Source organism: Streptomyces sp. QH1-20 (genome assembly GCF_041283565.1).
GTDB lineage: Bacteria > Actinomycetota > Actinomycetes > Streptomycetales > Streptomycetaceae > Streptomyces > Streptomyces syringius.
The window spans coordinates 4185645-4294619 of sequence record NZ_CP166299.1 but is presented as its reverse complement, the minus strand read 5'-3'; the positions used below and the strand labels follow the sequence as shown (position 1 = coordinate 4294619).

The following is a 108975-nucleotide window of genomic DNA, read 5'->3' as shown; positions in this document are numbered from 1 at the left end:
GAGGCGCTTCCGGGCGCCGCGGGTAGGGCTGCCGAGGTGGGCGGAGGACGCCCCGGACCGGTCGCTGTTCACGTCGAACGTGACGGGCACCTTCGAGCTGTACGCATGGGACCGGGCGACGGGCGCCCAGCGGCAGGCGACCGACCGGCCGAACGGGACGACGGGCGGTCTGCTGTCCCCGGACGGCGAGTGGATCTGGTGGTTCTCGGACAAGGACGGCGACGAGTTCGGCGTCTGGATGCGGCAGCCCTTCCACGGCGGGCAGGACGAGCCCGCGACGCCCGGCCTCGATCCCTCCTACCCCGACGGGCTGGCCCTCGGCCGGGACGGCACAGCTGTCGTGGGGCGGTCCACGGACAAGGGCGGCTCGACGATCCACGTCGTGCGGCCCGGGGCCGAGCCCGTGGAGATCTACCGCCACGCCGAGTCCGCGGGCGTCGGCGATCTGTCCCACGACGGCACACTGATCGCGATCGAGCACACCGAGCACGGCGACGCCATGCACTCGGCGATCCGTGTCGTCAGGACGGACGGCACGCCCGTCGCCGAGCTGGACGACACCAGGGGCGGCACCGAGGAGCTGGGTCTGTCCGCCATGGGCTTCGCGCCGGTCGACGGGGACTCCCGGCTGCTCGTCGGGCACCAGCGGCGCGGCCGCTGGGAGCCCCTGTTGTGGGACCCGGTGACGGGCGAGGAGACGACGCTCGCCGTCGAGCTGCCCGGTGACCTGGGCGCGGACTGGTATCCGGACGGCTCCGCCCTGCTGATCGAGCACAGCTATCAGGCGCGCAGCGAGCTGTGGCGGTACGAGCTGGGAAGCGGCGAGCTGACCCGGCTGGAGACACCGGAGGGCACGGTGTCCGGGGCGCTGCCCCGGCCGGACGGGACCGTGGAGTTCCTGTGGTCCTCGGCCGCGAAGCCGCCGGTGGTGCGGTCCACGAGCGGGCGGGTCGTGCTGGACCCGCCGGCGCCGGCCCACGGGATCGGCAGCGCCCCGGACTCGGTGCCGGTCAGCGACGCGTGGGTGCCGGGCCCGGGCGGCGATGTGCACGCGCTGGTGCAGAAGCCCGCGGGCGAGGGGCCCTTCCCGACCGTCTTCGACATCCACGGCGGTCCGACCTGGCACGACAGCGATGCCTTCGCCGCGGGTCCGGCGGCCTGGGTGGATCACGGCTTCGCGGTCGTGCGGGTCAACTACCGCGGCTCGACCGGCTACGGCCGGGCGTGGACGGACGCGCTCAAGCACCGGGTGGGGCTGATCGAGCTGGAGGACATCGCCGCGGTACGGGACTGGGCCGTGGCGAGCGGGCTCGCGGACCCGCAGCGGCTGGTCCTGGCGGGCGGCTCGTGGGGCGGATACCTGACGCTGCTGGGCCTCGGCACCCAGCCGGACGCCTGGGCGCTGGGGCTCGCGGCGGTCCCCGTGGCGGACTACGTGACGGCCTATCACGACGAGATGGAGGCGCTGAAGGCCCTGGACCGTACGTTGCTGGGCGGCACCCCGGAGGAGGTTCCGGAGCGCTACGCCGCGTCGTCACCGCTGACGTACGTCGACGACGTCCGGGCCCCGGTCTATATCTCCGCGGGCATGAACGACCCGCGCTGCCCGATCCAGCAGGTCGAGAACTACGTGGACCGGCTCGCGGAACGGGGCCATCCGCACGAGGTGTACCGCTATGACGCGGGGCACGGCTCGCTGGTGGTGGAGGAGCGGATCAAGCAACTTCGGCTGGAGATCGCTTTTGCGGAGCGCCATCTGGGCCGCTCGGACCGTTCTGGCCGTCCGGGCGATCCGGACCGCTCGGGTTCTCGGGGGTGATGCCGAGCGCAAGGTCGCGGGCGGCTTCCGTCTCCCGGCGGAACAGCCGGAACCACATGAAGACGATGAAGCCGGCGACGGCGAACCACTCGCCCGTGTAGCCGAGGTTCTGGAAGGCCTTGAGGTCGAGGCCACTGCCGGGGGCCGCCGACGGGGGCACCGGGACCATGGCGCCCGATGCCTCGGGGGTGGTGATCCACGCGTCATACACCTGGTACGGCACGAGGTTGACCAGCGAAGCCGCGCTGATCACACCGAGCTGCCCCTGGGGCAGGCCGCCGCCCGCCCGTACGCCCTTGGAGCCGACGTTCTCCGAGGACTGCAGCGCGCCGGTCACGGTGACGTGGCCGACGGGCGGGGCGGGCACCTTGGCGGCGTCGGCCCGGGAGCTCGCGTCGCCGGGCAGCCAGCCCCGCACGACGGGCAGGGCCTTGCCACCGTCGGTCCGAAGGAGGGTCAGGACGTAGAAGCCCTTGCGGTCCTCGAGGTCCCGGTCCGGGACAAGCAGCTGGTGCGCGGTGTCGTAGCGGCCGGTCGCGGTGGCCTGACGGCCGGAGGTCTCGGTGCTCACCGGCAGCAGATCGCGCAGCGGCTCGGCGGCGGCGGTGCGGGCGCTGTCGGCCTGCGTCTGCTGTTCGCGGTGCGAGTCGACGCGCGACTCGAAGCGGCCGAGCTGCCAGCTGCCCATGAACAGACACACGACCATGGCCAGCACGGCGAAGACGTTGATCCCCCACCAGCGGGGAGTCAGCAGGAACCGATACACACCACCACGGTACGGGCACGGATCCACCGGGCGGCACCGGCCCCTCCCGTTCCGGGCGGCCGGGCCGCGCGCCAGGGCCTGTCCGGCGGATCTTCGTGGATCAGCGAGCGGCGTCCGGGGCGTGCGATCGCACGGCGGAGGGTCGCCCTCGTACTGGGCGTACTCGGGCGCCTTTCGACAACGCGGCGAGCGTGCGTGCCGGGCGTCGGGAGCCCACGAAGATCCGCCGGACAGGCCCTACGGCTTGGTGGCGAGCGGACCGGTGCGGTAGACCGTGCCGGCGCAGGCGTCGTTGATCTTCGCGTCCGCGGCGGTGGGCTCCCCGGTGTCCGGGGTGTGGCTGACCACGACGCTCGCCGGCGGCTTCGGCTCGGGGGTGTCCTGGCCCGTCGGCTGGTCCATGGCCGTGGTGCCGGAGGCCGGTGGGGTGCTCGCGACGGGCGACGGGGAGGCGCCGCCTCCGCCGTCGCTGGCGCAGCCGCTCGGCCCGCCGCCGGACGCCGGGACCCAGGCGAACTTGACCTCGTAGGCCTGGCCGGGCTGGAGGATCACCTCGCTGGGCTCGGTGGACGGGTCGGGCAGCCCGGTCGCGGCGTCACCGGCCGTGTGGTCCACGACGGAGACCCGGGAGGTGTCGGCGCTGCCCTGCCCCGCGACATCGACGGCGCCCGGGCCGCCCACCGTGCACACGGCATGGGAGACGTTGACGACGCGGAAGGAGCCGTAGACGCGGCCTTCACGGTCGGCCACGCCGACGCTGCCCGCGCCGTTGCCGAGCTGGTTGCGGTCGCAGGTCGGCGAGGTCGCGGCGAGGGTGCTGGTGGGGCCGGGGAGGGGGCCGCCCGTGGCACCGCCCGCGTGGCTCTCGGGGCGGGCGTCCTCTCCCTTGCGCTCCTCCTTGTGCTCCTCGTCCTTGCGGTCGGCCGGGTGGGAAGAGCCCACCTCGGGCTCCTCGCCCTCGCCGCCACCGCTGCGCCGCCCCTCGGCGGCGCCCTCCTCGGTCTGCTGGCTGCTCGCGGCGTTGGCCGGACGGTCGTCGGCGGCGCCGCCGGTGGTGGCGACGCGCAGCAGCGCGGGCATGGCCGTACCGCCGAGGATCACGGCCGCCGCCACGCCGACGACAGCCTGGCGACGCCGTGTACGCCGGGCGGGGACGGCACGCCGCAGGTGCTCCAGCGCGTCGGCGGAGGGTTCGAGATCGCCGACGGCGCCGTGCAGCAGCCGGCGCAGCGCCTGCTCGTCGACATCGCTCACGTCGACATCACTCACGCCGCCGTCAGCCGTACCCGCACGCGCGCCCGCATCCGCGCCGAAGTCCTGACCGACCTGACCGAGGCGACAGTCCTGGTCCTGCTGTTGCTCCTGGCCAGGCTCCTGATCCTTACGGACGTCCTGGTTCCGGCGACCGCCCGGGAAGTGGTGGTTCATGCCGGGGCCTCCATGGCCACGCGCAGCGCCGCGATGCCCCGCGAGCCGTACGCCTTGACCGAGCCGAGCGAAAGGCCCAGCGTCTCGGCGACCTGCACCTCGGTCATGTCGGCGAAGTAGCGCAGAACCAGGACCTCGCGCTGGCGGCGCTGCAGTCCACGCATCGCTTGAATCAATTGGTCGCGCTCCAGCTGTTCGTACGCGCCCTCTTCCGCGCTCGCCATATCGGGCATCGGCTTGGAGAGAAGCTTCAGCCCGAGAATGCGGCGGCGAAGCGCGGAGCGGGACAGATTGACGACAGTCTGCCGCAAATAGGCGAGGGTCTTTTCCGGGTCACGGACGCGGTTGCGCGCGGAATGCACCCGTATGAAGGCTTCCTGCACCACGTCCTCACAGGAGGCGGTGTCGTCCAGGAGCAGGGCGGCGAGGCCGAGCAGCGACCGGTAGTGGGCGCGGTAGGTCTCGGTGAGATGGTCGACTGTGGTGCCCGCAGCCATCGCCTCGTCAGCGTCCCCACGCTGCGGGGGGATCTGCGCGGGGCGGGTGGCGGACCAGGGGGCGATCACCGGCATGCCGCCCGACGTGCGCGAACGCGGGCGCGCCGCGGCGCTGCTCCGCCTCGGGGCGGTTGCGATGCTGATGACCTCTGCCACGCCTGTTGGACACGCTTCCCCCCGTCAGGGTTGTACGCGCAAGGCACCGCGTTTGACGACGCGCCGAATGACGATGCGCCATTTGCCCTCATGCGTACCAGCTCTTCCCGAATACCCCGATTTTGGTACCGCCGCGAGAGACGGCAACAAAGACGCTCCCCGCCCTGCTGCGGTTGCAGTGGGCGGGGAGCGAATCGTCGAACAGATCGTCTGCCCAGTTCAAGAGGTCCGGACCAACGACTTGATCACAGGACCTTCACACGTCCCCCAAGTATTACGGGGCCGTCAGCTCCGCCGCCACGACTTCTGCGATCTGGGCGGTATTGAGGGCCGCGCCCTTGCGCAGGTTGTCGCCGCAGACGAAGAGTTCGAGCGCCTTCGGATCGTCCAGCGAGCGCCGCACCCGGCCGACCCATGTCGGGTCGGTGCCCACGACATCGGCGGGTGTGGGGTATTCGCCCGCGGCCGGATCGTCGAAGAGCACGACCCCCGGCGCGTTGGAGAGGATCTCGTGCGCCTGGCCGACCGTCACCTCGTTCTCGAAACGGGCGTGCACGGTCAGCGAGTGCGTGGTGATCACCGGAACCCGGACACAGGTCGCGGTGACCCGCAGGTCCGGCAGCCCGAGGATCTTGCGGGATTCGTTGCGGACCTTGAGCTCCTCGGAGGACCAGCCGTCCTCCTTGAGCGAACCGGCCCACGGCACGACGTTCAGCGCCAGCGGAGCCGGGAACGGACCCGTCGTGTCCCCGACCGCGCGCCGCACATCGCCGGGCTGCGTGCCCAGCTCCGTACCGACGACGGCCGCGAGCTGCGCGCGCAGGGTGTCGACGCCGTCCTTGCCCGCGCCGGAGGCCGCCTGGTACGAGGAGACGATCAGCTCGCTCAGCCCGAACTCGGCGTGCAGGGCCCCCATCGCGACGATCATCGACAGGGTGGTGCAGTTGGGATTGGAGATGATCCCGCGCGGCCGCATCCGGGCCGCGTGCGCGTTCACCTCGGGCACCACCAGCGGCACGTCCGGGTCCATCCGGAAGGCGCCGGAATTGTCCACGGCGACGGCGCCCTTGGCAGCCGCGATCGGCGCCCAGCGCGCGGAGACCTCGTCGGGCACGTCGAACATCGCGACGTCGACGCCCTCGAAGGCCTCCTCGCTCAGCGCGACAACCTCGACCTCCTCGCCCCGGACGGTCAGCTTCCGGCCCGCCGAGCGCGGGGACGCGACGAGACGGATCTCGCCCCAGACGTCCTCGCGCTGCGACAGGATCTCGAGCATGACCGTCCCGACGGCGCCGGTCGCGCCGACGACGGCGAGGGTGGGCTTACGGCCCGTACGCGCGGTACGGGCCGCATGGCCGTCGGTCATCGACCGGTGCCCCCGTAGACGACCGCCTCGTCGCTCTCGGTGTCCAGGCCGAAGGCCGTGTGCACGGCGCGCACCGCTTCGTTCACATCGTCGGCACGGGTGACGACCGAGATACGGATCTCGGAGGTCGAGATCAGCTCGATGTTCACGCCGGCGTTCGACAGCGCCTCGAAGAACGTCGCGGTGACCCCGGGGTTGGTCTTCATCCCGGCGCCGACCAGCGAGATCTTGGCGATCTGGTCGTCGTAGCGCAGCGAGTCGAAGCCGATGCTGTCCTTCGTCTTCTCCAGCGCCGCGATGGCCTTGCGGCCCTCGGTCTTCGGCAGCGTGAAGGAGATGTCGGTCAGCCCGGTGGACGCGGCCGAGACGTTCTGCACGACCATGTCGATGTTGATCTCGGCGTCCGCGATCGCGCGGAAGATCGTCGCGGCCTCGCCCGGCTTGTCCGGCACCCCGACGACCGTGACCTTCGCCTCGGACGTGTCGTGGGCAACCCCCGAGATGATCGCCTGCTCCATCGGCTGGTCCCCTTGCGGTTCGTTGCTGACCCACGTGCCCTTGAGCCCCGAGAAGGACGAGCGCACGTGGATCGGGATGTTGTAACGGCGTGCGTACTCGACGCAGCGGTGCAGCAGCACCTTGGACCCGGAGCTCGCCAGCTCCAGCATGTCCTCGAACGAGATCCACTCGATCTTCCGGGCCTTCTTCACGACCCGCGGATCGGCGGTGAAGACCCCGTCGACGTCGGTGTAGATCTCGCACACCTCGGCGTTCAGCGCGGCGGCCAGCGCGACGGCGGTGGTGTCGCTACCGCCGCGGCCCAGGGTGGTGATGTCCTTCTTGTCCTGGGACACACCCTGGAATCCGGCTACGATCGCGATGTTGCCCGCGTCGACGGACTGCTGGATGCGGCCCGGCGTGACATCGATGATCCGCGCCTTGTTGTGGACCGAGTCGGTGATGACTCCGGCCTGGCTGCCGGTGAACGACTGTGCCTCGTGACCGAGGTTTTTGATCGCCATCGCCAGCAGCGCCATGGAGATTCGCTCTCCGGCGGTCAGCAGCATGTCGAACTCGCGCCCGGCAGGGATCGGCGAAACCTGCGCGGCGAGATCGATCAACTCGTCCGTCGTGTCGCCCATCGCGGAAACCACGACGACCACCTGGTGGCCGTTCTTCTTGGCTTCCACGATTCGCTTGGCGACCCGCTTGATGCCTTCGGCATCGGCAACGGAGGAGCCTCCGTACTTCTGCACGACAAGGCCCACGTGCGCTCCTCGCAGCTATATGTAATGAGGTCGACCCAGTCTAACGAGCAGGCCGAATCCACCTCGCCAATATCACATGGTGAGACACCATGCTCACCACATGACCGGCGCGGCACTGCGTGCGACGTCCCTGTCGCACCCGGCCGCGCCCGTCCGCGACGGTCCCTGCCCGTATCGCCGGAGCGCACACGGGAACGTAAGCCAGGTCACACGCCGAGCGGCGGTGCCGGCTCCCGGCTCAGATCGAGCGCAGTCCCAGCGGGCCCGCGATCTCGGCCGCCATGACCTTGCCCGCCTCCTCGGCCAGCTGCTCCTCCGCCGCGGCGTCGTCCGTGTCCAGCCCGCCCAGCTCGTCCAGCGGCTGGTCCAGCCGTACGTGCGCGACGAGCGACTGCAGCGCGCGCAGCGCGGCGGAGGCGGTCGGGCCCCAGTTGGAGAGGTAGGAGAACTGCCACCACCACAGCGCCTCGCTGACCCGGCCGTCGCGGTAGTGCGCCATGCCGTGCCGCAGGTCGGTGATGATGTCGGCCAGGTCGTCCGAGATCCGGCACGCGACGGGCATGCTGCGCGGCACGTACGGGTCGAAGACCTCCGAATAGACGTCGACCGGGTCAAGCAGCCGTGCGAACCGCTCGCGCAGCTCGTCGACGTCCGGCTCCGGGCCCACGTCCGGCTCGTACCGCTCGTCCGGCAGGAAGTCCTCGTGGGCGCCCAGCCGACCACCGGTCAGGATGAGCTGGGAAACCTCCAGCAGCAGGAAGGGAACAGCGCTGTCGGGCTCGTCGCCTCGGGACACCTCGGCGACGGCCACGATGAAGCTCTCGATCGAGTCCGCGATCTGGACCGCGAAATCGTCCGGATCGCGTTTGGCGTCGTGAAGCGTTGCGTCAGACATCGAGAAGTCGTCTCCCTTCGAAGGCACGCCCGAGCGTGACCTCGTCGGCATATTCCAGATCTCCACCCACAGGCAGACCACTGGCCAGCCTCGTGACCTTCAAACCCATGGGCTTCACCATGCGCGCGAGGTACGTGGCCGTGGCCTCACCCTCAAGATTGGGGTCGGTGGCCAGAATCAGCTCGGTGACCGTGCCGTCCGCGAGCCGCGCCAGCAGCTCACGGATCCGCAGGTCGTCCGGGCCCACGCCCTCGATGGGGCTGATCGCCCCACCGAGCACGTGATAGCGACCGCGGAATTCCCGCGTCCGCTCGATCGCGACGACGTCCTTGGACTCCTCCACGACGCAGATCACCGCGAGATCGCGGCGCGGGTCCGAACAGACCCGGCACCGCTCCTCCTGCGCCACATTGCCGCAGACCACGCAGAATCGGACCTTCGCCTTGACCTCGGTCAGTGCGTGGGCGAGCCGGCGGACGTCGGCCGGCTCGGCCTGGAGGATGTGGAAGGCGATCCGCTGCGCGCTCTTGGGACCGACGCCGGGCAGCCTGCCCAACTCGTCGATGAGGTCCTGGACCACGCCTTCATACACGGATCGGATTCTCCTGCTTCGCTTCTTCGGTTACGGGTCTTCGGTCACGGGTGTTTCAGCGGTCGCGGATCGCCGGTCGGGAACGGTCCGCTGCCGCCGGCAACGGCGAACCGGTCAGAACGGCAGACCGGGGATGCCGCCGCCACCCAGGCCCTGGGCCAGCGGGCCCAGCTTCTGCTGCTGCAGCTGCTGTGCGGTGGCGTTGGCGTCGCGCACCGCGGCGAGGACGAGGTCCGCGAGGGTCTCGGTGTCCTCCGGGTCCACGGCCTTGGGGTCGATGACCAGGGCCTGGAGCTCGCCGGCACCGGTGACCGTGGCCTTCACCAGGCCACCGCCCGCCGTGCCCTCGACCGGGGTCCGAGCCAGCTCCTCCTGGGCCGCGGCGAGGTCCTGCTGCATCTTCTGGGCCTGCTGGAGCAGCTGCTGCATGTTCGGCTGGCCACCACCGGGAATCACGGGTTCGCTCCTGGCTGTCGACGACGATTGCTTCGGTAGCCCGAGCCTACGTGCTCGTCGCGCGCCGCGCCCTACGCCGTCGGAAGAAGTCCGGGAGCGCCCGGGGGTGCGGGCGGCGCCCTCGCGTCGCCCGCAGTCCGTGGCGCCGGGCTCCCACGCGCCGCCTACTCGTTGGCGATCTCCTCGATGACGGTCGCGCCCAGCTCGCGCACGATCAGATCGTGGCCGGTCAGGGCGGTGTCGTCGAGATCCGGGTCGTCCTCGGCGGGCATGTCGTCCTCGATGGCGACATGCCGCGGCTCGGGCTCCCGGGGCGGCTGGGACGGCTGGAACTGGCCCGCCGAGGGCGCTGCCGGGGCCTGCCGTGCCTGCGGGGCGGGGGCCGCGGGCGGGGCTGCGGGGGCAGCGGTGGCGGCCTGCGCGGGCCGGGACGGGGCGGGGGCGCCGCCCTGGCCTCCGGAGAAACCGCCCGAGGCACCCGGGGAGGCGGAGCCGAAGCCGCCCCCGCCGCCGGAGGACCCGCCGAAGCCGCCCGCGCCACCGGCCGGGCCGCCTCCGAAGCCGCCGCCGGGCGCGCTGCCGCCGCCGGAGGGGTCGACGACCAGCTCGACCTTCCACTGCACGCCGAGCGCGTCGCTGAGCGCCTGACGCAGGACGTCCTCGCTGCCGCTGTTGGCGAAGCTGTCGCGCGCTCCGGCGTTGGAGAAGCCGACCTGGACCGTGCTGCCGTCGAAGCCGACGACCTGGGCGTTCTGGCTGAGCAGGATCCACGTGAAACGACGGCGGTTCTTGACCGCCTCCAGGATGTCCGGCCACATCTGCCGCACCTGGGAGGGGTCACCGCCGCTCTGCGGCTGCTGCTGGCCGTACGAGCCGGCGGACGCGGCCGGGGCCGCCGCCGGGGCGGGCGCGGGCGGCGCCTGGCCGGGGGCTGCGGCGGAGGGCCAGGCTCCGGCCTGAGGCGCCGGGGCGGGCGCGGCCGGTAGTGCGGACGGGGCGGGAGTGCCGGGCGCGGCAGCGGACGGCCAGGCTCCGGGCCTACCGCCGCTCGCCGTGCCGTTCTCGGAGCCGCCGGCCGCGGTGGGCCAGGCACCGGCCGCGGCCTGAGGCTGGGGGGCCTGGGACTGGGGCTGGGGCTGGGGCTGGGGCTGCTGAGGCTGTACGGGCTGCGGCTCGGCGGCGGGAGCGGGCGCGACGGGAGCGGCCGGAGCCGCGGCGGGCGTGCCCGAGACCGCCGCGCGGGCGGCGGCGGGGCCGGTGAGACCGGAGGCGGCCGCCGGGTCGTGGGCCTGCGGCCCCGGGGCGTAGCCCATCGCGGGGGCACCCTGCGGCGCGCTCACGAAGGCACCGGCGAGGGCACCGCGCTCCAGCTTGTCGAGCCGGGCCCGTACGGACCGCTCGTCGTCGAAGGCTGCGGGCAGCAGCACCCGTGCGCAGATCAGCTCCAGCTGGAGCCGCGGGGACGTCGCCCCGCGCATCTCCGTGAGGCCCTCGTTGACCAGGTCGGCGGCGCGGCTCAGCTCGGCGGCGCCGAAGACGGACGCCTGCGCCTGCATGCGCTCCACGACGTCGACGGGGGCGTCGATGAGGCCCTTCTCCACGGCGTCGGGCACGGCGGCGAGGATCACGAGATCGCGCAGCCGCTCCAGCAGGTCAGCGACGAAGCGGCGCGGGTCGTTGCCGCCCTCGATGACGCGGTCGACGACCTCGAAGGCCGCGGCGCCGTCGGCGGCGGCGAAGGCGTCGATCACCGCGTCGAGCAGCGAGCCCTCCGTATAGCCGAGGAGGGACGTCGCCATGGCGTATGTCACACCGTCCTCGGCGGCACCGGCCAGCAGCTGGTCCATCACGGACATCGAGTCACGCACGGATCCGGCGCCGGCCCGCACGACGAGCGGCAGCACGCCGTCCTCGACGGGGATGGCCTCGCGGCCGCAGACCTCGCCCAGGTAGTCGCGCAGGGTGCCCGGCGGGACGAGCCGGAAGGGGTAGTGGTGCGTACGCGACCGGATCGTGCCGATGACCTTCTCGGGCTCGGTGGTCGCGAAGATGAACTTGAGGTGCTCCGGCGGCTCCTCGACCACCTTCAGCAGGGCGTTGAAGCCCGCTGAGGTGACCATGTGCGCCTCGTCGATGATGTAGATCTTGTAGCGGCTGGAGGCGGGCCCGAAGAAGGCCTTCTCCCGCAGCTCACGGGCGTCGTCCACGCCACCGTGGGACGCGGCGTCGATCTCGATGACATCGATGGAACCGCGGCCGTTGCGCGCGAGGTCCTGGCAGGACTGGCACTCGCCGCACGGGGTGGGCGTGGGGCCCTGCTCGCAGTTCAGACAGCGGGCGAGGATGCGCGCGCTGGTCGTCTTGCCACAGCCGCGCGGACCGCTGAACAGATACGCGTGATTGACCCTGTTGTTGCGCAGCGCCTGCTGCAACGGGGTGGTGACATGCTCCTGCCCGATGACCTCTGCGAAGGACTCGGGGCGGTAGCGGCGGTATAGCGCGAGGGACGACACACCTACGACGATATCGGGCCGCACTGACAAGTGGTCTCGATCACAGCCCGGACCCCCGCCCTGGGCCCGCCGAGGCCCCCCGGGAAACGCAAGGGCCCCCCACGCACCCGCCAGAGCCCACTTACCCTTGCTGCCTTCCGGCCCTGGGGGAGTTAGGTGAGATAGCGCCACGTGAGGGGCTTGCCCTCAGCCTAGCCGATCCCGGGCGCTGCTCGCGCCCTCCCCCTCCTCCGGATCCTCCCGGGCACCCACCTCCGAGGGAGGTGTTCGCGAGCACCCCTCAACGTCTTGTATTGTTTGCGGCGGAGGATTCGCCTAGTGGCCTAGGGCGCACGCTTGGAAAGCGTGTTGGGGGCAACCCCTCACGAGTTCGAATCTCGTATCCTCCGCACAGTGCCTCACCGGGCACTAACGAAGGCCCCGACCGGGAAACCGGTCGGGGCCTTCGTGATTTCCGGTCTCCCTCAGCCCGCGGCCCAGTCGGCCGCTGCCGCTGTGCCGGGTTCTTCCGGTGCCGTCGGCAGGCCGGTGAGCCGGCTGACCGGGGACAGGACGAGCGCGATCAGTACGGCGGCGGAGCCGATGGCCGCCACGGTCAGGGCGCCGTGGGCGCCGATCCGGCCGGACAGCAGGCCCGCGGACAGGCCGCCGAGTGCGCCGCCGCCGAACAGCAGGGTGCGGAAGACCGCCGTCATCCGGCCCATCATCGACCGCGGGGTGCTCGCCTGGCGCAGGCTGACGATGACGACGCCCGCGACGCCGAGTCCGAGGTAGGTGGTGAAGAAGGAGAGGACGAGCGTCCCCACCATCACCGGCCGGGGGCCGGTCGCGAGGACGATCAGCATCGGGCCGGTGAGCAGGACCGACTGGGCGACGAGATAGACCCGCCCGAGCCGGAAGCGCCGGATGACCTTCCGGGAGATCGCCGCACCGATCAGTCCGCCCACGGAGGCGGTGGCGAAGATGCCGCCGAGGGTCGTCGGGCCCAGGTGCAGGTCGCGTGTTCCGTACAGCAGGAACATCGTCCATACGGTGACCATGGAGAAGTTGCAGCAGAACCCGATCAGGGCCAGCGACCGCAGGACCGGGTTCTTCAGCACCCAGCGCAGCCCGTCCCGGAGTTCCGTCGGCAGGTGCCGTCGCGCGGCGTGCCGCTGGGGACGGGGCTCGGGCGTGCGGATGAGCAGCAGCGAGACCAGGGACACCAGATAGGAGAAGGCGTCGACGATCAGCGCCACGGGCGCGGTCAGGGCGCCGACCAGGACGCCCGCGAGTCCAGGTCCGGCCACATCGGCGGCCGAGGAGCTCATCCCCGTCTTGGCACCGGCTTCGACATAGTGCGCGGGGTCGCGTACGAGCGTGGGTACGTACGCCATCCAGCTCACGTCGAACAGCACCGAGGCGACGCCGACGGCGCAGGCGATCGCCAGCAGGGAGCCCATGCCGAGCGCGTCCGTCCAGTACAGGACGGGTACGAGCGCCATCAGGAGCATCCGGACGAGATTGGCGCCGAGCATGACCGGACGCCGCCGGGCGCGGTCCACCCACACCCCGAAGACCAGGGCGAGACCGAGGTACGGGACGAGCTGCAGGAAGCGCAGCAGGCCGACCTGCTCGTCGGTGGCGTGGAAGGCGGTGATCGCGGTCAGCGGCAGGGCGAGGTTCGTGACCTGGGAGCCGAGGAGCGAGAGTGTCTCGCCGAGCCAGAACGTGAGGAAGTCGCGGTTGTGCCAGAGGCTTTCCTCGGACGGTTCCACGGTGCCTGTCGGTGCTGCGGTGTGTGTCGGCGCTGCGGTCATCGCCGTCCTCGGCCGACGAGGTCCGCGACCGCGTCGGCGACGTGGTCCACCTCCTCCTCGGTGTTGTAGTAGTGCGGCGACAGGCGCAGGCACCATTCGACGCCCTTGTCCGTGAAGTCGAGCTGCGCGAACTCACGGAAGCTGAGTGCGGAGTTGATACTGCGGGCGTCCATGGCCGCCTTGAACGGCTGGGGCTGCCAGCCCTCCACCGCGAAGGTGACGAGCGCGGCGAGGCGCGGGCCGCGGTCGAGCACGCGCACCCCGGGCAGGGGCGCGAGCCGGTCGCGCAGCCGGGCCGCGAGCGCCGGGGTGCGCTGCTCGATGGCCTCGATGCCGACCTCGCGGGCGTAGCGCGTCGCGGCGGCGCTGCCGAGCACTGTGGCGTAGGGGAACTCCCACTCCTCGAACCGGGCCGCCGTCGCCACGGGCGCGTAGTCGCCCGGCCCGGTCCAGCGGGCGCCGTGCATGTCGATGAACAGCGGTTCGTAGCCCGCGCGCAGGACGCGGTCGGAGACGTAGAGGAATCCGGAACCGCGCGGACCGCGGAGGAATTTGCGGCAGGTGGCGGTGAGGAGGTCGCAGCCGATCTCTTCCACGTCGATGACGAACTGGCCCACCGACTGGCAGGCGTCGACCAGGTAGAGCAGATCCAGCTCGCGGCAGTGCCGGCCGATTTCGGCGATGGGCGAGACCAGGCCCGAGTTGGTGGGGACATGGGTGGCGGACACCAGGCGCGGGCGGTGGGTCCGCATCAGCGCGGCCATCGCCTCCACATCGACCCCGCCCTCGGGGGCGTCGGGCGCGTGGACGATGCGTACGCCGAATCGCTTGCGCAGGGACAGGAAGGCGATCTGGTTGGAGACGAAGTCGTCGCGGGTGGTGAGGATGACGTCGCCGGCCTGGAACGGGATCGACGACAGGGCGTTGGCGTAGGCGTGGGTGGCGCTGCCCGCGAAGGCGATGTTGTCGGGCGTGGTGTTGATGAGGGCGGCGATCTCCGTGTAGAAACCGCGGACTTCGGCGGCCTGTGCGGCGGACGCCTCGTAACCACCGATCCGCGCCTCGAGGTTCAGATGGCCGACCATCGCGTCGAGGACCGGGGCCGCCAGCAGGCCGCAGCCCGCGTTGTTGAAGTGGATGACCCGTCGGCACCCCGGGGTGTCGGCCCGCAGAGCGGCGACGTCCAGCTGAAGTGCTTCCCGAGCGGATCCAGTAGCGCTATTCTTGTTTGTCATGAATGACGGTAGCACTTCTGGTGAGTTGGCCGATAGCCTCCGGGCGCTGCTCGCCCGTCTCTCGCCCGGCGACCGGCTGCCGAGCAGCCGGGAGTTGATCAAGGAGTACCGGGTCGGCCCGGCGACCGTGGCGCGGGCCATCGCCGCGCTGGCCGCAGAGGGCACGGTGGTCACCCGCCCGGGCAGTGGGACGTACGTGGCGCAGCGCACCCGGCTCGGTGTCGAAGCCCCCGCCGCCGACACGTCCTGGCAGACGGTCGCCCTCACCGACCGCACCGTCGACACCCATCTGATCGCCGACCCACCGGGCCCGGCGCCGGCCGGGACGATTCCCCTGGACGGCGGTTATGTGCACCGCTCGCTCCAGCCCACCCGGGTCCTGAGCACGGCGCTCGCGCGGGCGGCACGCCGCCCCGACGCCTGGGACCGCGCCCCGGCCGGTGGCCTGCCGGAGCTGCGCACCGTCTTCGCCCACATCATCGGCGGCAGTGTGGCGGCGGAGGACGTGCTCGTCACCGCGGGCGGGCAGAGCGCGCTGTCGATCGCCTTCCGGGCCATCGCCGGGCCCGGCAGCCCGGTCCTCGTGGAATCGCCCACCTACCCCCGGGCCCTGGCCGCGGCCCGCGCCGCGGGGCTGCGGCCGGTGCCGGTACCGCTCGACGCCGACGGCGTACGGCCCGACCTGCTGGCCGACGCGTTCGCGATGACCGGCGCACGGCTGCTGTACTGCCAGCCGACCTACCAGAATCCGACCGGCACCGTGCTGGCGCCCGAGCGTCGCCGCCAGGTCCTCGATGTCGCGCGCGCTTCGGGCGCGTTCGTCATCGAGGACGATTTCGCGCGACACCTGGGACACGGCGGCCCGGTGCCGCGGCCGCTGGTGGCCGACGACCGCGACGGCACGGTCGTTCACGTGACCTCACTGACCAAGCCCGCGGCACCGAGCCTGCGGATCGGGGCGCTGGTGGCCCGCGGGCCGGTGATGGAGCGCATGCGGGCGGTGCGCCTGGTCGACGACTTCTTCGTCACCCGCCCGCTGCAGGAGGCCGCGCTGGAGGTGATCGGCTCCCCGGCCTGGGACCGGCACGTCCGGTCGCTCGGTACGGCGCTGCGGGAGCGGTGCGCCGTGCTGGCCGCCGCGGTCACCCGGGACCTCCCCGGCGCGACCCTGGCGACGCTGCCCACGGGCGGGCTCCACCTGTGGGTCCGACTGCCGTCCGGCGTGGACGACGCCGTACTGACGAGCGCCGCCCGGCAACGCGGCGTCGCCGTGAGCGCCGGCAGCCGCTACTTCGCCACCGAACCACCGGCGGCGCACCTGCGGATCGGGTTCGCTGCCACGGCCGGCCTCGGCGAACTGACCGAAGGGGTACGACGGCTGGGCGCCGCGCTCGCGGATCTCGGCCCCGGGCAGGAGTGAGGCCCGGAGCCCGCGGAGCTCTCCCGGACGGGCCCTACGCGGCCACGGTGACGCGGTGGAACAGCCGTCCGGCGAGGTCGGCACCGGTGATCGCGCCGTTCTCGTCGCGGGTGAAGCAGCCGCGTTGCCCCTTCAGACCGCCGTTGGTGACGAGGTAGTCGTCCGCGTCGCCGGGCAGCAGGCCGAGGTCGGCCGGGGGGAGGTCCGGGGGCAGTTCGGTGTCCGCCGCCGCGCGGATCTCCGGCTTGATCGCGCACTCGATCGTCAGTCGGTCCCCGGCGTCGGCGATGGTGAGCGTCATCAGCTCGTTCTCATAGCTCCCGGCGGCCTCTTGGGCCCGTGCCGCGTCGTAGGGAAGCGGGTCCGGGTCCCGGTCGGCCACTCCCAGGCAGTGTTCGAGGGCCCACTCGACGACGGACTGGTTGAAGGCGAGGCCGCTGTCCGGGCCCGCGTTGGACAGCGCGACGACGGCGAAGTCACGCTCGGGCACGATGAGCAGTTCGGCGAACTGGCCGTTGGCCGACCCGCCGTGGCCGACGGTACGGACGCCGTCCACGTCACGCAGGAACCAGCTGATGCCGAAGGCGTCGCAGAGCGAGCTGCCCCGCAGTGCGACCGTCTGCTCCCGCATGTGCCGCAGGAGTTCGGCGGGCAGCACCCGGGTGCCGTCCTGGGCGCGGCCGTCGCCGAGATGGAACCGCGCCCAGCGAAGCATGTCCGCCACGGAGGACGCGCCGCCCCCGCCGGGGTTGTTGGCGCGGCTGTCCTTCCACCGCCGCGCGGTGACGAGCCCTCCGTCCTCCGTGAGGTGGTGCCCCACCGCGAACCGCCCGGTCAGGGCGTCGGAGGTCGAGAAGGACGTGTGCGACAGCCCCAGCGGCTCCAGCACCAGCGAGGCGACGGCCTGCTCGTAGGTCAGGCCCGTGACCTTCTCCAGGATCCGCCCGGCCAGATTGAAGCCCATCTGGCTGTAGGAGGCCCGGGTGCCGGGCGGCGCGATCAACTCCGCGCCGGACATCTCCGCCACGTACGCGGCCAGGGCGTCGTCGCCCTCGCCGGTGTCGACGCTCATCCTCCAGTCGAGCCCCGCGGTGTGGTTGAGCAGCTGCAGGACGGTGATCTCCGCCGCGGCCCGCTCGTCACGGAGCAGCAGTTCGGGGACGTAGCGGCGCACCGGCGCGTCCAGCTCGACGCGCCCGTCGGCGACCAGACGCATCAGCGCCGTCGCCGTGAAGGGCTTCGTGACCGAGCCCAGCGTGTACAGCGTGTCCTGATCGACGGGCAGCGGGCTGTCGACGTTCGTCACGCCGTGGCACGCGTAGATCTCCCGGCCGCCCGCCCACACCCCGACGGCGACCCCGGGCACCCCGAACTTCCCGGCCGCCGCCTCGACGAACTCCGACAGCGTCTGCTGTGTCCCCTGCGTCATCCCGCTCTCCCCCTCCACGATTCATCACGTCAGCAGCGGGAGCGGTGACACCGCCCCACGACTTGCACTAAGTACAAGTGAGACGTTAGAGGAAGGGTTGAACGCTGTGCAAGTACTTTCTTGAACGCTGTGCAAGAAGGCCCGTCGGACCGTCGGGCGGCGACCCCGAGTGGCGCCCGCGTCAGGCGGTGGTGCCGGGCAGACGGGCCGCCAGGCCGTCGAGGAGGGACTGGAGGCCGAAGGCGAAGGTGTCGTCCGGGGCTTCGGCGTAGTCGGTGGAGTCGATACGGGTCCGCAGGCGCGGGAAGCGGGAGGCGACCTCGGCCGCCTCCTTCATCGTGGTTTCGAAGACCTCCTCGGCGTCGCCGCCCTCGCGCTCGATCCTGCGGGTCAGCGAGGCCGCGGCGGCGGCGCCCGAGGCGTTGCCGAGGACGTAGGTGAAGACAGCGGCGGCGGCCCGGTCGGCCTCGGGGCCGACGAAGCCGGCCTTCTCGTAGACGGCGAGGTTGTGGTCGTCGTGGCGGGACTTGCCCTCGCCGTGGAAGAGATGGGTCGCGAAGGCCTGCACGAGCCAGGGGTGCCGGGTGAACATCGCGTACAGGTCGGTGGCCATGCCGGTGGCCGCCGTCCGCCAGTCGACGACGTCGAGATCGGGCAGCCGGATCTCGTCCCAGACCTGGTCGCCGGCGAGCGTGACGAGGTTGTCCTTGTTCTTGACGTGCCAGTAGACGGCGGTGGCGGCCGAGCTCAGGCGCTGGCCGAGGCTGCGCATGTTGAGGCCTTCCAGCCCGTCCGAGTCGAGCAGCTCGACGGCGGTTCGGACGATCTGTTCCCGGGTCAGCGTGTCGCGTGGCATGCGCTCACGATAAGTCACCCACGACGCGACTTGCACAAAGTTCACGAGGGGACTTGCACATTGTTCAAGTCCGGCTCTACTGTTCTCCACGTCGAGACTTGAACTAAGTAAAAGTCGCCGAGCCGCGAAGAGGCCGCCGAGAACCGGCCCGCCCCCGAGAAGGAGAAGTCCCGTGAACACGCTCACCGCCGTCGCCCAGATCCTCGTCGCCGCCGCCTTCGCCTCCATCCCCCTCCTGCGGCACCGCTTCGGCGGCGTCGCCAAGGCGGCGGCCGTCGCCGAGCTGGAGCGCCAGGGCATCCGCCCGGCCGTCCTGGAGGAGAACAGGCTGCGCTTCGACGCGAGCGGCCACGAGTGGTGGGCGCCCGGGGGGTTCGCCGCCGCGGCGCTCACCACGGCCGTCCTCAACCTGGCCGGCAACCCCTGGGGCACGACCCTGACCTGGGTCTTCTCCTCGATCGCGCTCCTCGCGAACATCGCCATCCTGCAGAGCCAGCTCGGCGCCGTGAAGTCCGTCCAGGCCGCCTTCCGCCGCAAGGGCGACCCCGAGCTGCTGCGGGTCGACGTCGCCGCCTTCCTCAAGGCCGCGGAGGGCGCCTTCCCCGCCTGGACCCGCGTCCTGCAGAACGTCCGTCACACGGTCGTCTTCGCCGGCTCCGCCCTCGCGCTGACCGGCGCGGCTCTTGTCTGACACCTCCGCCCGCCCCGCCCCGACCCGATCGCCCCCGACCCCGCCCCTCGGAGGAATACCGTGCCGCTCGCCGCCACCCTCGCCGCCGTCCTTCAGCTCCTCCTCGCCGCGACCTTCTTCGTCATCCCCGTCGTCGTCTGGTTCCGCGGCGGCGCCGCCCAGGACGCCGCCGAAGCCGAGATACGGCGCCAGGGCCACACGCCCGGCGTCCTCGCCCGGCACGGCATCGCCTTCCGCGAGAAGCCCTGGGAGTTCGCGCTCGCCCTCACCATCGGCGTGATCCTCACCGTGCTCGGGGGCCTCAATCTCGCCGGAAGCCCCACCGGACGTCTGCTGTCCTGGATCGTCGAGCCGCTGGTCTTCCTCGGCGTCGGCTTCATCACCGCCGGCCAGGTCTTCGCCACCGCCTACACCCGGGCCGCCTTCGCCCGTTCCGCCGAGCCGGCCGCACGGACCATCGACGCCCGGGCCCTGATCGCCGCCGCGGACAGCGGCTTCCCCGCCTGGCTCCGCCCCCTGGTCCTGGTCCGCTTTCCGCTCGCGACCCTCGGCTCGGCCCTCGTCATGGCCCTCCTCGCGCTCTAGCCGGAGGCCGGTCCTTCACGCCGATGCCCCCCGAGCGACTCCAGGCCCCGACCGGAAACCCGGCCGGGGCCCTCGTGTGTGCCCGTCTGCGTGGGTGCCCGCCCCAGGGGCGCCGCCGTCAGGCCGCCGCCGCGGGGAAGTCGCCGAGCGAAGCGGCGAGGAGGTCGAAGACGTGCGCCGCCTCCGGGGCCACCGTGGCGGCGATGCTGTCGTTGGAGTGGCCGACCAGGGTGAGTTCCTGGATGCGCTGGAACAGCAGCCGCTGGGCGGCCGCGAGCAGGGCCGCGGCGGCGCGGGGGGCGATGGCCGGGTCCGCGTCGGGGGCGGCCTCCGCGAGGACCGCGGCGAGGGCTTCCTCCCGCTGGTCGTGGAGGTCGCGCAGCCGGGCGGTGAGGGTGGGGCTGTCGGCGATCATGCGGGCGAACTCCGGCCCGGCGAAGCCCGCGACGGGGTCGCGCCGCTCGAGCGCGGTGTCGAACTCCCGGCGCAGCGCGGCGAGGGCGGACTCGCCGTCGGCCCGGTCGGCGACGGCGCGGGCCAGGCTCGCGGTGAACTGCTCGTGGTGGTCGAGGGCCAGGTCCTCCTTGCGCGGGAAGTAGTTGGTGACCGTCTTCTTGGCGACCCGGGCCGCCGCAGCGATCTCGGCGATGGTCGTCCGCTCGAAGCCCTCCTCGATGAAGAGGCGGGTGGCGTGGTCGGAGATCAGCTGCCTGGTCTCCTGCTTCTTGGACTCACGGAGTCCCGGTGTCTCGATACCCATGGAGCAATCTTACATCCGTAGCAAAATTATGCTTGACGGATCTTGCGCAGCGTGCATAAAGTTACGTCCGTCGCAAAAATCGCCTCAGCGAAAGAGAGTCCGTATGCGAAAGATCAACACCGCCAAGCTCGCCGCCGCCCAGGGCACCGGCCCGGCCGCCACCACCCGCCGCCTGACCCGCGAGCTGCCCCGCACCGGCCGTAGGACCGCCGTCCGTGCGCAGCACCAGGCACCGCGCCGCACCTACTGACCCCGCCCCCGCGCCCCGCACACCACCCCCCGCCGAGGAGCTGCCGTGAACGTCTCCGTTTCCACCCTTTCCCTGACCGTCGCCGATGTGGACGCCTCCCGTGACTTCTTCACCAGTCACCTCGGCTACCGGGTGGCCATGGCCGACGACGGCTTCGCGTCCCTGACCCGTGACGACGCGGCCGTCGACATCGTCCTGCTCCGCAAGGGCATGGAGATCCTCCCGGCCGAGCAGCGCGACCAGCACGCGTCCGGGCTGATCGTCGCCTTCACGGTCAGCGACCTCGCGGCGGAGGAGGAACGCCTGCGGAGCGAGGGCGCACCCATCACCATGCCGCTGCGCGAAGAGCCCTGGGGCGAGCGCCTGTTCCAGATGACCGACCCCAACGGCGTCGTCATCCAGCTCGTCGAGTGGGTCCAGGCCTCCCCCGACGCCTGAGCCGCGGGGGCCCGGGCGCCGGGCCCCCGCGCTACGCCCCCGTCGCCGCCTTCAGCGCCGCCCGGGCGAAGGCCCGGACCGCGGTCGTGTTGTCCGCGGCCCGCCACACCAGGCCGTAGCCGATGGGCTCGGCGTCCTCGAACGGGACCCGCGCTCGTCCGCACCGCTCGCCGCGGCCCTGCTGGCCGCGCTCGTCGGCGCCTTCGGCCTGCGGTCCCGGGCGGGCGGCGGGGCGGGCGCGGCCGGCGCCACCGCCGAGCGCGCCGAGGTGTCCGTGGCGTGCTGAACACCGCTGCCGGGCAGCGTGCTTCGGCGCGGGGATCCTCCGTGCCAAAGCGCCCTATACAGTGTTGAGACAGTCGAGTTCGATAAATGGGGGGCCGACATGGGTCTGTTCGGGAACGCGCACACGGTCGATCCGGTGTCGGCGCAGCAGGACTACGCGCGGCTCCTGGGGCACGGCGAGCAGGTGCACGCCGCCTACCTGCTGATTCGCGACACCATGCTCTTCACCGACCGTCGGCTCGTCCTCGTCGACAAGCAAGGGATCACCGGCAAGAAGGTGGAGTACCACTCCATCCCCTACCGGAGCATCACGCACTTCGCGGTGGAGACCGCCGGTCACTTCGATCTCGACGCGGAGCTGAAGATCTGGCTGTCCGGCAGCCCCACCCCGATCCAGAAGACCTTCACCAAGGGCGTCGACATCTACGAGGTGCAGGCCATCCTGACGCAGTTCGTGGCGCGGTAGCCGGTGGTGGGTGGCGTCGGGCCGCGGGGCTCGACACCACCCACCACTGACCGCTCAGCGCCGTCTCGCCGCGTTCCGCTGGAGGTACGCGGCGATGTCGGCCATGTCGTTCAGGATGCCGAGGAGGCCCTGGACGTCGCGGGCCGAGGCGCCGTTCGCCCCGACGAAGAACACGTCGTAGTGGCCCGGGCGCGTCTCGAGATACCCGGCAAGGGTGTCCCCGCCCACGGCCACGCGGTTGTTCAGCTCGTCGGCACCCGCGAAGGTGCCCGGCTTGGCGAAGACCTTGCCCCGGGCGGGGCAGCGCCGGCAGTTGTCCGCGAGGGATCCGTCGACACCGAGAACGGGCAGTGCCTCGCGGAACCGCTTCGCCTGGGACGTGTGCTGCCAGTACGTCAGGATCTGCGTGAGCGCGCGGGGCGTGGCGCGGTCGTTGGGGTTTCCGCCCCGGCCGTCGGCCAGTTGCACCGCCTTGCGGTCCACATGGGCACGGTCCAGGAACTTCGCGAGCACGGGGAATCCGTCCTGGCAGTCGGTGCTGCCCGCGTGCACGGCCATCAGGCAGATCCCGAGGTTCGCCCCGAGGTTGTGGCTGACCTTGAAGATGAGCCGGGCGTACTGCGCGAAGGGCGGGGAGGTGTACCGGGCCACCTTGGGCGCGCCCCGGTAGGAGTGCGGCAGTCTGCCCGTCGGGTTGGGGCCGACGGTCTTCGCGCGGACCTGCACCCCGGCCCGTTCCAGTGCCTGGATCAGGGCGGTACGGCCGAAGGCGTTCGGGTCCTTGATGTCCGACACCCGCAGGACCGGGGCGGAGCGGGCGGCGATGGTGCCGGACAGCCGGATGCGGGTGCCGTCGGCGGAGGTCCGCACGTTGATGTGAGTGGGTTTACCCGCCGCCACCGTCTTAACGGTGGACGTCACGCGGTAGGGCGCGACCTTCGGACGCCAGTCGAGACGGGCGGGCTGACCGGCGCGGCGGCCCGGAGTGGTCAGCAGATCGATGACGTTGTCATTGATGATCAGCGGCCGGGGCGTCGGGTCGAGCGTGACGTCCGGGCGGAACAGCCGGGGGTCGACGACCACATCGCCGTCGACGTGCCGGATGCCCGAGGCGCGCACCTGCCGGGCCAGCCGGTTGATGCCGGCCAGCGGATTCTGCCGGGTGAGCGTCGCGCCCGGAACGTCATTGGCGTAGGTGTGGTCGATGTCGGTGTAGGCGACGCTGCCGTTCGCGCGTGTTCTGCCGCCGAGGGTCAGATCGCCCTGGGCGACCAGGTCCAAATCGCCCTTCAGGGTCGACCCCCGGCGCTTGCCCACGGCGTGCACGGGCGTGACGAAGCGGTGCCCGCTGCCGAGGGTGCTCCAGGCGCCGCTGACGCTGAAGAGCTTGGCGGCGGAGCCGGGGATGAAGAACTGGTCGGCGTTGCGGGAGTGCGTCACCTCGCCGCTCTCCGGGTCCTGCTGGAACAGCCCCCACCGGGCGTGCCGGTAGGACGGCTTGTCCATGATCGAGGCGATACGGGGGTCGAGGTCGTGGTGCTTCCCCGACGGGGCGGGTGTCGCCTGGGCGAGGCCGGTCGCGGTGATGCTGCCGGCCAGCAGGAGGCTCAGGGTGCTGAGGACGCGCCGTCGGCTCCGGCGTCGCGTGGCGGCTGGTGACATACGGACTCCACCGGTGGTGTGAGGATGCGCGAGAGCCCGAAATGGGCGCTTTGAGGGTATGGCTCGCGATCACCGGCGGGCCGCGGCGCGGCGGCCGTATCCCCCGGACGCCCCAACTCCCCGGGCAACGCCCCCAACTCCCCGGCCTGGGGCCTCAGCGCGGCGACGGCCCGGGCCCCCCGCCGCGACGACCGGGCCGTCAGGCGCCCTGGGGCTTCGCGCGGACGTGCATCCGTTCGCCCTGCGGCCCGAACAGGCTGATGATCTCCACCGGCGCCTCCCCGGTGCTCCCGAACCAGTGCGGCAGCCGGGTGTCGAACTCCGCGACCTCCCCCGCCGTGAGCACCGTGTCGTGCTCGGCGAGCACGAGGCGCAGCTTCCCGCTGAGCACGTAGAGCCATTCGTACCCCTCGTGCGTCCGCGGCTCGGGCGTGCTGCGGGCGGCGGCGATGACCATCTTGAACGCCTGGAGACCGCCGGGCTGCCGGGTCAGCGGCACCACCGTCGAGTCACCGCGCCGGATCGGCTTCAGCCGCACGCGCGGGTCGCCGACGGGCGGTGCGCCGACCAGCTCGTCCAGCGGCACCTGGTGGGCGTGCGCGATCGGCAGCAGCAGCTCCAGGCTCGGCTTCCGCTGCCCGGACTCCAGCCGGGACAGGGTGCTGACCGAGATGCCGGTGGTCTGCGACAGCGCCGCGAGGGTGCAGTTGCGCTGCCGGCGGATGTGTTTGAGCCGCGTTCCAACGGCCGCGAGCACGTCTTCCATTCCCCTATTGCAGGAATGGCAACAAGGTTTGTCAATCGTGCGGGACAGGGCGCAGGGTCGGCGTCAGGAGGTGGCCGACCATGGCAGAAGAAGTGGAAGACGTACTGGTCATCGGTGGCGGGGCCGGCGGGCTGAACGCCGCGCTCGTCCTCGCCAGGGCCCGCCGCCGGGTGCTGGTGATCGACTCCGGCACACCGCGGAACGCGCCGGCCCCGCATGTGCACGGCTTCGTCTCGCGGGACGGCACCCCACCGGCGGAGCTGCTGGCCGCCGGGCGGGCCGAGGTCGAGCGGTACGGCGGACGGGTCCGCACGGGCGAGGTGCGCGCGGTGCGGCGCGGTGACGGCCGGACGATCGGTTTCGAGGCCGAGCTGGCCGACCGCACGCTCGTCCGGGCCCGCCGGGTGATCGTCGCGACCGGGCTGCGCGACGCCCTGCCCGACCTCCCCGGCCTGCGGGAACGCTGGGCCCGGGACGTGCTGCACTGCCCGTACTGCCACGGCTGGGAGGTGCGCGACCGGCCGCTCGGGGTGCTCGGGTGGCAGCCCGGAGCCGTGCACCAGGCGTTGCTGGTCCGGCAGTTGTCGGACGACGTGACGTACTTCGCCGACGGCGGTCAGCCGGACGACGCGACCCGCGCCCGGCTGACCGCTCGCGGCGTACGGATCGTGAGCGGCAAGGCCGACGGCCTGGTCGTCGAGGACGACCAACTGCGGGGCGTGCGGCTGGCGGACGGGACGGTCGTGGCGCTGTCCGCGCTGTTCGTGCCCACCCGGCCCGTGCCCCGTGACGCGCTGCTCGACGGCCTGGGCTGTGTGCGGGAGGACGACGGGCGGACCCGGGTGGACGCGAGCGGGCTGACCGGCGTGCCCGGGGTGTGGGCGGTCGGCAACGTGGTGGACTCCGGCGCCCACGTGGTGGTCGCGGCGGCGGCAGGGGCGAAGGCGGCCCTCGCGGTGAACATGGACATGATCGAGGAAGAGCTGAGGGAGTACGCGCGATGAGCGACAAGGACTTCGACTGGGCCGCGATGGCCGATCTGCTGGAGCTCGAGGGCGAGACCCACAGCCCCTACGTACGCCAGGCCCTGGAGGAGCTGGGGGACCTCGCGCCGCGCCGGATCCTGGACATCGGCAGCGGCCCCGGGGTCGCTGCCTGCCGGATGGCCGCACGCTTCCCCCGGGCCGAGGTCACCGCCGTGGACGGATCGCCGGAGCTGCTGGCCCGCGCCCGGGAACGGGCCGAGCGGCTCGGTGTCGAACTGCGGACCCAGGTGGCCGAGTTCCCCGAGGGCCTCGCCGACGTGGGCACGGCGGACCTGGTGTGGTCGGGGCAGGTCGTGCATCACGTCGGCGACCAGCAGGGAGCGCTGGACCGGCTGGCCGGGCTCCTCGAGCCCGGCGGTGTGCTGGCCGTCGTCGAGGGCGGCCTGCCGACCCGCCAGCTCCCACGCGACCTGGGCTTCGGCCGTCCGGGGCTGCAGTCCCGGCTGGACGTGAAGATGGCGGAACGGTTCAACCGCATGCGCGAGGAGCTGCCCGGATCGGTGGCGGTGGTCGAGGACTGGCCCGGCATGCTGCGGGCCGCGGGACTCACCGGGGTCCGCAGCCGGACGTTCCTCGTGGACCACCCCGCTCCGCTGGCCGACGGACCGCGGAAGTCGGTGCGGAGCATGCTGGAGCGCCAGCGCAAGATGTTCGACGAGCTCTTGGACGCGGAGGACCTGGCGACGCTGGACCGGCTGCTCGACCCGGCCGACCCGGCGGGCGTCGACCGGCGCGAGGACCTGTTCCTGCTGACCGCGAAGACCGTGCACTTCGGGCAGCGGCCCTAGGGCTCGCCCTGGGTGCACGGGTCTTCTCCCCTTACCGGCCCGGCGTGCAGGTGGCCGTGGCCGTCCTGCGGGGGTCGCTCTCCGAACGGGCGGTGAGGACGACCTTGCCGTTCCGTTCGGCCCCCGGCTTCGCGGTCACGGCGACGCCGACGGGGACCGTGGCTCCGGCCGCGGCGGTGGTGAGCCGGTTGGGGAGCCAGGCGGACCAGCCACGCCCGGAGGCCGTGGCCGACAGCCGGTAGACGTCAAAGGACAGCCGGGGATCGTCGGAGGTGGCGCGCCCGGTGTTGCGGAGGTCGAAGGTGCACATGGCCCGGCCGTTCGCGGGATCGCCCTTCGCCGTGCCCCGGCCGAGCGCGATCCCGCGCTGCTGCGGTCCCGCGCCGTCCAGGGACTTCACACCGACGTCGTAGGAGAGCACTCCGGAGGCGTCGCGCCGCACGTCGAGGATGTAGAAGTGCAGCCGGTTGGCCTCGTCGACGTACTCGTAGGAGCTGCCGGAGTCGGCTCCCGCGTGGAAGAGCGCGTCGCTGAGCTGCCGGTAGTCGCCCATGGTGATCTTCTGCGGGGTGCCGTCGGGGCGAGTGAAGTCCACCAGGTCGATGTCCTCCGGGTGCGCGTCGACCGCCCAGACGAACGGGGCCCGGTCCGCGTTCTTGGTCTTGCTCAGCAGCACCCCGCTGTCGGGGGTGAACGAGTCCATGCCCATGCGGTCGACGACTTCGACGGTGTAGTTCTCGTAGCCGCCGCCGTCGCAGAGCGGGTCGGTGGCCCGGTCGCAGGCCGGGGAGAGATCGCGGCGCATGGTGATGTTGACGCCGGTGAGCCCCTTCTCGCCGGGCGGCGCGGAACGGGCGGTGACGCGGGCGACGACGAGGCCGGAGTTCTTCAGGGCGTCGCGGTCCAGCCGCAGGACGTTCTTCTCGTCGACGATGCCGAGTTTGAGCTTGTCGCGCAGGACGTGCTGGGCGCCCATCGAGCCGCCGGCCGCGGCGGGCACCTGCCAGCGGGTGTGCGGGCCGCCGGGGCCGTTGAACGAACCTCGCGAGAGCATGCCCCAGATGCCGGTGTAGGCACGGCTCAAGGGCTGGCCGTAGGGGTTGTTGTAGTTGTCCCCGATGCCCAGGATGTGGCTGAGTTCATGGGCGAACGTGGCCATGCCGGAACTCTCGGCCTGGGTGGAGGACCCGTTCGCCGCGTTGGGCCAGATACGGGCCGCCGCCTGCCAGGACGTCCACGGCACATAGCGGGTGCGGGCCGCGTTCCCGCCGCCGGGGACGGGGGACGGCGGCCCCCAGGTGGCCGGCACGTCCTGCGGGGACGCGAACTTCATCTGGCCGAACTCCTGCCAGGCGGAGGACTCGTCGACCCCGGCGGTGAGGTAGAAGACGAAGTCGAAGTCGTCGACCCGGTCGGCGCCCACGTCGGCGGCCCAGGTGCGCTTGCCGTCGGCGCGGATGTCCTTGCCGCAGGTGTCCCCGACCGGGCAGGCTCCGGGGTTCATCCCGGGCTCGATGCCGTACTGGTAGGACTTCCACGGCATGCGGTACACGCCGAAGGCGGTCAGGTCGACGCCGACGCGGCCGCCGGAGTCCTCCATCCAGTACTCGTTGATGGTGTGCCCGCGGTTGAGCGCGCCCGGCTTGTTCAGGAAGTCCTGGTAGAACCTGGGCACTTGCGCGCGGGGGATGTTCGACGCGGCGGGCAGCGGGTTGCCGAAGATGTTGGAGCCGGGCGGCCTGCTGACCGAGAACTCCTCATCGGGGTAGTCCAGAAGCACCAGGGCGCCCTTGAACGTGCGCTGTGTGGGCTTGACGTCGGGGTTGGCCCAGTCGGTGCCGGGGACCGGGCGGTATTCGGCCCAGGTCATGTCGTCGGGGTTGCGCCAGCGCTGTGGGTCGATCGGCTGGACGAGGGGCGGTCGCGGCCGGGGGCCGGTGTCGGGTATCGCCCGTGCGGGTCCGGCGGCGACGGCGGCCAGGACACCGAGGAGCAGAGCGAGAACGCTGAGCGCGCGTAACCGACCTGAACGACGGACGCGTCTGCGGCGGAGGAACAAGACTCACCTCTTGTCTGAAGTCATCGGACGAGGAGATGGCAAGCCGTTCGATGGGAGTGCCCCACCGCGGTCAAGGTAGAGCTGAGGGAGACGTGACGCCAGAGTGCCCGCGTGACGTTTGTGAGGACGACGAAGGGCCCCGGCCGGTGGAACCGGCCGGGGCCCTCAAGACACTGTCGGCATCGGACATGCCGCTGCCCGGGGACGGCGTGCCGCTTCCCCGGGCCGCGAACCCCCGGACGTACTCCGCGAATTCTCCTTCACCCCGTGCGAGCCGGGGCGGTGGTGACGAGTCCGGCCGTCAGCCGACCGGCGGCGCGCCGAGCAGAGCCGACGCCGTCTCGAACGGGGTCGGGGCGACGGCGGGCGCCGGCGCGGGGACGTCGTTGCAGGTGAAGCCCAGACGGGTCAGCGCCCGGGTCACCTCGCCCGCGGTGAAGTCACGCCGGTCCTGCCGGGTGATCACTTCCCCCACCTGCTTGACGGGGTAGGTGCGGCGGCCGATGGTCACGGACGGACCCGTGACGGGTTCGGGCTTGACGCCCTTCATCGAATGCTCGACCTCACTCTTGACCAGGTCGAAGGGGAAGCGGGCGATGACGCAGCGCATAGTGCCTCAACAGGGTGGGAGGGAAGACCGGTAGCGGATGCGGACCGGGGGGGATCAGGCGGCGTTACGGGGCGGGGTGCGGCGCTGGGCGGCGCCGCCGGAGCGCTCCCGCGCGGAGGCGGAGGCGGCGGAGCGGCGCGCCTGGGCCGGACGGCTGCGCTGGCCGCGCGCCGAGCCGCGCTTGGGGCGCTCGGCCACCGGCGCGGAGATGGTGACGGGGACGCCCGAGGGTGCCTGGGCACCGGTGATGCGGGTCAGTTCGGCCTCACCCGAGCGGACCTGGGCGATGTGCGGGGTGATGCCGGCGTCGGCCATGAGGCGGGTCATGTCACGGCGCTGGTTGGGGAGGACGAGGGTGACGACGCTGCCGGATTCTCCGGCGCGGGCGGTGCGGCCGCCGCGGTGGAGGTAGTCCTTGTGGTCGCTGGGCGGGTCGACGTTGACGACGAGGTCGAGATTGTCGACGTGGATGCCACGGGCGGCGACATTCGTGGCCACCAGCGCCGTGACGTGCCCGGTCTTGAACTGGGCGAGGGTCCGGGTGCGCTGGGGCTGGGACTTCCCCCCGTGCAGGGCCGCGGCCCGTACTCCGGAGTTCAGGAGGTGGGTGGTGAGCTGGTCCACGGCGTGCTTGGTGTCCAGGAACATGATCACCCGCCCGTCGCGGGCGGCGATCTCCGTGGTCGTGGCGTACTTGTCCGCACCGTGCACGTGCAGGACGTGGTGCTCCATCGTGGTGACCGCACCGGCGGAAGGATCGACGGAGTGGACGACGGGGTCGTGGAGGTAGCGGCGGACCAGGAGATCGACGTTGCGGTCCAAGGTGGCGGAGAACAGCATCCGCTGACCCTCGGGACGCACCTGGTCCAGGAGCTCGGTGACCTGGGGCATGAAGCCCATGTCGGCCATCTGGTCGGCCTCGTCCAGCACGGTGATGTTCACCCGGTCCAGCCGGCAGTCACCACGCTCGATGAGATCCTTCAGCCGCCCCGGCGTCGCCACGACGACCTCACTGCCACCGCGCAGCGCACCGGCCTGACGACCGATCGACATGCCACCCACCACCGTCGCCATGCGCAGCTTCAACGCCCGGGCGTAGGGGGTGAGCGCGTCGGTGACCTGCTGCGCCAGCTCCCGGGTCGGCACCAGCACCAACGCCACCGGCTGCCTGGGCTCGGCACGCAACCCGGCGGTACGGGCCAGCAACGCCAGCCCGAACGCCAACGTCTTACCCGAACCCGTCCGGCCACGACCCAGGACATCCCGACCCGCCAACGAGTTCGGCAACGTCGCCGCCTGGATGGGGAAGGGCTCGGTCACACCGAGGCCGGTGAGCGTCGTCAGCAGCTCGGCGGGCAGGCCGAGCTCGGCGAACGCCTCGACGGGGGGCAGCGCCGGGGTGATGGTCACCGGCAGGGCGAACTCCCCCTGCCGTGCGGCGGGGCGCCGCCCGTAGCCACCGGAGCGGCCGGACGACTGTGCGCGGCCCTGGCCACCCGACCGGCCCTGGGCCTGCTCGCGGAAACCGCGGCCGGAGCCTGCGGAGCCGCCCTTGCCGGAGCGGGCGTAACGGTCGTTCGAACGGGTTGTGCGGTTCAAGTGGAACCTTCCTCGATACGGCACGTATCGAGGAATTCCCGGCGGCCTGCGATGAGCCGCTCAGAGATCGCAAGAACGAACCGAAGAAAAGACGAAATCGAAGCCGGTCGCCTGGGTCGGGACCGGCGTGCGCCCGGCTGTGCGCCGTACGGCGAAGCCATGGGCGGTCTGTGCGGCCGGAGTCACGGGGCGGTTTGTCCGCCATGATCCGGGAAAAGGGGGTTGCCCGTGCGGCGCACCGCGGGGGACCCCTGAAAAAGCAACGAGCTGGGGCCCGCACCCAAGGTGCGGGCCCCAGCTACGTCATGCGTCAGCGCGCTTAGGCGGGGACGATGTTCTCCGCCTGCGGGCCCTTCTGGCCCTGCGTGACGTCGAAGTTCACCTTCTGGCCCTCCTGGAGCTCACGGAAGCCCTGGGTGGCGATGTTCGAGTAGTGGGCGAACACGTCCGGGCCGCCACCCTCCTGCTCGATGAAGCCGAAGCCCTTTTCCGCGTTGAACCACTTCACGGTGCCAGTAGCCATGTCATATCTCCTTCGGGGCAAAATGCCCGAGGTCCGCACTGTGCGGCCCTCGTGTCGCTGTGATGATCGCCCCGGCCGGAAAGCACCGGAAATACGAAAGAGCACTCTCCGGCATGGAATGCCGGGAAGCGCACTTGAAGTCCTTGGGTAACCACAACTGCAACTGGAATCCAGACTAGCACGCTGCGAGCGGTCGGGCACGGGAAGTAATTTCACTCCGCCCGCTGCGCCATAAATCCTTACCGCGCATTGCACTGATTTCTATGGCTGCGGCAATAGATATTCGGCGTCCCGGCCGTCCGCACGGTGCGCGCCTCGGGTGCCCGAGCGTCGGATGTCCCGCGTCAGCCGCCGACCTCGTCCGGTTCCCCGGGGGCGGGGTCGTCGGGGCCGGGCCGACGCAGCTTCTCGTTGATCCGGAGGGCGTCCTCGAGCTGGTCCTCGAGGATCACGATGCGGCAGGCGGCCTCGATCGGGGTGCCGCTGTCGACGAGCTCCCGGGCCCGGGCGGCGACACGTAGCTGATAGCGGGAGTAGCGGCGGTGGCCGCCCTCGGAGCGCAGGGGGGTGATCAGCCCGACCTCCCCGATGGCCCGGAGGAAGCCGGGCGTGGCCCCGATCATCTCCGCGGCACGCCCCATCGTGTAGGCGGGGTAGTCGTCGTCGTCGAGTCGATCGGTGGCGGACGGTTGATTCTCTGGGGGCATTCGCACCTTTTCTGGGACGCGCCGAAGCCCCCGGCGCCGTGTGTGGCACCGGGATCCCGAGGCGTTTTTGAGCACCACCCGTCGGCGATGTGCGCCGAATTCCACCGTTTTGTGTCGACCCAGGAGGGCGGCGTACGTCCCGCCTCCGGCGCTTCACTGCCGGTGCCGGTGATGCTCACACCGGTTACAGGAAAAAGCCTAGCCCCGCACAAAGTCCATGTCTACCGTCACCATGACAGGTTTTCGCGCTCCCCCGGCGGAATTTCTATCCAATTGCCCTGGACATGGGCGCCGGACGAGCACGGGCGGCGCCGCCGCGCCGCCCGTCGGCCACTTCTCAGCCGGTCGCGGCGAGCTCTCCGCTGAGCGTGCCGTGGAGCCTGGCGCTGTGTTCGTCCAGCCCGGTGATCCGGGCGGTCTTGCCCCGCTGCGCGTACTTGGCGGTGACGGCGTCCAGCGCGGCCACGGAGGACGCGTCCCATATGCGGGCGCCGGTGAGGTCGATGACGACCTCGTCCGGGTCACCGGCGTAGTCGAAGCGAGCGGCCAGCTCGTTCGCGGAGGCGAAGAAGAGCGCGCCGGTCACCGCGTAGACGACCCGGCGGCCGTCGGGGTCGGTGACCGAGGTGACGTCCGCGACGTGGGCGACACGCTTGGCGAAGATGACCATGGCGGTGATCGTGCCGACGACCACACCGATGGCGAGGTTGTGGGTCGCGACCACACAGCCGACCGTGATCACCATGACGGCGATCTCCCCGGCGGGCATGCGCCGCAGCGTCCGCGGCGCGATGGAGTGCCAGTCGAACGCGGCGACCGACACCATGATCATGACGGCGACGAGAGCGGCCATGGGGATGTCGGAGACGACCGGGCCGAAGACCACGCACAGCACCAGCAGGAACGCGCCCGCGAGGAACGTCGACAGCCGGGTGCGGGCCCCGGACACCCGTACGTTGATCATGGTCTGGCCGATCACCGCGCAGCCGCCCATGCCACCGAGCAGACCGGTGACGATGTTGGCGATGCCCTGGCCGATCGATTCGCGCTTCTTGTCGGAGCGGGTGTCGGTGATGTCGTCGACCAGCTTCGCGGTCAGCAGCGACTCCATCAGCCCGACCAGCGCCATCGCCAGCGCGTAGGGGGCGACGGTCGTCAGCGTCTGGAGCGTGAACGGCACGTCGGGCAGGCCCGGCACCGGCAGCGAGGAGGGCAGGTCACCCCGGTCGCCCACGGTCGGCACCGCGATCCCGGCGGCCACGGTGATGACGGTGAGGATGACGACGGACACCAGCGGCGCGGGCACCGAGCGAGTGATCCTCGGGAAGCCCACCATCAGCGCGATACCGGCGACGACCAGCGGATAGACGGCCCAGGGCACATCCCGCAGCTCGGGCACCTGGGCCAGGAAGACCAGGATCGCGAGGGCGTTGACGAAGCCGACCATCACGCTGCGCGGCACGAACCGCATCAGCTTCGCGACCCCCAGCGCGCCGAGCGCGATCTGGAAGACACCGGCGAGGACGACACAGGCGATCAGATACCCGAGACCGTGCTCGCGGTTGAGCGGGGCGATGACCAGGGCGACGGCCCCGGTCGCCGCCGAGATCATCGCGGGCCGCCCGCCGACCACCGCCGTTGTGACGGCCATGGTGAACGAGGCGAACAGCCCGACGCTCGGATCCACCCCGGCGATCACCGAGAACGAGATCGCCTCGGGGATCAGCGCCAGCGCGACCACGAGACCGGCCAGCACCTCGGTGCGCAGGAGCTTCCGGGACAGCCGGGGCGGCCGGACGGCGCGCAGCCGGGCGACCGGGGACAGTGCGGGAGAGGGCAAGGGAGGAGAAACCTCATCGTGCTCGGGCGCACCCCGTCGGCGGGGCCGGGGCGGGCGGAGGGGAAGCCGTGCGAGGCCCGGCACGCGGCCGGGCGGGGGGGCGCTCGGGGGTACGGACCGGCCGTCGGCGCCCGTCAACTCTACCTACGAGCCCTTCGAAGCCCCCCGGGCCGAGACGTCAGCGGCCGGGCCCCTGCGTACTGCGCGGTAGTCCCGGAGAGTGATTCCGGGGAAATTTTCCGCGAGGCGCCGAGCGAGGTGTCGAGAACGCGTCGTCGGCCACGACGTCCCCTGTGAGAGTCGCCCGCACGAGGTGACGAGGCAGCCGAGGGAGCGAAGTCATGAAGTATCTGGTGATGGTGCAGGGAACCCAGGCCGACTACGAGGCGATGCGCGGCAAGGAGTCCGCGCACAGCCCGGCCTGGAGCGAGAAGGACGTGCAGACGATGTTCGCCTTCATGGGACAGCTCAATGACGAGCTCGCCGAATCCGGCGAGCTCGTGGACGCCCAGGGCCTGGTCGAGCCGGCCCGGACCCGCACGGTGACCGCGGGCGAGGACGGCCGCCCGGTGATCTCCGACGGCCCCTACGGCGAGACCAAGGAACTGCTCGCCGGGTACTGGGTGCTCGACTGCGCGAGCCTGGACCGGGTCACCGAGATCGCCGCGCGCGTCACCCAGTGCCCGGCCCCGGCGGGCGCCCCCGTGTACCCGGTGGTGATCCGTCCCATCGACGAGAGCGGTTGCTAGGGGTGAGACGTACGACCGAGGTCGAGGACCTGCTGCGCCTGCACGCACCGCAGGTCCTCGGCGCGGTGGTGCGCCGCTACGGTCACTTCGGTCCGGCCGAGGACGCCGTGCAGGAGGCGCTGCTCGCCGCCGCGCGGCAGTGGCCGGAGACCGGACCGCCGGACAACCCGCGCGGCTGGCTGATCAGGGTCGCCTCCCGGCGCCTCATGGACGCGCTGCGCGCCGACACAGCCCGGCGCAGACGCGAGGAGAGCGCCGCGGCGCTCATGCCCCGGGACGCCTTCACCGCCCCGCCGCCCGGTGAGAGCCGCGCCCCGTCCGAGGACGACACGCTCACCCTGCTGTTCCTGTGCTGCCACCCCGCGCTCAGCCCACCCGCGCAGATCGCCCTGACGCTGCGCGCCGTCGGCGGCCTGACGACGGCCGAGATCGCCCGCGCGCTGCTGGTGCCGGAGGCGACGACGGCGCAGCGGATCAGCAGGGCGAAACAGAAGATCAAGGGCCAGCCCTTCCGGCAGCCGGGCACCGAGGACCGCGACCGGCGCCTCGCCGCCGTGCTCCAGGTCCTCTACCTGATCTTCAACGAGGGCTATACGGCGACCTCCGGCCCCGAACTGCACCGCGCGGACCTCGCCCGCGAGGCGATCCGGCTGACCAGGGCCGTGCGCCGGCTGCTGCCCCGGGAGGGCGCGGTGACCGGGCTGCTGGCGCTCATGCTGCTCACCGAAGCCCGCAGTCCGGCCCGCACCGGCCCGAACGGCGAGCTGATCCCGCTCGACGAGCAGGACCGCACCCGCTGGGACCGCGGCGCCATCGCCGAGGGCACCGCCCTGGTGGAGGAGGCCCTGGCCCAGGGCCCCGCGGGCGCCTATCAGCTGCAGGCGGCGATCGCGGCGCTGCATGACGAGGCACCCCGCGCCGAGGACACCGACTGGCCGCAGATCCTCGCCCTCTACGACGTCCTCGTGCGCCGCGTACCCGACCCGATGGCCGAGCTCGGCAGGGCCGTGGCCGTCGCCATGGTGCACGGCCCGAGCGCCGGTCTCGCCGAGGCCGACGCCCTGGAGGACCGTTTGGCGGGCCACCACCGGCTCGACGCCGTACGCGCCCACCTGCTGGAGATGGCGGGGGACACCGAAGGCGCCAGGGCCGCCTACCGCCGGGCGGCCGGGCACACCCTCAGCGTCCCCGAGTCCCACTACCTCCGCGCCCGCGCGGCCCGGCTGACACCCCCGGCCGGTCGTCCGCCGCGCCGAGCGCGTGCGACGGCCCGGGGCCCGGGGGATCATCGACCCATGTCTCCTTCGCTCCGGCTCGCGCAGCAGCCCGAAGCCGACGAGCTGCTCTCCCGCAGCCCGCTGGCCGCCCTGGTCGGGATGCTCCTGGACCAGCAGGTCCCCATGGAATGGGCCTTCACCGGGCCGTACACCGTGGCGCGGCGGATGGGCCACGACGACCTGGACGCACGGGAGATCGCCGCCAAGGACCCCGAGGAGCTGGAGGCGCTGTTCGCGGAGAAACCGGCCGTGCACCGCTATCCGGCCTCCATGGCCAAGCGGGTCCAGCAGCTGTGCCAGTACCTCGTCGAGCACTACGACGGGGACGCGAGCGCGGTCTGGCGCGACGCCGCCACCGGCGGGGAACTGCTGAAACGGCTCAACGAGCTGCCCGGTTTCGGCAAGCAGAAGTCCCAGATCTTCCTGGCGCTGCTGGGCAAGCAGTTCACGGTGACGCCGGACGGCTGGCGGGAGGCGGCGGGCCCCTACGGCGAGGACGGCTCGCACCGCTCGGTGGCCGACATCACCGGCCCGGAGTCGCTGGAGAAGGTCCGCGCCTACAAGCAGCAGATGAAACGGGCCGCCGCCGCGAAGAAGGCGTGAGGCCCCACCACCCCTGGAGCCCGCGATTCGCCGTCCACAGGCTGTGCATAACCTTCCGGCGCGCCGAATCCGAGGAAAAAGGGCTGTCAGTCAGACAAGTGGACCCTTGCATCGCTCCCGGTATGCGGCTGATTGTCGCCTTCGCGCTACCGCGCCATGGCTGCGCTCGGAGCCTGTCGCCCGGTAGGCTTTCCGTGTGATCTTCAAGCGCATCGGAAACGGGCGGCCGTACCCCGACCACGGCCGGGAAAGCACCCGGCAGTGGGCGGACGTCGCCCCCCGCCCGGTGCGCCTCGACCAGTTGGTGACCACGAAGCAGCAGCTCGACCTCGAGACGCTGCTCGCGGAGGACTCGACGTTCTACGGCGACCTCTTCGCCCACGTCGTGAAGTGGCAGGGCGACCTCTATCTCGAGGACGGTCTGCACCGCGCGGTGCGCGCGGCGCTCCAGCAGCGCCAGGTCCTGCACGCCCGCGTACTCGAACTGGGCTGAGCACCGCCCGCAGCGCCCCCGCACCACCACCCGCCCCGGCCGATATTGGCCCTTTTGGGTTGGGGTGCCCGCAACCCGTTGATCATCTAGTAGGCAGCGGCTCCGGCCCGCACTACGCTGCGCCCATGAGCATGCTCACCCCTCCCGGCATGGGCGGAAAGTACCGCATCACGGGCAGCCGGTTCCCGCACATGCGCCGCCCTCGAAGCCGCCGCAGGATCGTGCTCGCCGCGGTCACCGCGACCGTCGTGCTCGGTCTGGGCGGGTGGGGCACGATCCAGCTCGTCGACGTCTTCTCCGGCGGCGGCAGCACCGAGACCCGCGCGGCCCCCAAGGGCGGCGAGGGTGACTGCAAGCCCGCCGACGGCGGGACGGCGGGACGGGCGGCGACCGCCCCCGCGGCCCCGAAGCCGCTCCCCAAGCCCTCCGACATCACCGTCAACGTCTACAACGCCACGCCGCGCGGCGGTCTCGCCAAGACCACCGCGGACGAGCTGGCGAAGCGCGGCTTCAAGATCGGCAAGGTGGGGAACGCCCCCGCCGCGTACGACAAGAAGGTCGCGAAGGCCGGGCTGCTGCTGGGCGGCCCGGACTCCGAGGGCGCGCTGAAGCTCGTGGGCGCCCAGCTCACCGACACGGAGGCGAAGGCCGGCCGGCACGACGACGCGGACATCGATCTGATCCTGGGCACGGCCTTCAAGCAGCTGTCGTCACCGGCGGACGCCGAGCGGGCCGTGGCCGAACTGACCGCGCCGCCGAAGCCGTCGCAGTCCGCGCGGAAGTGCTGAGCGCCGGGCGGGCTGATTCAGCCCGTCCGGCGCTTGAGGACGCGCCCGCAGGGCGCTCGCCGCCGCAAGCGGCAACGAGACGGCCCGGGGGCACGGAAGAGGCAGGCCTACGCGGCCCGGCGAACCGCTCAGCCCGCGGCGGTCCCGTACATGCGGTCGCCCGCGTCACCGAGGCCCGGGACGATGTAGCCCGCCTCGTTGAGCCGCTCGTCCACCGACGCCGTGACGACGGTGACCGGCGCGCCCGCCAGATCCCGCTCCATGACCTCGACGCCCTCGGGCGCGGCCAGCAGCGTGATCGCGGTGACGTCGTCCGCGCCGCGCTCGATCAGCTCGTTGATCGCGGCGACGAGCGTGCCGCCGGTGGCGAGCATCGGGTCGAGCACGTACACCTGGCGACCCGAGAGGTCGTCGGGCATGCGCGTCGCGTAGGTCTCCGCCTTGAGGGTCTCCTCATTGCGGATCATGCCCAGGAAGCCGACCTCGGCCGTGGGCAGCAGCCGCACCATGCCGTCGAGCATGCCGAGCCCGGCACGCAGGATCGGCACCACGAGCGGGCGCGGGTGGGACAGCTTCACGCCGGTGGTGGCGCAGACCGGGGACTCGATGTCGACCTGCTCGGTGCGCACGTCGCGCGTCGCCTCGTAGGCGAGCAGGGTGACCAGCTCGTCGCTGAGACGCCGGAAAGTGGGGGAGTCGGTGCGCTTGTCGCGCAGCGTGGTGAGTTTGTGCGCCACCAGCGGGTGGTCGACGACGTGGATCCGCATGACATCGACATTAACCGAGCTTTCGGGCATCAGCGCCCGCCCGGTGCCCGACGACGGTCTGCCGTCTCACTGGCATCAAACCACCACTAAGGGGGAAAGTGGGCACGTACGCCTGGACTGACGCTCCGGGCGAGGACCTCGGCGCGAGGTGGTGCTGCCCATGGCTGACCGTGACAAGCGCGGACGCGAACCGGCCCCGGAGGCCCGGGAGGCGGGGATACCGACAGAGCCCCTGGACCGGGCGGAGGGTTCGGAGACCGAAGGGGAACGCAGGCGCAGACGCGCCCAGTTCCTCCGCGAGCTGAACGAGGCCAAGGAGCTGCGGGACCGGGTGCAGCCGCGTCGGGCCCGGGCGGCGCGGATGCGGCAGCAGATGCGCATGCGGACGTTCCGCTGGTGACGGAACTGGTGACGGAAAGAGCCCCGGACGGCCCGCGACACGGGCGGGCGGCTCACCCGACACGGCCGGGCTCCCAGGTGAGGCGTACGGGCGACGCACCGGCGCCCGTACGGGCCACGTGAGCCACATCTCTTCGGACTGCTGCACGACGCAGCGCGGAAGACCTCTCGCAACGGCCGGGTTTCTGCCACGATTCCGAGTGGGCGGGGTGGTGTCCCCGTCCGGCCCGGCACCGCCTATGACCAGTGGGAGAGTCACGGTGTACTTCGCCGCACTGCTCGCGCGCACCGAAGACGGGTGGCAAGCGAGCGACACAGACCTCGACAACGTGGAAACCTTGTCGGACTTCGCCGACCTGGCCCGGCAGGCCTCGGTCGACGACGACACGGTCCTGGTGTTCATCGAGCAGGAGGACGCCTGGTTCGGTCTCGTCCGGGTGGATGGCGAGGAGGACCCCCGCATCTACCTCTCGGACGCCGTCGCGGCCAGCCGCAGCTCGTACGGCGCGATGCTCGCCGACGAGCTGCTGGGCCGCGAGGAGAGCGACCTCGACAGCCTGGTCGATCTCGACGGCACGGAGGACGGCGAGCCGGAGGGCACGGCGGACGACGACGCCTCGGGCGACGCCGAGCCGGTGCCGGCCGGTCCGCTGGGCGACCCGGAGATCATGGCCGATCTCGGGATGAGCGAGAAGGAGCTGAAGTCCCTCGGCGGGGACGCGCTCGGCGACATCGCCGACATGCTCGGCTGCACGGATGTCCTGGAGGCCGTCCGCTGACGGCCGCCTGGGCCCCGCTCGCTCACACTGGTGCCATGAGCGCAGCCGCCGAGAACACTCCGCACGACCCCGTACGCGACCCGTGGCGCGGCCCCATGCGGGCCGCGCTGGCGGAGGCCGCACAGGCCCCCGCCACCGGCGACGTGCCGGTCGGCGCCATCGTGCTGGACCCGGACGGCGCCGTCATCGGCCGCGGCCGCAACGAGCGCGAGGCCACCGGCGACCCGACGGGCCACGCGGAGGTCCTCGCCATCCGCGAGGCCGCGGCCGCCGTCGGCGAGTGGCGCCTGTCCGGCTGCACGCTCGTGGTCACCCTGGAGCCGTGCACGATGTGCGCGGGCGCGATCGTCCTCTCCCGCCTGGACCGGGTCGTCTACGGCGCGGTCGACGAGAAGGCCGGCGCGGCCGGCTCCCTCTGGGACGTCATCCGCGACCGCCGTCTGAACCACCGCCCCGAGGTCATCACCGGCGTCCTCGCCGACGAGTGCGCGACGCTCCTGACGGACTTCTTCCGCACCCGCTGACCCCACCCCGGGCCCCCGGCGGGCCCCCTGACGGAGGCCGATTACAAAGCACGGCCAACTGTCCGCTAAGCTTCCTCTCGGTAGCGTGTCCGAGCGGCCTAAGGAGCACGCCTCGAAAGCGTGTGTGGGGGCAACTCCACCGTGGGTTCAAATCCCACCGCTACCGCCATGAACACCCCTCCGACCTGCGGAAACGCGGTCGGAGGGGTGTTTTGCTCGTCCACCGGCCGACACGTCGGCGCAACGGGCGTCGGGCGCCCGACACCCGGACGGCCCCGTCTGCGGAGCAGAGGGGCCGATTCACTCGATCGTTGCGGGCGGGGCGCCGGGCCGGTCAGCGGTCGGCAGAGCCGCGTGCCCCCGTCGGCACCGCTTCCCGCTCGGCGGCGTCGATGCCGGTATCCCCGTCCGCGGCCGTGTCCGTGTCCGTGTCCGTGGAGGGACCGCCGCAGGCGACCGCTCGGGACGGCGTCGGGGGTGCCGGGCGGCGGAAGGCGGCCAGGGCCACTCCTGCCAGCACGATCAGGCCGCCGACGCCGGACATCAGGCCCGGGACGGCGCCGAGGAGGGCCGCGTCCAGGGCGAGGGCCGCCACGGGGACCGCGTAGAGGACGAGGGAGCTGGTCGACGCCGTGGCCGCCGCGAGGACGCGGGACCAGGTGCAGAAGGCCAGGACCGTGCAGGCGAGGCCGAGCCAGACGACGGCGGCGGTCTGCTGCCAGTCGGCCGCGATGAGCTGGGTCGCCGCGTCCGGGGTGAAGACCAGCAGGGGGACGAGGCCGAAGAGGCTGCCGTAGAAGATGCAGTCCATGCCCGAGTACCGGCGCAGCAGGGGCTTCTGCAGGATGAAGGACGTGGCCTGGGCCGCCGCGGCCAGGACGATCATCGCCATGCCGGAGTACGAGCCGCCGCCGTCGCCGCCGGCCGTCGCCACCACGAGCGCGCCGGACAGCGCCACCACGAGCCCGGCGACGCCCCAGGAGCCGGGGCGCTCCCGCAGGACGAGCATGCCGAGGGCCGTGGCGAAGACGGGCGAGGTGGCCACGAGCATCGCGGCCGTGCCGCCCTCGACGTGCCGTTCGCCGGCGTAGAGGAGCAGCTGATAGGCCGTCATGCCGGTGACACCGAAGCCGGCCATGCGCAGCAGGTCGCCCCGGCGCAGTCGGCTGATGCGGCCGGTGAACACGCACGGCAGCAGGAGCACGAGCGCGAAGACAAGGCGCAGAACCGCCATGGCCGTTGGGGAGTACCCCTCCAGCGCGATGCGGATCGCCGGGAAGGCCGATCCCCACAACAGGGCCGTCGCGGCCATGAACTTCCACGGAGTCACTGCTCGGCGCTCGCCCGGCATGGTGTTACCGCCTCACGGTCGGCCGGATTCGGACGCTCCCGAAGCTACCGAGACCCGCTCCATAAGTCGAATAACAGATTCCGACATTGAATCAAAGGATTGCTTTGATGCGAGGTCCCGCGCCCCGATCGGCGGCTTCGTTTCGGCTTCCGTTCACGCGGCGCCGAGTACGACCGTTCCACGGTCGTACCGCGGTCGAAATCCACCACAAGGGCGGGGATTTTACTCCCGGGACCGGCACGCCTGACGGTAAATTCCGGCTTTCCCCCACGCCGGGCGCGATTGTGGTGAAATCGCCCCAGGTCAAAAAGCGGCCTTCTCCGGGTCAGAACCAGCACCCTGAAGAGGACCTCATGCAGGTGCCCACCCAGATCATCTCCGCCCATTGCGTGGTGGCCTTCCCCGACGTGGTCGACATCGAGAACGCCCCCGGTCTCCGCACCGCACTGCAAAGGATCATCGAGGCCCATGCGCATACCTGCGACGCGCTGATCGCCGATCTGTCGGCCTCCCGCTTCGCCACCGCGACCGCCCTGTCGGTCCTGGTGGAGACCCGGCGGCGGACGCGGCGCGAGGGAATGGATCTGTACGTGGTGGTGCCGGCGCCGCTCGCCCGCAAGGCCTTCGTCATCACGGGGCTCAACGAATCGATTCCGCTGTACGCGACCCTCGGCGAGGTCCCCGGGCGCGCGGCACCACCCGTCCCGGTCGCCGCTCCCGTGCCGGCTCCCTCCGCGCGGATGCCCCGTCAGCCGGGCGGCGGGCAGCGGGGTGAGTGCCGCACCGAGGACGGCGGCGCGGCGACGGGAGAAGACCGCCCGGCCCCCTGAAGCCCCCGACCGAGCACCCCGACTGCGCCCCCAGGCCAGCCCGTGGCCGTCGCGCTCCCCCCGCGCCCGCGCGCGCGGCGCACGGGCACCGAAAAGCCCCGGCTCCGAACCCGTGATCGAACGGGCTCGAAGCCGGGGCTCCGGCGTTTGGTACGGGGGAAGCGGCGATCGGGGGGACAAGCCGCTTCCCCCGACGAGGACACGGTCTCCAAGTACGGGCCGCATCAGGGGAAAGCGCGGCCCGGACCCCGCAGCGAGGCCATGTCCCTCACCCTCCGGATTCCTGCCAGACCCGTTGGGCGTAGGGTCCATCCTCCGCCCACCGGGAGGCCCGACGGGCGGGCGAACGACCCTGCTTGCCGGGCCTTTGGTCCCTAAAGATGATGTGAGCACCGCGCGCGCTCCCGATCTTCGACCGTACGTACGGATAGACTCTCGCGACCGCACAGGGGAGCAGCCGGGGAGGCAGCGCGTCATGGCGCAAGCGAGGAAGATCGCCACCTACGTCATCGTCATTTTCGTGGGGTACACGATCATCACCTCCCCCGCACGGTCGGCCGAGCTCGTCCAGCTAGGCTTCGAGGGGATCTCGGACGCCGCCAAGAGCATCGGCGAGTTCATGACCCAGCTGATCAACTGACCGACGCCGCGTCGCTCGTACGGAGGGCAGCCCCGTGATTCGCCATCTCGTCCTGTTCAAGCTCAACGAGGGCGTCGAGCGCGACGACCCGCGGGTCGTCGCCGGCGTGCAGGCGTTCGAGAAACTGGGCGACCTCGTGCCCGAGCTGCGCTCCTGGGAGTGCGCGTGGAACATCACGGACCGGCCGATCGCCTACGACTACGCGATCAACTCCTCCGTCGAGGACACCGCCGCGCTCCAGCGCTACCTCGACCACCCCGAGCATCAGGCGGGCGTCGCGCTGTGGCGTGAGTTCGCCACTTGGGTGATCGCCGACTACGCGTTCTGAGCGGTTCGCACGGGCCGTTCGCGGCGTAGGCACCGCAAGACCCCTCACCACCACGGTGAGGGGTCATTTTTGCGTTCAACACGGTGTTATGGGGTGCTTGCACACAGTGCACATGTCTTGTGATGCTATGACCGCTTTTCCCGGATGAGTTGAGTGAATTGAATGCGTCGACGTGAAGGGGTGGCGTGACCGTGTCGGCCCGTACCGTGCCCGAAGCCCCCCATCAACGCGACAACCCCGGCACCGCCGCCGGACCCGCCGGCCCCCGGGCCGCCGACTCGCCGGCCACCGGCCCCGGCGGCACTCCCGCCACTTCCGGCGCCCCTGCCACGCCCGCCGCCCCCGACGCGACCCCCGACCCCGGCCCGGACCCCGAGGCCCAGAGCGCCCCGCGCACCCGGGAGAGCCGGGGCGCGGACGCCAGGGCGCTGACCCAGGTGCTCTTCAAGGAGATCTCCACCCTGGAGCCCGGCACCCCCGAGCACGCCCGGGTGCGTGCCGCCCTGATCGAGGCCAATCTCCCGCTCGTGCGCTACGCGGCGGCCCGTTTCCGCAGCCGCAACGAGCCGATGGAGGACGTCGTCCAGGTCGGCACCATCGGGCTCATCAACGCCATCGACCGCTTCGACCCCGACCGCGGGGTGCAGTTCCCGACCTTCGCGATGCCGACCGTCGTGGGCGAGATCAAGCGCTACTTCCGCGACAACGTCCGCACCGTGCACGTGCCGCGCCGCCTCCACGAGCTGTGGGTGCAGGTCAACGGCGCCAGCGAGGACCTGACGGTGCTGCACGGCCGCTCCCCCACCACCGCCGAGATCGCCGAGCGGCTCAAGATCGGCGAGGACGAGGTGCTGGCGTGCATCGAAGCCGGCCGCTCGTACCACGCCACCTCGCTGGAAGCGGCGCAGGAGGGCGACGGGCTGCCCGGGCTGCTCGACCGGCTCGGTTACGAGGATCCGGCACTCGCCGGGGTGGAGCACCGGGATCTCGTGCGCCATCTGCTCGTGCAACTGCCGGAGCGCGAGCAGCGCATTCTGCTGCTGCGCTACTACAGCAATCTGACGCAGTCGCAGATCAGCGCCGAGCTGGGCGTCTCACAGATGCATGTGTCCCGGCTGCTCTCACGGAGCTTCGCCCGACTGCGATCCGCAAATCGAATCGACGCCTAACCCTTACGGGTGACACCTTCCTGCGGTGATGGGGCAGATATATCGACTTGACGCTACAGCGTGTTGCCGACATGTGACATTCTGCAGGAACTGCGTTTGCCACAGCGCGGCCTCCGGTATTCAGGTGGAGGTTGAACCCCTCGTCCGTACCCTCGGCAGGGGCACCGCTGTGACCCGTCCGCGACCTCAAGGGGGTGGCATGTCCGTAGACCTGGGCAGCGCGAAGGTGCTCGCCAATGACGCACCGCACGCCGTGCTCGACGACTGCGAAGCCATCGACACCCGCACCCTCTCCCGATCGCTCTTCCTGCGACTGGCCACTCTGGAGCGGGACAGCGCGGAGCGTACGTACGTCCGCGACACCCTGATCGAGCTCAACCTCCCCCTCGTGCGCTACGCGGCGGCTCGCTTCCGCAGCCGCAACGAGCCGATGGAGGACATCGTCCAGGTCGGCACGATCGGCCTGATCAAGGCGATCGACCGGTTCGACTGCGAACGGGGCGTGGAGTTCCCCACGTTCGCGATGCCGACCGTCGTGGGCGAGATCAAGCGCTTCTTCCGGGACACCAGCTGGTCCGTACGGGTGCCGCGCCGTCTGCAGGAGCTGCGGCTGGCCCTCACCAAGGCCAGTGACGAGCTCGCCCAGAAGCTGGACCGGTCGCCGACCGTTCCCGAACTGGCCCTGTGCCTCGGGGTGTCAGAGGAGGACGTCGTCGACGGTCTGGCCGTCGGCAACGCCTACACCGCCAGCTCGCTGGATTCCCCCTCCCCCGAGGACGACGGCGGCGAGGGCTCGCTCGCCGACCGCCTGGGCTACGAGGACACCGCGCTGGAGGGCGTGGAGTACCGCGAGTCGCTCAAGCCCCTGCTGGCCAAACTGCCGCCCCGTGAGCGGCAGATCATCATGTTGCGGTTCTTCGCCAATATGACCCAGTCACAGATCGGCGAGGAGGTCGGCATCTCGCAGATGCACGTCTCCCGGCTCCTCACGCGGACGCTGTCGCAGCTGCGCGAGGGACTCATCGCCGACTGACCCTGCCCTTCCGCTTCCCGGGCATGTACTCCTGACGGTACGTCAGCCACACTGAGCCGATGCGACGGAAGACGATCGTCTCCGCTTCGGCTGCCGCGCGCTGGCTGGCGGGCCTCGGCTGCCTGGGAGCGCTTCTCACGGGTTGCGGCGGTAGTGACCGCGACGGCTATGTCGCGACGGGGGCCGCCGGGCCCGGCACGTCCCGCTCCGGGGTCGTGCCGCCGACGGGTGGCGTGCGGCTGATGCCGCTGGACGGCGAGACGGGCAAGCCGTCGTCCCACGGTCCGCGCCGAAACCCTTCCGGAACGCCGGGTTCTCCGGCTTCACCGACTTCACCGCAGAAGACATCCCGGGCCGCGCCCTCGGTCAGTACGGCCGGCTCCTACAGCCCCGGCAGCCGCATCGATACGGGCGGGACCTGGCCCGGCCCGACGACGGCCCCGGGCACTCCCGGCGGTACGGGCCCCACGTCCCCCGCGACCCCTTCGAGCGCTCCGCCGACGTCCCATCCGCGCCCCTCGCCCTCCAGCGGCACCCCGACCGGCACTCCGGCGGTGCTCGACATCGGCACCCCGCGCCGCGAGCCGGACGACGAACGCCGCTGGTGCGAGAAGGTGACCGTGACCTTCACCAACACCGGCGGACGGCCCGTGACGGGCGGCACGGTCACCTTCGGCACCCACATCATCGGCCCGCTCGGCACCGACTGGGTGACGCTCACATCGTCGGAGCCACTGCCCGTGCCGATCGATCCCGGGCACGTACGGGAGAAGACCTGGACGGTGTGCGTCGATGCCTGGCGGGTGCCGCCGGGCATGCACGTCGAGACCCGGGACGTCTCGGTGAAGTGGACGTGAGCCACGGCGGGTTCGCCCCGTCGGCAGCCTCGTCCTGACGCGGGCTCAGCTGAGCGCGAGCCAGGCCACCCCGGCCACGACCGCGATCGCGACGATCACACCGACGATGACGCCGACGCCCGGTCCGGAGCGCCGGGCGGCGGCGGGCGCGGCGGCACGGCCGCCGGACTGGCCCTCGTCGACGAAGGCACGGAACATCTGGGTGCTGCCCGCGGGGTCGTAATTGCCCTCGGGGCCCTGCTGACGGTGGTTGGCCATAGGCCAGGACCCTAGCGAAACGGTTGCGCTACGCGCGCGCGGGGTGGGGTCCGGTGGCTCATCGGCTGCCGACCGCTTTTGCCGCCTGCTGCGGCGAACGCCCTGTCGGCGCGTCCTCAAGCGCCGGACGGGCTGGTTTGACCCCCCTTTGCCGTCGCCACAGGCGCGCATAACCCGGAGACGGGGAACCCTTGGGGTGAGCTTTACCCGAATCGACCCTATTTCATTTGCCTGCGGCAACCAACCACCTCTATCGTTGCCTTAAGCAACCGATGGCAGCGAGGGGTCGATGGCCGCACAGGAGCAGTACGAGGAGCTCGCCCGGCAGCTCGGCGCCGTCGGGGCGGTGAAGCGCGATCTGGCGCGGGTGCTTCCGCACGACTGTTCGCCCGCTTCGGCCATCGTGCTCACCCTGCTCCACCGGTACGGCGAGATGCGGATGAGCAAGCTCGCCGAGCTGCTCGCCATCGACATGTCGGTGACCAGTCGGCACGTGTCCTACGCGGCCGAGCGCGGCTGGATCGACCGGCAGCCGGACCCCGCCGACAAGCGGTCCCGGCTGCTGCGGCTGCTCCCCGCCGGGGAGGCGCTGCTGGAAGAGGTGTCCGCGCGGTACACCCAAGCGCTCGCCACCTGCCTGGAGGACTGGTCCGACGACGACGTCGGCCGTCTCGTGGAGCTGCTCGGACGTCTGCGCCGGAGCTTCGGCGACTGCCGGGCGCGCGCTCCCCAGCACGCGCTCGCGCCGCACCCGGCCGACTCCCTCACCCGTACGTCCGCGTAACCCGCACCACCCGCACCACCCGCACCACCCGCAGACAGAGAAAAGGAAGTTCATGGCTAAGACCACACCAGCCGGTGTGCGGGGCGGCCACGCCAAGCCCGGGGACCCGCAGGGCTCCGACGCCCCCATGACCCATCGGCAGATCATGGAGGCGCTGTCCGGGCTGCTGCTCGGCATGTTCGTCGCGATCCTGTCGTCGACGATCGTCTCCAACGCCCTGCCCGAGATCATCTCCGACCTCCACGGCAGCCAGTCCTCTTACACCTGGGTCGTCACGGCATCGCTCCTCGCGATGACCGCGTCCACCCCGCTGTGGGGCAAGCTCTCCGATCTCTTCAGCAAGAAGCTGCTGGTCCAGATAGCCCTGGTCGTCTACGTCCTGGGCTCGGCCGCCGCCGGTCTGTCGCAGAACAGCGGCATGCTCATCGCCTGCCGTGTGGTCCAGGGCATCGGCGTCGGCGGTCTGTCGGCCCTGGCCCAGATCGTCATGGCCGCGATGATCTCCCCGCGTGACCGCGGGCGCTACAGCGGCTACCTCGGCGCGACCTTCGCCGTCGCGACCGTCGGCGGCCCGCTGCTCGGCGGTGTCATCACGGACACCAGCTGGCTCGGCTGGCGCTGGTGCTTCTACGTGGGTGTGCCGTTCGCGGTCATCGCGCTGATCGTCCTGCAGAAGACCCTGAAGCTGCCGGTGGTGAAGCGGAACGTCAAGGTCGACTGGCTGGGCGCGTTCTTCATCAGCGCCGCCGTCACGCTGCTGCTGGTCTGGGTGACGCTGGCCGGGAAGAACTACGACTGGATCTCGTGGCAGACCTACGCCATGGTCGGCGGCTCGGTGCTGCTGGGCGCGGTCTTCGTGTACGTCGAGTCCAAGGCGGCCGAGCCGATCATCCCGCTGCGGCTCTTCCGCAACAAGACGATCACCCTGTCCTCCCTCGCGAGCCTCTTCGTCGGTATCGCGATGTTCAGCGGCACGGTCTTCTTCTCCCAGTACTTCCAGCTGGCGCGCGGCGAGTCGCCGACGATGTCCGGTGTGATGACGATCCCGATGATCGGCGGTCTGTTCATCTCGTCGACCGTCTCCGGGCAGATCATCACCAAGACCGGCCGCTGGAAGAACTGGGTCGTCGTCGGTGGCGTGCTGCTCACCGCGGGTCTCGGGCTGCTCGGCACGATGCGGTACGACACCCCGTACTGGCACCTGGCCGCCTACATGGTCCTCATGGGTCTCGGCATCGGCATGATGATGCAGAACCTCGTGCTCGCCGCCCAGAACCAGGTGGCTCCCGAGGACCTCGGCGCCGCCAGCTCCGTCGTCACCTTCTTCCGGTCGCTCGGTGGCGCGGTGGGCGTCTCGGCGCTCGGCGCGGTGCTCGGCAACCGGGTCACGGATTACGTCAAGGACGGCATGGCCGCGCTCGGCCCCAAGGCCGCCGCGGCGATGGGCCACGGCGGTACGGGCGGCGGGGGCATCCCCGACCTCGACAAGCTCCCGCCCCCGGTCCGCACGGTGATCGAGAGCGCCTACGGGCACGGTGTCGGCGACGTCTTCCTCTACGCCGCGCCCTGCGCCCTGCTGGCCTTCATCCTGACCCTCTTCATCAAGGAGGTCGCGCTCAAGAGCCGGCCCGGCGGGCACCCGTCGGCCGAGTCGGCACCGGCCGACGCCGCGCCCGCGACGGCGGCGGCGGTCCGCGACTGACAGACCCCGGCGGAGGGGGCGCGGTTCGAGCGGAGACGCGCCCCCGGACGCCGGCACCGGGACCTGAACGGCATTGACGGTCCCGGAAGACGGGCCCCGGTGGGGGACGTGCGCACAGGCAGGGGACGGCCTGCACGCCACCTACCGGGGCCCCTCGGCGTATGTGGCAGCTTTTTGGCTACCGGCCCGTTCTACTCACTGCGCCGACAGGCGCCACCCGCCTGGCCGGCGGACCATCGGCTACCGGCCCGCTTGGCCCACTGCGCCGACAGGCGCCCTGCGGGCGCGTCCTCAAACGCCGGACGGGCTGGAAGCACCTGCCCGGTCGCTCATGGCACCTGCCCGGTCGCTCATGACCTCGATGCCCGCGATGACCGTGTCCAGGGCGAAGCCGAAGTCCCGCTCCCGTGCCTCGGCGAGCGTCGTCCCGGCCTTCTCCTCGCTCATCGCCATCGCCTCGGGGTGCTGCTCCGCGAAGTCCGAGCGGTCCTTCGCAGCGGTGATGACCTCGCGGTAGTACTCGTCCTCGGTCAGCCCCGCGCCCCGGCAGCGCTCCTTGAACTGCCCCTCGACGGTGCTGAAGCCGTAGACGAACTGGAAGACCGCCGACAGGGCCCCGGTCATGCCCTCCTTCGGCACCCCACTGTTCCGCATCACGGCGAGGATGGCATCGGAGAAGGCCATCGAGCGCGGGCCGATGTTGAGGTAGCGGCCCAGCAGCGAAGGCATCCACGGGTGGGCGACGAGCATGTTGCGGTACTCGACGGCCAGCGCGCGCAGCTGATCGCGCCAGTCCCCGCCCGCGGCGGCCGGGTCGGGGACGACCATCTCGCCGCACACCTCGTCGAGGGCGAACTCGAGAAGGTCGTCCTTGCTGTCGACGTACCAATAGACCGACATCGCGGTCACGTCCAGCTCGTCCGCCAGCCGCCGCATGGAGAACTTGGCCAGCCCGTCGGCGTCCAGCAGCCGGACCGTGGCCTCCACGATCCGCTGCCGGTCGAGCGCCCCGGGCCGCTGCTCCTGGCCCTCGCCCTGCTTGCGCTCCGCCTGCTCCGCCTTGCGCTTCGGGGCCGGCTCCGCCGCCAGCCACACACTGGCCCGGAGGCTTCCGGCGCGCTTCCCGCTCGTCATGACGCGCTCTCCTTTTCCTGCGCCGGTGGTACGTAACCGATGCTATGCCCAGGCCAGGGGCCCGGGCCGCGACCGCAGCGGTGGGCTACACCGCCGCGCCCGCCCCGGTCGCTGCGGCGTCCGGCGCGGCCCGCTCGGCCCGGCGCAGCAGCACCGCCGCGACGATGCCGCCCGCGAGCACCGCGGCCGCGCCGACCAGCTGGCTGGTCTGCACCCCGCTGGCGAAGGCGTCCTCGACCGCGGTCCGCTCCGCGTCCGTACGGGCCGAGGCCAGCGCGGCGGGCAGCGAGCCCGCCCCGGCGGCGACGGCCGGCACGAGGGCCGCGAAGCGCGAGTTGAGGACCGCGCCGAGCACCGCGACGCCCAGGCCGTTGCCGCACTCCTGGAGCGTGCCGTTGACGCCCGCGCCGACGCCCGCCTTCTCCGGCGGGATCGCGGACATGATCGCGTTTGCCATGGCGGGCATCGAAAACGCGATGCCGGTACCCATCATGACCAGGCCGAGCAGCATGCCCCCGTAGCCGTGCGCGCCGAGGACCGCGATGGCCGCGAGCCCGGCGGCCAGCATGCTCATGCCGCCGATGATCAGCGTGGGGGTGCCCAGCTTGGGCAGCAGCCGGGCACCGACGCCGGTGAGGTTGAGGGCGACGATGACCAGCGCCAGCGGCGACATCCGCAGGCCCGTGGCCAAGGGGTCGTAGCCGAGGACGAGTTGCAGGTGCTGGGTGAGCAGGAAGAGCGAGCCGCCCATGCCGAAGGCGACGAGGATGCCGCCCGCGACGGCACCCACGAAGCGGCGGTTGCGGAAGAAGTGCATGTCCAGCATGGGGAAGGGGACGCGCCGCTCCCACAGGGCGAAGAGCGCGAGCGCGATCACGCCGATGCCCGCCGAGAGCAGCACCCGCCCGGACGTCCAGCCGTGCTCCGGGCCGGAGATGATCGCGAAGACGACGCAGGTCATGCCGATGGTGGAGAGCAGGGCACCGAGCAGGTCCGGACGGTCCCCGGTGGGGTTCTTGGACTCCGGTACGAGCTTGAGCACGGCGACGAGTCCGAGGAGGGCCACCGGCACATTGATCAGGAAGATCGAGCCCCACCAGAAGTGGTTGAGCATCGCGCCGCCGACGAGCGGCCCGGCGGCGAAGCCGAGCGAACTCACCGCGCCCCACAGGCCGATGGCCTTGGCGCGCTCGTCCTCGTCGAAGACCTGGACGATGACGGCCAGCGTGGTGGTCATCAGCAGCGCGCCGCCGACACCCATGCCCGCGCGGGCGGCGATCAGCTGGCCGGTGGTCTCGGCCAGCCCGGCGAGCAGCGAGCCGATGCCGAAGAGCCCGAGGCCGAGCGCGAGCAGCTTCTTGCGCCCGTAGCGGTCGGCGGCGCTGCCCGCGGTGAGCAGCAGACCGGCCTGGACCAGCGAGTAGGCGTTGATCATCCATTGGATGTCGGAGGTCGCGGCGCCCATCTCCTCGGTGAGGGAGGGGATCGCGACGTTCAGGACGGTGTTGTCGAGGAGGACGGTGAGCTGGGCGAGGCAGATGACGCCGAGAATCACCCAACGGGTGGGATGACGCTGCGGTTTCCGGTCTCCGGCGTCGCGCTGGGCGGCGGTCGTCGCCGTCATGACGGGCTCCCTTGGTGCAGTGTGCGACTAGATGCGTCGTACACCGTACAAGAGCCGTTCTACGCCGTACAACGGCTTATTTCCGTGGAGTCCCGGCGAGTGGGGTCGCGGGCTTGATCAGATAACCGACGCCGCGCCTCGTGTGGATCATCGGCTCCCGGCCGGCGTCGATCTTCCGACGCAGATAGGAGATGTACAGCTCCACGACATTGGCCCGGCCGCCGAACTCGTAGGACCACACCCGGTCGAGGATCTGCGGCTTGCTGAGCACCCGTCGCGGGTTGCGCATCAGGAAGCGGAGCAGCTCGAACTCGGTGGCTGTCAGCCGGATCTCCGTGCCGCCCCGGGTCACCTCGTGACTGTCCTCGTCCAGCACCAGGTCCCCGACGGTCAGCACGGAATCGCTCCGCGGCGCGGCGGCCCGCGACCGGCGGAGCAGTCCGCGCAGCCGGCCGACGACGTCCTCCAGGCCGAACGGCTTGGTGACGTAGTCGTCGCCGCCCGCCGTGAGCCCGGCGACGCGGTCCGCGGAACCCTTCGCCGTCAGGAAGAGCACGGGCAGGTCGGGGTGTTCGCGGCGCAGCCGCCCCAGGAGGGACAGCCCGTCGGCGTCGGGCGGCATCGCGTCCAGCACGACGGCGTCCGGCCGGAACTCCCGGGCGCGGCGCAGCGCCGTCGCCCCGTCGGCCGCCGTCCGCACGTCCCAGCCCTCGTAGCGCAGGGCCATGGTCAGCAGCTCCGTCAGCGGCGCCTCGTCGTCGACGACCAGCACCCGTACGGCACTTCCGTCGTCGTGCGTCAGCTCGGCCCGCCCGTGGGGTGTGGTGGTGGTCATGGTCCCGAGGGTGGTCCCGGCCCGTGAGAGGCCCCTTTCCGTCCTCTGTGAATCGTCTGAGAATCCCGGGAATAACCGGATGACACCTCCGGTTGAGGGGCGCATGGCACTCACGACAGATCTTGGCAGGATCGGCATCTGGAGCACCGCGCTCCGCTCGGACGACGCGGAGAAGTCCGCCGAAGTACGCGAGACGGCGGCCGAGTTGGACGAGCTGGGCTACGGCACCATCTGGCTCGGCGGCAACGCCCGTGTGGACGAGGCGGCGCAACTGCTGGCGGCCACGAAGCGGGTGGGCGTCGGCACCAGCATCCTGTCGATCTGGCAGCACGAGGCGGCCGACGTCGCCGCGCAGTACGCGGCGCTCGCCCCCGCCGACCGGGAGCGCTTCGTCCTCGGTCTGGGTGTCAGCCACGGTCACATGGTCGACGGGTACCAGAAGCCGTACTCCGCGATGAAGGAGTACCTGGAGGCGCTGGACGCCGCCCCCGTGCCGCTGCCCGCCGGGCGGCGCATGCTGGCGGCCCTCGGGCCGAAGATGGTCCGCCTCGCCCGCGACCGCGCGGCGGGCGCCCTGCCGTATCTCGTCACCGCCGAGCACACCGCCCGGGCCCGCGAGGCCCTGGGCGAGGGCGTGCTCCTCGCGCCGGAGCTGAAGGTGGTCCTCGACGACGACCTCGCCCGCGCCCGCGAGACCGCCCGCGGCTATCTCGCCTACTACCTGCCGATGCCCAACTACACGAACAACCTGCTGCGGCTCGGCTTCACCGAGGAGGACTTCGAGGGCAACGGCAGCGACCGGCTGCTCGACGCGGTCTTCGCCCTCGGCGACGCCGCGGCGGTACGGGCGAAGGTGGACGACTTCCTGTCAGCCGGCGCCGACCACCTCGCCGTCCAGGTCGTCCGCCCCGAGTCCCAGGGCGGCATGACCACCCTGCCGCGCCCCGAGTGGCGAACCCTCGCGGAGGCGCTGCCGCTAGGCCGCTAGGGCCTGGCCGGCGGGATGCTCGCTGCCCGGAGCGGGCTCGATGCGCAGCCGTATCAGCCAAATCAAGCCCGTCCGGCGTTTGAGGACGCGCCCGCAGGGCGCCACCGCCGGCCTGGCCGGCGGCTTGCCCGCTGTCCGGAGGACCGGGTGCGCACATCAGCCACACCCAGCCCGTCCGGCGCTTGAGGACGCGCCCGCAGGGCGCTACCGCCGCAGGCGCCGGCCGGGCAGCGGCAAAGGCGCCGGCCGGGCAGCGGCAACAGGCCCTAGGAGCCACCCGCCCGCCGCAGGCGACCCGGCAGAGCGAAGAGCCGCGCAGCGTTGTCGTGGCACACGCCGCGCAACCAGCCGTCGTCCTGGCCCAGACCGGCCAGGACGTCGAGCGCGTGCGCGTAGCCGTAGGGGATGTTGGGGAAGTCGCTGCCGAAGAGGATCCGGTCGCCGAGCGCCGCCAGCCTCGGCCGCTCGGCGGGCGGGAAGGGCGCGGTGCTCTCGGAGAAGTCCGTGAACGCCATCGTCGTGTCGAGGTGGACGCCCTCGTACCGCTCGGCCAGGTCCAGGAAGTCCGTGTACTCCGGCATCCCCATGTGCGCGATCACCAGCCGCAGCCGCGGATGCCGGGCCAGCAGCCGCGCCACGGGCTCCGGCCCGGTGTACGGGCCGGGCACCGGGCCCGAGCCGCAGTGCGTGACCACGGGCGTCCCGGCGTCGGCGATCATTCCCCAGACGTCGTCCAGCAGCGGATCGCCCGGGTCGTACGCACCCACTTGCACATGCGACTTGAAGATCCGCGCGCCCGCGTCCAGGGCCTCGGCCGTGTAGCGGCCGGCGCCCGGCTCGGGGAAGAACGTCGCAGTGTGCAGACAGTCGGGGACGCGGGCCGCGAAGTCCGCCGCCCAGCCGTTCAGCCAGGCGGCCATGCCCGGCTTGTGCGGGTAGATCATCGAGGTGAAGGCCCGTACGCCGAAGCCGCGCAGCACCGCGAGCCGCTCGCTCTCCGCGTGCCGGTAGGCGATGGGCCAGGGGCGGTCGACGAGCGGGCCGGCGGCGTCGAAGTAGGCCCATACCTTCGCCAGCACCCGCTCGGGCATGAAGTGCGTATGGACGTCGATCAGACCCGGCAGTCCCAGCTCCCGCCAGAAGCGGGCCACCTGCTCGTCACCGACCGGGCCCTCGCGCGCGGTATCCGCCACATCCACTCCGGCCGCCCCCGTCTGTCCCCGGAAATGCCACAGGTCCGACACCCTGAGGTGCCGGACCTGTGATCAAAGTAGCGGGGACAGGATTTGAACCTGCGACCTCTGGGTTATGAGCCCAGCGAGCTACCGAGCTGCTCCACCCCGCGACGGTCGAAAGACCGGATCCAACAAGTGGGTACCGGTCCCTCGGCTGTGCGCTCGGCAGGATTCGAACCTGCAACCTCTTGATCCGTAGTCAAGTGCTCTATCCGTTAAGCTACGAGCGCTCGGCTTCCCGGCGGTTTTTCTTGCCGGTCGGCGTTGCGTGGACAACATTACATGAACTGCGCCGGGACGTGAAATCCATTCCCTTCACCCCGCCTGACCTGCACAAACGCCCTTGGAAGCACCTTCTGGAGGCGCCCGGCGAGGGGCCGGGGCGGGGAGCGCGCGGGCCCCACGAAGCGATGATCCGTACGAAGACTTCCCCGCGATCCGTACAAAGGATCCGTACGCAGACTTCCCCGTCGTCCACGCGCGCGTACGCAAGAGCCCCGGCCGTCTCTTCCGAGACGACCGGGGCTCTTGAAGCGAGCGGAGGCTCCGGGATTTGAACCCGGGATGGGGGGTTACCCCAAACCGCATTAGCAGTGCGGCGCCATAGACCAGACTAGGCGAAGCCTCCAGCACACCCCGCGCATGCGTGAGGTGGTGCGTGCCGATGATGACACAGCCCAGCGGCTCGCCACCAATCGTGGTCCACGGTACCGGGCTTCCCGACTCCTGGGCAAAGCAATTCCCCCTGGCAATTTCCCCTTCTTCCTCTCCCCCGTCACTTGGTGCCCTTTCGTGCGCAACGCCCGGCCCTCCGGCGCGTTAGTCAGGTGAAGGGCCCGGCGAACCACGCCGCGGCCCCAGCCCGTCCGTACCTCTGGAGTACCGCGATGCCGCTCCGCCGTCTCACCCTCGCCGCCGTCGCCGCGCTGGCCCCGGCTCTCTTCGCCGCCCCCGCCGTGGCCGCCCCCATGCCGCTGCCCCTCCCCTACGAGCACGGCGACCACCTCACCGTCACGGTGACCGACAGCGGCTCCTTCGACGGCACGTACGAGCTTTACTGCCACCCCGCGGGCGGCACGCACCCGCGCGCGAAGAAGGCGTGCGCCCAGCTCGACGGGCAGACCCGGTGGGGCAAGGACACCTTCGCGCCCGTATCCCCCGACGCGATGTGCACGATGATCTACGGGGGCGACCAGAAGGCGCGGGTGACCGGCACCTGGGCGGGACGTCCGGTAGATGCCAGATTCAACCGGACGAACGGGTGCGAAATCGCCCGGTGGAACAAGTTCTCCGAGCTGCTCGGCGACCCCGGGAGCACCCCCAAGGACTGACACGGGGGGCATGTCGGGCCTGCGCCGAGACGCCCCGGAGGTGCCCCGCGACGTATCCCACCGCACCCGCCATCCGCCGTCGCGCCCGCCTCCACAGCCCGTAGACTCCCCTCAGTGACACGCCAGCGGGCAGCGCCGAGCCGCCCGGAGCGGGTCGGCAAGGTGCGGTAACCCAGGGAGGAAGCGTCGTCGTGAGCAGCAGGCCATCCCGAGGCGCTGCTCGCCTCGCAGCCATACTCGACGCCCTGCCCGACGCCCTGTTGCTCGTCAACTGCAACGGCACGGTCGTCAACGCCAACCACATCGCGCTCGAGACCTTCGAGGTGCCCGGCACCGGGCTCGTCGGGCGCGGACTGCTCTCCCTGCTGCCGGAATTCGACTCCCGGCGCATCCCCGGCTCGATGCGGCTGCCGGACACCGCCGACGCGCGCACCAAGCCGACCCGGATGGTCGCGCACCGCACGGACGGCACGGAGTTCCCCGTCGAGGTCACCAGCGCCAACCTCGAGGACGGCCGCACCCCGTACGCGGACCACGCCAGTTACACGGGCGACGAGCTGCTGATGATCGTCGTGCGGGACCTGACCGGCACGGTGGACACCGAGGCCGAACTGGCCCGGCAGCAGCGCCAGACCGAGATGATCCTGCGCGCGGCCGCCGAGGGCGTCGTCGGCGTCGACACCGCCGGCAAGGTCGTCCTCGTCAATCCCTCCGCCGCGCAGATCCTCGGCTACCGCGCCAGCGACCTCGGCGGCCAGGAGCTGCACCCCCTGATCCAGCACTCCCGCGCGGACGGCACCCCCTTCCCGTACGAGGAGTCGCCGATCTCCGACACGCTGCGCTCCGGGCGCAAGCACCGGGTGCGCGGGCAGGTGCTGTGGGCCAAGGACGGGCGCTCGGTGCCCGTCGACCTCACCACGGCGCCCGTGCGGGACGGCGAGCAGCTCGTCGGCGCGGTGATGACGTTCACCGACCGCCGCGCGTACGACGCCCTCGCCGCCCGCCACGCGCAGCTCCTGGCGGTGCTGGGCGACTCGCTGCGCGGCCCGCTGGAGCGGCTGCGCGGCGAGCTGGGCACGCTGGCCGCCGATCCCGCCGGACAGCTGTGGCCCGAGGCCAATCAGATCCTGCATCATCTGTCCGCCGGATACGCGCGGATGGCGACGCTTGTCGACAATGTCCTGGCCTATCAGGAGTTGGACGCGGGCGAGAGCAAGCTCGTGCGGGAGAAGGTCGCGCTCGACACGGTCGTGGCGGCGGGCGTCGAGGGTGCGATCGAGCTGATCGGTCCGGGGCGCGCGCAGTTCGCGGTGCACGCGCCGCCGATCGAGGCGGAGGTCGACGCGGAGCGGTTCGCGCAGGCGCTCGCGCACCTCATCGCGGACGTGGCGGGTGTCGACGCGACGGGCGGCACGACCGGTCCGGCCGGCGATTCCACGATCGTGGTGGCTGCGGCGCAGCGCGGCGAGGTCGTCCGCGTCGAGGTCCGGGGGCCGTTCCCCGGCGGCGACCCGGTCCACACCCCCCTGGTCGAGGGCATCGTGCGCCGCCACGGCGGCGTGCTGCAGACCCACGAGGTGCCGGGTGCGGCGGGCGGGCACGCGTACGTCCTGGAGGTGCCGGTCTCCGCGGAGGGCGGCCCGGTGCCGGAGCCCACGGAGCGGTCCACGGCCGGGGACACGCAGAACGCGACGACGGTCATGCCGCTGCCCGCGCAGCGCGCGCGGGGCACGGCGGAGGCTCCCGCCGAGGAGGCCGCTTCCGACCGGCCTTCCGGGCGGCGGGCCCGCCGGGACACGGCCGCGCCCGCGACGGACGGCCGGGGCCAGTCGCGGACCGACGCGTTCCTGGCTCCCGCCGAGAAGCCCGGAGAGCCCGCGGAGCCGCAAGGAGGCGGCGAGCCGGCCGCCCAGCAGCCCACCGGGCGGCGGCGGGCGCGGCGCAGCTCCGAGGAGGAGCAGCCGCCCCTGGCGGCGGACGCCGAGGCGCAGCAAGCCGCGCGGGCCAACCGGCACGGCCGCGGCGGCGGTTCGGAAGCGGCGGACCAGGGCACCGACGGTGCCGGGCTGGTGCCCCCGCAGGCGACGGCGCCGACCGGGCGCCGGGCCCGGCGGGAGCCCGCGCAGGCCCCGCAGGCCTCGCAGGCCGAGGGGCCCCGGACGGCGTTCGCGCTGCCGCCCGCCGAGGCCGACCGGACGCCCGAGGCCGAGCACCCGGACGGTTCCGGCGCGGCCGGCGCCCCCACGGGCCGTCGTGCCCGCCGTGCCCTCGCGGAGGCCCCGAACCGCCCGATCCCCGGCCAGACGAGCGCCGAACCGGACGCCCCGCGCCCCGCGTTCGCCCTCCCCCCGGCCGACGCCGACCGCAAGCCCGTTCCGGGGCAGGAAGCCCACGCCGACGCGCGTCGGAGGATCGGGAACGGGCCGGACGCCCACGCCGAGCCGCACGCGGGCCCCGGCGGCTCTCCCCGGGCCGACGCGGCGCCCGGCACCGGGCCGCGCCCGGGCGGCCCGGCTCCTCACACCGCCCCGGACGGTTCCCGGCTCCCGAACACCACGGCCGGTGCCGCCTCTTCTCCGGGCGGACCGTTCGCCATGGGCGGGGCGCCCGGTCAGACCGACCCGGCGGACACCGGCGAAAGCACGGCGCCCCGCCCCGGCCAGGGCAGCCCGGCTCCGGTCGGACCCGTGCCGTTCGGCCTCGCGGGCATCGCGGGCGTCGCCCCGGCACGCCCGTCCGAGCCGGCCCGGGGCGTGGCGGGCGCACCGGGGGACTCCAGGCCTCCGCGACGCCCCGGCACCACGGCACCCGGCGGCCCGCCCGCCACGGGTGCGGCCGGCCGCCCGGCGCAGCCGCACGGGGCGGCACCTGACGCGTCCGAGGCGGGCACGCCTTCCCGGCCCCCCGCCGGGCCGACCGCCCCGCAGGGGACCGCGGGCCCCGGCGGGCCCGTCCCCTTCGGCCTCGGCGGCATCGCCTCGACGCACGCCCCCGCACCCACACCGGGCGCGCGCCCGCAGGGGGCGGCACCTGACGCACCGGGGGCGGGCACGCCCTCCCGACCCCCCGCCGGCCCGAATGCCCCACAGGGCGCCGCGGGACCCGACGGCCCCGCCCCCTTCGGTGGCGCGGGCGTCCCCTCGACGCGCGCCCCCGGAACAGCGCCGGGCGCGCCCACGCCCCCGCAGCGTCCCGGCACCGCGGCGGCGCCCACCGGTCCCGCACCGTTCGCCCTCCCGGGCGCGAACACCGCGCCCCCGCAAGGGGCAACGCCTGACGCGGCCGGGACGGGCACGCCCTCCCAGCCCCGCACCACCCCGCAGGGCCCCGACGGGCCCGCACCGTTCGCCTTCGCGGGCGCCAACGCCCCGCATCCGCGCGGGACGACGCCCGACGTGGCCGCCCCGCAAGGTGTTGCCCGCACCGAGGCTGCCGCTTCTCCCGCGGGGCCCGGCGCGAACACCACCGGTCCGGCCCCGGCCGGGCCCCCGCCGTTCGCCCGCCCGGGCACGGCCGCACCCGCACCGACCGGCCCCGTCCCGTACGGCCCGGCCACCCCGCCGGACGCGCCAACAGCCGCGCCCGGCACGGACGGACCGGCGGCAGCCGCCGGTCCCCCGCCGTTCGCCCCTCCGGGCGCGGAGGTGCCGGGCGCGCCCGCACCCGGCCCGGACGCCACGACAGCCGACCCGCAGGCCGTCGCCGACGCGACGCCGCCCACCGGCCGCCGGCGCGCGCGGCGTGCGCTCGCCGAGGAGCCGGGGGCGGCCCAGCAGGCGCAGCAAGCGCCCGGCGGGGGGTTCAGCGTGCGGACGCTGGGGCAGGGCGTGCCGTTCGGCGGGACGCCCGCCGCGGGGACGCCCGTCGGAGGGTCCGGGCGGCGGCGCAAGCTCGGGAATCCGGCCGAAGGCGAGCGGGAGCCCGCGCAGGCCGACGCGCAGGGCGCTCCGGCGCCCGCCGCGCGGCCACGGCTGCGCGACGCCTCCGAAGGCCGTGCCTTCGCCATAGGAGCACCGGACGAGGGCGCCGCCGAGGGCCCCGAGCCGCTCGACGGGCCCAACGGCGCCGTGGAGGTCACCGGGGCCGCACCGGCCGGACGGCCGCCGATGGACGACGAGTTGCCGCCGGAGCCGCTGGACAACCCGCGGCGCCTCCTCGTGTGGCCGGCGCCCGACGACTCGACGCAGGCGGCGCTGACCGAGCGCGGCTACCGCCCGGTGATCGTGCAATCGCGCGAGGAGGTGGACGCGCAGATCGCGGCGTACCCGGCCGCGCTGTTCGTCGACCCGCTGACCGGGCCGATCACCCGTACCGCACTGCAGTCGCTGCGCGAGGCCGCCGTGGCGGCCGAGGTGCCGGTGCTGGTGACAGCGGGGCTCGGGCAGGCCACGGCGGAGGCGGCGTACGGGGCCGACCCGGCCGTCCTGCTGAAGGCGCTGACCCCGCGCGACAGCGAGATGCACCCACCGCGCGTGCTGCTCATCGAGGAGCACGAGCCGATCGCCGACGCCCTGACGGCGACGCTGGAGCGGCGCGGCATGCAGGTGGCGCGGGCGGCGACGGACGCGGACGCGGTGGCGCTCGCGGCACAGACGCACCCGAATCTGGTGGTCATGGACCTGATGCAGGTGCGGCGCCGCCGCGCGGGCATCGTCGACTGGCTGCGCGGCAACGGCCTGCTGAACCGCACCCCGCTCGTCGTCTACACCTCCGCCGACACCGACCCGGCCCAACTGTCGAGGCTGGCCTCGGGCGAGACGGTCCTCTTCCTCGCGGAGCGGTCGACGAGCACGGAGGTGCAGGGGCGCATCGTGGATCTGCTGGCGAAGATAGGGACCAACTGACGGACGGCCCCGGCCCCGGTGCCGGGGCCGTTCGCACGACACCGGGCCCGCCTCCCCCGTATCGATCGCGCCAACGAGCCGTGGCCGACAGCATGCCGTCTGGACTCGCGAGCCTCACATTCCCGCAGGTCAGCGGTCGTTTACTGGCATCCGCCCGGTCCCGGCGCAGGTCATCTGCCGGCCCACTGACCGATGCGATGACAGATTCCCGAATCAGCCGTTCTCCGTAGCGTCGAATCTCGCCAGGCCGACCCCGATCGGCGAGGACGACGGAGGAGAGACGTCATGAGTGACCGCACCTACGACACGATCATCGTCGGCGGCGGTTCCGCCGGAGCCGTGCTCGCCACTCGTCTCTCCGAGGACCCCTCCCGGGTCGTCCTGCTCCTGGAGGCCGGTCCCGTGTACGGGCCGCACGCCTACCCCGAGGCCGTCGCCTCCAGCAATGTCTTCGGCGGTGCCACCGGTCACGACTGGGGCTATCGCTCCGAACCCGGCTTCATCGGCCACTGCATCGACGCCTCCCGGGGCAAGGTGCTGGGCGGCAGCTCCGCGACGGGCGGCGCGGTCGCCGTCCGCGCGCTGCCCTCGGACTTCGCCCGCTGGTCCGCGGCCGGGCTCAAGGGCTGGTCGTACGAGGACGTGCTGCCCGCCTTCATCGCCCTGGAGTCCACGGACAGCGGCGACGAGGCGCTCCACGGCCGCACCGGCCCGCTGCCGGTCGAGCAGTTCGGTCTCGACGACGTCAGCCCCATGCAGCGCGCCTTCATGGAGGCGGCCCGGTCGGTGGGCATCCGGGCCTGCCACGACTTCAACGGCGCGGACCCCGAGGGCGTCGGCCCGTATCCGATGAACGTGCGCGACGGGGTGCGCGTCAACACCGGCATGGCCTATCTGACGCCGGTGGTCCGCTCCCGGGGCAATCTGATCGTCCGGGGTGAGTCCCTCGTGGACCGGGTCCTCTTCCAGGGCTCCCGGGCGCGGGGCGTCGTCCTCGCCGACGGCACGGAGCTGCGCGCCCCGGAGGTGATCCTCTCGGCGGGTACGTACGGCAGCGCCGCCATCCTGCTGCGCTCGGGCATCGGTCCGGCGGACGATCTGGCCGCGCTCGGCATCCCGCTCGTCGCCGATCTGCCCGTGGGACGGCGTCTGCAGGACCACCCCTTCTCCGGCAACGCCTACGCCGCCGACCCGGAGAGGTTCGGGGCGAGCATCCCCGTGATCGGCGCGAAGGTGTGGACGGCGAGTTCCGAGGCGGGCGGCGGGGAGTTGGATCTGCACATCACCGCGACGCACCTGTACGACCACGACCAGAGCCCGACGGGCATCGGCTTCGTCCTCGCCGTGGCGCTCGTACGGCCCGAATCCCGGGGGACGTTGACGATCGACAGCCGCGACCCCGGGGCTGCGCCGCGCATCGACCTCAACTTCCTCGCCGAGCCCGCCGACCGCCGGCGGCTGCTGGAGGGGGTGCGGCTCGCCCGCCGGATCGGGGCGGCGGAGCCGCTCGCCGGGCTGATCACCGAGGAGATCAGCCCCGGTGCGGGCGCCCGGGGTGACGAGGAGATCGAACGGTCGGTCATCGCGACCCTCGACACGTACCACCACCCCACCTCGACCGCCCCGATGGGCGCCGACGACGACCCGACCGCCGTCACCGACCGGCTCGGGGCGGTGCGCGAGGTCGAGGGGCTACGGGTGGTGGACGCGTCGATCTTCCCGGACGTGCCCTCGGCCGCCACCAACCTCACGGTGATCGCCGCGGCGGAGCACATCGCCCGCCAGATCTGATCCGTACACCTCCACAGACCCCGCGCCCGGCCGACCCCCGCGGCAGGCGGCGCGGCGAACGGCAGGGGCCCTGGGCACATCGGTAACCCAGGGCCCCTGCCCACACCACCTGCTAGCCGAGGACGGTGACGTCCAACTTCCCGTCGGCGTACTGCTTGCGCAGTACCTTCTTGTCGAACTTGCCCACCGATGTCTTCGGCACCGAGGGGACCAGCGCCCAGCGCTCCGGGAGCTGCCACCGCGCGACTCGCTCGCCGAGGAAGGTCCGCAGCGCGGCGTACTCGACGGCCGAGCCGTCCTTCAACACCACGGCGGCCAGCGGGCGTTCGCCCCACTTCTCGTCCGGGACGGCCACGACGGCGGCTTCGGCGACCTCCGGGTGGGCCATCAGATGGTTCTCCAACTCGACCGAGGAGATCCATTCGCCGCCCGACTTGATGACGTCCTTCGCCCGGTCGGTGAGGGTCAGGAAGCCGTCGGGGGTCATCGTGCCGACGTCGCCCGTGCGGAGCCAGCCGTCGGGGCTGAACTTGTCGTCGGGGCGGAAGGGCTCGTTCGCCGCGCCACCGTAGTAGGAGCCGGCGATCCAGGGGCCGCGGACCTCCAGCTCACCGGCCGACGTGCCGTCCCACGGCAGGTACTCGCCGCCGGGCCCTGCCAGCCGGAACTCCACCGAGGCGGGCAGCCGGCCCTGGGTGACGCGGTAGGGCCACGCCTCCTCCTCGCTCAGCCCGGCCGGCGGGCGGGCGACGGAGCCCAGCGGCGAGGTCTCGGTCATGCCCCAGGCCTGGATGAGCCGCATCCCGTGCCGCTCCTCGAACGCCTTCATCAGGGAGGGCGGACAGGCGGAACCACCGCTGATCACAGTGTGCAGGGAGGAGACATCCTGCTGGTTGGTGTCGAGTTCGGCGAGCAGCCCCTGCCAGATGGTGGGGACGCCGGCGGTGACCGTGGGGCGCTCGCTCTGGATCATCGCGGCGAGCGGCGCGGGCTGCAGGAAACGGTCGGGCATCAGCAGCGAGGTGCCCGCCATGAACGCGGCGTAGGGCAGCCCCCACGCGTTGACGTGGAACATCGGCACGACCGGCAGACATATCTCGGCCGGGGTCAGCCCGAAGGACGCGGCGGCGTTGACCTCCATGGCGTGGAGGTAGATCGACCGGTGGCTGTAGAGGACGCCCTTGGGCTCGCCCGTCGTCCCGGAGGTGTAGCAGAGGGCGGCGGCCTGCCGCTCGTCCAGCTCCGGCCAGTCGTAGCCCTCGGTGGGGCGGCCCGCGATCAGCTCGTCGTAGTCGTGCACGCGGGGGCGGCAGCCCTCCAGCGCGGACCGGTCGCCCGGGCCCGAGACGACGACGTGCTCGACGGAGTCGAGGTGCGGCAGCAGGGGTGCCAGCAGCGGCAGCAGCGTGCCGTTGACGATCACGACCCGGTCGGCGGCGTGCCGCACGATCCAGACCAGCTGCTCGGGAGGCAGCCGCAGGTTCAGGGTGTGCAGGATCGCGCCCATGGCGGGGATCGCGAGATACGCCTCAAGGTGATCGCTGTTGTTCCACATGAGGGTCGCGACCCGCTCGTCGGCCGTCACCCCCAGCTCGTCGCGGAGGGCGTGGGCGAGCTGCGAGGACCGATCGCCGACCTCTCGGAAGGTACGGCGGTGCGGCTCGCCGTCCCCGGTCCAGGTCGTGACCTTCGCGTCCCCGTGCACGAGCGCACCGTGGACGAGAATGCGGGTCACTGTCAGCGGTACGTCCTGCATCGTGCTCAGCACCGGGGGCCTCCCGAAAGACCGGGTTACGGACGGGTATTTGTCCGCTGATTGTGCTGTGGTGTCTCCCGGTAAGTCACTACCTGCGGGGTGACGGACGCATCACGCCGCATGGGCCAGTTCGGGGTCCTCGCGCAGCTTGCCGAGGGCGCGCGAGACGGCGCTCTTGACGGTGCCGACGGAGACGCCGAGCAGCTCGGCGGTCTGCACCTCGGTGAGGTCCTCGTAGTACCTGAGGACGACCATGGCCCGCTGCCGCTCCGGCAGCCGGCGCACCGCGCGCCACATGGCGTCGCGCAGCACCTGCTGCTCGGCGGGGTCGGCCTGGGGGGCCGCCTCGCGCTCGGGAAGCTCCTCGCAGGGGTACTCGTCGACCCGGCGTTTGCGCCACTGCGAGGTGCGGGTGTTGACCAGCGCCCGGCGTACGTAGCCGTCGAGGGCCCGGTGGTCCTCGATGCGTTCCCAGGCCAGATACGTCTTGGTGAGAGCCGTCTGCAGCAGGTCCTCGGCATCGCACGGGTTCGAGGTGAGCGCGCGGGCGGTGCGCTGGAGGACCGGTCCACGCGCCCGTACGTACGACGAGAACGACGGGTACACGGCGGTGGATGCGCTGGTGCACACGGACGTGTTCATGTCTTCAACGCTAGGAGTGCGCCCGTCCGCGCGGATCGGCCGCAGGTGCCGAAGAACGGTCAGCCTCAGGTCGTAGTGGTGGGGCTGTCCCCACCTCCTGGAGGGGGATGGGGGTCAGGGTCGGTATTGGGGTACGTCACGGAGCGAATGACCTCATCTGATGATGGCGACGGGTGCGTCGATCTGATTCCGGTCGATGGTCAGCGTGCGGCCGCCGTACGTCTCGGTGACGTTTCCCGCGTACTGGTGGATGCGCCGGTGCGGGGTCCAGGCCCGGGATCCCAGGTTCGGCTCTCCGGCGGTCGAGGGGGAGCCGCCCCAGCGGGCGAACCACATCACCTCCGGCAGGGAGGTGCGCCCGTCCCGCCGCGCGAGGTCCATGTGCCGTACGCCCGCGTTGGCGCTGCTGTAGAAGCCGGCGATGTAGCCCAGGTGGTCGACCGCGCGGGTCCAGCCGCGGATGAAGGACAGGGTGACCCGGGCGCAGTCGGCGTCGCGGTAGTTGTAGGCCTCCATGTCGAGGTAGAGGGGGCTGTGGCGGCCGATGCCGTAGGCGGCGGCCCGGCGCACGGCGTCCTCGCCCTCCTCGATGCCCTGGTCCCACGGCTCGTCGGCGCTGATCGCGTAGCCCCGCTTGTGGACGGCGGAGGCGCACGGGGACTGGGAGCCGACGTAGACGGGCAGGACCCGCCAGCCCAGGTCCTTGGCGCCGGTCAGCCACCTCCGGCTGAGATAGCGCTGGTTCGGGCAGGCGCGGGCACGGCCCCCGAAGTAGACGCCCACCGCCGCGTAGGGGGAGCTCTGCCAGGCGCTGAGGGTGTTCAGTGACGGGGCCTGGCAGGCATCGATGCCCTTGCCACGGAAGATCACCGCCCCCTCGTTCCGGGGGTCGCCGCGATCGCCCGCCGACGCCGGTCCGGCCCCGCCGACCACCTGGGCCGCCGCCGCCGTCAGGGCGACGAGATATCCGATGATCTTTCTTCGTCGGTCCATAACCGCGAGTGAAGGTGCCCGGCTCCGGCCGCCCGCGCCGACACGCCCTCCGTGTCATCCGTCTGCGCGGAGAATCAGCCCGGACGTAGGGACACCCGTGCCCGCCGTGCGTCACCCCTCCGCGCGGAGAATCAGCCCCGACGTGGGAACCCCCGTGCCCGCCGTGACGAGCGCGTGCCGTGCCCCCGCGACCTGGTTGACCGCGGTGCCGCGCACCTGCCGCACGGCCTCGGCCACGCCGTTCATGCCGTGCAGGTACGCCTCGCCGAGCTGCCCGCCGTGGGTGTTGAGCGGCAGCACCCCGGACGCCACGAAGTCGGCGCCCTCGCCGGGCCGGCAGAACCCGAATTCCTCCAGCTGTGTCAGCACGAAGGGGGTGAAGTGGTCGTAGACGATGCCCACGTCGATGTCGCCCGGCGCCAGCCCGCTCGTGCGCCACAGTTGCCGGGCCACCAGCCCCATCTCGGGCAGCCCGGTCAGATCGGCGCGGTAGAAGCTCGTCATCTGCTCCTGCGCCCGGCCGGCGCCCTGCGCCGCGGCGGCGATCACGGCGGGCGGGTGCCGCAGGGTGCGGGCCCGCTCGACGGAGGTGACGACGAGCGCCTGGCCGCCGTCGGTCTCCTGGCAGCAGTCCAGCAGGCGCAGCGGCTCGGCGATCCAGCGCGACGCGGCGTGGTCGGCGAGCGTGATCGGCCGGCCGTGGAAGTGCGCGGCCGGGTTGGTGGCCGCGTGCCGGCGGGCGGTGACGGCGACGTGCCCGAAGACCTCGGGCTCCAGGCCGTACGTGTGCAGATAGCGGCGGGCCGCCATGGCCACCCAGGACGCGGGCGTGAGCAGCCCGAACGGCAGCGCCCAGCCGAGCGCCACCCCCTCGGCGGACGGTTCGCGCCGCTGGACGCCGGAGCCGAAGCGACGGCCGGAGCGCTCGTTGAACGCGCGGTAGCAGACGACGACCTCCGCCAGCCCGCTCGCGACGGCCAGCGCGGCCTGCTGCACGGTGGCGCAGGCGGCCCCGCCGCCGTAGTGCACACGGGAGAAGAACGACAACTCGCCGATGCCGGTCGCCTGGGCGACGGTGATCTCGGGGCTGGTGTCCATGGTGAAGGTGACCATGCCGTCGACGTCGGCGGCCGTGAGCCCGGCGTCGGCGAGCGCGGCCCGGACGGTCTCGGCGGCGAGGGCCAGTTCGCTGCGCCCGGAGTCCTTGGAGAACTCCGTGGCACCGATCCCGACGACGGCGGCCCTGCCACCCAGGCTGTCGGCCTGCCGGGCGCTCACGCGGTGGCCTCCGGCTCCGGGAGGGTGACGGTCACGGTCCCCGACACATGGCGGCCGAGGCGGTTGGCCCCGACGACCGCGACCTCGGCGGTCCGGCCCCGTACGGCGGTGACCGTCCCGGTGAGGACCAGGGTGTCGCCGGGGTGGTTGGGCGCCCCGAGCCGGATGGCGACCTTGCGGAGGACGGCCCCGGGCCCGAGGTGATCGGTGATGTAGCGGCCGACGAGACCGTTGGTGGTGAGGATGTTCATGAAGATGTCCGGGGAACCGGCGGCCCGCGCGGCTTCGGGGTCGTGGTGGACGTCCTTGTAGTCCCGGGAGGCGATGGCGCCCGCGATGATCAGGGTGGCGGTGATGGGGACGGTGAGCGGGGGGAGGGTGCTGCCCGGCTTCATGACGTCTCCACCTCCTCGGGGGCCACTGCCCGGAAGACGGGCAGTTCCTGGTCCGGGGCCACCCGCAGGAATTCCAGCGTGACCGGCATTCCGACCCGCACCCGGTCGGCCGCGACCCCGGTGATGTTGCTGATCATCCGTACGCCCTCGGCGAGTTCGACCAGGACGACCGCGTACGGCGGGTCGAAGGCGGGGAAGGGCGGGTGGTGCATGACCACGTACGAGTGGACCGTCCCGGCGCCGGACGCCTCGACCGCCGTCCACTCCGGCGAGCCGCAGCTCCCGCACCCCGGCAGCCACGGGAAGCGCGGTGTCCCGCACGCGTCGCAGCGCTGGAAGAGCAGTCGGTGGGCGGCGACGCCCTCCCAGAACCCGGCGTTGTCCCGGTTGATCACGGGCCGGGGCCGCTCGGCCGCCCGTTCCTCGACGGCCTTACGAGGCGCGTACTTCAGGATGCGGAAGCGGTGCGTCCCGGCGGGCTCGCCGTCGGCCCGGATCTCCATGCGCGTGGTGACGAAGTGCCCGGCCCCGAGCCGGGTCGTCTTGCGGGGCGAGACCGACTCGATGACGGAGTCGAAGGTGATCGTCTGACCGGGCCGCAGCGCCCGTAGGTACTCCTGCTCGCAGTCGGTGGCGACCACGGCGGTGTACCCCGCGTCGTCGAGCAGCGCGAAGAGCTCGTCGATGGCGGGTGAGCGGCTCTGGTGGCCGGAGAGCCCGCCCATGGTCCAGGCCTGGAGCATGGTGGCGGGGGCGACGGGGTCCTTGCCGGTGTAGGCGGGGTCGGTGTCTCCGAGGGCCTCGCACCAGTGCCTGATCATCGAGGAGTTGACGGGCTCCCTGCCCTCCCCGGAGACGGCGGCGGGACGGCCCTCGAAGGCGCGCAGCCGTTGGTACAGGTCGCTCACGGGGCTCCCTTCGGTCGCGGTCGCCGTATAACTGACTGTCCGTCAGATATACGGCGGCGTCAAGGGTTGCCGGGCCCGTCCGTGCCGCCTCTCGCCTAGCCGGCGGATCTTCGACTGCGGGCCGTCTTGCCGCCTGCGGCGGTGAGCGCCCTGCGGGCGCGTCCTCAATCGCCGGACGGGCTTGATGTGGCTGAGCTCAGCCACATCAAGCCCGTCCGGCGAAAAACAGAAGCGCAGCGGCACACCGTGCCGCCACGCTTCCGGACCCTGTCCACTCTCTCCCCATTGAGCGGCGCCGCCCCGGGGTCACCCCTGCCCCCGGCGGCGCCTCGGGTTCAATCAGTCAGCGAAGATCACCTCGATGTTCTGCTGACGGATCTCGGTGGGGCCGGAGCTGATCACGCTGGCCGTGTTGTTCTGGTTCGAGGCTCCGGTGCCCGTGGCCTGCTGCTGGCCGGTCGTGGAGTTTCCCTCGTTGTCGTCACCGACACCACTGCCCACGATCGCGGCCGCAGCGGCGTTGGAGCCCCGGTTCGCCACCTGGTTGCCGTCGTCGGCCTGGGCGACACCGGAGAACAGCACGGCGGCCATCGGCAGGGCCGCTACAGCGGCGGCGACGCGGGCGGCGGTACGGGAACTTGCCATATCAATTTCCTCCAGAACGGAACTACTGCTTATTGCCGGGCAGTTGGCCGACCGCCAGGCGATGGTTCGACGTCGTCGCGCTCCAAGAGTTGCCCACCGAATCCCCACCGAACCACCCGTCTTTCACCATTCCCTCGCAAGCATGAGCACTCAGGAATAAACCCCGGCCACTCCCTCAAGCCCCCGCCCGAGGTCCTCACCCTGCCCACGGAGCCCGTACACCCCGGGCACTGAAACGTTTCGGCATGATTTTGGCCAATCTCGGACATGCCCCCCGGGCGCTCCCCGCGCAGGTCGAACGATGGGGTGGTCCACGCCGTCCGGCCCCAGGGCATACGGCCCTGCGCGGCCCGCCCGGGAGATCCGCGCCGCCGCCCCCGCTCCCTCGCTGCGGAAACGGGGGACGTCCAGCATGGGCGGCCCGTCGACCGGCCCGCCCACCGCCGGGATCAGCACGCCGACTCGCACTTCGGACGCGCGCCCGACACACGCACCACGCACTCCAGCGGCGGTCGAGACACGCTCGACCGCCGTTCTGCCCGCTTCGCGCAGACTCCATGCCGTCGGCGACGCCGTCGGCCGCCTCCAGGAAGGTGTCAGATGAACCTCATACTCCAGGCCTTACCGATCGCCGTGCCGTCCATAGGCTGGGCCGTCCACGCCTGCTTCCTGGTCCGTCGGCTGCGCAGCGCCCGCAGGGACCCGCTGACCGGACTGATGTGCCGCGAGGAATTCACCACCCGTTCCCTGCGTGCCATCCGGCACCCGCAGGCGGCGGTTCTGCTCCTCGACCTCAACGGCTTCAAGCAGATCAACGACACCCACGGGCACGCCGTCGGCGACCAGGTCCTCGCGGCGGTCGCGAAGCGGCTGGACGCGTGGTGCCGGGCCAGGGGCGGCTTCGCGGCCCGTCTCGGGGGCGACGAGTTCACCGCCATGGTCCGTCTCGCGCCGGACGCCGATGTCGACGCGGAGATGACGTACAGCCTCTCGGCCGCCCTGTCCGCCCCGCTCGACACCGGCGGCGTCACCCTCTCGCCCCGGGCCTCGATCGGCGTGTGCCGCACGGCCGACCGGCCGGGCGCCGGGCTGTCGGATCTGCTGCGCGGCGCGGACGAGGCCATGTACACCGCCAAGCGTCTGGGCCTGCACTGGCAGCCCGCCGGTCCGGCCGATGTCTACGGCACCACGAACGGCCGCCGGGCCGGTCGTCCCGGCACGCATCTGACGCTGCTGGCCCCGACGGCCCGGAGGACCGCTTCATGACACACACCTCGTGGCGGCCGGCCGACGGAGGTTTCGACCGACGGAGCCTCCTGACGGCGGGCCGCCACGGGACGCCGGGTGCGGGGCGGCCGTAGCCGCCCGCACAGTGATCAACGGTTACCCGGACGGGTCACCGGCAGAATTCCGCCTCGACTGCCGCCTGTTCGAGTGTCTGACCGCCCCAGTCGCTGTTCCGGTTGAGCGTGAGGACGTGTTCGCCGTCGGCGGTGGCCGCTGTGCGGGTCAGGGAGCCGGGGATCTCGCTGGAGTGCCCCCAGACCTTCACTCCGCATGCCTCGAGCGTCTGTGACCTGATTCCGAGGCCGTACGACCGGCCGTCCCCCAGGTCGTGGCCGGTGAACATCTCCTTCTGCTGGGCCGGAGGCAGGAGCTTGCCGCGCAGGAGGGCGCGGAGGAAGACGTTCAGGTCGCGCGTGGTGGAGATGATCTCGCCGGAGGCTCCGGAGACCGAGGGGTTGAAGTCGGTGACGTCGTAGGTCCGAGCCGCGGGGTCCTTCACGTAGAGCTTGGAGTAGTGCCGCCCGTGCGGGCCGGGCACCGACGACGACGTGCCGGGGACGGTGGTCCCGCGCAGCCCGAGGGGTCTGATGATGCGCCGTTCCACCTCGGAGGCGTAGCTGTTGCCCGTGGCCTTCTCGATGACCATGCCGGCCAGGATGTAGTTGGTGTTGGAGTAGGACCAGCCTTTGCCAGGAGCGAAGCTCGGCCCGTGGGCGAGGCCGATCCGCACCAGTGACTCCGGCGTGGCGCCGTCGTACCGGTGGGCGAAGAAGGCGGTGCCGGTGAACTTGGCGCGGAATTCAGGGTCCTTGATGTAGTCGTAGAGCCCGCTGGTGTGCTGGAGGAGCTGGCGCAGGGTGATCCGGCGCCCGTCGTTGCCGTTACCGCGCACCAGGCCCGGCAGCCACTTGTCCACCGTGTCGTCGATCGAGAGGCCGTACGCGGGCTCGGCGGCGAGCTGCAGCAGGACGGTCGCGACGAAGGTCTTGGTCAGGCTGCCGATGCGGAACCGGTCCTGCGGCAGGCGCGGGTGGCCGGTGCGAAGGTCCGCCACACCGGAGGTGCCGTTCCAGGCCTCGCCCGCACGATCGGACCGGGCCAGGACGCCGGGCGTCCCCCCGCGGACGATCGCGTCGAGGGCGTCCTGCGTCGCGGAGTGAGTGGAGTAAGGGGAGTGGTGCGAGCCGGCCCGCGGTGCGGCGGGCACCGGTGCCGCCGCGGTCGCGGCGACCGCTCCCGCCAGTGCCAGGACGACCAGAGCGCGAGGTAAGGCGTACGTGGCCATGCGAGTTTCCCCATCCCTAGCTGGATTCGGTATCCAGGAGGACTCCTGATCGCTGCGGCGGGTTGACGTTCTGCCGTGACGCCGCCGCCGCGCGGCGGACGCGGGCTGATTGTCGGCCCGCGAACGCCAGTTGGCGGTTCTGTCACTTTTCCGGGCGGTTTAGGCAACCGAGTGACTACGCTCCGCCCATCACCCTTTCACTCGTTGTGAGGATTGAGACTCCTCCCGCGCCACTCGGCGTGGGGTCGTGCCCTCCGGACTCGTGGTTCCGGCATTCACTCGGGAGATGCCTTGCAACGATCCGCACCACTCCGCCGCGTCGCCGCTCTGGCGGCCACCGCACTCGCCTTACTGGCCGCCGCCACCCTCACTCCGTACAGCGCCTCGGCCGCCCAGTCCGACCCCCGGGCCGGCCGCCTCGACGGCCCCCAGCTGGCCGCCGCCATGACGACGCTGGACTCCAGCGAGCAGATCCCCGGCACGGCGTGGGTCTCGGACCCGAAGAGCAACAAGGTCGTCGTCACCGCCGACCCCACGGTCACGGGCGAGAAGCTGGACCGCCTCAACACGGTCATCAAGCCCCTCGGCGACGTGGTGGAGCTGAAGAGAACCGACACGGAGTTCAAGCTGTTCATCCGGGGCGGCGACGCGATCTACGGTTCCAGCGCCTCCAGCATCCGGGCCCGCTGCTCGCTCGGCTTCAACGTCAAGCGGGCGGGCCTGCCGGACGCCTTCCTCACGGCCGGGCACTGCGGTAACCCGATCAAGAGCTGGGCCGAGACCGACGGCGGCCCGGAGATCGCGCTCGTCCCCGGGAACGGGTCGAGCTTCCCCGGCAACGACTACGCCATCGCGGCCTACCCCGCCATCGGCGCCGTCCCCCACCCGAGCGAGGTGAACCTCTACAACGGCACCACGCAGACCATCACCGGCGCCCGGGACGCGGTCCTCAACGAATCCGTCCAGCGCAGCGGCTCCACCACCGGTCTGCACAGCGGCACGGTCACCGGCCTCAACGCCTCGGTGACGTACAAGGAGGGCCGGGTCACGGGCCTGATCCAGACCAACGTCTGCGCCGAGCCCGGCGACAGCGGCGGCGCCCTCTTCGCCGGCACCCAGGCCCTGGGCCTCACCTCGGGCGGCAACGGCGACTGCTCGACCGGCGGGACCACGTTCTACCAGCCGGTGACCGAAGCGCTCTCCGCCTTCGGCGCGACCATCCCGTAAGCCCTTTCGCCCGAGACAGCGGCCCCCGGACACACCTTCCACGGTGTGTCCGGGGGCCGCCTCACGCGCGTCCCCGGCGGGGGCTCCCGCCAGGCCAGGAAACTGTGGAGACAACGGAAGACTCCGCCTCTATGGTGGACCGATGTCGACGATCAGGCAGATCCAAATCACCTTCGACTGCGCGAACCCCGAGCGCGTCGCTCGTTTCTGGTGCGAGGTGCTGGGGTACGTCGTACCGCCGCCGCCGGAGGGGTTCGCCTCTTGGGACGCATTCAATGACTCACTACCCCCTGAGCAGCAGGGTTCAGCGTTCGCTTGCATTGATCCCACGGGTGCGGGTCCGCGGCTGTACTTCCAGCGCGTTCCCGAAGGCAAGGTCGCCAAGAATCGGGTGCATATCGACGTGCGGGCCGGCAGCGGGCTCGTGGGTGACGAGCGCCTGGCCACGCTCGAGGCCGAATGCGCACGACTGGTCGCGCTCGGCGCGACCTGCGTGCAGGTGCTGCGTGCCGATGGCACCAACGAGTCCTGCATCTCGATGCAGGACATCGAGGGCAACGAGTTCTGCCTGGACTGAGCGGCCATGGACGGGCACCTTGGCGAGCCGCCTGACGCTGCTCGCCAAGGTCGCCCCCTTCGCCGGGTGTGCCAACGGCCCTGACGGGACCGTCAGTCGACCAGCGCCCGCACGACACCGCGAACGCCGCGCCATATCCAGCTCAGAGCACCGAACTCGACGGCTGCGTCCGCCGCATCCCCGACGAGATCTCCCCGGTCCCCCCGCGTCCTCCGGCACGACGTGCACTCACGCCGCCAGAACCGCCGCTCTCCCCCGCAGCGCCCGCAGGCGCCCCTACGACTAGCCATGAGTCACATAATCGCAGGTGACAGCGACGGCCAGGCGGTCCCGTACCGCTCAGCCCTCCCAGTCCTCGTCCTCGCCGCCGCGCATGGTGCGCCATCCCGCGAGGTTTTCCAACGCCGCCCGCGTCAACTGGGCGTACTGCACCGGGCACTCCCACAGTTCGCGGGCCGAGAGTTCGGCGGGCACGGGGGTGTCGGGGTGGTCTTCCGGCGCGTACAGGTGGATCACCGCGCGGTACCGGGACTCCACGTTGGAATCGGCGGTGGACCAGGGGTGCTGCGGATGCCCGCAGGAGACGTCCAGGTCGATGGTGGCGAGCGCGGCGGCCAAGTCGCGCGCGTACGAGGGCGGCAGGCCCTCGTAGGTCTGGGCGATGCCCATCCACAGGCACAGGAACAAGCCGATCCGCTCCTCGTCCCGCACCTGTCCGTTGAGCCAACGGCGGGCGGACCACAGGGCGACCGGGCCGGTGTTGTTCTCCCACGTACGGCGGATCGCCGCCTGCATGGCGACGATGTCGAGGCCGCCGTCGTCCCGGACGAACTGCGCGTCCAGATGGGAGACGTCGATGCCGCCGAAGAGCTCCTGGTGCGCCTCGCGCAAGCGGCCCAGGGCCTCATCGGCGAGGTCCGCGAGGAACCCTTCGCAGTCGAAAACCGCCGTCTCCTCCTCGTCGAGACCGTAGTCCTCGGCGAATGCGGCCCGCCCCGCCTCGTCCAGCATGCTCACCCCGGCCTCGACCTGGTACTCCGAGTCCAGCTCCGTGGGGTGGGCACCGGCGGGGCAGGCGCAGGAGGCCGGGTCCAACTGCGCACGGAACCCTTCCAAGGCCCGTATGTACGACGCGAACACGGACTTGCTGAAGACACGTGCGGAGACGTACCAGCAGGTGGCATGCAGGAGCATCGTGTACCCGGTCCGCTCCCGGCGGCCCTCCGGGGTGGCGTCGCGGCCGAGCGCCTCCGCCGCGTCGTCGGCGAGGACGGCGAGGGTCGATTCGGGGTCGACGTAGGGGTAGTCGCTGACAATCCCGGACAGGTCGGAGATCAGTTCGCGGAGATCGGCAGGCAGCGTGGGCGTCACTTCAGTCACATCGGTAACCGACGATGGCGCACGTCGGACGGTTCCCCCGGCGCGTACGGCCGATGGTCGCGGGCAGCGCGGCGACACACGAACGGGTGACTGCGGCATGCCGCCTTGGCTTCGGGGGAAGCCCTGCGACGACATGTACCGCGCTTAAAAGGGGGGCGTTCATGCGCCGTATTGCCGCAGTAGCTCTCGGGGGCCTCGCGTTCCTCGGCTTCCTCGCCACACCGGCCACCGCCGTACCGGACCCGGTGGCCACGATCGAATGTACCGTTCAGGACGTCACGAGCCTCGTGGACCCGGCCAGCCTCGGGGTACCCACCGAGATCCCGGCCACCGGGTGCCTGGCGCCCTGACTTCTGCCGCGTCCTGAGGGGTCCGCTTGGCAAGCCGGCCAAGCGGGCCTTTGTCATGCGGCCGCGCGGCCTGAACGGCGCTCCGTCGACGACGGTCGCCGAGACCGTGCCGGGGGGCGCGCCGCCGAATCGGAAGCTACCCGCCAGTAGGCACGCAAAGGGCCCTGGATACAGTGGGTTTGACTGGCTGCCAGCGACGTTCGAGGTTGGCGGGGGAACATGCGTGCGGCGGTGTGCCGTCGTGCGCGGGAACGAAGGAAATCATGGGTTCGATACACAAGCGCATCGGCGCGGTCATCGGTTCGGCCGCCCTGTTCGTCGGCGTGGCGCTCACGGCCGGGGCCGGAACCGCAAGCGCCGACGAGACGGGGGACCTCGCGCCCGACATCGACGCCTCTGTGTCCACGACCGGTGTCTCGGGCGTTGCCGCGATGGACCCGGACGGGTCGTTCACCATCAACATCATCAGCCCCCGGGACGGCCACAACATGGGCTTCGCCCGGTGGAACGCGGACCCGCAGCCCGCCCCCAACATCCCGGGCGACTCCCTCGTCGCCAAGGACATCAGCCCCGACGGCTGGGCGGTCGAGGCCGAGCTGAGCACCGGCCGTATCGCCTCCACGCGCGGCCACAAGGCGATCTACATAAAGGTCGCATCCGGCAACCTGCCCGAGGGGCACCGGTACAAGCTGCGTGGGTGCGTCGTGAAGGGCAGCGAGCGCCAGTGCACCCAATGGGCCCCGGTCCGCGCCTGATCCGCTGAAGGGCCGGGCCGCTCAGCGGCCCGGCCGCCGCCCGTGCAAAGGCTCCTGCGCAGTAGCTCCCGGGGCCTCGTATCCCACACGACCGGTGCCGCAGGGCGGCTACGCCAGCAGTCGTTGTCTGATCAGCTCCATCACTTCCGCGCGGCTGCGCTTGCCGTTGTCGGCGGCGGTGAAGTGGTTGCCGATGCGCACCGAGACGGCGATCAGGCAACGGACCTCGACCTCGTCCTCGTCGGGGCAGAAGGCGGAGAAGAGGGAACGCAGGTAGTCCATACGGCGGTTGTCGACGCGGCGCAGGCGCTCGGCGACGGCCGCGTCGCGGCGGGCCCAGTCGCGGATCGCCATATCGGCGGTGATGCCCCGCACCGGCCCGTCGGTGGCGGCGGCGACGATGGCGAACAGCCGCTCCAGCCTGGCCCTGGCGTCTCCGCCACCGCTCTCGACCTGCTCGATCACGCCCTCGGCGACCTCGTACTCCCAGGTGTCGAGCATTTCGGTGAGCAGGGCGCCCCGGTTGCGGAAGTACCCGTAAAAGCCGCCCTTGCTGACGCCGAGCGCCTGCGCCAGCGCCTCGATCCGGACGGCTTCGGGTCCGCCCGCGACCAGCGCCCGCAGGCCTTCCTCGATCCACTTGCCGCGCGGCGTGCGGGTCGCTCCCATGGCGTGCGCCTCCTCACATCCCTGCCGAGTATACGGGAGCGTATACATGCGCCTAGACTCGACTTATACGCCACCGTATAGATATGGGGCCTGCTCATGCGACTTCCCCGAACCGCCCACACCGACCGCCCCTGGCGGATTCACGAGATCGCCTACGACTTCACGGTCGAGGACGTGTGGGCCCTGCCCACCCCCGGCGGACCCGACGACCTTGTGTGGCTGGTGCGCCAGATCGCCGAAGGCATGAAAGACGGGGTGAGCGGAGACGGTCTCGTCTCCCGCGTGCTCTTCGCCGTCCGCTGGAAGCTCGGGGCACTGCTGGGCTGGGACAAGCCCGACACCGGCATCGGCACCCGGCGGCCTTCCCTGCGTGACCGGTTGCCGGCCGACCTTCGCGAGGGCCCTCAGGGCCCCGACCTCGGCTCGTCCCCGTTCACGTCCCTTTACGAGAGGGACGACGAGTGGGCGGCCGAGATGGGCAACAAGACCGTGCACGGGGTGATGCACATCGGCTGGGTCCCGGACGGGTCCGGCGGCTACCGCGGGCAAATGGCCGTCCTGGTAAAGCCGAACGGGCTTTTCGGCACGCTCTACATGGCCGCCATCAAGCCCTTCCGGTACCTGGGGGTCTACCCGGCACTCATGCGCTCCATCGGCCGCGAGTGGCAGACGAACGCCGCCGGGCGAAGCGTTCGCTGACCGGATCCCACAAGGCGCGGCCGCCGTGCGGGCCGTCAGTCGGGAGCCGGCAATGACATGTGCCCTGCCGGAGGTCACCGGCAGGGCACATGACGAACTGCGGTGCGGGATCGCGGCGATCAGCTGCCGTACGCGCCGCCCTGCAAGGCACGGGAGCCACCCGGGCAGGTGATGGTCACACGGTACGAGCCGGCGAACGGGCCGACGGTGTACCGGTAGCCGTTGCTGCAGTCAGCCCAGACGTAGAAGTTGTTGCCGGAACACGAGATGGCGAACGTGGAGCCGGACAGGTAAGCGTCCCAGCACCGCAGGGACTCCGTCGAGGCCGGTGGCGCCGTACCGCCGCCCCCCGACGGCGGTACCGCACCGGTCCGCGGTACCTCGGTGCGGTCGGTGAGGTTTTCGGCGCTGTAACTTCCGTCGTTCGGTGCGGCCTTGGCCGCGAAGGCCGACGGGGCCAGCCCTCCGCCGATGCCGAGGGCGAGCATCACCGTTGCCACGATGACGCCGAGAGACTTGAAGATTTTCACCCGATCCCCCTCCATATCCCGTGTTCGCCCGGTTGCTGAACATTCGGGACAGAGAAGAGCTTTGCGGGTATGTCATGGAGCGGTCAAGGAGAACATTTTTTCAGGTTAATCTACAGATTTTCGTATTCTTTCTGCCCGACATTATCGATCTCAAGGCAACGCACGACGCCCGCCCCGTGGGGCGGTTGGCGACGGAATCGGTCACAGGCGGTCGCATTGAACTACACGTGCGATCAACGGAGTTGAGTGCGCTCGGTGGGCGTGTGGATTGCGCTACGGTGGCCGGGAATCGGCTGCTTCGTCATGAGAACGAGGCGGCCCTCGACGGTGCGGCAAACACCGGTCGAGGGCCTTCACCCACGAGGACTAAGAAGAAGGAGTCCCCGGGATGCTTCGGCATGTTATCGCCCCTGAGCGTTTCTTCACTCAGGTATCGAACGAGATCATCCGCCACCCGCGCCTGTCGGCGGCGGCCGTACGCATGCTCATGTGGCAACTTTCGCTCCCGGCCGGCGTGGACGAGCCGCTGTGGGCGACGGCGGAGAACGCGGGGATCAAGAGGGGCGCGTTCACCGTCGCGAAGCGGGAGCTGAAGGCGGAGGGCTACTTCCACGAGTGGAAACTCCAAGTCGCGGGCGGGAAGTGGATCACGAGGCAGATGGTGTCCAACGTCGTCCTCGCGCCCGAGGAAGCGATGGCGTTACGGGACGGATCCCCGCAGGTCGCACCGACTGTTCAAGAACCGGCCGTCGGTGAACCGACCGACCCGTCCGTCGGCCGTTACCCAACAAACACGGAGGGGAAGAAAGAGAACCCTCCCTCCCAGCCCTCCCACGTCCCCGCACCGCTCATCGAACGCGGGAGCCTGATCCTCGCCTCCGTCTCCCACCAGGAACGCCGCCTGCGCCTCAACGGCCGCGACATCCAGCACCTCGCCGCCCTGGCGGGCGAATGGCTCCTGCGCGGCGCAACAGCCAAGGACCTGCGAGAGGCCCTGACGGACGGCCTCCCGGCCCGCGTCCACTCCCCCGCCGCCCTGGCCCGCAACCGCCTCACCCGCAAGATGCCGGAGATCCCGCCCTTCACGGCCCCCGTAACCGCCCCACAACCACTACGCACCTGCGCAGGCACCTGCGACCGCGTCTTCCGGCCCGTCGCGGACGAAACCAAATGCCGCGACTGCCGACAAGAGGCGGCGGAGAGCTGGACGTTCAGCGGTGGCGGTGCGGGAACCATGACTGTTCAACCGGCATTCTGAGCAGCCGATATGACGAGTACCGCTCGACACCGCACTTCTTGCAGGTGGCTTTGTCGACCGTGCGCGTCCACTCGGCGTGATGCGCGCAGGAGGAGACGACGCGGCCCACCACGCGGGTCACGGGTGGACCTCGCGTTGATGTCGACCCATGAGCACGGCGGCGTCAGTCATGGCCGACTTGTCGCCACGAGCCTCGGCGGCCCGTCGTCCGTCCCTGATCCGCTCACACTCATCACACCGGTCGGCAGGGTCGGCGGCCCGGCACTCCTCGAACGTCGCCAGCCGCAACGCGGTCGGCGGCACCTCCCACTCCCGCCCACCACCGGGCCGGCGTACCTGCACCCGGGGCCCGATCCGGCCCATCACCTGCGCAAACGCCCCGTTGCGCGTATCGACCACGTACGCACCTTCCCGGTACGTCATCACGTCCTGCCTCCGCACGCCCTGACCCGACTTTTCCTTACGAGCATCGGGCCGTAGCGGTACGGTGACCAGGGGTAATGGCTTGAAAGGCTCTTAAGGAAAACGAGAGGAACGATGCCCGCACCCAAGGAACTTGATCCGTCGACGTCCATCGCCGCGCTCTACGGCAACAAGGTCCGCAAGCTGCGTCTTCGCGCCGGGTGGACGCAGCGCGAGCTGGGCGAGAAGGTCCACGTCACGCACAGCCGGATCGCGAAGATCGAGCTGGGGACGGAGTCGCCGCCGAAGCAGTTGTCCGACGCCTTGGACGAGGTCCTCGGGGCGGACGGCGACCTGCGCGATCTGTGGCCGCACATCGGCTGCACGCCGTCCTTTATGAGTCGGGCCTTGCAGTTCTTCGAGTACGAAGCCCAAGCGACGAAGATGTACAAGTTCTCGCAAATGATCCCGGGGCTGGTGCAGACAGAGGAGTACATGCGGGCACTGTTCGGTGCTTGGTTCTGCGACACCCCGGCGGAGCTGGAGGAGAAGGTCTCGATTCGCCTAGGCCGACAGGCTCGGCTCGATGAGCCTGCCCCTCCCTGGCTGTGGATCATTCTCGATCAGGCTGTGCTCTACAGGGTCGTAGGCAGCCACGGGCTCATGGGAAGGCAGCTGGCGCACCTCCTGGCTCTGACTGAACGCCCGCACGTTCACCTGCAGATCCTCCCGTACGAGACCCCCGAGCTGTCTACCACGGGCGGCTCGATGACCATCCTCAAGCTCCCCAACGGGAGCGAGGTGATGTATGTGGAGGGGATTGGATCCGGCGGCATTATCAGAGACCCTGAAGACGTCGGTAAGTACACGGCATCCTATGACCGCATGCAGGCAAACGCCCTCTCGCCTGCGGCGTCCACTGACTTGACCCGAAAAGCAATGGAGGAGCACTTCTCATGCTCCCCATCCCATCCGGCCTGAGCACTGCCATGTGGCGGAAGAGCAGCTACAGCTCCGACGCCGGAGACGACTGCGTCGAGGTCGCCGACCACATACCCGGCACCACCATGGTCCGGGACTCCAAGAACCCCGACGGCCCAGTCCTGGCGATCCCCGCCAGGGCCTGGGCCGTCTTCGTAGCCACGCTGAGCCACTGACCAGGGAACCTGGCCAGCCGCAGGCCAACCGCAAGCCAACCGCGCGCGAAAATCTATTGCCGCAAGCACAGGAATTGGCTCCGCGCACGGTGAGGGTTTATGGGACAGCGGGCGGAGTGAAATTACTTCTCGTGCCCGGCCGCCGACACCGTGCTACTGTTGATTTCAGTTGCAGTTGTGGTTCCCAAACTTCAAGTGCCCCTGTCGGATTTTACGTCGACAGGAGCGCTTTTGCTTTTCCGGCGTTTGCTCTCCGGACGGGGTAATCATCGCGGCGACGCGGGACCGGCACAGTGCGGGTCCTTGCCCCCGAAGGAGATATGACATGGCTACTGGCATCGTGAAGTGGTTCAACGCGGAAAAGGGCTTCGGCTTCATCGAGCAGGAGGGTGGCGGCCCGGACGTGTTCGCCCACTACTCCAACATCGCCTCTTCCGGCTTCCGCGAGCTGCAGGAAGGCCAGAAGGTGAACTTCGACGTCACGGCGGGCCAGAAGGGCCCCCAGGCGGAGAACATCGTCCCCGCCTAAGCGCGCTGACGCATGACGTAGCTGGGGCCCGCACCTTGGGTGCGGGCCCCAGCTCGTTGCTTTTTCAGGGGTCGGCCGCCGACAAGCGGCCCCAGAGACCCCCCGCATCACCCTCGGCGGCCCATACCGCCCAAAACTCCCCGGCCGGACAGCGATCCCGCCCGAGTTCCTGACCAGGCAAATCCGGACCGTAAAAGTCCACACGCCGGTCATCACAGAGCGCCGACGACGGTCGATCTTTTGAGGATCGGGCCTCGTTGCCGCATTTCCTGCGGTTCGTTCTTGCGATTCCCCGTGCTGCGGTCATTACCGCCGGGAATTCCTCGATACGTGCCGTATCGAGGAAGGTTCCGCATGAACCGCACAGTACGTTCGAACGACCGTTATGCCCGTACCGCCAAGGGCGGCTCCGCAGGCTCCGGCCGTAATTTCCGCTCGCAGGGCTCCGGTCGCTCCGGTGGCTACGGACGGCGCCCCGCAGCCCGTCAGGGTGAGTTCGCGCTGCCCGTCGGGACGACCCCGGGTCTGCCCGCCGTCACGACGTTCGCCGAGCTCGACATGCCCGCGCCCCTGCTGGCGGCGCTCGGCTCCCAGGGCATGACCGTTCCGTTCCCGATTCAGGGTGCGACGTTGCCGAACTCGCTGGCCGGCCGGGACGTCCTGGGTCGTGGCCGGACGGGTTCGGGCAAGACACTGGCGTTCGGGCTGGCGTTGCTGGCCCGTACTGCCGGGCTGCGTGCCGAGCCCAGGCAGCCCCTTGCCCTGGTGCTGGTGCCGACCCGGGAGCTGGCCCAGCAGGTCACCGACGCCCTCACCCCCTACGCCCGGGCCCTCAAACTCCGCATGGCCACCGTGGTCGGTGGCATGTCGATCGGTCGTCAGGCCGGTGCGCTGCGCGGTGGCAGTGAGGTCGTGGTGGCGACGCCGGGGCGGCTGAAGGACCTCATCGAGCGTGGTGACTGCCGGTTGGACCGGGTGAACATCACCGTGCTGGACGAGGCCGACCAGATGGCCGACATGGGCTTCATGCCCCAGGTCACCGAGCTCCTGGACCAGGTCCGCCCCGAGGGTCAGCGGATGCTGTTCTCCGCCACCTTGGACCGCAACGTCGATCTCCTGGTCCGCCGCTACCTCCACGACCCGGTCGTCCACTCCGTCGACCCGTCCGCCGGTGCGGTCACCACGATGGAGCACCACGTCCTGCACGTGCACGGCGCGGACAAGTACGCCACGACCACGGAGATCGCCGCCCGCGACGGGCGGGTGATCATGTTCCTGGACACCAAGCACGCCGTGGACCAGCTCACCACCCACCTCCTGAACTCCGGAGTACGGGCCGCGGCCCTGCACGGGGGGAAGTCCCAGCCCCAGCGCACCCGGACCCTCGCCCAGTTCAAGACCGGGCACGTCACGGCGCTGGTGGCCACGAATGTCGCCGCCCGTGGCATCCACGTCGACAACCTCGACCTCGTCGTCAACGTCGACCCGCCCAGCGACCACAAGGACTACCTCCACCGCGGCGGCCGCACCGCCCGCGCCGGAGAATCCGGCAGCGTCGTCACCCTCGTGCTCCCCAACCAGCGCCGTGACATGACCCGCCTCATGGCCGACGCCGGCATCACCCCGCAGTCGGCTCAAGTGCGGTCGGGTGAGGCCGAACTGAGCCGGATCACCGGTGCCCAGGCACCGTCCGGGGTTCCGGTGACCATCTCGGCGCCGGTGGCCGAGCGCTCCAAGCGCCGGGGCTCCTCCTCGCGGGGGCAGCGCAGCCGTCCGGCGCAGGCGCGCCGCTCCGCCGCCTCCGCCCAGGCCCGCTCCGGCGGCTCCCACCGGACGCCTCCGATGAGCAGCGCCGCGTAACAGCGGTCCGCTCAGCCGCCCGTTGATCCCTCGAACACGAAGGTGTCCATTGACCCTGATTCCGGCGGAACCGATGCTGACGGACGGCACCACTTCGACGGCGGGTGACGCCATGGCCTCACCCGGCCCGCAAGTCGGTGAGGACATGGTCGTCGACCTGGCCCTGTCCGTCCTCATCGGCGCCGGGGTCGGGCACCTCCTGGTCTGGGACGAGGACGGCCGGTGCGCCGGTCTCGTCACCCGGGCGCAGCTCACCGCCCACCGCAGCGGCTCCTGGTACGCCGAGAGCGCCCGCCTCCGGGACGTCGGCTACGACCGGGGCCCCTTCACCGCCTCGGACGCGCCGCTGCCCCAGGCGGAACGCGCACTGCGCGACCGGGCGCTGGACGCCTCACCCGTGATCGACGGGGACGGCTACGCCCTCGGCATCCTCACCCTTTCGCACTGATCCCTCTCCTCCCTGGAGGCACCATGCGTTGTGTCATCGCCCGTTTCCCCTTCGACCTCGTCAAAAGTGACGTGCAGGCATCGATGAAGGGCATCAAGCCCGAACCCGTCACGGGTGACTCCGTGAAGATCGGCCGCCGCACCTATCCCGTCAAGCAGGTCGGCGAAGTGATCACCCGGCAGGACCGGCGTGACTTCACCGCGGGCGAAGTCACCCGGGCGCTGACCCGCCTCGGCTTCATCTGCGATGCGGTCCCCACGCTCGTGCCGGCGCGGAGGCTCAGCCCTCTCCAGACCGCGTCCGCCCTGCTGGGAGCGCCGACCGCCGCGTAACGCGCGGTCGCACGACGCGTGCGCGGCGGCGGCTCGTGGGTAGCCGACCTTCAGGGACGAAGCGACTTCCGAAGGTGGTGGCCATGGGACGGCACAGCGACCGTTCGCATCGGCCCGGCCGCGCCCGCCGGGCCTGGTACGACACGTACGCGACGGCCTTGCGGCGCACGCCGGTCACCGCGTGGGACGACAACATCACCGACTGGGCCGCCGCGCTGACGTACTACACCGTGCTGGCCCTGTTCCCGGTGATGCTCGTCATCCTGTCGGTCTTCGGCCTCTCCCAGCCGGCCTCCACCACCGGTCTGATCGACGACATCACCGACGTCGTACCTGCCCAGAGCCGCGAACTCCTGCGATCCACGCTGCTGGAGATGGCCGGGCAGCACTCGGCGGCCTGGCTGCTGACGACCTTCGGCACGATCGGCGCCCTGTGGTCGGGAAGCAGCTATCTGAGCGTCTTCCGCCGCGCCGTCTACGCCATGGAGCGCACCGACAGCGACCGGCCGGTACTGCGTACCGCGCCACGCATCGTCCTGACGGCACTGGTGCTGGTGGTACTGCTCGTCGTCAGCGCACTGGCGCTCGTCCTCACCGGTGGACTCGCCCGCAGGCTCGGTCAGGCACTGCACCTCGGCGGCGGGCCGGTCACCGTCTGGGACGCCCTCCGGTGGCCCGTACTCCTGGTCATCGCCGTGACGCTGGTGCTGGTGCTCTACCGCTCCGGCCCGGCCCATGCCCGGCCCGTCCGGCGCATGGCCCCCGGCGGGGCACTGGCCGTCCTGCTGTGGCTGGCCTCCTCGGCCGGCTTCGCCCTCTACGTCTCGCACGCCGGGACCTACCCCCGCCTGTACGGCTCGCTGGCGGGGCTGGTGGTGTTCCTGGTCTGGTTGTGGATCGCCAACCTGGTGTTGCTGCTCGGGGCCCAGTTCAACGCCGAGCTGGCCAAACAGACCGAGCACGACGGCGAACCAGGCCCCGGGAGCACGTAACGCCTGACGTCAGGAAGCGGGAACGGGTCAGGAAGCGGGAACGGGTCAGGAACCGGCGGGAATCGGCCCCGAGATCTGCTCGCTGATCCACTGGATGGGCCCGAGGCCCAGGTTCGGCGCGTAGGACGCGCCGTCGTGCCTGCCGCCCTCGATCGGTCGCAGGTAGGTGTGGACCGGGCCCTTGCCGGACTGGGCCATGAAGTCCTTGACGCCCTTCATGGTCGCCGCGCCCTCGCGCGTGCCGACCTGGAAGGCGAGGTAGACGTCCGGGCCCTTGGTGTCGATCAGCCGCTTGGCCAGCACCGAGGGGGTGTTCTCCCGCTGCTCCTTCTCGTGGCCGCGCCAGAGGAGGGAGTCCGGGACGAAGTCCGGGCCGTTCGCGATCGCTGCCTTGAACTTGTCCGGGTGCTTCAGGACGGCCTTCAGGCCCGCGAAGCCACCGGTGGAGGAGCCCATGAACGCCCAGCCGTCGCGCGACTTGATCGTGCGGAAGTTGGCCTTCATCAGGTCCGGGACGTCCTCCGTCAGCCAGGTGCCCATCTTCGGCTGGCCGGGGATGTCACTGCCGTCCCAGTAGGTGCCCTTGTCGTCCGGGCCGGGGTTCAGAACCGGCATGGCCAGCAGGAAGGGCTTGCTCTTGCCCTCCTTGTACCACTTGGCCATGTTCTCCTGGAAGTTGAAGCCGGCCCACCAGTAGTTGGTGCCGAAGCCGGGGCCGCCGGGCAGGGCGATCATGACGGGGAAGCCGTGCTTGGCGTACTTCGGGTCGTCCGTGTACTCCTTGGGCGCCCAGACCCAGACCTTGCCCTTGAAGCCGGACTTCTTGCCGTCCAGGGTGACGACGCTGACGTGGGTGCCGTCCTTGAGGGTCCGGGCGTTCTTGAAGGCGGCCTTCGGACCGGTCGGCATCAGGACCTTGGAGTCCACGACCTCCTGCTTCCCACCGCCGGTGGGAGGCTGCGGGTCGACGTCTCCGTAGCTGACGGGGTCGCCCTTGTCCGTGAACGGGGGTATCTCGTAGTGAGTCATCACGGGCCAGGCGATCAGCCCGAGCGTGACTATGGACGCCACGACGATGATCCACCGCCTGGCGCGGGACGGCTGGCGGCGCCCGTGGGGCGTGTGGTGGCCAGAAGGTGAATACGTCATCCGCGTCGCTCTCCGCATGGTTCGGCGGCCCCCGAGGAGGCACATGACAACCTGATGTGCCCTAGGGGATGGCCGAATCGGGCCGCCGCGTTCCCGATCCGGCGGTGAAAAATTCCACGGGTATACAAACCAACCCAAAACGTCCGGCTGTCGTCCGTCGTCCGGACGGCGGCTTCGGGGGAGGTTTGTGCCGATGCCGGTTCAAATGGCGATGCCGCAGGTCAGGGCCGCATCGGTGGGACGGCGCCAGCTCGTCGGCGCGCCCATCCGGGGCAGGGGCCGGGTTGCGGGGCACGGGAGACCCCCACAGGTTGGGCAGACAGTCACCCGAGCACACCGAACCGATGGGGAGCGCCCAGCATGCGCATCACGCTCGCATCCACTGCCATGGCCGCTGTCTGCGGCTCGCTCGCCCTGGGCGTCACCGCCCCGGCACTGGCCGCAGCGCCGGAGACCGGCCACACGGCCGTGGCCGCCCACGCCCCGAGCGCCCTGGCGGAGACCGTCGCCGTGGGCCACCGGATCGTCCGGGAAGCGCGGTCCGCGTCTCCCGACGCGGCGAAGCTCACCGCCCTCCAGCAGCAGCTGGCGGCCTCGGCAAGGCAACTGCCGGCGCCTTCCGCCCTGGACCCCCGCGACGAGCTCAAGCAGGCGCTGGACAAGCTGATCAAGGACGTCACCAAGATCATCGACGAGGTGACGAAGAGGGACGCGGCGGGGACCACGGCTGCCGCCAACACGTTCGCCACGGACCTCAAGGGCGTGGCGGCGAAGGTGCCCGTTCCGCAGAAGGGGCCGGGACCGCTCCAGGTGCCGGTGCCGCTGTAGGGGGCCTCACGGTCGTAGCGCAGCGCGCGGAAGGCGGGCAGGCGCCGGTGCAAAGCAGTGAGCACCGGCGCTCTTCCGCGTGCGGGTGCGGGACGCGCACCACCGCACCCCCGAGGGGGCGCCGTTTGTCGGACAACCTGGCGGAAAGGACTCGTCCGCCCCGCCACGCCTGATCGACAAAGGAGAGTCCCCCATGACCCCCCTCAAGCGCGCCGCCGCCGTCTTCGCCGCCGGCCTCCTGCTCACCGTCGGCTCCGCCGCCCTGGCGGCGCCGGCTCACGCCAACGTCGACCTCAACGTCGCGGGACTCATCGGTGCGACCTCGAACGGCACCATCGACGTCACCGGCCCCGGGGGCATCGTCCTCCTTGAACTGCCGAACGTGGCCGAGCCCGTCCTCTGACCCACACCGGCTGACGCGACCACTCGCACGTCCGGAATTCAAGTCAAGGAGCAGCAGCACATGAGGAACACGTTCCGTACCCTGCTCGCGTCGGTGGCCGTCGCGGCCACCGGCGTTCTGCCGGTCTCCACAGCCCATGCGGCCGACGGGTACGACCGATGCCCCGACGGCTACTACTGCATGTTCTCCGGGCTCGACGGCACCGGCGACATGATCACGCTCCGGGGGAACACACCGGACCTCGCGGCACTCGGCATGAACGACAGGGCCAAGTCGGACTGGAACCGCACCGCTTCGACCATTTACCTCTGGTCCGAGGCGAACTACGCCGGCTGCACGGCCGTCACCTCCGCCGGCCCGACCGGCAAGGGCAACCTCTTCCCCGCCTACCGGGACTTCTTCAGCTCGGTGCAGTTCGACGGCCCGGGCGGGCCGTCCTGCGGGACACCGCCCGGCGAAGGCTAGGTTTCAGTGGATCTCCCGGCCCACGCACGGCCGGGAGGCCCATCGGAAGCCAGGAGGCAGGCGTCGTGAGCAGCGCTGTCGAAGACACCAACCGCCGCATGCTGCGCGCGCGGGACGCGATGGACCGCGCGTACGCGCAGCCGCTGGACGTCCCGGCGCTGGCGCGGATCGCCCACGTGTCACCGGCACACTTCACCCGCACCTTCCGGGCCACGTTCGGCGAGACGCCGCACCGCTACCTCCAGCGCCGTCGCGTCGAACGGGCGATGTTCCTGCTGCGCGAGACCGACCGCAGTGTGACGGACATCTGCTTCGAGGTCGGCTTCGGTAGCCCGGGGACGTTCAGCCGTACGTTCAGCGACATCGTCGGCCGGTCGCCGAGGACGTACCGCAAGGAGGCGACGCCCACGGGCGTACCGACGTGCTTCACGATGGCCTGGACGCGGCCGAGCGCCTGACCACCGCCCCCACCCTCCGCACTGAGCAGTTTTGGATAAGTTTTCGGCCGCCCCGCCCCGTAGCGTCATCCACATGTTCAACGCCATCACGCAATCGCAGATATACGTCCTCGACCAGAACGAGGCCTTCGACTTCTACGTCAACAAGCTGGGCCTTGAGGTCGCCGCCGACGTCGACATGGGCTTCATGCGCTGGCTGACCGTCAGCGTCCCCGGCCACCCCGAGCGCCAGATCCTGCTGGAGAAGCCGGGCGCCCCGGCGATGTCGGAGGAGACGGCCCAGCAGGTCCGCGAGTTGGTGACCAAGGGCGCGATGGGCGGCTGGCTCATCTTCACCACGGACGACTGCCGCAAGACGTACGAGACGCTGCTGGCCCGTGGTGTCGAGTTCACCGAGGAGCCCACCGAGCGGCCCTACGGCATCGACTGCGGCCTGCGCGACCCGTTCGGCAACCGCATCCGCTTCACGCAGCCGAAGTCCTGACGGGCCTCAATAGCCGATCGTGAAGCGGCGCTGGACGAAGCGGGGCAGCTCCACCTCGTCGACGAGCGCGACTGCCGCGTCCTCCATGGAGATGCGGCTGCGCCCGTCGGCGTCGAGGACCAACTGGTCGCCGCCGATGCGGAACCGGCCCGTGCGCTCGCCGGGGGCGATGTCCCCCGCGGGGCTGAAGTAGGTCCAGAGCCGGTTGGACAGGCGGAGGACGTTCAAGGCGTCGCGGTGTCCGCGTACCGCGGCGGCGTACCCCCTCGGCAGCCCGAGCTGATCGAGGGTCTCGTGCAGGAGTTCGTCGGAGTCGGCCGCCACGACCCCGGGCGCGAGCTCGAGACTCCCGGCGCCCCCGATCACGATCAGCCGGGTCCGAGGGTGGCTTTCCAATGCCTTGATCAGTGCCTTCGCCGCGGTGGCGTAGACCGTGGGGTCGGCGATCGAACGCTCGACGGTGTCCATGAAGTCCTGGGCGGCGTTGCCGGGCTGGAATCCGCTGATGAGCACGTCCAGGCCGGGAAGAACCGCGGTGATGCTGTCGACGTCGAGGACGTCGACGCTCCGCCAGGTGACGTTCTCCCGTTCCTCTTCGATGCGCGTGGCGTCGCGGCTGAACGCCGAGACGTGATGCCCCCGTCCGAGGGCTTCGGTGACGACGCGACTGCCGATGCCGCCCGTGGCCCCGATGACTCCGATGTGCATGGCTCCCCCTACTGCCGATACGGTGTGTCGAAACTATACGGCGTGTAGTTTCGACACGGCAATCAGATTCTGGTTGGCTCCGGCTCCGGCTCCGTGGCGGCGGCGTCCCAGGCCTCCCGGGACGCGGCGATCGCCGGGCGATGGGCGATCGACCAGTCCGCCAGGGTCTTCACGAGGTGGGTGAGGCTATGGCCCATCTCCGTCAGCTCGTACTCGACTTGGGGCGGGACCGTGGGATACACGGTCCGCGCCACCAGCCCGTCCCGCTCCAGCCGCCGAACGGTGAGCGTGAGCATGCGCTGCGAGATGTTGCCGGGGATCGCGCGCTGCAACTCCTTGAACCGCCTCACGCCGGAGGCGAGCTCGACCACCACGTAGACGGACCACTTGTCGCCCAGCCGGTCCAGCACGTCCCGCACGCCGCACTCGTCCTGCGGCGTCTCGCAGACGATCACGGGTCCGTCCGGCACGGGGGTGGTTACCGCCGTGTGCCCTACTGACATCAATGTGCCTCCTTACGCGATCGGAACTCGCTCCCGATGATGGAAACACACAGCTCAGAGGGAGATTTCAATGATTCTGGTCACCGGTGCGAGCGGCGCGCTCGGAGCGCTCATCGTCGGCGAACTGGCCGGGCGGGACGACGTCGTGCTCGGTACCCGCACGCCCCGCTCCACCGCCGAACGGCGCGTCGACTTCGACGACCCGGCCTCGCTCGACTTCACCGGCGTGGACACCTTGCTGATCGTCTCCGCCGGATACGGCGAGGACGACGTCGTCATCGCCCGCCACGACGCGGCGATATCGGCGGCCGAGAAGGCGGGAGTGCGGCACGTCGTCTACACCAGCCTCAGCGGCGACGGCGACCACATGACGTACGCCCTGGCCCACCGCTGGACCGAACGCCGCCTCGCGCGCGGCCCACTGGCCTGGACGATCCTGCGCAACGGGCTCTACGCCGAGTTCCTCGCCGGCATCGCCGCCCCGGGCCCCGACGGGACGATCGCGGCACCCCTGGGCGAGGGCCGCCTGGCCGCGGTGGCCCGCGCCGACCTCGCCGCGGTGGCGGCCCGGGTCGTGACCGAGCCGGAGCGGCACGCGGGGCGGGTGTACGAGCTCGTCGGCGAGCGGGCCCTGGGCGGTGCCGAACTGGCGGCCGCGATCGGCGGCTCGTACGAGCCCGGCTCGCTCGGCGCGGCCCGCGAGGCGATCACCGCGGCAGGCGAGGCGCTGCCCTATCAGGTGCCGATGCTGATGAGCACGTACTCGGCGATGGCCGGCGGCTTCCTGGACGGCTCCGGGATCGAGGACAACGCCCTGCGCACGCTCCTGGGCCGCGAGCCCCGCCCGGCACTGGAGGTGTACAAGGCCGCGGTCGCCGCGGCACCACCTGCCGCGTAGCCAAAACTTTTTTCGGGCCGGGTCGCTCCATCCGTCACATTCCTTCGACGGCATCCGTCAGGGCAGTGACAGCAACGCACCAGCCCGAAGGAGCACCACAATGAACGCGCGTTCCCTCACCGCCGAGGTCCCCATGAGCCCCCGGATGGCCCACGACCCGGTGGAGCTCGTCCCCGAGGTGGCCGAGGTGTCGGCGGCCCTGTTCAAGGCCACCGGCAACCGCTCGGTGCCGCGCACCACGATCAGCCTGATCCAGCTGCGCGCCGGTCAGATCGTCGGCAACACGTACCTGACCGTTCTGCACGCGGGTTTCCTGCGCAAGGCCGGGGAGACGGAGGAGCGCATCACCTCGGTGGCGTCCTGGCAGGACTCCCCCTACTTCACCCCGGCCGAGCGCGCCGCGCTGGCCCTGGTGGAAGCCGTGCTCCAGCCCTCCGCCCACGGCGAGCGGGTCTCCGACGAGCTCTACGCGGAGGTGGCCGAACACTACGACCCCAAGGCGCTCGCGACCCTGACGATCGCGATCGGCCAGGTCAACTTCTTCATCTCGATCGCCCTCATAGCCAAGCCCGTCCCGGGCCGCTCCTTCACGGACCCCTGGAACTGAGCGCATCGGGGTTCGTCGGGTTCGGGCCCCGGGCCGAGGCCTGAGCCCGACGCTCCCACACCACCAGCTCGCCCTCAACCGGCCTGGAGGCGACCCCAGAGGGTCGCCCGACGATCACCGCAGTGGGCCGAGAGAGCGCGATAACGGCTCAGCCGAGGTCCTGCTCGATGGCCTCAAAAATGTCTGCGTCGGTCTCCTGCTGCCAGGCCGGAAGGTCGGGCCAGTCGGCCACGTAGCCCGGCTTCGGGTCCTCGAAGTGCTTGAACATCTGAGCTGTCCAGCAGGTCGCGACGAACCGGCTCTTCTGCTCGCGGGACAGCCGCGCCGCGTGCCCACCACTGATCTCGATGAACTGTCGAACCTGCTCGTAGACAGACCCGGCCGCCTCCCGCTCCCACTGCGGGGTGTCGGCCCACGGAGTGATGTAGCCGGGCTTGGGCTCACCAGGGAAGTGACGACGCACACCCGAAATCCACGTTTCCCGGAACAGTCGTGCACCTTCGGTCAGCGACATGCCAGCCCCTCTCGTCACGGCGTGCTCAGCGACGCGATTTCCGCCCCCAGCTCCGCTACGCGGTGGTCCTGGCTGAGGGGGCCGAACTCGTCGCACAGGCCTCGGAGTCTACGGGCGACGTATCCGGAGGATGAGGCTTTGGCCAACTGGACGGCCTCTTCGCCGTATACGACGACTTGTTCGGCGTCGCAACGCCTCGCGCCGATGGCAGAAAGGTCGGTCAGTACCGCGCCCCTTCGCCGGTACGACTGACCAGCGACAAGGGCAATCTCCTCCAGCGCGCCCTTCAAGGTTTGCTCTGCCGATTCAAAGCGACCCAGCCGCAGGTAGCGCGCTCCCCGCTCCTCCGCCAACCGTGTGCCGTCGAACCGGAGCCACCCGACGTCAGCGCTGTCTCCCGTGAGAACTTTGACCTTCTCGGCTCGGTCCAGCGCGCGCTCGCACGCGGTCAGATCACCCAGTCCCGCGTAGGCCTCCGCCTGGACCGATGCGACCCAGTGGCGGGTCGAGAGTCCACTGTCCCCGCGCCCGGCCAGTCGCTCGGCCGCCGTGAGCGTCTCTGCGGCCTGGGGGTAGCGGCGCTCCGACAGGTCCACGTAGGCGTGGCGGACCAGGGCGCAAGCCCACAGGTCGTAGGTCCCGGCTTCTTTACTGACCGATGCTGCGAGTGAGTAGAAGGCAGCGGCGTCGGCGTAGCGGTTGCTGTCGAATGCGACCTCACCGGCCAATTGGAAGAGGTCAGCCGCCGCATTCAAGAGGAGGTGAGACCCGCTCCGGGTTGTTCTCAGCGCCTCGGTCAGTGTCGTCAGTTGGTCCCGGATGACGGGACAGACCGAACGCTTCGACCGGGCAAGTCGGTAAACCTGCCAGAGGTGACGGTTCATCCTCGCGAAGTCGACCGGATTCCCCTTGCGGGCGCCGTCCGTAAGGGCTTCGGCCTCATCGACCGACAGGGCGGTCAACGCCCCACTGACAGTGAGGATGCGAAGAAATTCGCGGCGGATCATTTCGTCGGGGTCTCCCGAGGTCGGATGATCGACGGACTGCTGCTCCGATGTCCTGGGGCCGGCCGTAGGCGGAGGTGTCAGAAGGGAGTCAAGCTCATGGAGGCTGACTTCGAGGGCGATAGCCAAGCCTCGTCGCTGAAGTGGCTGTGGTTCAACCCTGCCGTTCTCCCAACGACCGACGGTTGTGCGATCCACACCGAGTAACCGGGCCAGCTTCTCCTGACTGTAGCCCCGGGCCCTGCGTCGTTCTGCCAGTCCCATGACGACACCTTCCCGCGACTTCGGAGGCCTCGTCTCCCGTGCACGGTTCTGCGTCAAGACTGCCGCATCAATGCCGTGGAGTCCGCTGACTCGAAGCGCTTTCCTGGGAGTTGTCGCGAACGACGTGGTGGCCGGGCCCGGCTCCGTCTTCCCGTCGGGTTTCGGTGGGGAGTCCGCCAAACAGAGAGGAAAGATCCATGGAGAAGGATCACGGTTCGGTGACCGTCGAGGTGGGCGGCCTGCTCGTCGCGAAGCGCAGGATCACGGCCGCCCGCGCGCGTACCGAGCAGGAGTCCGACGTCACCGGTGGCCGCTCCGACGGCAACGACTGACGGGGCCGCCCACGATGCTTGACGCAGCCTCGTGGGCGGGGCGTCTGGGCGGGGACACGTTCCTCGCCCAGACGTACCACCGCTCATACGCCGTACTCCCCGGTGCTGCCGCTGATACACCGGACTTGTTCTCCTGGGACGACCTGAACCGGATCATCGCCACTCAGCGGCTGGAGCCGCCACGCCTGCGGCTTTCGGCCGACGGTGAGATGGTCCCCGTTCACCGGTACGCGGTGCCCACGACGAACCGCCGTTCGGTGACGTGGTCCCGTATCCAGCCGGCCGAACTGCACGCCCGGCTCAGGGAGGGGGCGTCGATGGTCCTGGACTCCATCGAAAAGATTCATCCGCCCATCGGGGAGGCTGCCGAGGGCCTTGAACGATTCCTCGGCACCCCCGTGCAGGTCAACGCCTATGCCTCGTGGACGGAACGGGAGGGATTCGGCCTCCACTGGGACGATCACGATGTCGTCGTGGTCCAGGTCCACGGCTTCAAGCGATGGCGGCTTTACGGGGCCACCCGGGAGGCCCCCACGTTCCGTGATGTCGAGTCGCCGGACAAGCCGGAAGGGGCATCGGTGGCGAACATCGTCCTGGCACCCGGTGACGTTCTCTACCTTCCGCGCGGATGGTGGCACGCGGTCACGGCTGACCAAGGCACGGAGTCGCTTCACCTGACGTTCGGCCTGGTCTCCCATACGGGCGCGGACCTCCTGCACTGGGCCGTTGATCAGCTCCGGTCGTCCCTCACACTGCGCAAGGACATTCCACGGTTCGCCTCGCTGACCGAGCAGTCGAAATTCGTCGCCTCACTCCGACGGGAACTGTTGGATGAGCTGGCGAGCCCTCGCCTGGTGGAGCGGTGGGCGGAGTCGATCGACACCACTCACCACGGACACGCGATTCCCTCGCTGCCGTACGTCAACGGGCTCCCGGCCCATCCGGAGATCGCTGTCAGGCTGACCTGCCCGAGGAGCCGTCTGGTGGAGGACAGCGCACACGACACGGTCACGTTCTCGGCCGCCGGTACCGCCTGGATCTTCAGCACCTCTGCCACGCCGGTCCTTCGTACGTTGCTACTCGCTCGGCCGACCACCCTGCGGGAACTCGCCGACTCCGCCCAGTTGGAGGTGAAGGACGTGGCCGCGCTGGTCTCCGCCCTCATCGACGGCCAAGCCGTCGCCGTCGTGAGGGCCGCCCTGTGACGGCCGCCCTGGCCCTGGGCACCTACCGGGTCCGGAACGTGGAGGAAGCCGCCCGTACCGCTCTACGGGCGGGGAGCCCATGGATCGACACCGCGCCGAACTACGCCGAAGGGCGGGCCCTCCCCCGCCTCGGCCCCGTTCTGCGGGAGCACCCCGGGGCCACTCGGGTGGCCACCAAGGCGGGGTTCTTCACCCACAGCCAGGCCCGATCCGCGCAGGGCCTCGGAGTACTCACCGATCAGGACGCGTCGGCAGGCCACAGCCTGGATCCCGGATTCGTGAGCTATCAGGTGGAAGGAGCAGTGGCACTGCTGGGGCACGTCGACCTGGCCTTCGTACACAACCCCGAACGAGTCGAATGCGGCAAGGACCGGGCGGCACTGCACCGGCGGCTGCGGGAAGCCTTCACCGCCCTCGAAGAGCTGGTGATGCGACGCCGGATCGGCGGATACGGAGTGGCCACCTGGTCGGGGTTGCGCGAAGGTGCGTTCAGTGTCCCTGAGCTGGTGGGACTCGCCCGAGCGGCAGCAGGCCCCGGAGATCACCACCTGATCGCCCTGCAACTGCCGGTAAGCCTGGTCATGGACGAGCCGATCACCCAGGCGCTCAATGACGGCGGACCGCTCGTACAGGCAAAGGACGTCGGAATGATCACGTTCGGCTCCGCACCCTTGCACGGTGGAGAACTGTTGGGCGGCATGACACCGGAACTGGTGGACATGATCCGGCCCGGGTTGTCGGCCGGCGCCGCTGCAGTGCTGGCTGCCGGCTCCTGCCCCGCCCTCGACGTCGTGCTGATCTCCGCCAGTACGCGCGCGCACTGGAACGATGCGGCCAAGGCTCTGGCCGCACCGCTCACCCCAGAACAGCTCAGGAGAGTGACTGATGAACTCGCCACCGGATGAGGCCACGCGGGTCCTGATGGAGGCCGCGCACGAGCACGCCGTCAGGGCCTTGGGACTCACCTGCGCAGGACCCTTGGTGTGGGGCTTCGCGGGCTTCACACTCGGTCGCCGGTCGGGGCCGTACTGGCTGCGGGTCAGCCGGAGCGCCAAGGCGAACGCCGGGCGCAAGCCGGGTGAGGGCCTGGTCGGCGCCTCCGTTCTGGTGCCCCGCGACGTACCCCGCCCGGCCGTGCACGGGGTCCACGACTGGGTCGAAGGCGAGTACGCCTTCGAAGCGGAACTGCTGGACCTGGTGCCGCACCCCGTCGTCTCCCCGCAGCGCCCGGACCTCGTACGGGATCCGGCGCTGCCCGACCAGTGGTGGACGCTTCTGCACCGCTCTCTCGCCCGTCTGGCGGAGGCCGAAGGCGCCAAGGAGACCGTACGAGACACGTGGATCGCACGGGCGTTCCCCCAGTTCCTCGGCATTCCCGCGCCGAACGCGGTCGAGCGCGTCACCGGTCACGGCGACCTGCACTGGGGCAACGTCACCGGCATGCCGCTGACCCTCCTCGACTGGGAACGATGGGGCCGCGTCCCCGTCGGCTACGACCCGGGCCTCCTGCACGCCTACAGCCTGCTCGTCCCGTCCGTGGCGCGTCGCATCCGAGCCGAGTTCGCGGCCGTCCTGGACTCCCCGGCCGGTCGGATCGGTGAGCTGGCCGCGCTCGCGGAACTGCTCCAAGCGGTGGCCCGGGGCTTCTATACCGACCTTGCTCCGCATCTCATGGCCCACGCCCGGGCACTGACAGGTGCTCAGCCGCCTGTTGCGGCGACTGCCGAGGTCACTGTCTGAGGCAACGCGAAAGGGGTGCTCCCGGAATCGGGGCACCCCTTCTCACCTGGCCGGACGGCCACACGGCGGAGGCTGAGGGATTTGAACCCTCGGTGACATCGCTGCCACGACGGTTTTCAAGACCGTTCCCTTAGGCCGCTCGGGCAAGCCTCCCCGCGCCACCCGTTGGGCAACGCGTGGACAGCCTACCGGGTGGACGAATCCGCTGTGCGGCCCTGGTCGGGGGATGGACGGGCAGGCGTCAGGCGGACGGCCGACGCGCCGCCACCTCTCCGGCGTGCCGGCCGATGACCGCCCTCGCCCACGGAGCCATGACCAGCCGGGGAACCATCGCGGCGGGGAACCAATGCAGCATCACACCCTCGGTCAGGGCCAGATCGCGCACGTCGCCCTCCCAGTGCCCCAGGAACACCGTGGCCTGCCCCGGCTTGCCGTCCGGCCCGTGCAGGTCGACCACGGTGTACCGCCTGAGGTCGGGCAGGAGGAGACCCGTCTCCTCCTTCAGCTCACGGACGATGGCCTCGTCGGGGCGCTCGTCCTCACTGTCGCGGTTCCCGCCGAGCAGGGACCACGTGCCCGGGTCGCAGATGCCCGGGATGTTGTCCCGCAGATGCAGCAGGTATTCACCCCGCCCATTGACGATCAGCGCTGCCGTGCCCCTCGGCTCCCGCACAGTCATCGTTCCCCCACTCCGCTCGTACCTCGGCCTACCCGAGCACCCTGCCCATGAGCGCGGTACACATGCCCTGGTCGACTCCGACAGCGGCCCGTTCCGAGAAAAGGCCGCGCCGAGCCACAAGCGCCAAGGGTGAACGCGGCTTGTCGATCGGGCCGTCGGCCGTGTAGAGGTCGGTGCGTGGACCCTTTCGTGCCTCTGCAGCACACCACGCCTCCTGGAGCGCCGCTACGCGGCGAAGAACTGTTCATCGGCACGGAAGGAGCGACGATCCTCGATTTCTGGCGGTACGCCTTTCCGGATCTGAAGACCAACACCACCCGGGGCATGCTCGCGGAGTTCCTCGTGCACCGCGCGGTCGGTGCACAGCAGAGGAACCAGGAGTGGGAAAGCTTCGATGTACTGACTACCGACGGGCTGCGCATCGAGGTCAAGAGCAGCGCCTATCTGCAGGCATGGGACCAGCGCGACGTCACTAGGATCGTCTTCGATCGGCTGAGAACCCGTACCTGGAGTCCGCAGACCGGTGACGCGGCCGAGCCCACCTTCAACGCCGACGTGTACGTCTTCGCCGTGCACACCGCCACCAGCCACGACGACTACGACCCCCTGGACATCGGCCAATGGCAGTTCTACGTGGTTCCCAGCCCCGTCATCGCAGCCAAAGGCACGAAGAGCCTGGTCCTGAATTCCGTCCGGGCTCTGGCCGGGGACCCCGTCCCCTATTCGGACCTGGCGGCCCGGATCCGTGCCGTCGACCCCCGTGCCTCGGGTCCCGGCGCAGGGCACGGCACCAACATGGCCGGCTCCAGCCCTGAGGTCCTTGACCGCCGACGGTAGCGCTACGCCCTCCTTGCCGTCCGTGGAACGGATCCTGCCGGATTTTTATCTACCCCGATGCGCACCCCCTGGCGGTGCGTCCGGGCAATACGCCCGGGACGAGGAACGGCAGAGAGTTTTCCTGAGCCATGGGGATGACAAGTACCAGCGTCGTCGTATTGGCCGTGCTCGGCACGGTGCTGTTATTCGCTCTCACCGTCTGGTGCTGGCCACGCCTGGCGCGGCGGGGCTGGGGGGCGGTGCTGAGCCGGGTGGGGCTGGTCTGCGCGATTCAGGCGCTGTTGTTTTCCTCGGTGGGCCTCGCGGTGAACAGGGAAATGCTCATCTACGGCTCCTGGGACGAGCTCTTCGGCTGGGAGAAGGGCGTGGACTTCGACGGGAAGTCGGCCGGCGGCTCGGCCGTGCAGCTGATCGGGAAGCAGAAGCCCGATGTGCCGGGCGCCGGAAAGCCCCACATCAGCGGCGAGATACAGAAAATCAATGTGCGGGGAGAGCGGTCCCGGATCGCCACTCCGGCCTATGTCTATCTGCCGCCGGAGTACTTCCAGAAGGGGTACGAGAAGAAGACGTTCCCCGCCGCGGTGGTGCTGACCGGCTTCCCCGGCACTGCCGAGAACCTGCTCAAGGGGCTGCGGTATCCGAAGACGGCGTGGACGCAGGCCAAGCAGAAGAAGATGCAGCCGATGATCCTCGTCATGATGCGGCCCACCGTCGCGCCGCCGCGCAACACCCAGTGCGTCGACATTCCCGGCGGGCCGCAGACGGAGACGTTCTTCGGCAAGGACCTGACGAAGGCGCTCTCCGGCACCTACCGCACCGGCACCAAGCCGCGGAACTGGGGCTTCATCGGTGACTCCACCGGCGGCTACTGCGCACTGAAGATCGGCCTTCAGCATCCGGAGACCTACGCGGCCAGCGTGGGCCTGTCAGCCGACTACAAGCCCGAGATAGACAAGGACTCCGGCGACCTCTTCCACGGCAACAAGCGCGAGGAGAAGCGGTCCGACCTGCTGTGGAGCCTGGACCACCTGCCGCAGGGCAACTCGTCCTTCCTCGTCACCACGTCCAAGCAGGGGGAGTCCAACTTCAAGGACACCCAGCGGTTCATCGCGAAGGTGAAGGCCCCCGCACGCGTCTCGTCGATCACGCTCGACAACGGCGGTCACAACTTCAAGACCTGGAACCGCGAGATACCGCCCTCCCTGCGATGGCTGAGCAGCCGCCTCGCCGCGGAGTGAGCGATATGCCTCCCCGCGCCGCCCGTCGGGCGGCGCGGGGAGGCAGGGGGAGTCAGTTGTCGCCGTCGCGCTCGCCCAGGGTGATCTCCACCGTGGACGACTTGCCGTCGCGGGTGTAGGTCAGCTGGACCTTGTCGCCCGGCTTGTGGGTCCAGATCTCGCTGATCAGGGTCGGGCCGCTGTCGATCGTCGTGTCGTCGAGCTTGGTGATCACGTCGCCCGGCTTGAGGCCCGCCTTGTCGGCCGGGCCGCCGGGGGTGACGGCCGGGGTGTTCTTGGCGCCGGAGGGGGCGATCTTGGCGCCCTCGCCGGTGTCCTTCATGTTCACCGTGGCGGCGATGACCGGGTAGACCGGCTTTCCGGTCTTGATGAGCGTGTCCGCGACGTTCCTGGCCTGGTTGATCGGGATCGCGAAGCCCAGGCCGATGCTGCCGGACTGCTGCTGGCCGCCGCCGAAGCCCCCGCCGGAACCGGCGGACTGGATGGCGGAGTTGATGCCGATCACCGCGCCCTGGGCGTTGAGGAGCGGGCCGCCGGAGTTGCCCGGGTTGATCGAGGCGTCCGTCTGGAGCGCGCTCATGTACGACGCGTTTCCGCTGCCGCCGCCGTCGCTGGAGGCCACCGGGCGCTTCTTCGCGCTCACGATGCCCGTGGTGACCGTGCCGGACAGGCCGAAGGGCGCGCCGATCGCGACCGTCGCGTCACCGACCGCCGTCCGCTCGGAGTCACCGAGCGGCAGCGGCTTGAGGGTGCCGGCGGGGGCGTCCTTCAGCTTGAGGACCGCCACGTCGTAGCCCTGGGCGCGGCCGATCACCTCGGCCTCGTACTTCTTGCCGTTCGAGAACGTGGCGCGGAGCTTGCCGCCCTCGGCCGCCGACGCGACGACGTGGTTGTTGGTGAGGATGTGGCCTTCCTTGTCGTACACGAAGCCGGTGCCCGTGCCGCCCTCGCCACTGCTGCTCTGCGCCTCGATGGTGACGACGCTCGGCAGCGCCTTGTTCGCGATGGCCGCCACGGAACCCGGGGAGCGGCTCTCCACCTTGGGGTCGCCGGAAGCGGAGATCGTCGTCGAGTCACCCGACTCATTGCGGTCGGCCGCCCAGTAGCCGATGCCGCCGCCGACACCGCCCGCGACGAGCGCCGCCGCGAGCACGGCCGCCACGAGGCCGCCGGAACGCTTGCGCGCCGGCGGGGGCACCGGGGCGCCCCACGCCGCACCCGGGCCCACCGGCCCGCCGCCACCGGCCCCGCCGTACGGCTGCTGCGGCGCGCCGCCACCGCCGTACCAGCCGCCACTGCCCTGGCCCGCGGCTCCGGTCTCCGCGTACATGGGGTGCGGATGGGCCTGCGGCGGCTGGGGGTGGGGGTGCGCCTGGGGCGCGGGGGTCTGCTGCGCGGGTGCCTGGTGCTCGGGTGCCGCCATCGGCGCCGCCGCCGGTGCGGACGACGGGCCCGTCATCGGCTTCGGCTCGACGGCCGGAAGCTGCGACGTCTGCTCGGCCGCCGGAAGCTGCGACGTCTGCTCCACCGGCGGCAGCTGCGACGTCTGCTCGGCCTGCCCGTGGCCCGTGTCAGCAGGGGTCGTGTCAGCGGGGGCCGCGTCCCGCACCGGCTCCGCCGAGGGCGGCTCCGTGGGGACGGGCGGGACCGGAGGAGCCTCGGGAGCGGCCGGAGTGGGGCGCTCCGCATCGGCGGCCGGCGTCGAAGACTCCGTACCCCGCCCAGCCGCAGGCGGAACGGCGGCGCCCTCGTTCTCGGTGCTCACAGCTGTCTCCTCAATCAACAACAGAAAGTTTTCCGCTAACAGCTTTTCCCATGGCACGTCAGACCGCCGTAAGCGGAGACTGTGCCCTTGGCCCATCGTCCTTCACCCCGGACAAAATGGACCGCATGCGCGATTGTGCCAGGCGGTGGCACGATAACGCGGTGACCCATGCGCACCCGGCCCGGGACTTTCCCCCCGAGCGCCAGCCCCCCGCCGTCATCGCCCACCGCGGGGCCTCCGAGGACGCCCCGGAACACACCCTGGCCGCCTACCGCAAAGCGATCGAGGACGGCGCCGACGCGCTGGAGTGCGATGTGCGGCTGACCGCCGACGGGCATCTCGTCTGCGTCCACGACCGCCGCGTCAATCGCACCTCCAACGGGCGCGGAGCCGTCTCCACCATGGAGCTGTCCGTCCTCTCGGCCCTCGACTTCGGGTCCTGGAAAGGCCAGGCCACCGACACCGAGGCGCCCGACCGCGACAGCACGTCCGTCCTCACCCTCGAGCGCCTCCTCGAGCTCGTCGCCGACGCCGGGCGCCCGGTCGAGCTGGCCATCGAGACCAAGCATCCGACCCGCTGGGCGGGCCAGGTCGAGGAGCGGCTGCTCGACCTCCTCGGCCGTTTCGGGCTCGCCGCCCCGCCCGCGGGGCAGCCCTCGCCCGTACGGGTGATGAGCTTCTCGGCCCGGTCCCTGCACCGGGTGCGGGCGGCGGCGCCCGCCCTTCCGACCGTCTATCTGATGCAGTTCGTCTCGCCCCGCCACCGCGACGGACGACTGCCCCCGGGCGTGCGCATCGCGGGCCCGAGCATCCGGATCATCCGCAACAACCCCGGCTACGTCGCGCGGCTGCACCGCGCGGGCCACCAGGTGCACGTCTGGACCGTGAACGATCAGGCCGACGTCGAGCTGTGCGCCCGGCTCGGGGTCGACGCGGTGATCACAAACCGGCCCAAGGCAGTCCTTTCCCAACTCGGCCGCCCCTAGTGCCCATTACATGGAGTGCACCGGCGCGTTCGGTGCGTAGGCGACCGCCACAAGTGCCTCACCCCGTCCAGGATGGCCGGTTTCCGGTCCAGGCCATTGGGGCATCCATCCCCTGACGTGGGGCAAAGGAGGTCTCGGGGGTGGCGTTGATGGTGGCACAGGAGGTGGCCACGTCGTCGATCATGGCCGTACCCCATGGTCCCGCCGGCGTGGGTGAGGCGAGACACCGGATGCGGAAGGACCTGCGCGTCAGCGGGGTGCCGGACGAGGTCATCGACGACGCGGTGCTGGTCCTTTCGGAGTTGCTCAGCAACGCGTACCGGCACGGACGACCGCTCGTCCTGGCGAACGGCGAGTGCGACGGCGCGGAGAACGGCGGCATACGCGCCGCCTGGCACATGGACAGGCGCGGCCGGCTGACCGTCGAGGTCACGGACGGCGGCGGACCGACCCGGCCCTTTCCGGCCACTCCTTCGGTGACCGCGCGCGGCGGCCGGGGTCTGAACATCATCAGCGCGATCTCCCAGGACTGGGGCGTCCGGGACGCCGGTGGATCCGGCGAGGTGACCGTCTGGGCCGCGCTCTCCGCCACCACCGCGCATGCCGCGCACGAGTTTCCTTCTTCACGCATCCCGCTCGACCCGGAGCTCGCCTTCTCCGATCTCGACGGTCTGACCTAGAACCGCGACGCGCGTAGACGGCGGTAGCCGTCCCGGAGGACCCGTCGCGGGTCCCCCGCATCCCCCGCTGACGGGCACGGATCGCTGCCCCTGCCGGTCTCGGCGTGCCCGCAGGCAGAAGCCGTCGGGGCGGGCCGCCATTCGCTGACGCCGAGCGCGAGCGACCCCGCGCTAGGCTCGCGCCCGTACGAGCCGGCCCGTACGAGCCGGTAGGACCGATACGGGAGATGCACACGCCATGGCCAAGAAGCGCCGCCCTCAGACCAAGGCCGCCACGCCGCCGGCCGGCGACGGCACCATCCCCGTCGTCGGTGCCCGTGAGCCCTGCCCCTGCGGCTCGGGCCGTCGCTACAAGGCCTGCCACGGGCGCGAGGCCTCGCACGCCGTCGTCGAGCTCGTGCAGAGGCCCTTCGAGGGTCTGCCCGGGGAGGCCGACTGGGTCGCGCTGCGCGAGCTGGTGCCCGCCGCGACCGTGGAGCTCAAGCTCAAGGGCGGGCTGCCCGAGGGCGTGCCGTCGGTGACGCTGGCCACCGTGCTGCCGATGGCCTGGCCCGCGCTGCGCCGCGACAACGGCGCCGTGCTGCTGGGGCTGCAGAACGACACCCCGTCCGGTGACCTGAGCCGCGACCTCGCCGCCACCCTCCAGCGCGCCCTGGAGGCCGCCCCCGGCAGCCCCGTCGCCGCCGAGCGCACCGGGGCGGAGGGTCCGCGCCTGCAGGACCTGCTGGACCCGGAGGGCCCGTTCGAGCCGGCCGTCCACACGGGCTTCGAGTTCTGGGTGGAGAACGCCGAGAACGCCACCGGTGACGTCGCCGCGTCGCTGGAGCGGGCCAACGCCGCCGCGATCCCGACCGTCCGGCTGTCCGGGGTCGACGCCGCGTACTGGTGCGAGGTTCCGGACAAGAACCACCTGCGCTGGGTCATGACCGTGCCGGAGGAGAAGCTGCTGGACGCCCTCGCCCGGCTGCACGTCTCCGGCGCGACCTCGCTCGGCGAGGGAACGCGTCTGGTCGGGTCGTTCCGCGCGCACGGGCTGATCGTCCCCGTCTGGGACCTGCCGAGCGAGATGGGCGCCCAGGACGTCGAGAAGCCGGCGGCGGCCTTCGCGGAGCGGCTGGCCGAGGCGCTGGCCGACGAGTCCCCGCTGACCGCCGAGGAGCGGCGGGCCCGCGGCGGCCTCACCAGCCGTCAGGTGACCTTGAACTGACGGCTTCGGGGAGTGAGGGCCTCCGGCGACGCCCGCCGGAGGCCCCAGCCGTCCCCACCGGGGAGCCCAGCCGTCCGCGCCGAGGGGCCCGCCGAGCCCTCAGGAGGGTCCGTAACCGCTTCCGGAGGGCGTCATTCACGTGACTCCTGTCACAACTCCCGCTGTCAGCCCGGAAATCGGCGTCCGGAAATCCGCGATCGAATTTGCGAACCGCCGATCTCTTGTTACGGTTCTAGGAGCCCGGTCGCTGGTGCATCCCCCGTCGCCAGCGACCGGGCGTTTCCATGCCCGGAATCCGGCCCGCCGATCGACCGGGTCCCCGGCCCGGCCGTCGAACGGCCGCACCGCGTCCCACGTGCCTGTTCACATGGCCTTCCACGACGCCTTCCAGCCCCCGCGAGGGCTCCCGTCGCAGTCCTGGCACCGACACCAAGCTCCCGTACGGCCGCGGGCCGCTAATCCTCCTCGGCCACCGGCGAGTTGCTCCCGGACCGGAGCATGAGGTTCCCCTTCGTGGAAGCGATCTCCGCGACCGCCGTATACGAGCCATGTCCCCGAACCGTCGGTTCGCGGGGCGTCTCGCAGGCGTCGGGATCATCGGAGGCGCTCAGCCGGCAGTGCACCTGGACCGTCCGCCCGTCCGGGGCCATGAGGGTCAGCACGGCCGTCAGGGGCTCGCCCGTGGCGTTGCGGTAGTACGTGCGCGCCCAGGTCTCGCTCCCCTGCGTCAGGACGCAGGTCTGGGCCTCGGCGCCCTCGGGCGAGGAGAGTTCGAGGCCGCACTGGGCGGAGCTACGGGCCGGGAGGATCGCCGCCCCGTCGTCGGAGTCGCTCGACGGCCCGCCCTCCGGGCGCCCGTTCCGCGGCTTGGCGTCGGCGTTCTCCGGAATGACAGCGCTCCCGGACGCCTCATCGGCCCCACGGGCCTCAGCAGGCGATTCCGGCACGAGAGGCTCCTCCGCCTCGCCCGCACCGCGCACCGTGTCCCTGGACGTGCCCCGGGCCTCGTCCCGGGTCATGTCCTGGGCCTTGTCCGGGCCCTGCGCGCCCGCGCTGCCCGCCGGGCCCGCCGTCGCGGCGGCCAGGGGCAGGACGACGGCCAGGGCCACCGCGCTCGCGAGCGCGACCATCCGCAGATTCGCCGCCCGTTGCTGAGCCGCGCTGGGCTCTCCGGGCAGACGGGACGCACGCTCCATGGGGACCACCTGCAACTCGCCGCGGACGCTGGATCGCGGGGGCGGATTCGACCCACACCCCCGCCGGACCGACGGCGCCCGGCACGGCATCCGACGCAGGCCCTCACCCGCAAGATAGCGGGCACGGTAGGGCTCGCAGGGCTAGCGCGCGGCCGTTCCTGTGGTTCTTCTGTCGGCTTTCACTCCAAGGAGTGAGAGCGCGTGCGTCTCCCGTCCGTACGCGCTCTCTCGTCCGCCCACAGGGCCCATCCCGGCACACCGGCTACACGCGGCATCCACCGCTCCGCGCCCCGTCAACCCCGTCAACCCCGCCGGGCCCACGGATCTCTGTGATCCGTACGCGAGGTGATCAGTACGCGAGCTTGCTGCCGCCCCCGGGCGTGCCCGCGCTCTCCTCGACCAGGACGTCGACCACCGTGGCCACGTCGGGCAGCCACGGCCGCGCCGCGGGCTGTCCGGTCGTCCGGCCCACGCGGAGCGCCACGGCCGCGCCGACCCGGCCGCCGAAGGCCGTGCCCCGGCCCTCCGGGCCGTCCTGGCCCGGCCGCACCGGCGGCCGCTCCCAGCGGACCCGGCCCGTGGCGGTGGGCGACGGCGGCAGGACCACATAGCCGCCCTCCCCGTGGAAGCGCAGCGACCCGGGCACCCAGTCCTGGCTGTGCAGCAGCTCGCCGAGGACTTCGAGGGAGTAGGGGGCCACCAGCAGGGACCAGCGGGTGGGCGTCGCGACCACGGGGCCGATCCGCACGCCCGCGCGGTCGAACGCCGCCAGCGCCCGGGCCCCGGCGACGGCCGGCAGGCTCACCGCGCACGGCGCCCTGCCGCCCGTGGCGAGCACGACGGGGGCGTCCGGCCGGTTGGTCCACCACCAGCGGACCATCCGCGCGTCCGTGGTCGCGGCCAGCAGGCCCGGATCGAACGGGTGGGCACCGGGGACCACGCAGTCCGGCTGCGGGCAGCCGCACTCGCGCGGCCGGCCGCCCGGCCGCAGGCCGACGCCGGGGAGTACGGGCCATTGCCACTCCGTGGCGTAGGCCAGGGCCGCGGTGAGTACCGCCGACCGGCCACCGCGCCGAAGCGAGAGCTTGCGTCGCCTTCCGAGGATCTCGCGCATGAGCGCTCGTTCCTTTCCGTAAACGCCGAAGGTGGGGCCCCGGTCCTGGACCGGGGCCGTATCGCACTACCTGAATCGCACTACATGGCACTTCGCACGGTCCGCACGGGAACTGCACGGGAACCGCTGGGGAACTGCTGGGGAACTACGTGGGCCTTCGTGGGACTACGTCTTTCCTGGGACTGCGTCTTCGTGAAACTGCGTCTTCATGGGACTACATGGCACTACGGGCACTACATGGCGCGTCGCGCGACGCGCCGTGGCCCTTTCGAGGCCTGCACACCACATGGATCACGAGTCACTGCGCGTACGACGCAGCGCATCACGCCGCGGGCCGAGCGTGAAACCTGGCGAGGGGTGGCGCGCGCATGGCGCTTCGTGCCGGGCCGTGCACCCCTCGCCCGCGGCGTGGGTTGCCCCTCGCCATCAGGGACGGGCGTGACCGTTGACGGTGAAGACGCCAGGGCCCGCCGCCGGGTTGCGGGGCGGCCCCAACTACCCCTGGCCTTCTCCGAGTACGTACCCGCCGCGGTCGGCATGACGCACTGTTGAACAACGTCAGTCGACCGCAAATCACAGGCCTCAGGACTATTTTCCGGCCAACTTGGAAACCTCCCAGACACCACCAATCCCACTGGTCCAATGCTGGACATCCCCTTACCCGGGCGTGTACATGTGGAGGCATTGATAGCGCGCAACACGACAGGGGGTTTGCGATGCTATTGAGCAGCACGCACAGGCCGCTGGGCTGGTCACGATGGCTTGGCCGGGTGCCCCGAACCGTCCCCCGCCGCCCCTTCTCTCGCACTGGCGTACGCCTTGCACCGGGTAGCAGGCCATGACTGCTCCCCACCTGCCGAAAGTGGCCGGAATCGACTCCCCGGTCCCCGCACCCGCGCACACTTCCGCCCCTGTCGCGCCTTCGGCCCTCGCCGGGGAGAACACCGGCCCGGCCCGCGCCGCGTCCACCCTCCCCGCGCCCGCCACCGGCCCGCCCGACGAGCCCCCGCTTTCCCCCCTCGCGCTGAACGCCTTGGTCCAGGACCGCCTCGCCGGCTGGATCTACGACCTCACCACGCTCCAGGAGCTGACCGAGCGGCTCGCCCGCACCGGCACGCTGGACGACGCCCTGCACGAACTCCTGCGCGCCGGATCCACGCTCGTCGGCGCCCGCCGCGGCCTCGTCACCCTGCGGCCCGACGACGGGCTCGCCCCGCCCGTCACCGTCGGCCTCGGCCTCGGCCGCTCCGATCTCGGCCACATCGAGACGATCCCGCGGCCCCCCTCCTCCGCACCCCCCGCCCCCGGCGCACCCCCCTCCTACGGGCAGCTGCTCGACGACCTCCCGCCCGTGGGCGACCGGTCCGGCACCTCCCACCCCGACATCGCGGGCGAGGACGGCCTCGACCCCCGCCACCGCGAGGTCGCGGCCCGCCTGGGCTACGCCGCCAGCTACGCGGTCCCCCTGGAATCCGACCCGCCGAGCGGCTCGGAGGACGCCACCGGCAGGCTCGGCGCGGCCGTCTGGCTCTACGACGAGCCGGCCGAACCCACCGAGCGCCAGCGGCATCTGATCGGCCTCTACTGCGGCTACGCCACCGAGCACCTCGCCCGTCTCGTCGAGCTGACCCGCGCCCGCGAGACCATCGCCACCCTCCGCGAGGAGCTGCTCCCCAGCCGTCTCCCCCGGGTCTCCGGGGTCCGGCTCGCCGTCCGCCACCGGCCCGGGCCGCACGGCGGCGGTGCCTGGTACGACGCGCTGCCGCTGCCGGAGGGCGCGCTCGGCCTCGCCGTGGGCGGAATCACGGGTTCCGGCCCGAGTGCCGTCGCCGCGATGGGCAGGCTGCGGGCCTCCTTGCGCGCGTACGCCGTCATGGAGGGCGAGGACCCGGTCGCCGTGCTCTCCGACCTCGAACTCCTGCTGCGGCTGACCGAGCCCGCCCGGGCGGCCACCGCGCTCTTCGCCTACTGCGAGACCGTGGAGGATCCCCTGACCGGGGACCGGACGCGCAAGGTCGTCCTCGCCGGGGCCGGGCACTGCCCGCCGCTGATCATCGGCGACCACCGCACCGAGTACGTGGAGACCTCGCTGTCCGCGCCGCTGGGCATGCTCGCCTGCTGGGAGGCCCCCAGCGTGGAGATCGAGCCCGCGCCGGGAGAGACGCTCCTCTTCTACAGCGACGGGCTGCTGCACCGCACCGGCGAGGCCATGGACCGCGCCTTCACCCGGCTGCACAAGGCGGCGGCGAGCGTGCCGCGGGCCCTGCGGCACGACCCGGACGCCATCGCCGACCACGTCCTGCGGGCCGTGCTGCCGCCGGAGCGCCCCGCGGAGCCTCTCGCGGAGGCCGCCGGGGCGGACGCGGAGCGCGAGCGGGCCGCCGCCGGGGCGCTGACCGCCGCGGCGGCGGCGACGGGCGGCGACAGTGGCGAGGACGTGATCCTGCTCGTCGCCCACTTCGAGTGACGGCCCCCCTCGCGCGCCGCCACCGGTGCCGCGCGGGACGCCGTCCGAAAACCACTGATCCGCACCGCTGATCCCCACCGCCGAACCGCACGGCTGATCCATATGACAGTCAGTACGGCCTTCCTTCCGACGTAACCTTCTCCGCCGCTTTCCTCCGCACTTACGATGGGTAGCGGCCCCGTCCGAGGAGGAATGCAGTGACCGAGC

General features: G+C 71.3%; 111 protein-coding genes, 6 tRNA genes, 1 other RNA gene and 2 pseudogenes (2 of these 120 running past the window's edge). 63 read left to right on the top strand and 57 right to left on the bottom strand.

The window, feature by feature from the left end; genetic code table 11:
• Positions 1-1819, top strand: the 3' portion of a protein-coding gene (locus AB8O64_RS19380) for a prolyl oligopeptidase family serine peptidase (RefSeq protein WP_370420244.1). Its footprint begins 71 nt before the window's first position; only the last 1819 of its 1890 coding nucleotides appear in the window; its start codon lies off the left edge, out of view; its stop codon occupies positions 1817-1819.
• Here the strand turns inward: AB8O64_RS19380 and AB8O64_RS19375 are convergent.
• The 10 genes from AB8O64_RS19375 to ffs form a co-directional block, all read right to left on the bottom strand.
• Positions 1716-2585, bottom strand: a complete 870-nt coding sequence (locus AB8O64_RS19375) for an SURF1 family protein (protein ID WP_370420242.1) — start codon at positions 2583-2585, stop codon at positions 1716-1718. The two genes, AB8O64_RS19380 and AB8O64_RS19375, sit on opposite strands and share 104 nt — an antisense overlap.
• A 237-nt stretch (positions 2586-2822) precedes the next feature.
• Entirely contained in the window at positions 2823-4013 is a 1191-nt protein-coding gene (locus AB8O64_RS19370) for a hypothetical protein (RefSeq protein ID WP_370420240.1), read from the bottom strand.
• A complete protein-coding gene (locus AB8O64_RS19365) occupies positions 4010-4585 on the bottom strand; it encodes a SigE family RNA polymerase sigma factor (protein WP_242626134.1) in 576 nt (191 codons plus the stop codon). The genes AB8O64_RS19370 and AB8O64_RS19365 overlap by 4 nt, the downstream gene beginning before the upstream one ends.
• Before the next feature lie 355 nt (positions 4586-4940).
• Positions 4941-6032, bottom strand: a complete 1092-nt coding sequence (locus AB8O64_RS19360; RefSeq protein WP_370420238.1) for an aspartate-semialdehyde dehydrogenase — start codon at positions 6030-6032, stop codon at positions 4941-4943.
• On the bottom strand, positions 6029-7300 hold the full coding sequence (locus tag AB8O64_RS19355; RefSeq protein ID WP_130878398.1) for an aspartate kinase: 1272 nt from the start codon (positions 7298-7300) through the stop codon (positions 6029-6031). The genes AB8O64_RS19360 and AB8O64_RS19355 overlap by 4 nt, the downstream gene beginning before the upstream one ends.
• A gap of 238 nt (positions 7301-7538) precedes the next feature.
• Positions 7539-8195, bottom strand: a complete 657-nt coding sequence (locus AB8O64_RS19350) for a DUF5063 domain-containing protein (protein ID WP_130878399.1) — start codon at positions 8193-8195, stop codon at positions 7539-7541.
• Positions 8188-8787 (bottom strand): recombination mediator RecR, encoded by a 600-nt coding sequence (recR, locus tag AB8O64_RS19345; RefSeq protein ID WP_130878400.1) that lies wholly within the window; start codon positions 8785-8787, stop codon positions 8188-8190. The genes AB8O64_RS19350 and recR overlap by 8 nt, the downstream gene beginning before the upstream one ends.
• 114 nt (positions 8788-8901) lie before the next feature.
• A complete protein-coding gene (locus tag AB8O64_RS19340) occupies positions 8902-9243 on the bottom strand; it encodes a YbaB/EbfC family nucleoid-associated protein (protein WP_130878401.1) in 342 nt (113 codons plus the stop codon).
• A 164-nt stretch (positions 9244-9407) separates the two neighbouring features.
• The gene (locus AB8O64_RS19335) at positions 9408-11756 is read right to left on the bottom strand and encodes a DNA polymerase III subunit gamma and tau (RefSeq protein WP_370420236.1); all 2349 of its coding nucleotides are present in this window, start codon (positions 11754-11756) and stop codon (positions 9408-9410) included.
• An 88-nt stretch (positions 11757-11844) separates the two neighbouring features.
• Positions 11845-11939, bottom strand: an RNA gene (gene ffs, locus AB8O64_RS19330) — signal recognition particle sRNA small type.
• Between the two features lie 121 nt (positions 11940-12060).
• Here ffs and AB8O64_RS19325 point away from each other — a divergent pair.
• Positions 12061-12145: transfer RNA gene (locus tag AB8O64_RS19325), tRNA-Ser, on the top strand.
• A gap of 75 nt (positions 12146-12220) precedes the next feature.
• Here AB8O64_RS19325 and AB8O64_RS19320 read toward each other — a convergent pair.
• A complete protein-coding gene (locus tag AB8O64_RS19320) occupies positions 12221-13555 on the bottom strand; it encodes an MFS transporter (protein WP_370420234.1) in 1335 nt (444 codons plus the stop codon).
• A complete protein-coding gene (locus tag AB8O64_RS19315; RefSeq protein WP_370420232.1) occupies positions 13552-14790 on the bottom strand; it encodes an aminotransferase class V-fold PLP-dependent enzyme in 1239 nt (412 codons plus the stop codon). Before AB8O64_RS19315 ends, AB8O64_RS19320 begins: the two co-directional genes overlap by 4 nt.
• On the opposite strand from AB8O64_RS19315, the gene AB8O64_RS19310 reads away from it, so the two are divergent.
• Positions 14789-16210: a PLP-dependent aminotransferase family protein gene (locus tag AB8O64_RS19310; protein ID WP_370420231.1), complete on the top strand. Its 1422-nt coding sequence runs from the start codon at positions 14789-14791 to the stop codon at positions 16208-16210. The two genes, AB8O64_RS19315 and AB8O64_RS19310, sit on opposite strands and share 2 nt — an antisense overlap.
• A 34-nt stretch (positions 16211-16244) precedes the next feature.
• On the opposite strand, the gene AB8O64_RS19305 is transcribed toward AB8O64_RS19310, so the two are convergent.
• Both AB8O64_RS19305 and AB8O64_RS19300 read right to left on the bottom strand, forming a co-directional pair.
• Positions 16245-17639, bottom strand: coding sequence for a serine hydrolase domain-containing protein (locus AB8O64_RS19305; RefSeq protein WP_370420229.1), 1395 nt, complete (start codon positions 17637-17639; stop codon positions 16245-16247).
• A 181-nt stretch (positions 17640-17820) separates the two neighbouring features.
• On the bottom strand, positions 17821-18495 hold the full coding sequence (locus AB8O64_RS19300) for a TetR/AcrR family transcriptional regulator C-terminal domain-containing protein (protein WP_370420228.1): 675 nt from the start codon (positions 18493-18495) through the stop codon (positions 17821-17823).
• A 172-nt stretch (positions 18496-18667) separates the two neighbouring features.
• Here AB8O64_RS19300 and AB8O64_RS19295 point away from each other — a divergent pair, with 172 nt between their 5' ends.
• Both AB8O64_RS19295 and AB8O64_RS19290 read left to right on the top strand, forming a co-directional pair.
• Positions 18668-19186, top strand: a complete 519-nt coding sequence (locus tag AB8O64_RS19295; RefSeq protein WP_370420227.1) for a hypothetical protein — start codon at positions 18668-18670, stop codon at positions 19184-19186.
• A gap of 60 nt (positions 19187-19246) precedes the next feature.
• Complete coding sequence (locus AB8O64_RS19290; RefSeq protein ID WP_370420225.1) at positions 19247-19771, top strand: hypothetical protein; 525 nt, start codon at positions 19247-19249, stop codon at positions 19769-19771.
• 118 nt (positions 19772-19889) lie between these two features.
• Here AB8O64_RS19290 and AB8O64_RS19285 read toward each other — a convergent pair whose 3' ends face one another.
• Complete coding sequence (locus AB8O64_RS19285) at positions 19890-20531, bottom strand: TetR/AcrR family transcriptional regulator (protein WP_370420224.1); 642 nt, start codon at positions 20529-20531, stop codon at positions 19890-19892.
• Positions 20532-20634: 103 nt separating this feature from the next.
• On the opposite strand from AB8O64_RS19285, the gene AB8O64_RS19280 reads away from it, so the two are divergent.
• On the top strand, positions 20635-20781 hold the full coding sequence (locus AB8O64_RS19280) for a hypothetical protein (protein ID WP_370420223.1): 147 nt from the start codon (positions 20635-20637) through the stop codon (positions 20779-20781).
• Positions 20782-20826: 45 nt separating this feature from the next.
• Positions 20827-21219, top strand: a complete 393-nt coding sequence (locus tag AB8O64_RS19275; protein ID WP_356451322.1) for a VOC family protein — start codon at positions 20827-20829, stop codon at positions 21217-21219.
• Between the two features lie 31 nt (positions 21220-21250).
• On the opposite strand, the gene AB8O64_RS19270 is transcribed toward AB8O64_RS19275, so the two are convergent.
• Positions 21251-21553 carry a hypothetical protein gene (locus AB8O64_RS19270; protein WP_370420221.1) on the bottom strand — a complete coding sequence of 101 codons (303 nt, stop codon included), beginning with the start codon at positions 21551-21553 and terminating at the stop codon, positions 21251-21253.
• A gap of 51 nt (positions 21554-21604) precedes the next feature.
• Between AB8O64_RS19270 and AB8O64_RS19265 the strand changes: the two genes are divergently transcribed.
• Positions 21605-21970 carry a PH domain-containing protein gene (locus AB8O64_RS19265; protein ID WP_130878411.1) on the top strand — a complete coding sequence of 122 codons (366 nt, stop codon included), beginning with the start codon at positions 21605-21607 and terminating at the stop codon, positions 21968-21970.
• A 54-nt stretch (positions 21971-22024) separates the two neighbouring features.
• Here the strand turns inward: AB8O64_RS19265 and dacB are convergent, their stop codons facing one another.
• Both dacB and AB8O64_RS19255 read right to left on the bottom strand, forming a co-directional pair.
• Complete coding sequence (gene dacB, locus AB8O64_RS19260; RefSeq protein ID WP_370420219.1) at positions 22025-23632, bottom strand: D-alanyl-D-alanine carboxypeptidase/D-alanyl-D-alanine-endopeptidase; 1608 nt, start codon at positions 23630-23632, stop codon at positions 22025-22027.
• Between the two features lie 199 nt (positions 23633-23831).
• Positions 23832-24398, bottom strand: a complete 567-nt coding sequence (locus tag AB8O64_RS19255) for a helix-turn-helix domain-containing protein (protein ID WP_370420215.1) — start codon at positions 24396-24398, stop codon at positions 23832-23834.
• 80 nt (positions 24399-24478) lie between these two features.
• On the opposite strand from AB8O64_RS19255, the gene AB8O64_RS19250 reads away from it, so the two are divergent.
• Complete coding sequence (locus tag AB8O64_RS19250; RefSeq protein ID WP_370420214.1) at positions 24479-25402, top strand: NAD(P)/FAD-dependent oxidoreductase; 924 nt, start codon at positions 24479-24481, stop codon at positions 25400-25402.
• Positions 25399-26232 carry a methyltransferase domain-containing protein gene (locus AB8O64_RS19245; RefSeq protein ID WP_370420213.1) on the top strand — a complete coding sequence of 278 codons (834 nt, stop codon included), beginning with the start codon at positions 25399-25401 and terminating at the stop codon, positions 26230-26232. Before AB8O64_RS19250 ends, AB8O64_RS19245 begins: the two co-directional genes overlap by 4 nt.
• Positions 26233-26263: 31 nt before the next feature.
• Here AB8O64_RS19245 and AB8O64_RS19240 read toward each other — a convergent pair whose 3' ends face one another.
• The 6 genes from AB8O64_RS19240 to AB8O64_RS19215 all read right to left on the bottom strand — a co-directional run bounded on the left by AB8O64_RS19240 (position 26264) and on the right by AB8O64_RS19215 (position 33570).
• On the bottom strand, positions 26264-28291 hold the full coding sequence (locus AB8O64_RS19240; protein ID WP_370420211.1) for a M6 family metalloprotease domain-containing protein: 2028 nt from the start codon (positions 28289-28291) through the stop codon (positions 26264-26266).
• A 301-nt stretch (positions 28292-28592) separates the two neighbouring features.
• Positions 28593-28901, bottom strand: coding sequence for an SCO5918 family protein (locus tag AB8O64_RS19235; protein WP_370420210.1), 309 nt, complete (start codon positions 28899-28901; stop codon positions 28593-28595).
• Positions 28902-28955: 54 nt separating this feature from the next.
• Positions 28956-30500, bottom strand: a complete 1545-nt coding sequence (locus tag AB8O64_RS19230) for a DEAD/DEAH box helicase (protein ID WP_370420209.1) — start codon at positions 30498-30500, stop codon at positions 28956-28958.
• A gap of 319 nt (positions 30501-30819) precedes the next feature.
• Positions 30820-31023, bottom strand: a complete 204-nt coding sequence (locus AB8O64_RS19225; RefSeq protein ID WP_018536328.1) for a cold-shock protein — start codon at positions 31021-31023, stop codon at positions 30820-30822.
• Positions 31024-31367: 344 nt separating this feature from the next.
• Positions 31368-31730: a MerR family transcriptional regulator gene (locus AB8O64_RS19220; RefSeq protein WP_370420207.1), complete on the bottom strand. Its 363-nt coding sequence runs from the start codon at positions 31728-31730 to the stop codon at positions 31368-31370.
• A gap of 337 nt (positions 31731-32067) precedes the next feature.
• Positions 32068-33570, bottom strand: coding sequence for a SulP family inorganic anion transporter (locus tag AB8O64_RS19215; RefSeq protein ID WP_370420206.1), 1503 nt, complete (start codon positions 33568-33570; stop codon positions 32068-32070).
• 341 nt (positions 33571-33911) lie between these two features.
• Here AB8O64_RS19215 and AB8O64_RS19210 point away from each other — a divergent pair, with 341 nt between their 5' ends.
• The 5 genes and pseudogenes from AB8O64_RS19210 (at position 33912) to AB8O64_RS19190 (ending at position 37480) form a co-directional block, all read left to right on the top strand.
• On the top strand, positions 33912-34319 hold the full coding sequence (locus tag AB8O64_RS19210) for a YciI family protein (protein WP_370420204.1): 408 nt from the start codon (positions 33912-33914) through the stop codon (positions 34317-34319).
• A 2-nt stretch (positions 34320-34321) separates the two neighbouring features.
• Positions 34322-35551: pseudogene (locus AB8O64_RS19205) on the top strand (RNA polymerase sigma factor); the annotation flags it as partial.
• Positions 35552-35614: 63 nt separating this feature from the next.
• Entirely contained in the window at positions 35615-36199 is a 585-nt protein-coding gene (locus tag AB8O64_RS19200) for an HhH-GPD-type base excision DNA repair protein (protein WP_370423904.1), read from the top strand.
• Between the two features lie 196 nt (positions 36200-36395).
• Positions 36396-36692: a type II toxin-antitoxin system VapB family antitoxin gene (locus AB8O64_RS19195; protein WP_003986294.1), complete on the top strand. Its 297-nt coding sequence runs from the start codon at positions 36396-36398 to the stop codon at positions 36690-36692.
• Positions 36693-36817: 125 nt separating this feature from the next.
• Positions 36818-37480: a LytR C-terminal domain-containing protein gene (locus AB8O64_RS19190; protein ID WP_370420203.1), complete on the top strand. Its 663-nt coding sequence runs from the start codon at positions 36818-36820 to the stop codon at positions 37478-37480.
• Positions 37481-37608: 128 nt separating this feature from the next.
• Here the strand turns inward: AB8O64_RS19190 and upp are convergent, their stop codons facing one another.
• Entirely contained in the window at positions 37609-38247 is a 639-nt protein-coding gene (gene upp, locus AB8O64_RS19185; RefSeq protein ID WP_361927895.1) for a uracil phosphoribosyltransferase, read from the bottom strand.
• A 160-nt stretch (positions 38248-38407) separates the two neighbouring features.
• Here upp and AB8O64_RS19180 point away from each other — a divergent pair, with 160 nt between their 5' ends.
• The 4 genes from AB8O64_RS19180 (at position 38408) to AB8O64_RS19165 (ending at position 40118) form a co-directional block, all read left to right on the top strand.
• Positions 38408-38647 carry a hypothetical protein gene (locus tag AB8O64_RS19180; RefSeq protein ID WP_370420202.1) on the top strand — a complete coding sequence of 80 codons (240 nt, stop codon included), beginning with the start codon at positions 38408-38410 and terminating at the stop codon, positions 38645-38647.
• 259 nt (positions 38648-38906) lie between these two features.
• On the top strand, positions 38907-39425 hold the full coding sequence (locus AB8O64_RS19175) for a hypothetical protein (RefSeq protein ID WP_370420201.1): 519 nt from the start codon (positions 38907-38909) through the stop codon (positions 39423-39425).
• A 35-nt stretch (positions 39426-39460) separates the two neighbouring features.
• The gene (tadA, locus tag AB8O64_RS19170) at positions 39461-39949 is read left to right on the top strand and encodes a tRNA adenosine(34) deaminase TadA (protein ID WP_370420200.1); all 489 of its coding nucleotides are present in this window, start codon (positions 39461-39463) and stop codon (positions 39947-39949) included.
• Positions 39950-40028: 79 nt separating this feature from the next.
• Positions 40029-40118, top strand: a tRNA-Ser gene (locus tag AB8O64_RS19165).
• Positions 40119-40283: 165 nt separating this feature from the next.
• Here AB8O64_RS19165 and AB8O64_RS19160 read toward each other — a convergent pair.
• Positions 40284-41261, bottom strand: coding sequence for a DMT family transporter (locus tag AB8O64_RS19160; protein ID WP_370420199.1), 978 nt, complete (start codon positions 41259-41261; stop codon positions 40284-40286).
• Between the two features lie 392 nt (positions 41262-41653).
• Between AB8O64_RS19160 and AB8O64_RS19155 the strand changes: the two genes are divergently transcribed.
• From AB8O64_RS19155 to AB8O64_RS19130, 6 genes are all read left to right on the top strand, one after another.
• Positions 41654-42130: an STAS domain-containing protein gene (locus AB8O64_RS19155; RefSeq protein ID WP_370420197.1), complete on the top strand. Its 477-nt coding sequence runs from the start codon at positions 41654-41656 to the stop codon at positions 42128-42130.
• Between the two features lie 475 nt (positions 42131-42605).
• The gene (locus AB8O64_RS19150) at positions 42606-42770 is read left to right on the top strand and encodes a hypothetical protein (protein WP_184739929.1); all 165 of its coding nucleotides are present in this window, start codon (positions 42606-42608) and stop codon (positions 42768-42770) included.
• 34 nt (positions 42771-42804) lie between these two features.
• On the top strand, positions 42805-43098 hold the full coding sequence (locus tag AB8O64_RS19145; protein WP_370420195.1) for a Dabb family protein: 294 nt from the start codon (positions 42805-42807) through the stop codon (positions 43096-43098).
• A 191-nt stretch (positions 43099-43289) separates the two neighbouring features.
• Positions 43290-44267, top strand: coding sequence for an RNA polymerase sigma factor SigF (locus AB8O64_RS19140; protein ID WP_370420194.1), 978 nt, complete (start codon positions 43290-43292; stop codon positions 44265-44267).
• A gap of 199 nt (positions 44268-44466) precedes the next feature.
• Complete coding sequence (locus AB8O64_RS19135) at positions 44467-45300, top strand: RNA polymerase sigma factor SigF (RefSeq protein ID WP_130878431.1); 834 nt, start codon at positions 44467-44469, stop codon at positions 45298-45300.
• 59 nt (positions 45301-45359) lie between these two features.
• Complete coding sequence (locus tag AB8O64_RS19130) at positions 45360-46157, top strand: hypothetical protein (protein ID WP_370420192.1); 798 nt, start codon at positions 45360-45362, stop codon at positions 46155-46157.
• A gap of 45 nt (positions 46158-46202) precedes the next feature.
• Here AB8O64_RS19130 and AB8O64_RS19125 read toward each other — a convergent pair whose 3' ends face one another.
• Positions 46203-46415, bottom strand: coding sequence for a hypothetical protein (locus AB8O64_RS19125; RefSeq protein ID WP_130878433.1), 213 nt, complete (start codon positions 46413-46415; stop codon positions 46203-46205).
• Positions 46416-46704: 289 nt separating this feature from the next.
• On the opposite strand from AB8O64_RS19125, the gene AB8O64_RS19120 reads away from it, so the two are divergent.
• Positions 46705-47199: a MarR family winged helix-turn-helix transcriptional regulator gene (locus tag AB8O64_RS19120; protein ID WP_370420189.1), complete on the top strand. Its 495-nt coding sequence runs from the start codon at positions 46705-46707 to the stop codon at positions 47197-47199.
• Between the two features lie 52 nt (positions 47200-47251).
• Entirely contained in the window at positions 47252-48901 is a 1650-nt protein-coding gene (locus tag AB8O64_RS19115) for an MDR family MFS transporter (RefSeq protein ID WP_370420188.1), read from the top strand.
• 291 nt (positions 48902-49192) lie between these two features.
• On the opposite strand, the gene AB8O64_RS19110 is transcribed toward AB8O64_RS19115, so the two are convergent.
• The 3 genes from AB8O64_RS19110 to AB8O64_RS19100 all read right to left on the bottom strand — a co-directional run bounded on the left by AB8O64_RS19110 (position 49193) and on the right by AB8O64_RS19100 (position 52494).
• A complete protein-coding gene (locus tag AB8O64_RS19110) occupies positions 49193-50035 on the bottom strand; it encodes a TetR/AcrR family transcriptional regulator (RefSeq protein WP_370420187.1) in 843 nt (280 codons plus the stop codon).
• 85 nt (positions 50036-50120) lie between these two features.
• The gene (locus tag AB8O64_RS19105) at positions 50121-51659 is read right to left on the bottom strand and encodes an MFS transporter (protein ID WP_370420186.1); all 1539 of its coding nucleotides are present in this window, start codon (positions 51657-51659) and stop codon (positions 50121-50123) included.
• A 76-nt stretch (positions 51660-51735) separates the two neighbouring features.
• Positions 51736-52494, bottom strand: coding sequence for a response regulator transcription factor (locus AB8O64_RS19100; RefSeq protein ID WP_370420184.1), 759 nt, complete (start codon positions 52492-52494; stop codon positions 51736-51738).
• 103 nt (positions 52495-52597) lie between these two features.
• On the opposite strand from AB8O64_RS19100, the gene AB8O64_RS19095 reads away from it, so the two are divergent.
• Positions 52598-53482 (top strand): LLM class F420-dependent oxidoreductase, encoded by an 885-nt coding sequence (locus tag AB8O64_RS19095; protein WP_370420183.1) that lies wholly within the window; start codon positions 52598-52600, stop codon positions 53480-53482.
• A 266-nt stretch (positions 53483-53748) separates the two neighbouring features.
• On the opposite strand, the gene AB8O64_RS19090 is transcribed toward AB8O64_RS19095, so the two are convergent.
• The 4 genes from AB8O64_RS19090 to AB8O64_RS19075 form a co-directional block, all read right to left on the bottom strand.
• Entirely contained in the window at positions 53749-54675 is a 927-nt protein-coding gene (locus tag AB8O64_RS19090; protein ID WP_370420181.1) for an amidohydrolase family protein, read from the bottom strand.
• Between the two features lie 78 nt (positions 54676-54753).
• Positions 54754-54827, bottom strand: a tRNA-Met gene (locus tag AB8O64_RS19085).
• 47 nt (positions 54828-54874) lie between these two features.
• Positions 54875-54947: transfer RNA gene (locus AB8O64_RS19080), tRNA-Arg, on the bottom strand.
• A gap of 308 nt (positions 54948-55255) precedes the next feature.
• Positions 55256-55345 (bottom strand) — tRNA-Ser (locus tag AB8O64_RS19075).
• A 259-nt stretch (positions 55346-55604) separates the two neighbouring features.
• Between AB8O64_RS19075 and AB8O64_RS19070 the strand changes: the two genes are divergently transcribed.
• From AB8O64_RS19070 to AB8O64_RS19060, 3 genes are all read left to right on the top strand, one after another.
• Positions 55605-56048: an SSI family serine proteinase inhibitor gene (locus AB8O64_RS19070; protein WP_370420179.1), complete on the top strand. Its 444-nt coding sequence runs from the start codon at positions 55605-55607 to the stop codon at positions 56046-56048.
• Between the two features lie 191 nt (positions 56049-56239).
• Positions 56240-60892, top strand: coding sequence for a PAS domain-containing protein (locus AB8O64_RS19065; RefSeq protein WP_370420177.1), 4653 nt, complete (start codon positions 56240-56242; stop codon positions 60890-60892).
• A 285-nt stretch (positions 60893-61177) separates the two neighbouring features.
• On the top strand, positions 61178-62683 hold the full coding sequence (locus AB8O64_RS19060; RefSeq protein WP_370420175.1) for a GMC family oxidoreductase: 1506 nt from the start codon (positions 61178-61180) through the stop codon (positions 62681-62683).
• A gap of 112 nt (positions 62684-62795) precedes the next feature.
• Here the strand turns inward: AB8O64_RS19060 and AB8O64_RS19055 are convergent, their stop codons facing one another.
• From AB8O64_RS19055 to AB8O64_RS19025, 7 genes are all read right to left on the bottom strand, one after another.
• Entirely contained in the window at positions 62796-64451 is a 1656-nt protein-coding gene (locus AB8O64_RS19055; RefSeq protein WP_370420174.1) for a long-chain fatty acid--CoA ligase, read from the bottom strand.
• A 99-nt stretch (positions 64452-64550) separates the two neighbouring features.
• Positions 64551-65081: a SigE family RNA polymerase sigma factor gene (locus AB8O64_RS19050; RefSeq protein WP_356458530.1), complete on the bottom strand. Its 531-nt coding sequence runs from the start codon at positions 65079-65081 to the stop codon at positions 64551-64553.
• A 153-nt stretch (positions 65082-65234) separates the two neighbouring features.
• Entirely contained in the window at positions 65235-66074 is an 840-nt protein-coding gene (locus tag AB8O64_RS19045; protein ID WP_370420172.1) for a DUF1906 domain-containing protein, read from the bottom strand.
• A gap of 111 nt (positions 66075-66185) precedes the next feature.
• Complete coding sequence (locus tag AB8O64_RS19040; protein ID WP_370420171.1) at positions 66186-67352, bottom strand: lipid-transfer protein; 1167 nt, start codon at positions 67350-67352, stop codon at positions 66186-66188.
• Positions 67349-67747 carry a MaoC family dehydratase gene (locus AB8O64_RS19035; RefSeq protein WP_370420170.1) on the bottom strand — a complete coding sequence of 133 codons (399 nt, stop codon included), beginning with the start codon at positions 67745-67747 and terminating at the stop codon, positions 67349-67351. The genes AB8O64_RS19040 and AB8O64_RS19035 overlap by 4 nt, the downstream gene beginning before the upstream one ends.
• Complete coding sequence (locus AB8O64_RS19030; RefSeq protein ID WP_370420169.1) at positions 67744-68655, bottom strand: bifunctional MaoC family dehydratase N-terminal/OB-fold nucleic acid binding domain-containing protein; 912 nt, start codon at positions 68653-68655, stop codon at positions 67744-67746. The genes AB8O64_RS19035 and AB8O64_RS19030 overlap by 4 nt, the downstream gene beginning before the upstream one ends.
• 339 nt (positions 68656-68994) lie before the next feature.
• Entirely contained in the window at positions 68995-69300 is a 306-nt protein-coding gene (locus tag AB8O64_RS19025) for a hypothetical protein (protein WP_370420167.1), read from the bottom strand.
• A gap of 600 nt (positions 69301-69900) precedes the next feature.
• Between AB8O64_RS19025 and AB8O64_RS19020 the strand changes: the two genes are divergently transcribed.
• Entirely contained in the window at positions 69901-70566 is a 666-nt protein-coding gene (locus AB8O64_RS19020; RefSeq protein ID WP_370420166.1) for a GGDEF domain-containing protein, read from the top strand.
• A gap of 130 nt (positions 70567-70696) precedes the next feature.
• On the opposite strand, the gene AB8O64_RS19015 is transcribed toward AB8O64_RS19020, so the two are convergent.
• On the bottom strand, positions 70697-71872 hold the full coding sequence (locus AB8O64_RS19015) for a serine hydrolase domain-containing protein (protein ID WP_370420164.1): 1176 nt from the start codon (positions 71870-71872) through the stop codon (positions 70697-70699).
• 291 nt (positions 71873-72163) lie between these two features.
• Here AB8O64_RS19015 and AB8O64_RS19010 point away from each other — a divergent pair, with 291 nt between their 5' ends.
• Entirely contained in the window at positions 72164-73099 is a 936-nt protein-coding gene (locus AB8O64_RS19010; protein WP_370420162.1) for a S1 family peptidase, read from the top strand.
• A gap of 142 nt (positions 73100-73241) precedes the next feature.
• Positions 73242-73676: a VOC family protein gene (locus AB8O64_RS19005; protein ID WP_370420160.1), complete on the top strand. Its 435-nt coding sequence runs from the start codon at positions 73242-73244 to the stop codon at positions 73674-73676.
• A gap of 339 nt (positions 73677-74015) precedes the next feature.
• Here AB8O64_RS19005 and AB8O64_RS19000 read toward each other — a convergent pair whose 3' ends face one another.
• Positions 74016-75047, bottom strand: a complete 1032-nt coding sequence (locus AB8O64_RS19000) for a hypothetical protein (protein ID WP_370420159.1) — start codon at positions 75045-75047, stop codon at positions 74016-74018.
• Between the two features lie 170 nt (positions 75048-75217).
• On the opposite strand from AB8O64_RS19000, the gene AB8O64_RS18995 reads away from it, so the two are divergent.
• Positions 75218-75406 (top strand): hypothetical protein, encoded by a 189-nt coding sequence (locus AB8O64_RS18995; protein WP_370420158.1) that lies wholly within the window; start codon positions 75218-75220, stop codon positions 75404-75406.
• Between the two features lie 263 nt (positions 75407-75669).
• Positions 75670-76161, top strand: a complete 492-nt coding sequence (locus AB8O64_RS18990) for a hypothetical protein (protein WP_370420156.1) — start codon at positions 75670-75672, stop codon at positions 76159-76161.
• A 108-nt stretch (positions 76162-76269) separates the two neighbouring features.
• Here the strand turns inward: AB8O64_RS18990 and AB8O64_RS18985 are convergent, their stop codons facing one another.
• The gene (locus AB8O64_RS18985; RefSeq protein WP_370420155.1) at positions 76270-76830 is read right to left on the bottom strand and encodes a TetR/AcrR family transcriptional regulator; all 561 of its coding nucleotides are present in this window, start codon (positions 76828-76830) and stop codon (positions 76270-76272) included.
• A gap of 96 nt (positions 76831-76926) precedes the next feature.
• Between AB8O64_RS18985 and AB8O64_RS18980 the strand changes: the two genes are divergently transcribed.
• Positions 76927-77529, top strand: a complete 603-nt coding sequence (locus AB8O64_RS18980) for a DUF2867 domain-containing protein (protein WP_370420153.1) — start codon at positions 76927-76929, stop codon at positions 77527-77529.
• A gap of 119 nt (positions 77530-77648) precedes the next feature.
• Here AB8O64_RS18980 and AB8O64_RS18975 read toward each other — a convergent pair whose 3' ends face one another.
• Positions 77649-78059 carry a hypothetical protein gene (locus tag AB8O64_RS18975; protein ID WP_370420151.1) on the bottom strand — a complete coding sequence of 137 codons (411 nt, stop codon included), beginning with the start codon at positions 78057-78059 and terminating at the stop codon, positions 77649-77651.
• 388 nt (positions 78060-78447) lie between these two features.
• Between AB8O64_RS18975 and AB8O64_RS18970 the strand changes: the two genes are divergently transcribed.
• Positions 78448-79317, top strand: a complete 870-nt coding sequence (locus tag AB8O64_RS18970) for a hypothetical protein (protein WP_370420150.1) — start codon at positions 78448-78450, stop codon at positions 79315-79317.
• On the opposite strand, the gene AB8O64_RS18965 is transcribed toward AB8O64_RS18970, so the two are convergent.
• Positions 79271-79426: a DUF6255 family natural product biosynthesis protein gene (locus tag AB8O64_RS18965; RefSeq protein WP_370423903.1), complete on the bottom strand. Its 156-nt coding sequence runs from the start codon at positions 79424-79426 to the stop codon at positions 79271-79273. The genes AB8O64_RS18970 and AB8O64_RS18965 overlap by 47 nt on opposite strands.
• An 8-nt stretch (positions 79427-79434) precedes the next feature.
• The gene (locus AB8O64_RS18960; protein WP_370420148.1) at positions 79435-79716 is read right to left on the bottom strand and encodes a hypothetical protein; all 282 of its coding nucleotides are present in this window, start codon (positions 79714-79716) and stop codon (positions 79435-79437) included.
• A 138-nt stretch (positions 79717-79854) separates the two neighbouring features.
• Between AB8O64_RS18960 and AB8O64_RS18955 the strand changes: the two genes are divergently transcribed.
• From AB8O64_RS18955 to AB8O64_RS18925, 7 genes are all read left to right on the top strand, one after another.
• Positions 79855-80700, top strand: a complete 846-nt coding sequence (locus tag AB8O64_RS18955; RefSeq protein ID WP_370420146.1) for a Scr1 family TA system antitoxin-like transcriptional regulator — start codon at positions 79855-79857, stop codon at positions 80698-80700.
• Entirely contained in the window at positions 80676-80876 is a 201-nt protein-coding gene (locus tag AB8O64_RS18950; protein ID WP_370420145.1) for a DUF397 domain-containing protein, read from the top strand. The genes AB8O64_RS18955 and AB8O64_RS18950 overlap by 25 nt, the downstream gene beginning before the upstream one ends.
• 325 nt (positions 80877-81201) lie before the next feature.
• A complete protein-coding gene (locus AB8O64_RS18945) occupies positions 81202-81405 on the top strand; it encodes a cold-shock protein (protein WP_370420144.1) in 204 nt (67 codons plus the stop codon).
• 354 nt (positions 81406-81759) lie between these two features.
• Complete coding sequence (locus AB8O64_RS18940; protein ID WP_370420142.1) at positions 81760-83265, top strand: DEAD/DEAH box helicase; 1506 nt, start codon at positions 81760-81762, stop codon at positions 83263-83265.
• 49 nt (positions 83266-83314) lie between these two features.
• Positions 83315-83713 carry a CBS domain-containing protein gene (locus AB8O64_RS18935; protein ID WP_370420141.1) on the top strand — a complete coding sequence of 133 codons (399 nt, stop codon included), beginning with the start codon at positions 83315-83317 and terminating at the stop codon, positions 83711-83713.
• Between the two features lie 23 nt (positions 83714-83736).
• Positions 83737-84045 (top strand): SCO5918 family protein, encoded by a 309-nt coding sequence (locus tag AB8O64_RS18930; RefSeq protein ID WP_370420139.1) that lies wholly within the window; start codon positions 83737-83739, stop codon positions 84043-84045.
• Positions 84046-84128: 83 nt separating this feature from the next.
• Positions 84129-85037 carry a YihY/virulence factor BrkB family protein gene (locus AB8O64_RS18925; RefSeq protein WP_370420138.1) on the top strand — a complete coding sequence of 303 codons (909 nt, stop codon included), beginning with the start codon at positions 84129-84131 and terminating at the stop codon, positions 85035-85037.
• Positions 85038-85082: 45 nt separating this feature from the next.
• On the opposite strand, the gene AB8O64_RS18920 is transcribed toward AB8O64_RS18925, so the two are convergent.
• Complete coding sequence (locus AB8O64_RS18920; protein WP_370420136.1) at positions 85083-86108, bottom strand: alpha/beta hydrolase; 1026 nt, start codon at positions 86106-86108, stop codon at positions 85083-85085.
• Between the two features lie 438 nt (positions 86109-86546).
• Here AB8O64_RS18920 and AB8O64_RS18915 point away from each other — a divergent pair, with 438 nt between their 5' ends.
• The 5 genes from AB8O64_RS18915 (at position 86547) to AB8O64_RS18895 (ending at position 88824) form a co-directional block, all read left to right on the top strand.
• Positions 86547-87014: a hypothetical protein gene (locus AB8O64_RS18915; RefSeq protein WP_370420135.1), complete on the top strand. Its 468-nt coding sequence runs from the start codon at positions 86547-86549 to the stop codon at positions 87012-87014.
• A 193-nt stretch (positions 87015-87207) separates the two neighbouring features.
• Positions 87208-87417, top strand: a complete 210-nt coding sequence (locus AB8O64_RS18910; protein ID WP_370420133.1) for a hypothetical protein — start codon at positions 87208-87210, stop codon at positions 87415-87417.
• Positions 87418-87477: 60 nt separating this feature from the next.
• Positions 87478-87882, top strand: coding sequence for a peptidase inhibitor family I36 protein (locus AB8O64_RS18905; RefSeq protein WP_370420131.1), 405 nt, complete (start codon positions 87478-87480; stop codon positions 87880-87882).
• A 98-nt stretch (positions 87883-87980) separates the two neighbouring features.
• Positions 87981-88340 (top strand): helix-turn-helix domain-containing protein, encoded by a 360-nt coding sequence (locus tag AB8O64_RS18900; protein WP_370423902.1) that lies wholly within the window; start codon positions 87981-87983, stop codon positions 88338-88340.
• 73 nt (positions 88341-88413) lie between these two features.
• Positions 88414-88824, top strand: a complete 411-nt coding sequence (locus AB8O64_RS18895; RefSeq protein ID WP_370420130.1) for a VOC family protein — start codon at positions 88414-88416, stop codon at positions 88822-88824.
• A gap of 6 nt (positions 88825-88830) precedes the next feature.
• Here the strand turns inward: AB8O64_RS18895 and AB8O64_RS18890 are convergent, their stop codons facing one another.
• A complete protein-coding gene (locus AB8O64_RS18890) occupies positions 88831-89532 on the bottom strand; it encodes an NAD(P)-dependent oxidoreductase (protein ID WP_370420128.1) in 702 nt (233 codons plus the stop codon).
• A gap of 62 nt (positions 89533-89594) precedes the next feature.
• The gene (locus AB8O64_RS18885; protein WP_370420126.1) at positions 89595-90035 is read right to left on the bottom strand and encodes a winged helix-turn-helix transcriptional regulator; all 441 of its coding nucleotides are present in this window, start codon (positions 90033-90035) and stop codon (positions 89595-89597) included.
• A 70-nt stretch (positions 90036-90105) separates the two neighbouring features.
• On the opposite strand from AB8O64_RS18885, the gene AB8O64_RS18880 reads away from it, so the two are divergent.
• Both AB8O64_RS18880 and AB8O64_RS18875 read left to right on the top strand, forming a co-directional pair.
• On the top strand, positions 90106-90933 hold the full coding sequence (locus AB8O64_RS18880) for an NAD(P)H-binding protein (protein ID WP_370420124.1): 828 nt from the start codon (positions 90106-90108) through the stop codon (positions 90931-90933).
• Between the two features lie 100 nt (positions 90934-91033).
• Entirely contained in the window at positions 91034-91540 is a 507-nt protein-coding gene (locus AB8O64_RS18875) for a carboxymuconolactone decarboxylase family protein (protein ID WP_370420123.1), read from the top strand.
• Between the two features lie 148 nt (positions 91541-91688).
• Here AB8O64_RS18875 and AB8O64_RS18870 read toward each other — a convergent pair whose 3' ends face one another.
• Together AB8O64_RS18870 and AB8O64_RS18865 are read right to left on the bottom strand one after the other, a co-directional pair.
• Positions 91689-92054 (bottom strand): hypothetical protein, encoded by a 366-nt coding sequence (locus AB8O64_RS18870; RefSeq protein WP_370420121.1) that lies wholly within the window; start codon positions 92052-92054, stop codon positions 91689-91691.
• 14 nt (positions 92055-92068) lie between these two features.
• Positions 92069-93322 (bottom strand): helix-turn-helix transcriptional regulator, encoded by a 1254-nt coding sequence (locus AB8O64_RS18865; protein ID WP_370420120.1) that lies wholly within the window; start codon positions 93320-93322, stop codon positions 92069-92071.
• A gap of 197 nt (positions 93323-93519) precedes the next feature.
• On the opposite strand from AB8O64_RS18865, the gene AB8O64_RS18860 reads away from it, so the two are divergent.
• Genes AB8O64_RS18860 through AB8O64_RS18845 form a run of 4 tightly spaced genes read left to right on the top strand, consistent with a single transcriptional unit; the run spans position 93520 to position 96599 of the window.
• Positions 93520-93654, top strand: coding sequence for a hypothetical protein (locus tag AB8O64_RS18860; protein WP_370420119.1), 135 nt, complete (start codon positions 93520-93522; stop codon positions 93652-93654).
• A 14-nt stretch (positions 93655-93668) separates the two neighbouring features.
• Entirely contained in the window at positions 93669-94859 is a 1191-nt protein-coding gene (locus AB8O64_RS18855) for a JmjC domain-containing protein (RefSeq protein ID WP_370420118.1), read from the top strand.
• Entirely contained in the window at positions 94856-95764 is a 909-nt protein-coding gene (locus tag AB8O64_RS18850) for an aldo/keto reductase (RefSeq protein WP_370420117.1), read from the top strand. The genes AB8O64_RS18855 and AB8O64_RS18850 overlap by 4 nt, the downstream gene beginning before the upstream one ends.
• Positions 95745-96599 carry a hypothetical protein gene (locus AB8O64_RS18845; RefSeq protein ID WP_370420116.1) on the top strand — a complete coding sequence of 285 codons (855 nt, stop codon included), beginning with the start codon at positions 95745-95747 and terminating at the stop codon, positions 96597-96599. Before AB8O64_RS18850 ends, AB8O64_RS18845 begins: the two co-directional genes overlap by 20 nt.
• Before the next feature lie 66 nt (positions 96600-96665).
• Here AB8O64_RS18845 and AB8O64_RS18840 read toward each other — a convergent pair.
• Together AB8O64_RS18840 and AB8O64_RS18835 are read right to left on the bottom strand one after the other, a co-directional pair.
• Positions 96666-96752: transfer RNA gene (locus tag AB8O64_RS18840), tRNA-Ser, on the bottom strand.
• Between the two features lie 88 nt (positions 96753-96840).
• Positions 96841-97278 carry an NUDIX domain-containing protein gene (locus AB8O64_RS18835; protein WP_370420115.1) on the bottom strand — a complete coding sequence of 146 codons (438 nt, stop codon included), beginning with the start codon at positions 97276-97278 and terminating at the stop codon, positions 96841-96843.
• 189 nt (positions 97279-97467) lie between these two features.
• On the opposite strand from AB8O64_RS18835, the gene AB8O64_RS18830 reads away from it, so the two are divergent.
• Positions 97468-98115 carry a hypothetical protein gene (locus AB8O64_RS18830; protein ID WP_370420114.1) on the top strand — a complete coding sequence of 216 codons (648 nt, stop codon included), beginning with the start codon at positions 97468-97470 and terminating at the stop codon, positions 98113-98115.
• Positions 98116-98243: 128 nt separating this feature from the next.
• Positions 98244-99353, top strand: a complete 1110-nt coding sequence (locus tag AB8O64_RS18825) for an alpha/beta hydrolase (protein WP_370420113.1) — start codon at positions 98244-98246, stop codon at positions 99351-99353.
• 52 nt (positions 99354-99405) lie between these two features.
• On the opposite strand, the gene AB8O64_RS18820 is transcribed toward AB8O64_RS18825, so the two are convergent.
• Positions 99406-101118, bottom strand: a complete 1713-nt coding sequence (locus AB8O64_RS18820) for a S1C family serine protease (protein ID WP_370420112.1) — start codon at positions 101116-101118, stop codon at positions 99406-99408.
• Positions 101119-101279: 161 nt separating this feature from the next.
• Here AB8O64_RS18820 and AB8O64_RS18815 point away from each other — a divergent pair, with 161 nt between their 5' ends.
• From AB8O64_RS18815 to AB8O64_RS18805, 3 genes and pseudogenes are all read left to right on the top strand, one after another.
• Entirely contained in the window at positions 101280-102104 is an 825-nt protein-coding gene (locus AB8O64_RS18815; RefSeq protein ID WP_370420111.1) for a glycerophosphodiester phosphodiesterase, read from the top strand.
• 32 nt (positions 102105-102136) lie between these two features.
• Positions 102137-102784: pseudogene (locus tag AB8O64_RS18810) on the top strand (ATP-binding protein).
• A 238-nt stretch (positions 102785-103022) separates the two neighbouring features.
• Positions 103023-103991, top strand: a complete 969-nt coding sequence (locus tag AB8O64_RS18805; RefSeq protein ID WP_370420110.1) for a DUF5926 family protein — start codon at positions 103023-103025, stop codon at positions 103989-103991.
• 455 nt (positions 103992-104446) lie between these two features.
• Here the strand turns inward: AB8O64_RS18805 and AB8O64_RS18800 are convergent, their stop codons facing one another.
• The gene (locus tag AB8O64_RS18800) at positions 104447-105187 is read right to left on the bottom strand and encodes a hypothetical protein (RefSeq protein WP_370420109.1); all 741 of its coding nucleotides are present in this window, start codon (positions 105185-105187) and stop codon (positions 104447-104449) included.
• A gap of 349 nt (positions 105188-105536) precedes the next feature.
• Positions 105537-106301: a bifunctional DNA primase/polymerase gene (locus AB8O64_RS18795; RefSeq protein WP_356456886.1), complete on the bottom strand. Its 765-nt coding sequence runs from the start codon at positions 106299-106301 to the stop codon at positions 105537-105539.
• Between the two features lie 838 nt (positions 106302-107139).
• On the opposite strand from AB8O64_RS18795, the gene AB8O64_RS18790 reads away from it, so the two are divergent.
• Both AB8O64_RS18790 and AB8O64_RS18785 read left to right on the top strand, forming a co-directional pair.
• Positions 107140-108768 carry a PP2C family protein-serine/threonine phosphatase gene (locus tag AB8O64_RS18790; RefSeq protein WP_370420108.1) on the top strand — a complete coding sequence of 543 codons (1629 nt, stop codon included), beginning with the start codon at positions 107140-107142 and terminating at the stop codon, positions 108766-108768.
• A gap of 197 nt (positions 108769-108965) precedes the next feature.
• Positions 108966-108975, top strand: partial view of an aminopeptidase P family protein gene (locus AB8O64_RS18785; protein ID WP_370420107.1) — the 5' portion only. It continues 1451 nt past the right edge of the window; only the first 10 of its 1461 coding nucleotides appear in the window; the start codon lies at positions 108966-108968; the stop codon falls past the right edge of the window.

Excerpts from the sequence above, each read along its gene's own strand:
- AB8O64_RS19020 (WP_370420166.1), top strand. The coding sequence starts at position 69,901 with ATGAACCTCATACTCCAGGCCTTACCGATCGCCGTGCCGTCCATAGGC.
- AB8O64_RS18800 (WP_370420109.1), bottom strand. The coding sequence starts at position 105,187 with ATGGAGCGTGCGTCCCGTCTGCCCGGAGAGCCCAGCGCGGCTCAGCAA.
- upp (WP_361927895.1), bottom strand. The coding sequence starts at position 38,247 with ATGCGGATCCACGTCGTCGACCACCCGCTGGTGGCGCACAAACTCACC.
- AB8O64_RS18880 (WP_370420124.1), top strand. The coding sequence starts at position 90,106 with ATGATTCTGGTCACCGGTGCGAGCGGCGCGCTCGGAGCGCTCATCGTC.
- AB8O64_RS18875 (WP_370420123.1), top strand. The coding sequence starts at position 91,034 with ATGAACGCGCGTTCCCTCACCGCCGAGGTCCCCATGAGCCCCCGGATG.
- AB8O64_RS19255 (WP_370420215.1), bottom strand. The coding sequence starts at position 24,398 with ATGGAAGACGTGCTCGCGGCCGTTGGAACGCGGCTCAAACACATCCGC.
- AB8O64_RS18905 (WP_370420131.1), top strand. The coding sequence starts at position 87,478 with ATGAGGAACACGTTCCGTACCCTGCTCGCGTCGGTGGCCGTCGCGGCC.
- AB8O64_RS18860 (WP_370420119.1), top strand. The coding sequence starts at position 93,520 with ATGGAGAAGGATCACGGTTCGGTGACCGTCGAGGTGGGCGGCCTGCTC.
- AB8O64_RS19360 (WP_370420238.1), bottom strand. The coding sequence starts at position 6,032 with ATGACCGACGGCCATGCGGCCCGTACCGCGCGTACGGGCCGTAAGCCC.
- AB8O64_RS18865 (WP_370420120.1), bottom strand. The coding sequence starts at position 93,322 with ATGGGACTGGCAGAACGACGCAGGGCCCGGGGCTACAGTCAGGAGAAG.
- AB8O64_RS19310 (WP_370420231.1), top strand. The coding sequence starts at position 14,789 with ATGAATGACGGTAGCACTTCTGGTGAGTTGGCCGATAGCCTCCGGGCG.
- AB8O64_RS19300 (WP_370420228.1), bottom strand. The coding sequence starts at position 18,495 with ATGCCACGCGACACGCTGACCCGGGAACAGATCGTCCGAACCGCCGTC.
- AB8O64_RS18900 (WP_370423902.1), top strand. The coding sequence starts at position 87,981 with ATGCTGCGCGCGCGGGACGCGATGGACCGCGCGTACGCGCAGCCGCTG.
- tadA (WP_370420200.1), top strand. The coding sequence starts at position 39,461 with ATGAGCGCAGCCGCCGAGAACACTCCGCACGACCCCGTACGCGACCCG.
- AB8O64_RS18930 (WP_370420139.1), top strand. The coding sequence starts at position 83,737 with ATGCGTTGTGTCATCGCCCGTTTCCCCTTCGACCTCGTCAAAAGTGAC.
- AB8O64_RS19025 (WP_370420167.1), bottom strand. The coding sequence starts at position 69,300 with ATGGCAAGTTCCCGTACCGCCGCCCGCGTCGCCGCCGCTGTAGCGGCC.
- AB8O64_RS19190 (WP_370420203.1), top strand. The coding sequence starts at position 36,818 with ATGAGCATGCTCACCCCTCCCGGCATGGGCGGAAAGTACCGCATCACG.
- AB8O64_RS18980 (WP_370420153.1), top strand. The coding sequence starts at position 76,927 with ATGCGACTTCCCCGAACCGCCCACACCGACCGCCCCTGGCGGATTCAC.
- AB8O64_RS19095 (WP_370420183.1), top strand. The coding sequence starts at position 52,598 with ATGGCACTCACGACAGATCTTGGCAGGATCGGCATCTGGAGCACCGCG.
- AB8O64_RS18870 (WP_370420121.1), bottom strand. The coding sequence starts at position 92,054 with ATGTCGCTGACCGAAGGTGCACGACTGTTCCGGGAAACGTGGATTTCG.
- AB8O64_RS19015 (WP_370420164.1), bottom strand. The coding sequence starts at position 71,872 with ATGGCCACGTACGCCTTACCTCGCGCTCTGGTCGTCCTGGCACTGGCG.
- AB8O64_RS19365 (WP_242626134.1), bottom strand. The coding sequence starts at position 4,585 with ATGCCGGTGATCGCCCCCTGGTCCGCCACCCGCCCCGCGCAGATCCCC.
- AB8O64_RS19120 (WP_370420189.1), top strand. The coding sequence starts at position 46,705 with ATGGCCGCACAGGAGCAGTACGAGGAGCTCGCCCGGCAGCTCGGCGCC.
- AB8O64_RS19035 (WP_370420170.1), bottom strand. The coding sequence starts at position 67,747 with ATGAAGCCGGGCAGCACCCTCCCCCCGCTCACCGTCCCCATCACCGCC.
- AB8O64_RS18940 (WP_370420142.1), top strand. The coding sequence starts at position 81,760 with ATGAACCGCACAGTACGTTCGAACGACCGTTATGCCCGTACCGCCAAG.
- AB8O64_RS18795 (WP_356456886.1), bottom strand. The coding sequence starts at position 106,301 with ATGCGCGAGATCCTCGGAAGGCGACGCAAGCTCTCGCTTCGGCGCGGT.
- AB8O64_RS19160 (WP_370420199.1), bottom strand. The coding sequence starts at position 41,261 with ATGGCCGCGACGGCCCTGTTGTGGGGATCGGCCTTCCCGGCGATCCGC.
- AB8O64_RS19110 (WP_370420187.1), bottom strand. The coding sequence starts at position 50,035 with ATGACGAGCGGGAAGCGCGCCGGAAGCCTCCGGGCCAGTGTGTGGCTG.
- AB8O64_RS19105 (WP_370420186.1), bottom strand. The coding sequence starts at position 51,659 with ATGACGGCGACGACCGCCGCCCAGCGCGACGCCGGAGACCGGAAACCG.
- AB8O64_RS19320 (WP_370420234.1), bottom strand. The coding sequence starts at position 13,555 with ATGACCGCAGCGCCGACACACACCGCAGCACCGACAGGCACCGTGGAA.
- AB8O64_RS19315 (WP_370420232.1), bottom strand. The coding sequence starts at position 14,790 with ATGACAAACAAGAATAGCGCTACTGGATCCGCTCGGGAAGCACTTCAG.
- dacB (WP_370420219.1), bottom strand. The coding sequence starts at position 23,632 with ATGTCACCAGCCGCCACGCGACGCCGGAGCCGACGGCGCGTCCTCAGC.
- AB8O64_RS18985 (WP_370420155.1), bottom strand. The coding sequence starts at position 76,830 with ATGGGAGCGACCCGCACGCCGCGCGGCAAGTGGATCGAGGAAGGCCTG.
- AB8O64_RS19045 (WP_370420172.1), bottom strand. The coding sequence starts at position 66,074 with ATGGACCGACGAAGAAAGATCATCGGATATCTCGTCGCCCTGACGGCG.
- AB8O64_RS19070 (WP_370420179.1), top strand. The coding sequence starts at position 55,605 with ATGCCGCTCCGCCGTCTCACCCTCGCCGCCGTCGCCGCGCTGGCCCCG.
- AB8O64_RS19285 (WP_370420224.1), bottom strand. The coding sequence starts at position 20,531 with ATGGGTATCGAGACACCGGGACTCCGTGAGTCCAAGAAGCAGGAGACC.
- AB8O64_RS18910 (WP_370420133.1), top strand. The coding sequence starts at position 87,208 with ATGACCCCCCTCAAGCGCGCCGCCGCCGTCTTCGCCGCCGGCCTCCTG.
- AB8O64_RS19005 (WP_370420160.1), top strand. The coding sequence starts at position 73,242 with ATGTCGACGATCAGGCAGATCCAAATCACCTTCGACTGCGCGAACCCC.
- AB8O64_RS19100 (WP_370420184.1), bottom strand. The coding sequence starts at position 52,494 with ATGACCACCACCACACCCCACGGGCGGGCCGAGCTGACGCACGACGAC.
- AB8O64_RS19200 (WP_370423904.1), top strand. The coding sequence starts at position 35,615 with ATGTCTCCTTCGCTCCGGCTCGCGCAGCAGCCCGAAGCCGACGAGCTG.
- AB8O64_RS19280 (WP_370420223.1), top strand. The coding sequence starts at position 20,635 with ATGCGAAAGATCAACACCGCCAAGCTCGCCGCCGCCCAGGGCACCGGC.
- AB8O64_RS18970 (WP_370420150.1), top strand. The coding sequence starts at position 78,448 with ATGCTTCGGCATGTTATCGCCCCTGAGCGTTTCTTCACTCAGGTATCG.
- AB8O64_RS18835 (WP_370420115.1), bottom strand. The coding sequence starts at position 97,278 with ATGACTGTGCGGGAGCCGAGGGGCACGGCAGCGCTGATCGTCAATGGG.
- AB8O64_RS18885 (WP_370420126.1), bottom strand. The coding sequence starts at position 90,035 with ATGTCAGTAGGGCACACGGCGGTAACCACCCCCGTGCCGGACGGACCC.
- AB8O64_RS19265 (WP_130878411.1), top strand. The coding sequence starts at position 21,605 with ATGGGTCTGTTCGGGAACGCGCACACGGTCGATCCGGTGTCGGCGCAG.
- AB8O64_RS19130 (WP_370420192.1), top strand. The coding sequence starts at position 45,360 with ATGCGACGGAAGACGATCGTCTCCGCTTCGGCTGCCGCGCGCTGGCTG.
- AB8O64_RS18995 (WP_370420158.1), top strand. The coding sequence starts at position 75,218 with ATGCGCCGTATTGCCGCAGTAGCTCTCGGGGGCCTCGCGTTCCTCGGC.
- AB8O64_RS18895 (WP_370420130.1), top strand. The coding sequence starts at position 88,414 with ATGTTCAACGCCATCACGCAATCGCAGATATACGTCCTCGACCAGAAC.
- AB8O64_RS18890 (WP_370420128.1), bottom strand. The coding sequence starts at position 89,532 with ATGCACATCGGAGTCATCGGGGCCACGGGCGGCATCGGCAGTCGCGTC.
- AB8O64_RS19220 (WP_370420207.1), bottom strand. The coding sequence starts at position 31,730 with ATGCCCCCAGAGAATCAACCGTCCGCCACCGATCGACTCGACGACGAC.
- AB8O64_RS19225 (WP_018536328.1), bottom strand. The coding sequence starts at position 31,023 with ATGGCTACTGGCACCGTGAAGTGGTTCAACGCGGAAAAGGGCTTCGGC.
- AB8O64_RS19125 (WP_130878433.1), bottom strand. The coding sequence starts at position 46,415 with ATGGCCAACCACCGTCAGCAGGGCCCCGAGGGCAATTACGACCCCGCG.
- AB8O64_RS18925 (WP_370420138.1), top strand. The coding sequence starts at position 84,129 with ATGGGACGGCACAGCGACCGTTCGCATCGGCCCGGCCGCGCCCGCCGG.
- AB8O64_RS18790 (WP_370420108.1), top strand. The coding sequence starts at position 107,140 with ATGACTGCTCCCCACCTGCCGAAAGTGGCCGGAATCGACTCCCCGGTC.
- AB8O64_RS19250 (WP_370420214.1), top strand. The coding sequence starts at position 24,479 with ATGGCAGAAGAAGTGGAAGACGTACTGGTCATCGGTGGCGGGGCCGGC.
- AB8O64_RS19050 (WP_356458530.1), bottom strand. The coding sequence starts at position 65,081 with ATGAACACGTCCGTGTGCACCAGCGCATCCACCGCCGTGTACCCGTCG.
- AB8O64_RS18955 (WP_370420146.1), top strand. The coding sequence starts at position 79,855 with ATGCCCGCACCCAAGGAACTTGATCCGTCGACGTCCATCGCCGCGCTC.
- AB8O64_RS18945 (WP_370420144.1), top strand. The coding sequence starts at position 81,202 with ATGGCTACTGGCATCGTGAAGTGGTTCAACGCGGAAAAGGGCTTCGGC.
- AB8O64_RS19350 (WP_130878399.1), bottom strand. The coding sequence starts at position 8,195 with ATGTCTGACGCAACGCTTCACGACGCCAAACGCGATCCGGACGATTTC.
- AB8O64_RS19305 (WP_370420229.1), bottom strand. The coding sequence starts at position 17,639 with ATGACGCAGGGGACACAGCAGACGCTGTCGGAGTTCGTCGAGGCGGCG.
- AB8O64_RS19155 (WP_370420197.1), top strand. The coding sequence starts at position 41,654 with ATGCAGGTGCCCACCCAGATCATCTCCGCCCATTGCGTGGTGGCCTTC.
- AB8O64_RS19115 (WP_370420188.1), top strand. The coding sequence starts at position 47,252 with ATGGCTAAGACCACACCAGCCGGTGTGCGGGGCGGCCACGCCAAGCCC.
- AB8O64_RS19135 (WP_130878431.1), top strand. The coding sequence starts at position 44,467 with ATGTCCGTAGACCTGGGCAGCGCGAAGGTGCTCGCCAATGACGCACCG.
- AB8O64_RS19370 (WP_370420240.1), bottom strand. The coding sequence starts at position 4,013 with ATGAACCACCACTTCCCGGGCGGTCGCCGGAACCAGGACGTCCGTAAG.
- AB8O64_RS18805 (WP_370420110.1), top strand. The coding sequence starts at position 103,023 with ATGGCCAAGAAGCGCCGCCCTCAGACCAAGGCCGCCACGCCGCCGGCC.
- AB8O64_RS19180 (WP_370420202.1), top strand. The coding sequence starts at position 38,408 with ATGGCTGACCGTGACAAGCGCGGACGCGAACCGGCCCCGGAGGCCCGG.
- AB8O64_RS18855 (WP_370420118.1), top strand. The coding sequence starts at position 93,669 with ATGCTTGACGCAGCCTCGTGGGCGGGGCGTCTGGGCGGGGACACGTTC.
- AB8O64_RS18845 (WP_370420116.1), top strand. The coding sequence starts at position 95,745 with ATGAACTCGCCACCGGATGAGGCCACGCGGGTCCTGATGGAGGCCGCG.
- AB8O64_RS19235 (WP_370420210.1), bottom strand. The coding sequence starts at position 28,901 with ATGCGCTGCGTCATCGCCCGCTTCCCCTTCGACCTGGTCAAGAGTGAG.
- AB8O64_RS19060 (WP_370420175.1), top strand. The coding sequence starts at position 61,178 with ATGAGTGACCGCACCTACGACACGATCATCGTCGGCGGCGGTTCCGCC.
- AB8O64_RS18915 (WP_370420135.1), top strand. The coding sequence starts at position 86,547 with ATGCGCATCACGCTCGCATCCACTGCCATGGCCGCTGTCTGCGGCTCG.
- AB8O64_RS19210 (WP_370420204.1), top strand. The coding sequence starts at position 33,912 with ATGAAGTATCTGGTGATGGTGCAGGGAACCCAGGCCGACTACGAGGCG.
- AB8O64_RS19245 (WP_370420213.1), top strand. The coding sequence starts at position 25,399 with ATGAGCGACAAGGACTTCGACTGGGCCGCGATGGCCGATCTGCTGGAG.
- AB8O64_RS18990 (WP_370420156.1), top strand. The coding sequence starts at position 75,670 with ATGGGTTCGATACACAAGCGCATCGGCGCGGTCATCGGTTCGGCCGCC.
- AB8O64_RS19150 (WP_184739929.1), top strand. The coding sequence starts at position 42,606 with ATGGCGCAAGCGAGGAAGATCGCCACCTACGTCATCGTCATTTTCGTG.
- AB8O64_RS18825 (WP_370420113.1), top strand. The coding sequence starts at position 98,244 with ATGGGGATGACAAGTACCAGCGTCGTCGTATTGGCCGTGCTCGGCACG.
- AB8O64_RS18950 (WP_370420145.1), top strand. The coding sequence starts at position 80,676 with ATGCTCCCCATCCCATCCGGCCTGAGCACTGCCATGTGGCGGAAGAGC.